Source organism: Ectobacillus antri, assembly GCF_003852715.1.
Classification (GTDB): Bacteria; Bacillota; Bacilli; order Bacillales; family Bacillaceae_G; genus Ectobacillus; species Ectobacillus antri.
On record NZ_RIAV01000001.1, the window covers coordinates 1 to 115343 of the forward strand.

Here is a 115343-nt window from a genome sequence, read left to right on the forward strand (position 1 = left end):
AGCATAATCATATATAGAGCATGGAATAGGCTCAATAGCTAAGTCAATTTCGTACCGTGAGGTACGATTACCTTAGAAGCCCCCACCTCTAAGCGAAGCGTAGGTGGCGGGTAGTTCACTCCAATCAACAACTTGACTAAAAAATAGGGGGGTGATGGAGTATGATATATACGCATTCATCAGAAGGTATTACGGCAGACATGTTAACAGGATTTTTCGTTGGATGGCCCAATCCGCCAAAGCCGCAAACACACTTGCAATTGCTACAAAATAGCAACAAGGTTATCTTGGCAATCGACGAGCAAACGAATCAAGTAGTGGGATTTATCACTGCCATTAGCGACGGTGTTCTTTCCGCTTACATTCCGCTGCTGGAAGTATTGCCTGCCTATCAGCAAAAAGGAATTGGCAAGGAGCTAATGACCCGTATGCTGAAAGAACTGGAACATATATATATGATCGATTTGTGCTGTGACGACGACTTACTGCCTTATTACGAAGAATTTGGCATGATGCGATCCAACGGTATGCTGCTGCGAAATTATCACAGGCAGTCAGGTGAATGATAAGAAAAGAGGCTGGGACATCACTGCATCATGTAACTCTAAAACTGAAAGAATCGAGAAGAAACAACACTAATAAATGAAAAGTCCGAACTAAAATGAATTCTGAGTAGAGAATTCCGACTAATAGTTCGGATTTTTCTTTGGTCAAAAACCTTTTGTCCCAACCTTTTTTCTATGCGCCCACTAGTACAAATACATGCCCATCCGGTGCTTGCATCACAGCAACATGACCGCCAAGTGGGTTAGGGAAAGGCGTTCGAATCCACCGGACATCCGAGCGCGGCCGCAATGCTTCATATACCGCCCAGACATTCTCTACCACAATTTCTATATCTGCCATTTGCAGGTGCGGATTGTTTTTCAAAACGAGCTCGGTATTTCCTTGAGGAAAGCGCATTCCAACCAATTTCCATCTCTCTTCGTCATCTTGATACACATCCCAAGCCTTTTCTAAACCCATTGCCTCATAAAAAGCAATTGAGCTTTCGATATGAGCGCTGTAAATCGCAATGCATTCCATTCGCTTCCACATCATGCTTTAGGAACAATGGGAATCCAAATTTCAGAGTAGTAATCTTCCTTCATTGCGTCTTCTAATGGATATACCTCGAGCTCCGCCGCGCCGGCTGGTCGGTATGGATTAGATGGAAACCATTCAGAGTAAATCCGGTTCCACATATCCTGCATCGCATGCGGCATCGGACCGTGTACTTCAAAAATTGCATAGGTTGCCGGTGCTAACGTAAGACGCTCGAGGTGCTTTGGTGTGTCGGCAGTATCATGTGCTGCGGCAATCCAGTACTCGATGGTTTTCGCCTGTGCGTCTAGCGCGCGGCAAACACCGAGTACACCTTTAACTACACCGTTGTTTAAAGATACTAATTCATCATTCATACCGTTTTGATGCACTTCTGCCCACATCTTCGGGATTTCCCGCTGTTGTTCATTGTTTTCGCACGAAAAGGTGCGCTTCACACCCACAATTGAAAAGACCTCTTTTTCTTCCATTCTCACTTTCATTGGATCCGCTCCTTTTAATAGAACTGAGATGACCAAACGATTGTATACAGTTAAGCCGGCGGGTGCTCCTTTTACTTCAGACGGTGGGAGCCCGTGCTGACGTTTGAATGCTTTTGCGAACGCTTCTGGTGTTTCATAGCCATACTTTAGTGCCGTATCTAGCACACGGGCGTTATGAAATGCCAATTCTTGTCCTGCTAGTGTCAAACGCCTTTTCCTGACATAATCACCCACGCTCATTCCAGTTAACACAGAGAACAAACGCTGAAAGTGAAACACCGATATATGGGCCCGCTTCGCAGCTTCCTCTACAGAATACCCCTTCGTCAAACCATTTTCCAAATAATCAATCGCCGCCTGTAATTCTTCCGTCCATCCCATATGATCACCTCGCTTCTTCAGTATAACGCGTGCGTTTGTTTTGCACCTGTTCATTTCTGCTTATTGCTGACAGATGTATCGTACCAAATTTTTGTAACGTGCCATATATGTTGCCGCATTCTTTTTTACAATAAAGCTATAAAAACGAATGGAGGAGAAGCAATGAACGTGAAAGCCTTTTTAACAGATGTCATGAAACGAGGCGAAGGGGTATTTGTACGAACGGTATTGCCCGTGGAAAATCTAGAAAACTTTGATCTACCAAGGATTTTAGACAAGTCCTATACGGTAGAGGAGTTGTGCTGTGTACTTCAGGAAGGGCAATACGTATATGTCAACTTCACAAGCAGTGTCACACATGGAAAAGCGCAAACGATTATGGGTTCATCATATGTGATGGAGGCGCAGCGCGTACCGGGCGCATTTCTGGCTGGTGCCGGTACGATTGGGTATTTGCTTTGGCAGGAAGCAGACGAAGTAAAGGTATGTCCCGCTTTACTCGAGGAAGATCATATACAGCCTCTGTCAAGTGCGGGTGTATTTGCGGAGGAGATGTCACACTATCTGAATTCATTTCAAACGGTAGAGAATAGGTACGCGCACAGCCTATAATGTGGCTTGCAAATTTTTGAAAAGATATTATTTATGCGACGTAAATAGTGCCGCATTACATTCTATTATAAGGTTGTAAACAGCAACCATTATATATAACCTAGGAGGAATGAAACCATGGCAAAGGAAAAAGTGAAAAAACCGTTTTACAAGAAATTTTGGTTTTGGGTGCTAGCGGTAATTGTAATCGCAGTAGCAGTAAACGGCGGAGAGGAAAGCAAAGAGACTGCAGCGCAACCAGCGAAAGTTGAAAAAGCAGCGGAACCGGCAAAAACAGAGAAGGCAGCGAAAAAAGTGTTTGGCTTGAACGAAGCCGTTACAGTCGATAAGTTTACGTATACGGTAAAAAGTGTCAATGAGACGAATAAACTGTCAAATGTTCTTGGTGATAAAACAACGTCTGGTAAATTCGTCATTGTGGAAGTAGATGTGAAAAATGGTGATAAAAAAGCACGTCTGGTAGATGGAGAGATGTTCCGCATCAAAGCGGGCGGTAACGAATACGAGGCTAATATCGAGTATGATATGTACGTAAATGAAGGTGATATTGGCTTCTTCTTAAAAGAAATCAATCCTGGCATCTCTAAAGCAGGTAAAGTCGTCTTCGAACTGCCAGCCGATGTAGCAAGCTACGATTTAGAAGTATCCTCTGGTCTGGGCTGGTCCGGTGGCAAATATGAAATGATTAAGCTAAAATAAAGCCTGATGTTGCGAACCGGCACTTGTTGATGGGGGTGGGCTCTCTGGCTACCGCAGAACGCGAACCTTCGTAACGGAAATCAACAATGAACTTTAGCAGAGTCAAATAAAAACAGGACCTATCACAATATTGGTGATAGGTCTTTTCATGATAAAGGGGGTGTATACCCTTTGCGAACTGAATCTGAAGATACATACGAAAGGCCTCTAGTGTCAGAGGCCTTTTTCTTTATCGATTTATAAATTGAATTGATATGAACTTTGTCCAGCTAAGTGTAACCTATCTAAGATTAGGTGTCCCGCAAGAGTGTTTCGCAGACCACGAGAGAGAGAAAATCTGAGGTTAGGTGCCCCGCAAGAGCGTCTCACGGACCACAAGAGAGAGAAAATCTGAGGTTAGGTGTCCCGCAAGAGTGTTTCGCAGACCACGAGAGAGAGAAAATCTGAGGTTAGGTGTCCCGCAAGAGCGTCTCACGGACCACAAGAGAGAGAAAATCTGAGGTTAGGTGTCCCGCAAGCGTGTTTCGCAGACCACGAGAGAGGAAACTTGAGGTTAGGTGTCCCGCAAGAAAAACTGCCATGATTCGTGCACAATTAGTCACACGTGTTCGAGCTGCTTGACGACGAAGGAAATCGCCTGCGAATTGTTCATCAGCGAGAAAACAATCCGGACTATATCAACAAGGCGAGGGACTTGCAAGTCATAGAAACTTTTATATAGACTTTTCAAATCAATTACATATAATAAACAAATTGTTAATTAAAAAGAGGTGCATCTCCTATGAGCAACGAAAAGGAAATGGAGCAATACGATGTCCGCAAGTACCATACATCAAACGGACATCGCAGTGTTCACGATTGTGTCCGATTACAGTGAGCCGTTGATGACGCTACAAATCATGCTGATTAAGCGCGCCGTCCGTACTGCAAAAGGGCACTACAATATAGAATGTAGCAAATGGGCATTGCCGGGCGGTTTTGTGCAGCCAGATGAAACAGCGTTGCAGGCGGCAAAGCGTGAACTTGCGGAGGAAACAGGTATCACTGACATTCATATGAAGCATGTTGGTATGTATGACAGACCGGGACGTGACCCGCGCGGCAGATGACGCAGCAGAGGTAGCCTTGTTTGGGATGGAGGAGGCGCTGAAGCTTAACCTTGCGTTTGACCACCATGATATTATCACCGATGCAATTCGCATTATACGAGAGGATTTACTGCAGGCGGTGTTAAAAACCGTAACGAACGATCCGGTCATTACTAGTGAAGCAAGCTTCTTGCATAAAATCGAAAATTTTCCATTTATTCATCCTGTAGCAGGCAGAAAAACACAACGTACATTAAAAATACCAGCGCAGCTGTTTGAGTTTATAGACAGGAATGTCGTAAAATCAATTTATACGGCGCGTTATTAAAAGAAGAGGAGGATATACTATCATGAAAGCACTACTGAACATTGATTACACTAATGATTTTATCGCGGCGGACGGCGCACTTACATGCGGCGAGCCGGGGCAAGCAATTGAAGCGGAGCTTGTTCGCTTAACAAAGGAATTCATTGAAAGCGGTAACTATGTTGTGTTCGCGATTGATTTGCATGAAAAAGGCGATACATATCATCCAGAAACGAAATTGTTCCCGCCGCACAATATTAGAAATACAGAAGGTCGTAAGTTGTACGGCGCACTCGAGCCCTTATATCAAGAAAACAAAGATAAATCCAATGTATATTGGATGGATAAAACGCGCTATAGCGCATTTGCGGGCACTGATTTGGAGACGAAACTGCGCGAGCGCGGCATCACAGAGGTACATATCGTGGGCTGCTGTACCGATATTTGCTGCTTGCATACAGCAGTGGATGCGTACAATAAAGGCTTTTCCATCGTGATTCATGAAAAAGCGGTCGCAAGCTTTAACCAGGTTGGCCATGATTGGGCGCTGGGGCATTTTAAAATGACGTTGGGAGCCGAAGTAAGATAGGGAGGAAACAAAGATGAGCGCGACGTATCGAGACGACAGTTTTTCGTTGCATACCGATTTATATCAAATTAATATGGCGAAAACATATTGGCAAGACGGTATTCATGAAAAACGAGCTGTATTTGAGGTGTTTTTTCGTAGATTGCCGTTTGGCAACGGTTTTGCTGTGTTCGCAGGTCTGGAGCGCCTAATTCAGTATTTACAGGACTTTCACCTCACAGAAAGTGATCTTGCATATTTACGCGAGGAGCTTCATTATGAAGAGGATTTTCTCACATACTTAAAAGGAATTCGTTTTACTGGTACGGTACGCTCCATGCGAGAAGGAGAATTGGTATTTGCCAATGAGCCAATATTACGTATTGAAGCGCCCCTTGTAGAAGCGCAGCTCATTGAAACAGCTGTTCTCAACATCATTAACTATCAAACACTCATTGCGACAAAAGCAGCTCGTATTAAGACTGTCATCGGTGAGCAACAGGCATTGGAGTTTGGCACAAGACGCGCCCATGAAATGGATGCTGCTGTCTGGGGTACGCGCGCTGCATTTATCGGTGGCTTTTCCGCAACGTCCAATGTGCGCGCTGGTAAGCTGTTTGGTATACCAGTTGCTGGTACGCACGCGCACGCGCTGGTTCAGGCATATCGCGATGAATATACGGCGTTTCGCAAATATGCGGAAAGTCACCGCGATTGTGTGTTTTTGGTTGATACGTACGATACTTTAAAATCGGGTGTACCGAACGCGATTCGCGTCGCACAAGAGATGGGCGATCGTATTATATTTAAAGGCATTCGCCTTGATAGTGGCGATTTAGCGTATTTATCCAAAGAAGCACGCAAAATGCTAGATGCGGCAGGATTTACAGAAACCAAAATTATTGCTTCTAATGACCTCAACGAGGAAACAATCATTAACTTGCGTTCGCAAGGTGCGCGCATCGATATGTGGGGCATTGGTACGAAAGTAATTACCGCTTACGATCAACCTGCGCTCGGTGCGGTATACAAAATGGTATCTATTGAGGACAATGGAGAAATGGTTGATACCATTAAAATTAGCGCCAATCCAGAAAAAGTGACCACGCCCGGCCTTAAGCGTGTGTACCGTATCATTAACAAAACAAATGGTAAATCCGAAGGTGATTATATTGCGCTTGCGCATGAAAATCCGCAGGCGGAGCATCATTTAAAAATGTTCCATCCTGTTCATACCTTCGTCAGCAAGTTTGTCACAAACTTTGAAGCGCGCGATTTACATCATATTATTTTTGACAGTGGCAAGCTAGTCTATGAATCACCATCCTTACAAGAGATACAAGCTTTTTTAAAAGAAAATTTGAATATACTTTGGGATGAATACAAACGCTCTCTCATGCCGGAGGAGTATCCGGTTGACTTGTCGCAGGCATGCTGGGACAATAAAATGTTACGCATTAAAGAAGTACAAGAAAAAGTGATGAGGCGATAAAAATAGGTGTGTTCGGCTCTTCATTTAATCCAATCACGGATTCGCATTTTTTATGGCGAAAACCCTTGCGGATCTGTGTGGCTTTCGATTCGTGGAATTTGTACCCTGCTGTCAGTACCGCGGTGATGGAAAGGTGACAAAAACGAGCGACAAGCATCGCTGGAATATGCTTCAGCTTGCTATTCGCAACAATACGCTCTTTCGTGCCGATGACTATGATATGAAAGAGCGTGCGGGTATCGGTAAACAGTATACATATTTTACTATGGAGTATTTTATTATGGGTGCAGATTTACTTGCGGATATTGATAATCCGGAAATGCCAATTCATAGACACTGGAAGTACCGTGAAGAACTCATTCGTGAAAATAAGTTTGTCATCATGTCACATGGTGGCATCGACATGCCAAAGGTAATCTCGAAAAGTTTGCTTCTGCGAAAATATCATGATGTCACGCGCTTTCACCTTGTTGATAAAGGAATCGCAATGGAGGTTGGCTCCAAATATATTCGCGATGAAATTGGGATGGGACGCTATCCAAGGTACTTGATGCGAGATGAAGTGTATGACTATATTATGAAGCATAGGGTATATAGTAAGGAATAAAAGCAGCGCTGTGCTGCTTTTATTTTATGGCTGTGTTAAAGAATTAGCACTTGTTGATTGGAGTGAAGGTAGTGAGACTCCTGCGGGAAAAGTGAATCAAAGGGAGACCCCGATACAACTGGAGTATATATTGCATGTAGTATAGACATATTTCTGTATCATTGGGTAATTGCTAGCATGAAAATACTTGCATAAACAACTATTTTTTTATATACTACAATCGTAAACAAAAAAGGAGGTTCTCACATGAACTACGAGCTTCGAGAATCGCTTGGTTTTATCATTAATAGTGCGGGAAGAGCCATGTCAAATCGTTTGGTGCATAACATAAAGCAAGCGGGAGTTGATTTGACCTTTGAGCAATGGACTGTGTTGAATGTATTGTGGGACCGAGATGGGAGACCACAAACCGATTTAGCCTGCATGACGGATCGAGACCAGCCTAGTACATCTCGTATTGTAGATAACTTAATGAAAAGGGGGCTTGTTTGCAGAAAAGCAGATGCAAAGGATCGCCGCGTGAAGCTTATCTATTTGACCGAAGAAGGAAAGGCGCTGAAGAGCGCTGCCGTTACCGAGGCGCAGCGTACCATCGAAGAGGCAAGTGAAGGGATTAGTCCGGCGTCTGTGGAGTTATGCAAAGAGGTACTTCGAAAAATCGCTGCAAATTTGCAGTAATTTTTCTATTAAAATACTTGTTTAAACAACTATCTTAACTTGAGATAAAAGAGGTGTTTCATCATGATTCTATCCAAACAAGCAATTCGCCTGCTTAGCTTTTTACTAATTATTTCTGTTATGAATGCAACGATGTTTAATGTTGCGTTACCGACAATTGCTAGTGACTTTGCTTTGTCTCCGTCACAAGTGAGCTGGGTCGTAACAGGATACATTATTGTATATGCAATTGGTTCAGTCGTATATGGTAAACTTGCCGACCAATATCAGCTCAAGTACTTATTAACAGGAGGACTTGGCGTTTTTGCGCTTGGTTCGCTCTTTGGTTTATTGGCGCAAAACTACAGCATACTTATCGGTGCCCGCCTACTGCAATCACTTGGTGCATCTGTTATTCCGGCTGTAGCGATGAGTGTGCCTGTTAAATATGTAGAGCCAGAAAATAGAGGCAAGGTGTTAGGTATTATTTCCTCCTCGCTTGCATTCGGTACTGCCATCGGTCCTATTATTTCTGGATTATTTACAGGTAGTATGGGCTGGCGTTATTTGTTTTTGATTTCTTTGTTAGCGTTACTAACGTTACCTGGTTTTTGGAAGAATTTGCCCAAGGATCAACCGCAGCGAGGACGTGTGGATGTACTAGGTGCGGGGCTTTTGGCTGCTACCATAGCAGCTGTAATGCTTGCCATTACAAATAGCAACACCGTGATGCTTATGATGGTCTTGCTTGCCGGCACTTTATTTATATGGCGTTCTAAACGAACCGCATATCCGTTTTTAAATATGGAGCTATTCACGAATAAACAGTACGGTAAGGCGTTGCTGGTTAGCTTTTTGTTCTCCGGTGCTGTATTTGGCGTAACATTCATTACTCCTATCATGCTTGCGCGTTTGAATAACTTACCGCCTGCTGAAATCGGTTTTATGATGTTTCCAGGTGCTTTAGCGGCAGCTCTTCTTGGTAGAGTTGGAGGCGTATTAACAGATAGAAAGGGAAGCAGCGTGACAGTTGTAACAGCCTTTGGTATGCTGATGCTTGCGTATATGGGATTGTCGACGGTTTCTGGACAAAGCAAATGGTTCATCCTTGCATTTCTTATTTTGGCTAACATTGGCTTTACCTTCGGACAAACAGCTATGGCAAGTTTGGTATCGGGCGCACTTGCGCGTGAACAAGCTGGAGCGGGTATGGGTGTTTTCTCCATGCTGAATTTTATAGCAAGTGCATTAATCGGCGCTATCATGGGGAAAATCCTAGATGCTTCGTCGCATCGTATTAGTGTGAACCTACTTGTGCAAGAGAAATCAGCTTTTTTATTCAGTAATAGCTATCTGATTTGCTTGGCACTGCTCTTATTGGCTTCTCTAGTTTTTATGCGTTTGCGCCGCAAGTGATGGCTTATACATGTTATCTTTTGTTTATAAAGGAGGCAGGGGTACGATTCTTTATGAAAACTTCGAAAGCCACATGGATATGAGATTAAGTTAGTTCTCATCTCCAAAAGCATATCGCATTGAAAATTGTACCGACGGGAACATGGGGTGATTGGTCATCCGGTGCAGCTACTTTACAAATTTAAAATGTGGTTGTAACAGGCAATTGAATGAAAAAGACTCCGTATAGGAAATGGAACAGGGGTCTTTTTCTTGTATATTGGTGGGAAAAGAATATACTCGCCAAAACAGAAAAGAAACTGGTAAAATACATAATAAAGCGATTACATTCTTAACAGTCAGGAGTTAACATCATGTCAAAACAAACCTTACAACAGCAAATTGCAGTCTGGCAAGAATATACAGGAGATGACCGCGAAGTATTTTATACGATGTACGAAGATGTACTGCGCAACTTATTAACACAAGACGAAATCTATACGATTATGGGACCTGAAGCGGACGAGGCGGAACTGGCCAACGAAACAGCACCGATGTTTTGTGGTTTGAACGCTGAGGGTGTGCCAAGCTTTTGGTTGTTTTCAGAACGTGAAATTGCGGAAACGTTTGCGCGATATTATAGCTTTGAAAAGAACGAGCGTCCGCTCGTGCGCCGCATCAAATTGGATGAAATTACGTTGACGCTATACAGCGGTATGTTCAGCGGCGTGGCGGAGGTCATGATTGACGAAGGTAGCCACTTTGTACGGGCAATTATTTACGATGTAGTAAATCAATGCTTTGTTGTGCAGGGAGAAGAGCCTATTTTGGAGAAAGAAGAATATGTCGTGATGCAACTGCTGAACGACATGCGTTATGGTGGTAAAGAGGCCTTTGTATTACCGAGCAGAGAAAAAGTGGGCGATAATGTTATGTTCAGTTTGTTTGTTCCATATATTGAGGAAGATACGGTTGTTATTTTTACAGATGAAGCAGCCGCAAACGCCGGACGCGACCGAGTTGCTGCCCGTTTTACTGCACCGCAGCTTGCTGAAGTAATCAGACGTGCGCATAGAGCAGGCGCAACACGCGTTGTATTTGATCACGAGGCATTCGACGCGGAAATCTCGGCATCCAAACTAATCAACATTCTCAACCGTATGGAACTGTAAAGGAGGGAGCTTCGTATTCGGGATGTAGTGCAGGACGGAGAGCTAAGTTTGTCGTATTTTCGGCCGCTGTTGGCAGCATACAAAGCGGAGCGCGTGGCTGGGCGCGACGGGTCGCAGTTTTATAATCGCCTAAACGCCAGCCAGCAGGCTTTGTTTATGTTTTATGTGTACTATCAGCATGTGAGAAAAGGAACAGAAGAGTTTTATTGGTGGAGTGCTTATTTTTATGCAAAAGACAAAGACTGGCCGGCCATTGTGCAGGCAGCTGCTTACTTTGATTTGCCAGAGCTCGTCGCATTATTGAAAGAGGTAGAAGAATGGCTGCGCGTGCGCAATTATCCGAAGCAGCTCAGCGGCTTTTCGGTATCGCGTGACGATTTACACAACAATCCCGTTTTGCATGCGGAAATGACTTTATTGGAAAAACGTCTCAAAAGAATTGTTCCAGTAAAAAAAGTAGAGCAATATGTACGAAGCAACCGCCACGAGTTTTAAGAAGGCCCTTTCCCTTATATGGGAAAAGGCCCTTTTTTAATTTGATGCAGAGAAAGCTCCGTAGTTAGTAAGCACCTTGTGAATACGTTAATTCATAGCTATGAGTGTAAATCTCGAAAATGTTTCCAAATGGATCTTCAACGTAAACCATTTTATACGGTTTTTCTCCAGGGTAATATTCTCTAATAGGCATTCGCTGTTTTCCGCCGTGTTGCTTAATTTTTTCTACAAGACCCTCAATGTCTGGGTCTTGAATGCAAAAATGAAAAATACCTGTTTTCCAATACTCAAAGTTATTTTTAGGTGTTTCATTTTGAGGAAATTCAAACAGCTCTATGCCAATTTTATCTCCGGTAGCTAAATGGGCAATTCTGAATGTTTCCCAGTCTTCTCCAAATACGTCTCGACACATTTGACCAATAGGTGTGTCATCATTTTTTACATCTGAAGGCTCCATAATAACATACCAACCAAACACATCAGTATAAAATGTAACAGCTTGCTCTAAGTTCGGTACTGAGAGACCAATATGAGAAAATGTTTTAGGATATGTGAACATAATTTGCATTCCTCCATGATTTTTTTCTAATATAGTGTGTACGATCGAACACATAGCTATTATATTTCGCAATTATTATTCTCGGAAGAACGCACTTTTTTGTAAGAAGCTAACCTAGAGGTAAGAAAGGATTGATTAAATGAAGCCGCAGCTTGATGATACAGGAAAATTGAAATGTTCGATTGAATATACATTAGGAAAGATAGGGGATAAATGGAAAACAGTGATTTTATGGCATTTAGGTGTGGACGGTACATTACGGTATAGTGAATTACATCACTTGCTACCTGGTGTAAGTCATAAAGTACTGACAAAACAGTTAAAAGAACTTGAAGAAGATAATTTACTCAAACGAACGCAGTATAATACGGTACCACCTAAAGTTGAATATTCTTTAACTAGTAAAGGAAGAACGCTAATGCCTATCTTACAGCTGATGCATACATGGGGGAGAGAACATGGAGAAGGTTTCTGACGGAACTGAGGCGTCTCTGAAGAGTTAGCATAAAACCAGTTAGCGCCGCAAGAACGCCTTGTGGGCCACGAGGTGTCGGAGATTTGAGATTAGGTGTCCCGCAAGAGCGTCTCGCGGAGCAGGAGGTGTAGTAGATTTGGGGTTAGGTGTCCCGCAAGAGCGTCTCGCGGAGCAGGAGGTGTAGTAGATTTGAGATTAGGTGTCCCGCAAGAGCGTCTCGCGGAGCAGGAGGTGTAGTAGATTTGAGATTAAGTGTCCCGCAAGAACGTCTCGCGGAGCAGGAGAGAGAGTAGATTTGAGATTAGGTGTCCCGCAAGAACGTCTCGCGGAGCAGGAGAGAGAGTAGATTTGGGGTTAGGTGTCCCGCAAGAGCGTCTCGCGGAGCACAAAGGAGAGGAGATTTGAGGTTAACGAAATTGGCAAAATGGCATGTCATCTTATACAATAAACATTCGTGAATCTACAGAAAAGGATCGGATAACATGCAGGTAATAAAGGAATGGTACATCGCCTTGGACGCGGAAGTAAAGGAATTGAAAAGTAGGGGCGGTGCAGGTTACACGATTGTGAACGGAAGCTTTTTATATCGAGATAGCAAGGCGTCTATCTATATCTTTCAATTGACGACAGAGCTGTTTTTTCCAAGCGATACGCCGGTTCGTGTAGAGGTTGATGGCGAAAACGTGAACGGTGAGATTCTCGGCACGGAGGGTTTTGAAATTGAGATCAAGCTTGATACGTACATTGGAGAAACGGTAAAAGAAGCGAAGCTGTTCAGTGAGCCATGGCAGCTACTTGAGGAACTTAGCGATCGGCTGAGTGAGGCGGAGCAAGCGCCTGAGCGTTTGAAGCGCGTGCAGCGTGTGATGAATGGTACGGGACCGGTGCGTCATGCGGAGAAAATGAATGGACCGCATTTCGAACTTATTTATCGCTCGTATTACAATGATGTGACATATGTATGGGGACCACCTGGCACAGGCAAAACGTATCATTTATCGCGTGTTGTTGCCCAGCACGCGATAAAGGAGAAAAGCGTGCTCGTACTCGCGCACAGCAACGCTGCGGTCGATGTGCTGATGCTAGAGGTAACAAGGCTTTTGACAGCGCGGGACGAGTGGCGTGACGGTGAAGTGATTCGCTATGGCTATAGTCAAGATGAAGCGGTACAGGCACATCCTTCTTTGTTAGCGGCAAAGCTGGCGGATCCGGCTCTGCAAAGCGAACGGGAAGAGTTGCTTGCCCGCCGTCATGATCTGAAGAGCCGCGGAAGATTGACAAAGCAAGATGAAAGAGAGCTGTCCGAGCTACGCAAGGCAGCGCGCAAATTACGGCTGGAGCTAAAGGAGCAAGAAGAAAAGCAGGCAGAGCGTGCGAAAGTAATCGGCGCAACGTTGACAAAATGTGCGATTGATCCGGCCTTGTATCAGCGTACATACGATTTAGTTGTCGTGGATGAGGTCAGCATGGCATATGTGCCGCAAATTGCTTTTGCTGCATCACTTGGAAAGCGCATCGTAGTATGCGGTGATTTCAAACAACTCCCTCCAATTGCTATGTCTCGCCATCCGCTTGTAGAGAAGTGGCTGCGTGAGGATATATTTCATCATGTGGGTATTGAAAGCAAGCTTTTGCATCCTCATTTGTATATGCTAAAAGAGCAACGTCGCATGCATCCTGATATTTCTAGTTTTACAAACAGCTTTATATATGAGGAAAGGGTGTTTGACCATGAGAGTGCACATGAGCGCAGTGAAATTGCCGCTAAAGGACCGTTTCCTGGCAAGGCTACGTTGCTGCTTGATACACAGGACATGGGAGCACATGCGTTAACAGACGCAGTTTCACGCTCACGCTACAACATTGTGTCGGGCCTTATAAGTCTGCATTTGGCCATGCAGTATGCCAAGCAAGGTCTATCGGTCGGTATTGTTACCCCTTATAAAGCACAGGCACGTTTTTTATCTGTCTGTGCACGTGAGCTTCATGCGACCGGTGTAACCATCGCGACGGTGCACCGCTTTCAAGGTTCGGAGCGCGATGTTATAATTTTTGATGTAGTTGACAGCGAACCGCAGGAGCGACCTGGAGTGTTATTTTTCAATAAAAACAACCAACGACTTATCAATGTCGCTGTAACAAGAGCCCGTGGCAAATTTATTCAAATTGCTGATGTTGCCTACACGGAAAATCAGCTTGCAAAACGTCTCGCACTCTCACAACTCACGCTGCATTTAAAAAGACAAGGACGCCTCACGCGTGAGCGCGCCTTTTTAGAAGATGTCGCTAGCAAAAAGCTACGTTGGTTTCCCGGGGAATCGCCTTATTTATACAAGGACATCCGCAGTGCCAAAGAGAGCATCTTGATTTCCGCACCGCAGCAGATGAGCAAGCGTCTCCGGGCTGAGCTCAAGCACGCCGGTGTTTCGGTGAAAATCGGTAAAGCCCCCACCTTCTCGGTGCTCATTGATAACACCATCCTGTGGACTGGAGCAGAAACAACGGTACGCCTCCGTGCGCCTGAAACCGTTACATTGCTGAAGAGTTATTTAACAGGTCGATAAACGACCCACTTTGAAATGTACGAAAAGATGCTGGGACATAAGGTTTTCAACCAAAGAAAAATCCGAACTATTAGTCGGAATTCTCCACACAGAATTCGATTTAGTTCGGATTTTTTCTTTCTTAGTATCAGTTATTCTCTATTCTTTCGTCTTTAAAGTGACATGCTGCAGTTATGTCCCGGCCTCTTTTCTCTAAATTTTTGGCTGTTTGACTCGTTTCCACGTCTTTTTCATGTTTAAGCGTGCCAAAGAGTACGTCTACAAATGGATTAGACACGCCAAACCAATAATTTTCGTTTTTAAAATGATGGAGCTGATGTGTTTTTTTCAGCCACTTTCCAAACCTTGTTTTCGGCTTTAAGGGGGTATGGGCGACATAGTGCTTCCATTCATATACAAGCAGCATGGTCATGAGTCCCACACCGAAGGCGACTGTACGGGTTAAGCTACCTGTGAGGGCATAAAAAATGGCGCATAGCACCAAAAAGTTCGGCAAACTGTACCAGAGTGGCAAAAAAAGTAAATGAAGCTCATTCGGAACGGCATGATGATCATAATGTATACGCTTTAAAAATTTGAGAAATAAAGGATTTTTGGGAGGCTTGAGATGAAACAAAAAACGGTGTGTAACATATTCGCTGAACATAAAAAAGATAAGTCCGAATAGAAACCAGCCAAGCATGAACAGTTCAAACCCTTGTATGAACAGATAGATTGTCATGGCCGTTGCTAGCAACATCATTACAAGAATATCCGGATATAAAAAGAAATCTTTATATACTTTCTTCATATACACCCCTCCATAGCATCCAACTTTTTTGCATGGCTTCACGGACAAGAATCTCAGCTTCTTCTGCATTTCCCTGAAAGCAAGCTTCTAGCAATTTTTCATAGTATTCACGGGAGGTATAGCGGTGCTGCGCGTGCGCAAAATAGTGCTGTGCCATTTTTAAATATACATCCTCAAAGCTATTTAACAATAATAGATAAAGAGGATTTTGTGACAGCATCGCCAGTTGCTTTTGCAAGTGCCAATCAAAAGTCGCATAGCTTTCGGCTTCATCTGTTATTGTCTCAAAATCTGACAGGATAGCGATTGCCCTTGCTCTATGCAAGTGTATTGCATCCTTTACGTAAGCAGGAACAAGCACAATACGAAGCTCCAGCAGATGAGAGATGAGAAAATCAGAATTCCCATGCCGTGCTAAATCGACAAGTGTACCTATATTTCCTTGCTTCCAATAATCGTTCACAATGGCGGGCTGCCTGTCTTGAATGGTAAGCCAGCCATCTCGCTGGAGGCGCTGCAATGCTTCACGGATTGTTGCACGTGAAGTACTAAAGGAGGCGGCAAGGTCACGTTCTGAAGATAAAAGTTGCCCTGCTTGATATACGCCTTGTGTAATACGCTGAATCAATATGCTTTCAACTGCAGTAGAAGAACGTTCTTTGTTCATGTCACCCTCCTTTGGTAAGACCAATCATTCTTTGTGGTAAGACCATTATATGAGACAGCGGTAGGAAAAAGACAGAAAAATCATTCGACATCCATTTCAAAATACTTTATTTTCAGAATTATATTTTTATATAATATCTAGAAAATCATAAAATTGAATAGTAAAATATATAAGTGTTTACAAAAATATAAAAGGGGCGGTCAGGTTGCGAAGTACGAGTATTTGTGTTCGAATTATTGCTGTAACGACTGCATTTATGTTAATTCTTGCAATAGGATTGGGCGTTTTTATGCAGTATCTTTTGAAAAAAGGAGTAGAAACTAGCATTGCAACGTTTGGGACACATACGACTGAAGCAATCGCAGAGCAGTTTGACCAAGAGAGATATACAGAATGGTTACAGCAGCCAAAAGAAAATGAGAAATATTGGGAATTGCGTGATGCGTTAAACCGTGTGCGCGAAAGTACAGGTGCGTTATACTTGTACACTATGAAAATAGAAAGTAATAAAGCGTACATTATGATTGATGGACAGCCAAAAAACTCCCAAGTAGCGAGTGCCATTCAGGAAGAAACAAGTACAGTATATCCTAATATAAGGAATGTTTTAAAAGGTAAACCGATACAAACTGATGTCGTGCATGATCCGAAATATGGAGATTACATGACAGTGATTGTCCCACTTATGGATGATACTAACAAAGTAATTGGTGCCCTGGGGATGGATATCAATGCTTCACAGGTCAAAACTACCACTGCAACTGTGGTACAAGAACATATGCGTGAATTACTGATATTCATTGCAATTGTATTTAGCATCTCATCTCTTGTACTGTTCATTTTCTTACATCGCATGTTAAAGCCGCTACAAATGTTGGAACAAGCCGTTACACGTGTTGCTGCTGGTGATTTACGTGATATGAAACTTATACATACAAGAAAGGATGAAATTGGGCGCATTGTAAGTGCGTTTCAGCGTATGACCGCACATTTACGCACATTAGTTGGTGAAGTACAGGTAACAGCACGTGCGATAGAGGAGGCTTCTTCTGAATTAGTAACGTCTTCACAGCATTTACAAGAAAAAAATACAATTATGTCCGCGTCTAGCCAAGAAATTGCAGTGAGTAATGCTCAAACTGTAGTAGCAATGGAGCATGCGGCTGAAAATATTCAGGACTTCGGTATGGAGGTCAAAGGCGTTGTTCAGGCTGTAGAACAAATGCAATTTATTTCGGAAGTCGTGGAAAGAGCAGGTAATGAAGGAAGAGATGCATTGCGAAAGTCTGTTGTACGTAGTGAGACAACAAGCGCGCATCTGGAGGCATTTCGTCAAACGATGCAAATACTTTTTGAGCGTGTGAAGGGAACAGAAGAAATCGTAAAAACCATCGATGAAATTGCCACACAAACGAATTTATTGGCGCTGAACGCCTCTATTGAAGCGGCGCGTGCTGGTGAAAGCGGGCGCGGATTTGCGGTCGTGGCAGATGAGGTTCGTAAGCTTGCTGAAAAAACGGCTGAACAAACAAATCGGATTCAAGAAATTACCCAGAGCATACGCACAGAGGCCAATGAAGCAAATACAGAATTAGCAACAACACTTACAGAATATGCGCAGCAAAATAAGCAAGTAAGTGAAGTAGGCGAACAAATGCAAGGTCTACAGCATCTCACAAAAGAGCTTAATGATGCTATTCACATTGTAAATGAACGCGTTAGAGTGATGAAGGAAAAACAAACAGCTATGCATCAGGAGGTTGTAGCTGTGATGGCAGCAAGTGAAGAAGCAGCAGCCGCTACTGAACAGGTGCATGAAACCTTGCATAATGCGACCGGTAATATCGATGCATTGCTACAAGAAGTAGAAACGATAGATCATAACATTCAAACACTAGTTCATAAAACCAATCAATTTACCCTATAGGAAGTGTGAAAACGCACTTCCTCTTTTTGTAAAGCAAGGAACATGTTACAATCAGTGCGGGAGGGGAATAGAATGAGCAAGTTAAGCAACGCCTTGCGTATGATTGAACTATTGCATGCGCGCAAAAAGATGAAAATCAGCGAACTAGCAGCTGAGCTTGAGGTTAAGGAGCGGATGATTCGCAATTACAGGGATGAATTGGCGTTAGCTGGTATTTTTGTAGAAAGCGATAAGGGACGTGACGGGGGCTATTATATTTCTAATACATCATTTTTTCCGGTACGTAACATGTCGCATAAAGAACTAGAAGCCTTGGTATTTTCAGCGACACAGCTAACAGAAAAGGCATCCGTGTATGCAAAATATGCAGAAAGTGCACTTGATAAATTAAAAGCGGTTCAAAAGCTAGAACGTGATAAAGAACGTCATATTTATTTTGTACATAAATCAAAGCCCAACTATGAAACATCGGATGAAAGTAGTAAGTATTTGCAACTGCAAGATGCACTTTTGACATTGCGCAAGGTGAAAATTACATACACATCGCATAGCGGTGAATCAGAGCGTATTATTGAGCCATACGGATTTGTACATTACAATGAGTTCTTTTATTGCGTTGCCTACTGTAACACGAAGAAAGATACACGTATCTTTAAGCTTGCACGCATACGCGATATATGGGTGACTGGGGACTCGTATGCAATTCCTGATAACTTCGATGTGCGTAAAGAATTTCCGAAATTTGGTTTAATGAAAGAGTATTTAGATGTAAAGCTTTATATTGCCGAGCCATTTGCCACGATGGTGCAGGAGTCAGTATGGGCAGAAAACCAAGTGATTACAAAGCAAGAAGACGGCATTTTATTTGAAGCGACGATGAATGGCAAAGAGTCGGTGAAGAAGTGGATCTTAGGTATGGGTGCCAAGGTGAAAGTGCTAGAACCAGCTTCGTTGCGAAAAGAAATTATAGAAGAAGGACGAAAATTGCTAGAAATATATGAAATGTGACATATATAATGCCGCAATATCTTGTATATTGTATTTGTGCGATAAAATAATCCCAAATTTTCGTACAAAGTGTGGTGAGAAGCGAAAAAGCGTATGTCTAGAGGCATACGCTTTTTCATTTATAAAAATAAGATGAATGTCAGGAAGTTTTTGTATAAACTAGAAGAGAAAGGGGAGATTGGTGTGATAGCAGTTATTAGTCTATTTACTTTAGCCTTACTTACTATTTTAATTGTAGCAATAGCACGCACCAAAGCGTTTGGACCTATTCCGGAGAAAATGAAGCTGGAGTCTGTCAATGACTTGCAAAACCTTGTTTCGCATTTAGAAGAGAGCATACCAGCTGCGTATGCGGAGCAGGTGCGCAAGCGTGTAGAAGCCGAGCATAAGCTTCGCAAGCATGAATGGGAATGGCGCTTTTATGAGCTAAAACGCTTTTTCGTATTATGTGGTATTTTAAAAGAAGCACCCATGTTCAGTATGCGTGTCGACGATGTCTGGCATGAGATGATCATGTTTACGCGCGAATATGAGCGCTTCTCAGAAGCATATGTAGGAAGGCTGCTTCACCACGCCCCTAATGTGAGCGGCGCTAGTAATCCGGATGAGCGTGGTTTTTTTGATTGGGTATATAGTGTTCTGTTTTCAGTACATCCAGAAACACGCAAGCTATACGGCGGTTTTTATCGTCACCCAGTTAGCCCGTCCCGTATTGCAGAATTTCAGCAGCTTCCTGCGGACGTACTGAAGGCACGCTATTTTTCAAACCATATTGCCGCACAAGAGGTCATTGATGACGTTATTTTGAAAATGAAACGGCAAGCAAAAGAAATTGCGCATATTTCAAAAGCGGAAATAAAAGCACGTATGAAGCATGAAAGCGATTCGCACGAGCGATTACTCGCATTTTTATATCTTTCTAGCTATGAGTATCACAATTATCGTACCTATAAAAAAAGCAGTACGTCCTGCTCTAGCTGTTTTTCCTGCTCGTCTGACGGCGGTGGCAGCAGTTGCTCAAGCTGCGGCGGCGGAGGAGATTGATGGTGTCCAAAAGGATGCCTTTTTTGCTTTGAAAGGAAACCTGTCCTTGTAGAGCGAATACAACATAGTAAAGAAGGGAGGTTGTGATATGAGGTTTATGACAATCACCGATGAAGTAATAGCAGAAAAGATTGACGCTGCTCGCGAAGAGGTACGCTATGCTGCACCGGCAATGAGCATCATAGTGGCAGAAGCCTTGCTTCGGTTCGTGAATCGAAGCGGTAAGGTGGAAGTAACACTGGATTGCAGCGCGAACCCGTACCGTGAAGGATTTGGAGATCTCACAGCGCTCGATTTGCTTGTTTCATGTATTCCCATTGCTGATGAACGTGATTTACGAATGGGCATGCTAGAAGTCGATGGGACAACGTATTCCTATGTTCCGGTGTCTAAGCAAAACGAACATGTACAGAAAAACGGTATCGTACATACCGCTCCTTTGCCACCGCAAGCTTTTGTAATGAGTACAGCTGAGCTACGCCATGAGCTGCGCCGGCAGCCTGTCCCGGATTTTACGATGCAAAAGCGCCTAACGGCATACCGCAATATGATACAGTTTGCCGAAATTAGCTTTAGCGGCGGCCGACTTGAGAAAACAACAATGAAAATTCCAAATCATTTGCTCAACATCGCCAAGGAAAGAGGCTTTGAGGAAAAGATGAAAGCATCGTATCAACTTTTCGATAAGCATTTTTCACTATATACAAAGCCAATGAGCGACCGCGTTGAGCAGCTACGGAGCACGTATACACGTACGGTTGTTGGATATGGCAATGTAATACTCACGGAAGAAAAGGAGCATTTTTTAAAAGCATTGTCACGCCTGAAAGTAGATATGGAAACCTACACAGCGCAGCTGCGACAAGAAGTGGCAAAGCAAATTCAAAAAACAAAGCAAGAGCTTGTTGAAAATTTTACACCACTGCTACTGATTAATCCCCCTGCAGAATTACCGGAACATCTGACAGAGGAACAAGTACGCGCTTATATTGATCTCTTACTGTGCGAGGAAATTCCCCATGTCGATGAAATATTAAAACGCATTGAGCTTCATCACAATTTTAAAGATATGACAGAAGAAACGCTTCAAGATGAAGAGTTTTATAGACAGTTAGAAAAAGCATATAGGGACCGCGAAATAGTATGGCCGCGGCATGACTTGCAGCAAGCAGAATGGCAGTTATAGCTTACATGCAAAGTCCGACTGTCCCGAGTATACCATTTGTGTAAGATACGGTTTGACATATAAACCATAGCACTGCAACGATAACAAGCACAGCAAATGCGATGCCGCTGTAATTATATTCCATAGATACCCACCCTTTTTATAGTTTCCGTCAGTATATGCGGCGGAAGTAAAAAGGGATATTTTTTATCTTTATACATAAAAATAAATATGAAAATATATGAATTTTGTTATTTCTAATATACAATTAAAGAAAGGGATGGAAAAAATATAGAGTAATAGAGAGGTTGGAAGGTTGTGGAATCTTTACAGTTGCTTCAGTCACATTTGAAACACATACATAACGAACTACAGGCTCATGCCGCACAAGTTCCGTCTCTTCATGATAAAGAATTGCAAATGAGCATGGAGCGTATAGAGCGGCGTTTAGAAAGGCCTTGTTTTACAATTGGTGTGATGGGACCGCGAAACAGCGGTAAATCCACACTCGTGAATGCCTTACTTGGAGAAGATTTGCTGCCGGCCGGGGAAGCCTTGTTGGCAGCTGCAACAACACATATTGTATTTGGGGCGCATGATGGAACAGTTATAACCTATCGTGAAAATGGACAAACAGAGCAGATAACAGAGTTACCGCTTTCTCACGCATTTTATGAAGATATGCGTCTTGGGAAATCCATGCAGTATCAACTGTTTCATAAACCGGCTGCTTTGGCGTCATGGGATGCATATGAACATATTGATTGGGTCATTGTAGATTTACCAGGAGAGCAGTCATATGAAGCAGATTTAGTATTATATGTGCTTGATATTACTAGCGATATAACAACAGAGCTGCAAAGGCTCGAACCAGATATAAAAGAACGAGCCGTATTTATTTTAAACAAAGCAGATCTCGTTAGCGATCCATATGTACAACAAACACAGTGGCAACAAGAACTCGGTCGCGATGTATATGTTGTCAGCGCGCAAACATCATTGTATGAGCAGCTGGTCCAAGCAGGCGGGGATGCGGCTCCTTTTTATCAGCGCACTTTAAAAGAGCGGGGGGAAGTAGCAACTCTAGTTCGCGCTGGTTTGCGTCAGTTAGAGGATGAGGTCATTGTACCAGTGTTTTTAAACCTGCAGCATGAAGCAGAGCGCGCCCTGCAATCAATGATGCTGAAGCAATCGCAGCGCGTAGCAGCTCTTTGCGAACAAGATACCGCGCAGCTGCAGAAGCAAATTGAAATGAAAAAAGAAAACCAGATGGCTGCAGCACTAAAAAAGCAAGCCTTGCATACGTTGCTACAGCAGCATGAAGAAACAAAAGAGCGAATACGCAATGAAATTGAAGCAACGGCGGCTGTCTGTCAAATGGATGAGACAGAAAAATTTCCACCATTTTTAATGAACCCGTTTCCGTATCATACGGAAAGCGATGAGTTTGAAGAGAAAGAAGCGGCGTATGAAGAAGGGGAGCAGCGCTTACGCCAGTGGCTCAATGAGCAGCCACAGCTCGATGTGTCTGCTTCTTATAAAGAAGGTATGCATTATGAGCCGTCTTCGTACAATTACTTTGCTATGCTAAATGAGCTTGCGCGTAAAGAGCTGAAGGCACTGAATGAACATGTATACGCATATAGTCAAAAATATCCGAAAACCATTACCTATATGGAAATGCCCCAGGATGTCACGCCGCAGCCAATTCGTGTAAATGAAGAGCCAATGCACTACGATTCGTACTCTAAGGCAATCAGCGTTTCAGCCTATGAGGTGCCTTATACGGACCGGGTGTGGCTTGTTTTCCAAAAAACAAAATATATGACGCTCTATAAATATAGTTTACAATCCGCGGTGCAAATGGCGGAGAGAGAGTTGACAAAGCGTTATTATTCCTATGCAAAGCAGTATCATGAAGCTTATATGACAGAGAAGTACAATCGATTTGCAGGGCGTGTAATAGAAAGAGCGCTGCATGTTGTTACGAATTCTCAGCAGCATGTGCAGCAGCTATTGTTTCGCACGAAAAAGGAGCTAGATACCCTTCAGCAGCAGATTGATGCGCTTAACGAACAAATTGCGTGTACTAAAGCCTTGAAAAAGCGTATTTTGTATAAAACGATGATTGTGACTCATGCGAGGGAGGTTGCGGCGACAGATGATTTGGTTTCACTCATTGAAGCTTCGCAGCCGGGAACAACCTTTTTGCTTGGAGAAGGAGAATATATCATTGACCGGCCGGTTCTTTTACAATCTGCAGCGTTCATCGGACAAGGTACAACATGCACAAAGCTTCGCATAGAAAAGTCGGTGCTGCAAGGTCACAGTTATGATTCGTTTCGCTTTGAACAAATGGCACTCATTTTTACAGAGCCGTTTCAAATGGATGGTCACTTTTTGTTTGCATCGCATTGTTCATTCCAAAACGCCCGTATTTATACCGGAGACAATACAGAGCTCGTACTACAGCGGTGCTCATGGAAGGAAGGCATGCTTGAGGTCAGCGGTTCCTACCATATGACAGATTGCGAGCTTCAAGACACAGCTGTTTCTCTCATTAAAGCAGCCAGCGGTGACATGCATCGTAACAAATGGCAAAATAGTAGCCTGACTTGCGAACAACAGGCATATGCACAGCTATCTTATAACGAGATGCTTGGGGAGCGCAGCGGCATAATGGTACGTGACAATAGTCGGTTGGAAATGAAGGGGGCCCGCATTTCGCAAGCTGTATGTGCTGTGACGCTTATGCATCAAGCAGTAGCTATTTGCAAAGAGAATTTGTTTCATGCAAGTAAGAACGGAATTCGTGCGCTTGATGTAGCAACAGTTACAGTAGAAAACAATCGCTTTGAGGGTAATACGGTTGGTCTTTATGCTGCAAGCAACATAGATGTATTTAGGGGCAATCATATCGAAAACAATCATACCGGTGTTCATATTGCCAGCGGTGAAATAGGTGACTTTAGTAACAATATCTTTACCGAAAATATCATCGGCTTACAAGTAACGGGCGAGGGCAACGGAACGATTGAGCATAATACATTTTCAGAGCAGCGTGAGAGCGGCGTTATGTTAGAAGGTCATGCGCAAATTTGGCTCGTCAATAACCGCTGTGAAAAACAGCATACCGGTATTGTTTGTAAAGAAGCAGCAGTTGCTGTGCTCGTCAACAACACAATAGAAGAAAATGAGATCGGTGTATGTTTGCGCGATGAGGCAAGCGTAGAGGTGAAGCATAACTTCTTTAACAGCAACCGTCAGTGCGGCATGGCAATTACAGGGCATGTAACTGGCTCAGTCATCGCAAATCATTATCGTAATAATGGGCTATCATTTTCAGTTGACACCGCGAAGATCATGGAATTTGCAGATAATAAGCAAACTGAGCAAGGTTTTGCAGTACTAAAGCCGCAATACTGGCAGGCAAAAATGAAAGTAAGGCGTTCAACAAGCAAAGCCAAAAAGCAAAAACAGCGATAAACAAATAGGTATATTTCATCTCACTATTTGTATATATGGTAGTGGCGACTTGTCACCGCTTGTCCTGATTATGAATACAATATAGCGGGGTGAGAAAAGATGAAGCTAACAAAGGAAAATTTGCTGAAACGCTTACGAAACTGGAAGACTTGGGTCGCGCTGTTCGCATTAATTGGCATGATTTTAGAAAGTCTCGGCTATACAAATTTTCAAGGCACACTTGGAAAATGGGAGGAAACAATCTATACGCTTGGTATTTTACTTGGTGTATGGTCCGACCATGACAGCAAGCCACAAGAGTAGGAAAGTCCGCTTACGAGCGGGCTTTTTTTATATGATAAGACAGTACACAATGTCACTTTTGCTTCTCCGGTGCTCATTATTGACGGAATGAGCATCTGTGTTTTATAATTCAATCATTGAATAGTTCAATGATTGAATTATAAGGGGGTTCAAGATGGAAAAACAAAAAATGCGTCATTTAATTGAACGTTACGAAGACATTTTTATTTTTGCAACGCGTAAGTTAAATGCGTTGCTAGCAGAATTATTAGAGGATTTAACACCTGAGCAATACTTCACGCTGCGTCATATTAAACGGTATGGTCCTTGCACATCGAGTACGTTATCAGAGCTGAACTGTGTAAATCGTAGCGCCATGACGGCTATGATTAATAAATTAGCGGCAAAGGGATACGTAACACGTACAACAGATTCTCAGGACCGCCGCATCATCTGGCTAGAAACAACACAGGAAGCGGAAGCGGTTCTTGCTGCAGGGGAAGAGGAGATGCATACCTTTATTGCCTCGTATCTAACAGAACTTGAAGCGGAAGAAGTGGAAAGCTTTATTCATATTTATGAAAAAATTTGGAATATTATCCGCGCAAAGGAGGAGAAATAAAGCATGCGTACATTATTGAAGCTACGCTGGGTCTTTTTGGCGCTATGGACAGTTCTCTTAACTGTGCTCTTGATGTTTGCCCCAAATATGGAACAGCTTGTTCGTGAAAAAGGGAACATTACCATTCCGGACGAATATTCATCGATGGTGGCACATGACATTTTAGAGCGTCACAACAAAGATGATGGCAATACACTTTCGGCGGTGCTCGTGTTTCATGATAAAGATGGTATTACCGGAAACAAACAAGAAGAGATTAACAGTATACTAGATAAACTCAAAGAGAAAGAGGAAGCGCTCGGCCTTGCCGCTTTGACTACATATCGAGACGGTGAAGAGCTGAGGGAGCAGCTTGTTTCTAAGGATAATAAAACAATTTTGACGCTACTAGAAGTAGAGCGACAGAACCGTGAAGTTGCGGACATTCGCGCAGCGCTAGAAAAGGTTGTAGGTACCCCGAAGGTAGAGCACTATTTTACGGGCGAAAGCTTCATCGGAGAAGATGTAGTCATTAGCTCACAAAACGGCTTGCATAAAACGGAAATCATTACAGTCGTGTTCATTTTATTTGTATTAATTTTAGTATTTCGCTCTGTTGTGGCACCGCTCATCCCATTGCTCACAGTCGGCATTTCATACGTGGCCAGCGCAGCTGTTGTCGCTTATTTAGTTGACTGGTTTAACTTCCCGTTATCAAACTTTACTCAAATTTTTATGGTAGCCATTTTATTCGGTATCGGAACGGACTACTGTATTCTGTTGCTCAGCCGTTTTAAAGAAGAATTACCAAAGCATGAATCAGTGGCCGATGCCATTATTAAAACGTATCAGACTGCGGGGCGTACGGTCTTTTTTAGCGCCTTGGCTGTATTAATCGGATTCTCGGCCATTGGCTTATCTAAGTTTTCCTTATATCAATCCGCAACAGGTGTGGCGGTCGGCATTCTCGTATTATTAATTGCTTTCGTTACACTTGTACCGCTTGCAATGTACGCACTAGGTCCGCGCTTGTTTTGGCCAGCAAAATCAATTGCAGGTCACGGTGACAGTAAGCTATGGAGTGCATTCGGTACGTTTTCTCTACAAAAGCCGTTGCGCGCGCTTTTACTTGTTGCGATTATTGTTGTGCCGCTTATCGGCAGCTACGATGGAAAGCTATCGTTCAATTCCTTAAATGAAATTGGTGAGGATTATGGTTCTGTAAAAGGTTTTAATACAATTGCTGACAGCTTTGGTCCGGGCGAAGTTATGCCGGTGCAGGTTGTTATTGAAGGAAAAGAAAAGCTAGATTCAGAAGAAGCACTAGCCATCATTGAAAAGGTAAGTCGTGAAGTAGCAAAGCTTTCTTCTGTCGAAAAAGTACGCAGTGCAACGCGGCCGCTTGGTGAACCGGTTGAGGATTTCTATGTTGCCGACCAGGCTGATTCCTTACAAGACGGTCTTGGACAAGGAAATGACGGTTTAAGTCAAATTAAAGATGGTTTAACAGAAGCGAAAGATTCGCTTGCGGTATCTGGTCCAAAGCTTAGCGAAGCAGTGAACGGTTTTGATAGCTTAATTAATGGAACAAAAGGATTGCAAACGGGCCTTGGACAAATACAAGCTGCTTTAACGCAGGTGGAAAACGGTGTGCGTCAAGGTTCGATGGGGGCCGGACAAATTAAGCAGGAGCTAGCAAAGATTCAGGAGCAAGTTGCAGCTTCAGTTGCAGGCACGGAAAAGCAAGCACAGCAATTTGCGGAGCTTACAAGAGGCTTGCAGCAACTCAGTCAGCAATACAGCGGTATTGAGGCTGGGTTACAAGGAACAAGCACGAAACTCAACCTTGCCGCTTTACAGAAAACCTTTAGCGATTTAGAAAGCCGCTATGATATGAAAAATGATACAAGTTATCAAGCCTTAAAAGGAAATGTGCTACAATCTGCTGGCGAAGTAGCGGCGATGCAAAAGGGTCTCGCGCAGATTAATCAAATCATGCAAAATGAGATTATTGCACCTCTTGCGCAAAGTGAACAACAATTTGCCGGCGCCGCAGCAGGACAAAAGCAGCTTGCTGATGGTCTTGGCCAAATCGTAACGGCGCTCGGTCAACTAGAAGCAGGAATAGGGCAGGCAGCTGATGGACAAAGGCAAATTATCGGGAAGTTCCCGCAGGTGACAAACGGATTATCACAAGTAACCAACGGTCAGCAACAGCTGAAAGATGGCTTTGCACAGCTGCCGGGACAGCTCGGTACATTGCGTGATGGTCTTGGGAAAAGTGCTGATGGTATTGGTGAGGTAACGAAGGGGCTGGAATCCGCACAGTCCTATCTCAAGGATTTAAACAATTCCGGTGATAAGGAAATGACGGGCTTTTATATTCCAAGCGCCGCACTGGAAAACAGCGATTTCCAGCAGGTGTTCGATCAATATTTATCAGAAGATAAAGAAGTCGCAAAGCTAGACGTTGTTTTGAAATATAATCCATACTCGAACGAAGCGCTGGAGGCAACAAAGGATATTAAAGAGGCTGTAAAGCGGGCACTTCGGGGCAGTGATTTAGAAGATGCAAACATCGGGGTGTCTGGTGTATCAGCTGTATCGGCAGATATGCTAGCAGCATCCAATAGTGACTACAGCCAAACGGTTATTTATATGTTAATTGGTATTACACTCATTTTAGTTGTGATGCTACGTTCTCTCGTTATGCCGTTATATCTTATCGTCTCGCTCCTGTTGTGCTTCTACAGCTCACTCGCGATTAACGAGCTCATTTTCGTAAATATTCTTGGTTATGACGGTATTAACTGGACAATGCCATTCTTTGGCTTCGTGCTCCTCATGGCACTGGGTGTGGACTACAGTATCTTCTTAATGGACCGCTTTAATGAATATAAGGGCATGAAGGTAACAGAAGCGATGCTACTAGCGATGCGCAACATGGGAACAGTCATTTTCTCTGCAGTAATTATTTTAGGAGGAACGTTCGCTGCGATGTATCCTTCCGGTGTGTTATCACTATTGCAAATTGCAACAATCGTACTTGCAGGACTTCTATTGTACGCCTTAGTGTTCTTACCATTCTTCATTCCAGTTATGGTAAAATTGTTTGGCAAAGCGAACTGGTTCCCATTCGATCGCAATCAAACGATAGAAAAAGAACTCGATATGTAAACAAAAAAGCTGCTCCGGTTTCGGAACAGCTTTTTTAGGCATGACTCAATCTAAATGATACCAAAAAGAAAAATATAAGTCTATTTCTTTTTTTCTGCATCTGGCAAAATGAATACATACACACCGATAGGAGGGAAGTAGATGCAACAAAACATTTATGATCATCCTGATTTCTTTAAAGGCTATAAGCAATTGCGACAGTCGCCGCTGAACTACAACAACTTCGTTGAGCAGCCCGCATTGCGCCGCATGCTGCCGGATTTGAAAGGTAAGCATGTACTAGATCTTGGCTGTGGAATGGGAGAGTTTGCCCGCTTTTGTATTGAGCAGGGGGCAGCGGAAGTGACCGGTATTGATTTATCGGAAAACATGATTGCCGAAGCACGTAGGCATCCGTCTGAACGTATAACGTATGTACAAGGTTCCATTGAAGACACACCTCTAGGCCAGTACGACTTAGTCGTAAGCTCTCTTGCACTTCATTATGTAAAAGATTACGAAGGTGCGGTACAAAAAGTAGCTAAGGCCCTCAGGCCAGGCGGTACTTTTTTGTTTTCTGTTGAGCATCCGATTGTAACTGCAAGCAAACAAGGAGACTGGGTGAAGGATGAAAAGGGAAACAAGCTATATTATCCGATAGATCACTATCATGAAGAGGGACAGCGAATCATCTCCTGGTACGTAGATGGTGTAATTATCTACCACCGTACGCTAACCACATTGCTGAACGGACTCATGCGAGCAGGCTTTACACTGCAGGAAATTGAAGAACCTATACCGACCGAAGAGGGCATACGCCTCATGCCGCGGGTGGCAAATGAACTGCGCAAACCATCTTTTTTAATCATAAAGGCGGAAGTCGGCCGATAGAAGAGGAGAATCGGCCGATAGAAGAAGAGAATTGGCCGATAGAAGGGGAAAATCGGCCGATAGAAGAGGAGAATTGGCCGATAGAGAGGAGAATCGGCCGATAGAAGAAGAGAATTGGCCGATAGAAGGGGAAAATCGGCCGATAGAAGAGGAGAATTGGCCGATAGAGAGGAAAATCGGCCGATAGAAGAAGAGAATCGGCCGATAGAAGAGGAGAATCGGCCGATAGAAGAGGAGAATCGGCCGATAGAAGAAGAGAATTGGCCGATAGAAGGGGAAAATTGGCCGATAGAAGAAGAGAATCGGCCGATAGAGGAGGAGAATTGGCCGATAGAGAGGAAAATCGGCCGATAGAAGAGGAAAATTGGCCGATAGAAGAGGAAAATCAGCCGATAGAAGAGGAGAATTGACCGATAGACTAAACTATAAAGTAAAAAATCCCCATCACTGGATGGGGATTTTTTCATTAACCTTCTAAAAGCAAAGATTTTGGATCTTCAAGCAACTCTTTTACCATCGCTAAGAAGCTTACCGCTTCTTTGCCGTCTACGATGCGGTGGTCGTAGGAAAGGGCGATGTACATCATCGGGCGGTTTTCCATGCGCTCTGCATCGATTGCAACCGGACGCAACTGAATTTTGTGCATGCCGAGAATGCCGACTTGTGGTCCGTTTAGGATCGGTGTAGACATTAAGGAACCGAATACGCCGCCGTTTGTGATTGTGAACGTGCCGCCTTGTAATTCTTTTAGTGTCAACTTGTTGTCGCGTGCTTTTTTACCAAGCTCGCTGATTTCCCTTTCAATCTCTGCAAAGTTCTTCGTGTTCGCATCGCGTACAACCGGTACAACTAGACCTTCTGGTGCAGATACCGCGATACCAATGTCGTAAAATTTCTTCACAATCAGTTCATCGCCTTGAATTTCAGCGTTTAATAACGGGAATTGCTTCAATGCCGCTACAACTGCTTTTGTAAAGAAGGACATAAAGCCTAGACGTACGTCATGCTTTTTTACAAATGCATCTTTACGCTCGTTACGAAGCTCCATGATTGCCGTCATGTCAACTTCATTAAATGTAGTTAGCATAGCTGCCGTTTGCTGTACTTCCACCAAGCGATTTGCAATTGTTTGGCGACGGCGGGACATTTTCACGCGTTCCACCGGCTTGTCAAACTCAACTGCTGCTTTTGGCTTTTCAATCTTTGGTGCAGGAGCTGGAGTCGGAGTTGGTGCAGCAGTATGTGCTTTTACATCATGCGGTCTGATGCGGCCAAGTGGATCTGTGCTGCGCACTTCGTTTAAGTCGATGCCCATCTCGCGTGCCAATTTACGTGCTGCCGGAGAAGCAATTGGACGATCTGTGTTTGGCAGACCTTGCATCGGCTGCGGCGCAACAGGTGTTTCTACCTTTGGTGTATCTGCTTCTAGCTGCGGAGCAGGCGTAGGTGCTGGTGCAGCTGGTGCAGCTGGTGCTTCTACTGTTGCCGCTTGCTCATTCGTATCTAAAATGGCGATTACATCGCCGACTTCTACTGTATCGCCGGGTTGTTTTAACATTTGTGCTACAATACCTGTGTATTCTGTGTTAATTTCTAGGTTTACTTTGTCAGTTTCAAGCTCAACGACGCTTTCCCCTTTGCTTACTTTGTCGCCAACTTTGATGAGCCATTGAGAAATAGTGCCTTCTGTAATAGATTCTGCAAGCTCAGGTACTTTAATTTCAATCATTTGTATGTCCTCCCCAATTTGCCTTGCGATTTAGTGCGAGCGGGGGCGTACCCCGCTCTGTTACATATGAACGAATTCTTTTTCAAGCGCTGTCGGCTCAGTTTGACCAACGCGTAATGCGCAGCTGATGATAACATCTTGTTCCGCCTTATGCACATACGGATCGCCACCAGATGGACTAGAACGATCTGGACGACCAATATAGCCAACCTTTTTGCCGTCTGCCATTTCAAATAATGTCGGTGCAAGGTAGTGCCAAGCGCCCATGTTTCTTGGTTCTTCCTGTACCCATACGATTTCAGTGAGATTCGGGTAACGCTTCATAATTTCTTCAATTTTTTCTTTCGGGAACGGATACAACTCTTCAACGCGCACGATGTGCAGTTCATCAAGCTCCAGTTCCTTATTGGACTCCACTTCCGCAGCCAAGTCGATTGCCATCTTACCAGTTGTTAAGACAAGGCGCTTCACTTTATCCGTTTTGCCAAGACCTGGCTGCTCCAGCACCGCTTCAAATTTGCCTTCGCTTAATGCTTCAGCAGGCGAGGTTGTCAGCGGGTTACGAAGCAAGCTCTTTGGCGTCATGATGATAAGCGGGCGTACATAATCTTTGCCGAGGCTCATCGCTTGACGACGTAAAATGTGGAAGTATTGCGCTGCGCTTGTTAAATTCGCTACTGTCCAGTTATTCTCTGCGGCAAGCTGCAGGAAGCGTTCCGGACGTGCACTAGAGTGCTCCGGACCTTGGCCTTCGTAGCCGTGCGGAAGCAAAATAACAAGACCAGATTTTTGTCCCCATTTCGCGCGGCTTGCTGATACAAATTGATCGAACAAACCTTGGGCGGTATTGGCGAAGTCACCGTACTGCGCTTCCCAAAGTACCAGAGTTTCCGGTGCAAACACATTGTAGCCGTATTCAAAGCCGACAACCGCAGCTTCTGAAAGCGGACTGTTGTGGACTGTGAAGGAAGCGTTGCTGCTTGGAATACGATGAAGTGGTGAATACGTTTCGTTTGTCTCCGTATCATGCAGCATAATGTGGCGATGCGCGAATGTACCGCGCTGTGAATCTTGACCTGTTAAGCGAATTGGCGTACCATCCTGTAAAATGGTTGCATATGCTAACGCTTCAGCGTGCGCCCATTCAATTTTACCTTCTGCTAACGCTTGCTCGCGGCGCTCCAAAATCTTTTTCACTTTTGGATAGACGCGGAAATCAGAAGGCCAATCAAGCAGCGCTGCATTGATTTCACGCAATGTTTCTGCCGGAACACTTGTTGATAGGTTTGGAATGCCGTTCGCGACAGCATCTGGCATCTTCACGTCCGCACTCACGTTTCCTGTTGTTTTCGGTCCAACCAACGCGTACTCAGATTTTAAATGCTCCTGTACAAATGCGGAGATTGTTTCAATTTCCTCATTTTGCAGTACACCTGACTCCTGCAATTGCTTCGCGTACAATGCGCGGACTGTTGGATGTTTGCTCACCTTTTTATATACAAGCGGCTGCGTTACAGCAGGATCGTCCATTTCGTTGTGACCGTAGCGGCGGTAACCAACTAAGTCGATAACAAAATCCTTTTGGAACGTTTCGCGGTAGCGGTATGCTAGGGAAGCAGCCTGTAAACATGCATCTGGATCATCCGCGTTTACGTGTATGATTGGAATGTCAAACCCTTTTGCAAGGTCGCTCGCATAGCGCGTGGAGCGAGAGTCATAGCTGTCTGTTGTAAAGCCGACCATGTTGTTGGCAATGATGTGAATTGTCCCCCCTGTGCGGTAGCCATTCAATCTGCCAAGGTTCAGCGTTTCAGCGACAATACCTTGACCAGGGAATGCCGCATCCCCGTGCACCAAAATCGCAAATGCTTTTGATACATCGTGCGTAGGCTCACCAGCTTTTTCACGGTTTTCCTGTGCCGCACGTGCGAAGCCTTCTACAACCGGATCAACAAATTCTAAGTGACTTGGATTGTTTGCAAGTGTTACGCGTGTTCCGCCAACCATGTGCTCTTTACCAAGGTGATACTTTACATCGCCCGTCCAAGCGTCAGCTGCCTGCGCTTTTGAGTTTTGAAACTCCGTGAACATGACGTTGTACGGCTTTTCTAATACATGTGCAAGCACGCTCAAACGCCCGCGGTGCGCCATACCAATGACAACATCCTGTACACCTTGCTTTGCACCGTGTGCAATCAACTCATCCATCATAGGAACGAGCATATCTACGCCTTCAATGGAGAAGCGTTTTTGGCCGACAAAAGTTTTGTGCAAAAATTGTTCGAAGCCTTCTACGGCTGTTAATCGTTTTAACACAGCAATGCGTGTTTCATTGCTGATGGTTTGCGGAATAGTTTCAATTTGCTGTTGCAGCCAAGTGCGCTCTGCTTTGTCTTGTACATGTGCGAACTCGAATGCTAATGTACTCGTATATACTTGCTGCAGATGAAGAACTGCATCCCAAGCAGTGCGAATATGCTGCGGTGCCTCGTGCCATATCGCAGTAACTGGAATCGCTTTCAAATCTGCTTCACTAAGACCATTCAAAGGTACCTGTGCGTTTGTCCGCTCTAGTGGATTTAAATCGGCATAGACATGACCTTGTGAGCGAATCTCATCAAGTAGTCGTGCTGCTGCCAAAAGTTTTGAGCCGTCAAAGGCTTGCGGTGCTGTTTCTGGTGCTGCTGTATTTGTTTCAGGTGGTGCGCCCCATGTTGTAAACAAGTCTTGCAATTCTGCTTCTACCGCTTCACCATTTAAAAAAAGATCATATTGTTCAATTACATAGCCAAGGTTTGGACCGTGGAACTTCAACCACGGGTTACCGTTTGTTTGTTTTGTCATCCAACAAAACCTCCTAAGTTCGTGCGTGTTTCTGTCTTGCCGGTGATGTGTCGATGAATATCCCCTATACTCTTATGTTATCAGAATAATTAATATTTACCAAAAACTATTACTTATCTATTTCCTAAGAAAGCATTCGCAAAATCTTATCACGAATTGGAATCCTTTCCAAAAAGAAGGGTTGTCCATCTTCATAGCATGTCGTACAAGACGCGGGGCATAGTGGCTGCCCAAATTTCTCATTCCCCTTAAAAATAGTATTACAATAATAAATGCAATCTCTATACATATACTAATATAGTAAGCGTTTGCATTTATATTATACAGCTTTTTAGAAAAGTATAAAGTAGTAAATTGCATAAAGACTATGAATTTAGTGAAAATTTATTGAAGGAATAACTTTTTTTATAGGGTAGAGAAGAACGGGCGATGTGTGGCTGCGATCAGTGCCTAACCTAAGAGATACGCGTGTCAAATAAGAACATACACACGTAGCGAGGCGTTCTGAAGCTGTGATTTTCTTGCTGTTTCTATGTCGAAAAAATCATGTAGACTTATATAGATTAGCAAATAGCTGTGCATATCGTTGCAATTAGAAAAAATGACATTCTCTTTTGGGTTAGGGCTTAGGATGTACAGGTGTGTGAAGGATTTTTTTCTATTTTGCTGCAAGCCTATAAAAAAAGCGTCCGTTATAGGACACTTTTTCGTAATGTGATGGTGATTTTAAAGAGATCGCCGTCGAGTTCGATGTCGAGCTCGCCGCCGTGCAGGTCGACGATAGATTTGGCGATGGCAAGACCAAGGCCAGAGCCGTCGGTGTGACGCGACGTGTCGCCGCGCTTGAAACGCTCGAGTAGTTCCTCCGTATTGCCGCCAAGCTCGTATTTAGAGACATTTTTAAATGTAATGATTACATCTTCACCGGCGCTTGTAATGTTAATGTATACACGAGAGTATTCCAAAGAGTACTTTAAAATGTTGCTAATTAAGTTATCAAATACCCGCCACATTTTTTGTCCGTCTACTACAGCGAAGATTTGATTTTCGCTGTGGGTAACACGGAATTGCAGGGTGGATTGTGAGATGTTATCATCATGCTCCGCAAGCGATTGCTGTAGAAGCTGGACGATATCCGCTTGCTCTAAGGTAAGCTCAATATTGCCACTCATCATTTTAGAAGCCTCAAATAAGTCGTCAATCAACACCTTCAGTCGCTTTGACTTGCGATCGAGAACCTCAACGTAGGCGCTGCGTTCATCTTCTGTTAAATTTGGTGATTTCAATAAATCGGTATACGTAATGATCGACGTAAGAGGTGTGCGTAAATCATGACTGACGTTTGTGATTAGCTCTGTTTTGAGACGCTCACTTTTTGCCTGCTCTTTTTGCGAAAATGATACATTGTTTTTTAGTATATTAATATCTGCAGCCAGAGCAGCAAGCGGGGAACGACCTTTCACAGGTAAATCAGCACGCAGATTGCCATTTGCAATTTCTTTAACGGCAGTGAACACTTCATTAAAATAGGCGGTTTGTTTTAAAATGTATAGAAAAACGGGCACGCCCACGAGCAAAACAAACGGCATATAGACGATAATGAGACCAGATTCAACTGCGACAAATACAGCACTAAATCCAAGTGTGAATAACAGGCCCATCAAGATTACAATCTGCATGCCGATGCTGCGGACAAAAAATACTTTTTTTATGAATTCTAAGATATGATAGCACCAAGTGCGCTGCCATAACGTAGTAATAGATTCCTCACGCCATTCTTTCCATAATGCCCATGCTTGCGGCAGTGTAGCGGCGATTAGGAAAGCTGAAGCGAAAATACCAAAAATCATACGATCTGCCGGCATATAGTGAATCTCGTAGTATCTAAAGGGACGTTCGCTCATAAGGAACACCAAAGCTAGTAGTGCCATAAATGCAAATGCACCAAGCCTAATATCAAAGGGGACTTTCGTATAATACGGACGCAAAGCAATAAAGAAGGTAGACGGACGAAGAAACTTCGTCGTATACAACCCAGCGATTAATAAAAGAACAGATATACCTGTGTAGATAAAAAAGCGTTGTTTTAGTGTTTTGTAATATAAGGCGGTATCAACGATAGGAGCTGACTTTTTAGCCCATTTCGGTACGGCTACAATACCTTCGAACTGACCGTTTTCTAAGGGTACTTGCTTTTTATTACCAAAATACAGGGGTTCTTTACTCGTGTAAGTCTCGTGCCAAAGCACATCTTGCTCTCTAAGTAGCTTTTGTGCAGCTGCGTAGTCTGTAACATTTACATTCGTATGAACTTTTCCAGTGTCCACGTTGACAAGGAAATAAGAGAAGGTTGCATTGTAGTATTTGTAACCTGTTTGCATACTTTCTAAGTTCATGTAATGTTCATCTAACGCTTTTTCCTTTTCTTTCAACACTTTTGCGCGTACATGTTCATCATCTTGAAAGTTTTTAGTGATATCTGCGATTTTGGCATCGCGTTCTGTTTTATATAACCCTGCAACTTCAGGCGTTGGACTGTTATTTATTTTATCCTCATACTGTGCGGTAATACTGGCAATTTGTTCATTCAAATCACCGTATCGATAGCGATGTTCGTGAATCTCTTCCGCTGTCACCTTGATTTGCTGTTTCGCTTCTTCCTTTGGTACATAGTTAAGTTCCAACTCAGAAAGCACAGATAAGTAGTTTTGCTTTTCTCCTTCAAATTGCGGCGTATCGAAATACGTTTTATACGTAAAATTGATTCCATCTAGCAAGAGTGAAAACGTTCCGGTACAGCCAAGACCGACTACTAACAGCCAAATCAGTGTCTTTACACTACTTTTCCATTTTATAGCCAACACCCCACACCACCTTTAAATATTTTGGATTTTTTGGATTGATTTCAATTTTTTCACGGATGTTCCGGATATGTACGGCGACCGTGTTTTCTGGGTTAAAGGATGGCTCGCGCCAGACGCGTTCGTAAATTTCGTGAATGGAAAATACGCGTCCTGCATGGGTCATCAGCAGCTCGACAATTTTATATTCAAGTGGTGTCAGCTTGACGGGCTCGCCGTGTATGGTTACCGTTTTGGCGGCTTGATCAAGTGACAGACCGTTTAAATCAATGCTCCTTGTACCGTTGTAGGTTCCAAGGTTTACATAGCGTCTCAGTTGTGATTTAACACGGGCGATGAGCTCAAGCGGATTAAACGGTTTGGTAACATAGTCATCAGCCCCGACCTGCAGACCGAGTACCTTGTCGGCCTGTTCGCTTTTGGCGCTCAGCATAATAATGGGAATGTTTTTTTGCTCGCGTATTTTAAAGGTTGCGGAAATGCCATCAAGGCGCGGCATCATAATATCCAGTAAGATGAGATGAATATCATGTGTCATGACAAAGTCCAATGCTTCAATGCCGTCTTTTGCCTTTAAAACATGAAAGCCTTCGTTTCGTAAATAAATTTCAATGCCATTGCGAATCTCTTCATCATCGTCGACGACCAGAATTGTAAATTTGTCCATACGTATCACACTCCTTTCGAAAGTATATCATGTGTTTTAGTATAGCAAACAAATCTTAATAACAGTTTAGGGAATTTCTTAAGAGTTTCTTAAGGAAAGATGGTGTTACATAAAGTTCGGTGTGGATTTCCGTTACGGGGGTTCGCTTTCCGCGACCAATCAAAGAGCCACCTTCACTCCGATTAACCAGTGCCAACTAGCAACATATGACTTGAATACAGCCTAAGGAAAAAAATCATCCAAACTAAGCCGTTTGGATGACAGAGAGTACTTGCTTTTGATGATAGCAATCATGGTGAATAAACTCGTCAATGATATAGAGCAGGGAATAGGGGGCACCGGTATGTGCATCATGTGAAACATTGTTAACGGAAATGTGGGCACATAATGCGTCAACTTGCATATTTCGCAGTTCGTAAACAAGTTGCTCGCGTGTGGCCGCTGCTTGGTTCAGTACGTCTTGCTGCGACAATTTACGGTAGCAAAGAGACGAATGGTTGTATGTATCAAAATCCGGAAACTGTATATCTTTTCCTATTCTTACAGCCGGCAACGTATGAGTCAGTAAATACTCATCCCAATGGAACAGGTGAGCAATTACATCTCGTACTTCCCACTTTCCTTCGGCAATCGGTCTTTCCCAAAATGCAGGTTCCATCTGTAAGGAGCGGAGCCAAGCGGCAAATTCCTCAAATGTAGCAAGAGTTTGTTGTATATGCATGGATACCCTCTTTTCTCAAGGGAATGAAACGAATAGAGCTTGACTATTGGATAGATAACACACAGGCCCGCATGTTTTACGAAAAAAGAGGGTGATGTATATTCACCCTCGTGAGATATCCTCTGCCTGTTACGTCACCTTTTAAAAGTTAACCTGCAGATGCATGGCTTATAGCTGTACTGCTAAACTTTTGCTTTATACGCCCAACTTGCTTAAAGAAGAATTGCACAACAGGTCCGATAATAACTGTAATCACAATTGTGCCGATGTTGATAGGACCTTGTAAGATAAATGCCAGCACAAGGGCAACGAGTTCACCAAGTGTTTTGGCTGTCATTAAGCTTACGTTGAATCGTTTTTTCAGTGCCATCATAAACATATCGATGGGATTTAGCATGGGCATTTCAGCCTGTAAGTACATCCCAGCCCCGAGACCAATGACGATGATCCCGAGAAGCAGAACGCCCCAGCGCAGTGTCATTCCATCTGGTTGCCAGTTTGGAAATACCTGCAATAGCCAGAAATCGACGAACAAACCAATTAATACAAATGTAATGGCGGCCAAAAATTGCGGACGCTCCTTTAAGAGCCAAGCGTTGATAAATAAAAGTGCCGCTTGATTGATAATCATCCAGGTACCTACAGTCAAGCCGAATGTTTGTGATTGTCCCACTGCCAGTGCATCCCACGCACCAAGTCCAACGTTTGCTTTAATCGTGAGACTAATGCCCAGTGTAAGTACCATAATGCCGGTTAGAAACAGTAAAATCTTGCTGCTTTTCATGTTATGACTCCCTTTATGTGATGTCGTTCCCATCATTTATTATAAGGGAATACGCTGGAAATGGGGATTATTTTTATTTTTTATGTAATTTCCCACTTCTCTCGTTTTATCTTTATATATATGTATGATGAACAAACATTAAATGGTCGCTTGTCCTAGTACGTCTGACTTCTCAAGTACGTATGATACAACAGTGATATACATGTTTGTAAATCACGCAGGTTTGGCAGACCATTTTTAAAAAGGAGGATGTGACATGGCATTTCAAATGACATATGACAAGCGTAATCGTACAAACCTTGATCAACTTGCTCCCAACACAAAGGCTGCCGCTTATAAGTGGTATCAATATTGTATTGATAACAAAGCTGATATCTTAATATATGAAACCATTCGTACAGTGGAACGTCAACGTCAGTATGTAGCGCAAGGTGTATCACGTACTATGCAGTCGTATCATTTAGTTGGGCAGGCTTTGGATTTTGTTCCCATCATTAACGGAAAAGATGAATGGAGCCGCAGCGCGTATTTACAAGAGCCATATCGTTCTGCCATCGCGTATGCAAAAAGCTTAGGCTTTGAGTGGGGCGGAGATTGGACGGATTTTGTTGACAATCCCCACTTGCAGTTTAACTACAAAGGCTATGGAACGGATAAAGTATTGGATAGCCCGTCCTATAAAGTAATCATACCAAATACCGCATTTTGGCAGGCTCGTGGTCTTGTGCGCGAGTTTGAGGGTAGAGGCTACCAAGCTAAAGGTGTAAACTTAAAGGCATATGGACCGAATCAACAACCAGCGGAAAACGATCCATATTTGTTCGTGATCGAAACAGATCTGGAAAATGCGAAGCAACTCGTGATTGAGTTAAAAACGCGTGGCTATCATTTGACATACGGAGAAGCACAAAAGTAAGACGAATGAAAAATCCATCGCTATGATGGATTTTTCATTCGTTTTCTACATACATCAAAATAGGGAGGAGATTTTTTTGCATGTATTACGATATATCAAACCATACCGATTTGCGGCGATAACAGCTCTTTTCTGTATGCTGGTGGAGCTTGGGGTTGAATTGCTACATCCATTATTTATGGCAAAAATTATTGATGAAGGCATAATGGAGAATGACTTGCGGAAGGTGTTAACATGGGGCGGAATTATGCTGCTGATGTCCTTGCTTGCCTTTGCGTCCGGTGTTGCAAACTCGTTTATTGCTGCTCATGTTAGCCAAGGCTTCGGTCACGATGTGAGACATGCAACATTTTCAAAAGTACAATCCCTGTCGGTGCAAGAAGCGAAGCGTTTTCCCGCTGCTACTCTTGTGACGCGTTTAACAAGCGATGTATCGCAGCTCCAAAATACGTTGTTTATGAGTCTGCGCATTGCCATGCGTGCCCCGCTATTGCTAGTAGGTAGCATTGTTATGGCGTGCATCCTTGATTTGCGTTTGGCTTTTACGCTTCTTGTGACAGTCCCGCCGCTATTTCTCTTTTTATGGTGGATGCTGAGAAGAGGAAGGGTGTTGTTTCGCGGTGTGCAAGAAAAGTTGGACAACGTAAATAGTGTTATGCGTTTTAATGTAGCTTCTATGCGTTTTATTCGTGGTTTTTCGCGTCGTACATACGAAACAAAACGCTTTGACAGGGCAGACGGACAATTGCGTCAACGTACCGTTACATCATTGCGAACCCTAGAAGCCACAATGCCTGTTTTGCTTCTGATTATGAATACAGCCATTCTAGTAATCCTCTGGTTTGGCGGCGTGCGTGTTTCAGCTGGAGATGCACAGGTTGGAGAGGTCGTTGCTATTGTCAATTACGCGCTACGTATTACCTCTGTTTTTTCGGTATTTTCCTTTATTATTATGGCCTATTCTCGTGCGTTCGCCTCAGCTGGACGAATTGGAGAAGTATTAGCAGCGGACCAGAAAGAAGAAAAGGGAATGGAGGTATCGTTACAGGGAAGTGTTGCATTTCGCAATGTGTTCTTTCGATACCCTGACACAGACTCGTATGCCCTGCAGGAGGTATCGTTTGCGGCAGGAGTGGGTCAAACCATTGCTATTATGGGAGAGACCGGTGCGGGCAAAACAACGCTCCTGCAACTGCTGGTTAAATTATATGATGTAAAAGAAGGGGATGTGTATATAGATGGGTACCCGATTCAATCACTTCATGTAAAAAGTGTCAGACAGGCAATTGGGATGGTACCGCAGGAGTCACTTTTATTTACAGGAAGCATACGTGAAAATATTGCGTGGGGAAACAGCGAGGCAACAAACGAAGAAATTATACAAGCGGCAAAGGATGCGCAAATTCATGACACAATCATAAACATGCCGCACCAATACGATAGCATAATCGGACAAAGAGGTGTGAACTTATCCGGTGGCCAAAAGCAGCGAGTTGCCATTGCGCGTGCGCTCGTGCGAAAGCCGAAGCTGCTGTTACTTGATGACAGTACGAGCGCCCTTGATACAGAAACAGAATCGCGCTTGCTTACAGCTATTCAAGCTTATCACTGCACAACCTTACTTATTACACAAAAGGTCAGCACAGCAAGGAGAGCCGATCGCATCGTTCTGCTTGAGAACGGACGCGTTGTCGCACAAGGTACGCACGGTCAGCTGCTTCGCACATCGCAATTGTACCGAGACATGCATACATCACAATTAGGAGGTGCTGCGCATGTCTAACAAAAAGCCGAACGATTGGAAACAAACCTTACACCGTTTATGGGCGTATGTGGATGAGCAAAGAAGCAAACTATTTGTTGTCTTCTTTCTTGTTGTATTAAGCTCCGGTCTTGGCCTTTTGGGTCCGTTTTTAATCGGAAAAGCGATTGACCTTTATATTGTGACGAAACAACCAGAAGGGCTTATGTCACTGCTTTTGGGACTTTTTGCAGTGTATCTTCTATATGCAGTCTCCCTCTTTTTGCAAAACTATTGGATGATTCATGTTTCTCAGGATACAGTATCTAAGCTGCGTCGCCAATTGTTTCGCCATTTGCACCGTTTACCGCTGCCGTATTTTGATAAGCGGCAGCACGGTGAAATTATGAGCCGTGCTGTTAATGATGTAGAAAATATTAGTTCTACTTTGAATAGTTCAGTCATTCAAGTCGTATTGAGCGTGATTACGCTTATCGGTACGATTTCTGTAATGCTTTGGTTAAGCCCCCTATTAACACTGCTTACCATGATGATTGTTCCTTTATTGTTTATCGGTATGAAATGGATTACGGCACGAACAGGTCCGCTATTTCAACAACAGCAGCGAAATCTAGGCGAAGTAAACGGCTTTGTCGAAGAAATGGTATCAGGACAATCGGTGATGCAAATCTTTTCGCAGGAAGAGCGTGTTATCAAGCTATTTATGGAAAAGAATGAAAAACTGAAAAAAACAGGCTATTGGGCTCAGGTGTTTTCCGGTTTTATTCCGAAATTGATGAACGTGCTAAACAATGGTAGCTTTGCCGTTATTGCTTGTATCGGTGGTGTGCTCGCGCTCCGCGGTATGGTCACAGTTGGAACCATCGTCATTTTTGCCGAGTATGCACGTCAATTTACAAGACCGCTCAATGATCTCGCAAATCAGTTCAACACGCTATTATCAGCAATTGCAGGTGCGGAACGTGTTTTTGAAACATTGGATGAAGAGCGGGAGGAAGATGAGATAGGCGCTCGTGAAGTAGAGAAGATACAAGGGCATGTGGAGTTTGTAAATATTTCATTTTCCTATGGTGCAGAAGAGACCTTAACAGATGTCAGTTTTCGAGCACGTCCGGGTGAAACAGTTGCGTTTGTCGGTCCAACCGGAGCCGGTAAAACAACCATCACAGGATTATTGTCTCGCTTTTATGAGCCGGCGGCAGGCGATATTCGTATTGATGGTCAAAGCATCAAGGGAATTACACGTGAAAGCTTGCGGCGACAGATGGGCTTTGTATTGCAGGATACAGTGCTGCTTGCTAGCAGTATACGTGAAAATATTCGCTACGGTCGTTTGGATGCAACTGAGGAGGAAATTGTTGCAGCAGCACATATGGCAGGGGCCCATGCATTCATCAGCAAGCTCCCAAATGGCTACGATACAGTAATCGGTCCCGACGGCAGCGGCATCAGTCAAGGACAAAGACAACTGCTGGCAATTGCACGGGTCATGCTTGCCGCGCCGGCTATTCTTGTGTTAGATGAAGCGACCAGTAGCATTGATACACTGACAGAGCAGCATGTACAGCAGGCGCTTGCAAGGCTGATGAAAGGACGCACCTGCTTTATTATCGCACATCGCCTTAATACGATTCGAACGGCCGACCATATTGTCGTTTTACAAGAGGGACGAGTGGTAGAACAAGGCTCTCATGAAGAGTTGGTAGAGAGCGGCGGTTTGTATGAAAGATTGCATCAATACTACCATTGAAGCATATGCTTGTATATGTGCGCCCGATAACGTAAGATGAAAGGGTAACATTCTAACTTGGCAAGAAACGAAAGGAGCGGTCGATATGGAAGAGATCAAAGTAGGCGACGTTTTTGCAATCGGTGACGAGGGTGAAGAGCAAGAGGTAGAGGTATTGGGCACGATGCACGTAGAAGGTCATGCATATATCGCCGTAGGTCTTCTGGAGGATATCCAATCGACAACGGAAGAAGAAATGGACGTGTTCTTGTTTAAAGTGGAAGAGAACGGTGAATTGTCTTACATTGAAGACGATACAGAGTTTGAAAAGGTATCAGCAGAATTTGAGCGAGTAACAAGCGAGGAAGTATAAGAAAAAGCGCCGATTGCGGCGCTTTTCTTTTTGTATACAGTGTTGGCAAATAGAACATAAAAGCTTGTTATGGTAGGATATTTGTATTATTGAATGTTACATGGAGGTACATATGCTACACATATACATCACGCGCCACGGAGAAACAGAATGGAATACAGAAGGTCGTCTACAGGGCTGGTCGGATTCGCCGCTGACTGAAAAAGGAAGGCGAGATGCGATATTGCTCGGAAATAGGCTTCAGGATATTTCGTTCTCCGCAATTTATACTGGTAAGCTATTTTTGTTTTGTCAAGCTATCCTTAATAGCCTGCAGCTCCTGCAAGATTTGCCGATCTAGTTCCTTCTTTGTACGTAAGTATTGTAAAATCTGAAATGCAATAATGACTACCAACAACATTACCAAAGGCTGTAGCAAAATACCGATTGTTGCTGAGAGAAACGCCAATGCCTCCATCATATTCCCCTTCCTGTTTGAATTAAGGAAAGCAATTACATATGTGAATATTGTATAAGATGTACGCTTGTGATATACCACTCTTTGTAAAATATATAGGAAATATGAGTCTTATTTTTATAATATAAAAAATATTTTTCTAATTATGATTGCATATAAATCTATATATTTTTATAATAAGTATAATAATTGTAAGGCATAAATACTCTTAGCCGGAGCGTGTGGAAGATGGAGAGATTGATAGTCATCAAAGGTGTACTTATAACAAGTGTGTTAACGGTTGGTTTAATGAGTGGTTGTTCTTCTCAAGAAAAAACGCTGGTACAGTCGAAGGACACAGCTAATCAAACGATTGTAAAAGAAGAGAAACCAGCAGATGCTGCGCCTGAAAAAGTACAAGAAGAAAAGCCGGTTGCTAAGCAAGAGACACAACCGCCGAAGCCGATAGAAGCAAAGCCTGCCATAGAACCAAAGTCAGTAACATCTGTTGTACAAGCAGATCCAAAACAATACATAGCAATTCCGTTTACAGATGATGTAGGAACCGTGTATGGTACGCTTTCCATAGAAACATCCTTTCATGTATATACCAAACGTGTAGATGAAGCAGAAGCAAAAGAAAACGGCGGGTTATATATGTACGCCATTCATGCTGAAAAAGATGGGCTGGATGTTGTCGTGGGAGATATTTTAATTGCTGACGAAAATAAAGAAAGTGACATCGAACCATCCTGGCGACGTGTCTTAAAGCGTGTGCATGGAAAAACGGTGTATGTTAATTTGATTCGAGAGGCACCTGAGCAGTTAGCAGAGCAGCCGGACAAGCTAAAAGAGTGGCAAGACTTTCATGCGGAATTATCACATGCATTGGAAACAATGAATTAATAAGCGAGCGAATATAGCTCGCTTTTTTTGCGTGTATATGAATTCACACGGGAAGAGGCGTTCCCTTTCTACTTAAGAAGAATATGTTAGCAGTAATAAAATAGGAACGGTGGGAGTGAAATGGATCGAGAATATAGCGAAGAGTTGTTGCTTGAAATGGGAACCTATATCCTTGCGCTTGGCAGCGTTATAGCAGCTATCGGACAAACAAAAAATTTGATATATAAGGATGAGAACGGAAAGATTTTGTTTGCGCAAGGAAACGTCATAGAAGCTGTTGGCAATGTGATTGAGGCAATTGGGCGCACAAAGCTATATGAAATGGAACCATTTGAACCTGAGCTTGCAACCATCACAGGCTGTTGGTTGCAGGCAACTGGCAACACAACAAACGCTGTTGCAACACAATTTGAAATCGAGGGCGAGGAGCAAGTGGGCAATCAGTTCAATGCAGTGGGAAGCGGTGTGCAAGCGCTTGGTGCGACATTTGAGGCGGCTGGTCTTTCTGCAAGAGGCACAAAAAGAGGTCGTGTTGAAAGCAATGGAAATGTATTGATTGCGATTGGTTCCTATTTAGAATCGTCCGGTCACCTATCGCTGTTAAACGACCAAAAAGGTGTGGGGAATGCACTATTATTTACAGGAAGCTGGGTGCTTGCAATAGGTGCACTGCTTACAGTTTATGGACTGCAAATTAAGGACTGATAGGAAGGGGCTTTTAAATAAATCTTTGTATTGCAGTACACTATATCGTCATCTTGTGGCAAACTAAAAGAAAAACCAAAGGAAGGGTCAGATGAAACAACGTCATATTTTTGTCGCTTTTTTTCGCAGCAGCATGCTTGGATACGGAGGAGGACCTTCAACGATTCCTCTCGTTCATAAAGAGGTAGTGGAGCGTTTTAAGTGGATGAATGAAGAAGAATTCGGTGACGTGCTGGCGATTGGCAACACGTTGCCAGGTCCAATCAACACGAAAATGGCAGGATATATCGGTTTTCGAGTTGGGGGTATACCAGGCATGCTAAATGCAGTGCTCGCTACAATACTGCCTACCATTATTTTAATGATTGTACTGCTCACTACTTTGGTCACGTTCAAGGATTTAAAGTGGGTACAGGGCATGACGAAGGGGATTGTTCCTGTTGTAGGTGTGATGCTCGGCGTATTAACATGGCAATTTATACAAAGTTCAGTCAAGGGACTGCGATGGCCTTTTACAATCGTTCATCTCGTAGTGGGCGTACTTTTCATAGAAATTTTTCATGTACATCCGGGCTTTATCATTGGGGGATTGTTGCTATTTGCTTTGTGCAAACCATCTAAATCAAAAGAACAGAAGGGATTATCATGATGGTGTATTGGGATCTGTTTTGGGCTTTTTTCATCGCTAACATATTAGGATACGGAGGGGGGCCTGCGACCATTCCGCTCATTCAAACCGAAGTGATACAGCGCGGTTGGCTGACAAATCAAGAGTTTAACGAAGCACTTGCGATGGGAAATGCTTTGCCTGGTCCTATCGCCACGAAAATGGCGGGATATATTGGCTTTCATGAAGGCGGTGTACTAGGAGCATTCTTAGCGGTTTTCGCCACAGTAGCCCCATCGTTATTGCTGATGCTAACGCTAATGGGCATTTTATATACATATCGTCATTCTCAACAGGTAAAACGCATGACCTTGTACGTTAAGCCAACAATCGCTGTCTTGCTCGGCATTATGGCTTTTCGATCATTTGAAGAATCGTATCTGCAGGTTGGTGCTGGGCAAATGTTGTTTCTAGGAATAATAAGCTACATTTTATTGGAAAAGGTAAAAGTACATCCTGCCATTGTTGTACTAGGGGCTTTGATATACGGAGGGCTCAATCTATAGGTTGATAGTATAGATATAGGCCGTTAGTATGCAAGCAAGATACGAAAGTGAGAAGAAACTCTTTTATATGATATTTGGAAACATAAGGGTAGAAGAGAGTTTGATACAGGTAATAGAGACAAAAATTTACATAGATACATATGTACTTTCATATAAGCATTTTTGGACAAGTTGCATGTAATAATAGTTCATAAGACAGGAGGTTATATATGAAACGTAAACATAAGGACTGTTTTTTAGGTTTTGATACAAAATGAAAAGTAGCCATGCTTCATGTATGGTGTTCATATCCAATGGTTTTTCATCTAAAATCGTCAAGGATACCCCCACTTCAAACAGACTGCAAGGTCGTTAAGTGGTGGGTTGTTGACTTGCTAATTCGTAGGGATAGTTGCGTAAAAAACATGGAGTTAAATCTAGCAGCAACAACTATATTTGCTGATATAACATTATGTTGCAATCTCGTATACATACTAGGCACCATTGACACAGAAATGAACACTCGTTAACATTAGTTTATAGTATCAACTTATGTTTATGCGAATAAAAGGCAGGTTACCCAAATGAACCATTTAATTGTAGATTTAGATCCATCCAGTACGAAACATAAAATTTTAGTGACGTCGATTGAACTGTTTTCCCGCAAAGGCTACTCGGCTGTTTCCGTAAGGGAGATTACAAAGGCTGTGGGCGTAAAGGAAAGCTCTTTGTACAATCACTTCAAATCAAAAGAAGACATTTTGCAGATGATTTATGATGTGTTTCAAACACAACATAGCAAGGCGTTGCCTGATGTAAGCTTATTGCCGATGATTGTGAAAAAGCAGTCTGTTGAGCAGTTTTTAAAAGCGGGCGTGCAAAACTTTAAGGATTCCGTTCAAGTTGATTTGCATGAGAAAATGTGGCGTATTGTAAGTATCGAGCAATTTCGGGATCAACGTGCGCGCGACATTGTTGTCAATCAAATCTACGGAAAAACAATCGAATTTTTAGAAGCGGCTTTTAAAGCATTTATGGCTGAAAACAAAATTAAAGAACAGGATGCACGCCAGCTTGCAATCGAGTATCAATATCCTGTGTTCACCATGATGATGGAATTTATGCTACTTCGCTACGATAACAAGGACACAGCAGAAGTAGAGCAGAAGATGCTCCGGCATGTGGCGTTTTTCTTGCATTATTTAGAATGCTAACCACCTATACCGATAGGTGGTTTTCTTATTTCTTGCTCTGTGAAAGTTCGTTGTTGATTTCCGTTACGGAGTTTCGCTTGCCGCGGATAGCTATCTCCTCAGAGCTATGTGCCTGCAGGGCTCTCTTTGACTCGCTTCACTCCAATCAACAAGTCTCAATTAGCAACATTAGACTGTAACACAACTTATTTTTTATAAAATTATACAAACATATGGAAAAACATAAATGTCTGTGATAAGATTCATACAAAACTAACTAACGATAGTTAGTATAAAATAAAAATTTAAAAAAGATTGACACATACTATAGGGGGGTATAGTATATTGTGTAAAGGGAGGAGAATATCATGGAACATGTTCAAATGGTTACTTCGCTTCAACAAGATTATGCTAAAAAAGAGCTATTACAATCACTATCTTTTTATTAGGCATATTTATGGGCGCTTTAGATCACGGAATTGTGGGGCCGGCGCTAAGTTCCATCATTCAATTTTATAATATTGAGGCCTCGTGGGGCGTATGGAGCTTTACTATCTACACTTTGTTTTTTGCAGTTAGTATACCGCTTATGGGCAAGTTTTCTGACCGAATTGGAAGAAAGCATATTTACGCTATCGGCATTACGCTATTTTCAATCGGCTCTTTACTGGCAGCATTAGCACCAAACTTTATCTTGTTTTTAATAGGGCGTGCTGTGCAAGCAATTGGCACGGGTGGTATTTTTCCTATCACAGCTGCACAAATCGCTGCAACGTACCCGCCAGAAAAGAGAGGAAAGGCATTAGGTTATATCGGTGTTGTGTTTGGAATAGGAAGCATTCTAGGTCCGATTGTTGGCGGATTCATTCTAAAATATTTAACATGGCAATGGATTTTTCTTATCAACATCCCAGTTTCTGTAGCTATTTTGTTTCTTTTACTAGGTGTAAAGCAATCACAAGAATTGACGAAAAAACCGATTGATTACAGAGGTATTGTTTTACTAACACTCACTATATTAACAGTCATGCTCAGTATTACGCTAAAAAGCCCTGTACTAATTATGATTGGACTTTTATGGTGTTATCTACTTGTTAAAGCGGAGAAGAAAGCAAAAGATCCAGTTGTGAATATACGCTACTTTACGAAACGAAATACGTTGTCTCTATTGTTGCTTTCTCTAACATCGGGATTCATCATGGCATCTACTATTAATTTATTGCCACTGTTTGGAGAGACAGTATTGGGGTTAAGTAAAGCGGAATCTGGAATTGGTGTTACGCCTCTGGCCATTTCTTCCATGATTGCATCGTTAATTGGCGGTTTACTAGTTGATAAAATCGGTGCAAATAAAGTGTTGCTAGGAGGCTTCTCCTTCACACTACTTGGTGCAGTTGCACTCGCATTATTTGTAAATTATATATCAGCCTTCGTTGTTACAATCACAGTGATGGGGTTTGGCATTGGCATTATTATCGGCGCACCGCTTAATGTGATGATGATGAAAAATGTAAGTGTGCAAGAAACCGGCTCCGCTATTGGATTTTTAAGCTTACTGCGTTCCCTCGGCTCAACCCTTGGACCGACTATGGCCGGCATTATGCTGACTGTGTTTCCTGACAAATTCACGTATATCTACCTGATTAGTGCAGCTCTTTCCATTCTTAGTGTGATGGTGGTTTTTAGCTTTACGACAACAAGAAAGCAGACACAGCGATGAGTGAACCAAATAGAATGGATACCCATGTCGTAAAGCTAGAAAATAGACTGAATCGAATTGAAGGACAAATTCGAGGGATTAAAGGCTTAATTCAAAAGGAAGTGTATTGTGACGATATTCTTATTCAAATCTCGGCGGTGCAGGCAGCGCTAAGTGGTGTAGCAAAAGAATTGTTTGAGAAGCATTTACGTTTCTGTGCAGCTGAGCGAATTGCTTCGGGAGATACAGCTGTTATGGATGAACTGATGATTACAATAAAAAGGTTAAAATAATAGAAACAGGGTGTTACAGGGAGGGACATACAATGAGTGAAAAGTTAGAAGAAGTACATTTAGATATAGCAGGCATGACCTGTGCGGCATGCGCGCTTCGCATTGAAAAGAAATTAAATAAGGTGGATGGTGTTGAACAGGCAAACGTCAACTTTGCTTTGGAAAAGTCGACAATCTCTTTCAATCCAGATAAAACAAATATTCAACAGTTTGAGCAAGCGATTGAAAAATTAGGCTATAGCGTAATTCATGAAAAAGCAGAGTTTCGTATTGCTGGTATGACATGCGCCGCTTGTGCGAATCGAATTGAAAAAGGTTTAAACCGGATGTCGGGTGTTGTAAGTGCCACTGTCAACTTTGCACTAGAAACCGCTATGGTCGAATATTATCCATCAAAGGTCACAACTAAGGATATTATGGATAAAGTGAAAAAGCTTGGGTATGAAGCCATACTTAAAGAAGACCAAGGAAATGAGATAGATCAGCGCGAGCAGGAAATCCAAACGCAAAAAGGAAAATTTCTGTTTTCTCTTATCTTGTCCCTGCCGCTTTTATGGGCGATGGTGAGTCACTTTTCGTTTACTTCCTTCATCTATTTGCCGGAAATGTTTATGAATCCGTGGGTGCAATTTTTGTTAGCAACACCTGTACAATTTGTTGTCGGAAAACAATTTTATGTCGGCGCATACAAGGCGCTACGCAACAAAAGCGCCAATATGGATGTGTTAGTGGCACTCGGAACATCCGCTGCCTATTTTTATAGCTTGTATCTATCCGTCCGCTCGATTGGTTCTGATGGTCATATGGTGGAATTGTATTACGAAACGAGCGCCGTTCTCATTACGCTGATTATTCTCGGCAAGCTGTTTGAGGCAAACGCAAAAGGCAAATCCTCAGAAGCAATAAAAAAACTCATGGGGCTGCAAGCGAAAACGGCAATCGTTGTACGAGATGGTGTTGAACAAGAAATTACCTTAACTGAAGTCGTTGTGGGAGACGAAATTCTTGTGAAGCCGGGTGACAAAATTCCGGTTGACGGTGAAATTATCGAAGGACGCTCTGCGCTTGACGAGTCCATGCTAACAGGAGAAAGTGTACCTGTTGATAAAACAGTAGGTGATTCTGTAATTGGCGCAACGATCAATAAAAATGGATTTTTGCGTATCAAGGCAACGAAGGTTGGGCGTGATACCGCTCTTGCACAAATCATCAAGGTGGTCGAAGATGCACAAGGCTCTAAGGCGCCGATTCAAAGGCTCGCGGACCAAATATCGGGTATTTTCGTACCAATTGTAGTCGGCATTGCAGTTCTTACATTTTTGGTATGGTTCTTCTTTGTAAGTCCGGGCGAATTTGCAGAAGCGTTAGAAAAACTAATCGCAGTTCTCGTTATCGCTTGTCCTTGTGCACTCGGATTAGCAACACCAACGTCAATTATGGCAGGATCAGGTCGTTCAGCAGAATTTGGTATTCTCTTTAAGGGCGGCGAGCATCTTGAAGCGACGCAGAAAATCACCACAATTTTGCTTGATAAAACAGGTACAGTTACAAACGGAGCACCTGTTTTAACCGATGTTCACCCTGTTATGGATGAAAGTGAATTTCTTTACTTGGTTGGTACGGCAGAAAAGCAATCCGAGCATCCGCTAGCCGAAGCAATTGTACAAGGGATTAAAGAAAAAGGAATTACACTTGGAGATGTAGAGGCATTTACGGCCATTCCGGGATTTGGTATTGAAGCTATGGTGAGCGGTAAGCGCATTTTGGTCGGAACACGTAAGCTGATGCAGCAAGCACAGGTTGATGTATCACCGCAGCAAAAGCGTATGGAAATGCTTGAAAGAGTCGGTAAAACAGCGATGTTGGTTGCGGTGGACGGCGCATATGCCGGCATGGTGGCCGTGGCTGATACGATTAAGGAGACTTCAAAAGAAGCGATTGAAAGGCTACATGCACTAGGGCTGGAAGTGATTATGATTACAGGAGATAACGAGCGAACAGCACAAGCAATTGCCGAGCAAGCAGGCATCAAGCAGGTTATTGCGGAAGTGCTGCCCGAAGGAAAAGCAAACGAAGTGAAACGATTGCAGGCTGCCGGAAAGAAAGTGGCCATGGTCGGAGATGGCATCAACGACGCACCTGCCCTTGCTGTGGCTGATATTGGTATGGCGATCGGAACAGGGACGGATATCGCGATGGAGGCAGCTGATATTACCCTGATTCGCGGCGATTTAACAAGCATCGCGGACGCTATCTTGATGAGCAAAAAAACAATGGCAAATATCAAACAAAACTTATTCTGGGCATTCGCATATAACGCAATTGGCGTTCCAATCGCCGCAGTAGGGTTGCTGGCGCCTTGGGTAGCCGGCGCGGCGATGGCCTTCAGTTCGGTTTCTGTTGTGCTAAACGCACTTCGCTTACAGCGAATTAAACTTTGATAAAAAGGAGGTAAAACATATGAAAAAGTGGTTAATTAGCGCAGTTGTATACCTTGGTCTTGTAATGGGGGGCTATGCAATATACAGTAGTGTTATTGATGAAAGCGAGACCGCAAGCCATACCGAATCTCATGAAAAAAAGGAAACGCATGAGCACGGTGCAGCAGTACACACAGAAAGTGAAGTCAATGTAACCGCAAACTATAAGGAAAAGAATATAGAAATTACGTTACAAGACAAAACAGGAAAGCCGGTGGAAGAACTTGAGGTTAACCATGAAAAAATTCTTCATTTGATAGTTGTAGATGAGCATTTAGACAAATATTATCATCTCCATCCAACCGATTTAGGAAAAGGTGTGTTCTCGGTGCAGCAGGAACTACCAACTGGCACATACAAAGCATTTGTGGACATAAAACCGAAAAAACTGTCTTACGAGGTAGCGCCTATTGCATTCACGGTTGGTGAACCAAAAGAAGCACATGCACACGGCTTACAAGCGGATACAACTTTGACAAAAGAGGTAGACGGTAAACAAGTAACGATGAAGCTGAGTGCAACGAAGGCAAAAGAGCCTGTAACACTGCAATTTGATTTAGATGAAAGTACACTAGAGCCTTATTTGGGGGCAATGGGTCATGTCGTCATTTTGGATGACAAGGCACAGCAGTACCTGCATGTGCATCCAACGGACCATGATAAACCAGTGTTTAGTACCACCTTTGCACAGCCCGGTATATATAAAATTTGGGCAGAATTTAAGCAAAATGGCGTAGTAAGAGTATTTCCGTTTGTAGTAGACATTCAACCATAAGAAGGGGAGATATAGAATGAAACAACTTACCTTAACAGTACAAGGCATGTCATGTGGTCATTGTGTAAATGCGATCGAGGGAAGCGTAGGAAAACTAAACGGTGTAGAGAACGTTACAGTAGTGCTTCGTGAAGGTAAAGTAAACGTAAGTTATGATGAAGCAGTAATAGACGTAAGTACAATCAAGCAAATGATAGAAGATCAAGGCTATGATGTTGTGTAGTTAAGAAGAGAGCAATTGCTCTCTTTTTGTTTTGAGAATAGAAGCAGAAAAATCCCGATGTAGAGTAGAAGGTACGTACAAGATACGTTTTCAACAGGAGTTGTACTGGCGGATTGGATTGCATCCGCTCGTGTAACAGGGCACGTTTTTTATTTTGCATGACGTTCAGACGTTATTGTTCACATGCGATAAAATCATTATCGCGATCACTTTTTTTATTGGCGTCATATAAAGCTTTTGACACATATGGTTTATATTTTGTTTTGCCACCTTTATTTTTCGCTGAAGATGTGCGAGCGACTCCGCCTTTGTAATCCTTGTTTAATTCCGTACAATTTTTGTACGTTTTAGCAGCCGCTTCTGTTGTGCTTTGGAATCCAAAGGTTGCGGAAACAATGAGTCCTGTGGATAGAAGAATTGTTATAGGTTTTTTCATACGATATCCTCCTCTTTTATGTATGAATAGAAAATATATATCTTTATATGAAAACTAAAAGATGTTTTAGCATTCTTTGGAATAAAATGAAAGTTTAATTTTATATTTTCATTTGACTTAACTTAAAAAGATAAATTGGTACTGCGGAAACGTATTAAAAAGTAAATGAACCTATCTAATTTGATTGTATAAACATTTATAAAATTAAAATAGTTCCTAAAATAAACAGAAGTCCTATTGAGGTCTACTAAAAGAATGATTATAATACTAATTATCAAAACAATAGTCATCGGTATAAGGTTGATTGTTCGTTTTGGCGTATAAAAAGTAAATTCTTAGCCTTACTTTTTATAAGAAAAGAGAGGAAAACAAATATCTTTATAGCTGTTGTATATCACAATGGCTATAAAAAGGAATGGGGGAACAGCTATGAAAAGCATACTGAAAAAGTGGAATCAATGGAGTCTTGTCAAACAAATCCTTATTGGTTTGGTAATCGGGATTCTCTTATCTGTAATGATTCCGGAGGCAGCAAAGCCAGTCGTTATTTTTGGAACGCTGTTTGTCGGTGCCCTAAAAGGGATTGCACCTGTATTGGTTTTTTTCTTAGTTATGGCGGCCATTGTTGGGCATAAAAGCGGACAACGAACGAATATGAAATCTATTATTTTCTTGTACCTGTTAGGGACGTTTTTAGCAGCATTAACAGCTGTAATTGTAAGCTTCATTTTCCCAGTAGGCTTAACGCTTGCGAAGGGGGCTGAAGGTGTAACGGCACCAGGTGGGGTTGTAGAAGTTTTAAAAGGATTGCTTCTAAATGTGGTGGACAACCCAGTTAAAGCAATTTTCAATGCCAACTATATTGGCATTCTAGCGTGGGCAATTGTTCTTGGTTTAGCACTGCGTGGCGCCGCTGATACAACAAAAACGATGATTTCTAACGTATCAGATGCTATATCAAAAATGGTAACATGGGTTATCAAGTTCGCACCGCTTGGCATCATGGGCCTTGTTGTAGAATCAATCACAACAAACGGTATTGAATCCTTGCTGAGCTATGGAAAGCTACTTGCAGTGTTAATCGGCTGTATGGTATTTGTGGCACTTGTCATCAATCCTATTATTGTATTCTTTTCTATTAAACAAAATCCGTATCCGCTTGTATTCAAGTGCTTAAAAGAAAGTGGAATCACTGCATTCTTCACACGCAGCTCTGCTTCCAACATTCCTGTGAACATGAAATTATGTGAAAACCTAGGTTTGAATAAAGATAGCTACTCCGTATCCATTCCGCTTGGCGCAACAATCAACATGGCTGGTGCGGCGGTTACGATTTCTGTATTAACACTTGCGGCAGTTCACACGCTTGGTATTGAAGTGGACCTGCCAACGGCAATCATCCTAAGTGTGCTAGCAACAGTATGTGCATGCGGCGCTTCCGGCGTCGCTGGCGGATCGCTCCTATTAATCCCGCTTGCCTGCAGCTTGTTCGGTATCCCGGGCGATGTGGCGATGCAGGTAGTAGGTGTAGGCTTTATCATCGGTGTATTGCAAGACTCCTTTGAAACAGCGTTAAACTCTTCTACAGACGTCCTCTTTACAGCGGCAGCTGAGTTTAAGGAGTGGCGTAAAGAAGGAAAAGTGATTGAGATTCGTAAGGTTTCGTAACGAGAAGACAGTGAGCGAGAGCTCCTGTCTTTTCTTTTTTAGAGAGGATGTTTTATTGTATTTGTTAGTTGGGTGTGAAGGGATTGGGGAGAAGGAACAGCTAGTCTATGTACTTCGGGTTGTTTTGGAAACGTATGCTTGTGTTAGATTGTTGAAATAAAAAAACGCTAGAATCAGTAGTATAACTGCATTCTAGCGTAAGTAATGATCCCGACTGGGTTCGAACCAGCGACCTCCACCCTGTCAAGGTTTTGGAATTCGGAATCTTATGTATATCAATGGTTTTTTACTACGTTTCTAACGTATAACCACTTCACATTTAATATTTATAAATTTCATTATAAAGCGGTTGCTTGGTGATGTAAAGTGGTTTAATTGGGGAAAAATTTAATGAGTATAGTCAGTTAAAAAGGGTATTTTGATTTCTTTGCTGTTCGTGTACGTGAACAGTTCCTTGAACGTGTAGATGTGCTTGAACGTGTAAAAGGTTTGTTGCTTCTTCCTAATTTAGAAATGGCAACGACACAGCAAGTTGCTGATTTTTATGAAGTTGATAAAAAGACACTTGATACACTAGTGATTAGGAATAGAAAGGAACTTAAAGAAGATGGTATTAAAATTCTGAAGAAAAAAGATTATTTATTACGAAACCTTCATAATGTAGAAGTCGTCCATAAGCGTTCACATATAGAAATATTAGATAAGAATGGTAACAAGCACATATTAACAAATAGAGGTTCGTTAGTGTTCCCTAAACGTGCAATTTTACGTGTTGGGAATGTTTTATATTCAATTATATTTAAAGTGAATTTAAAGCTATTCTGAAGTGTTTAAAGGTAGTTGATGCAGGGAATATTCTCTTTTTGTCGAAATATACCATAAAAGGGGGAAAGATAATGAAACTAGAAAAAGTAATTTTGGAGAACTTTAGGTCTTATAGGGAAAGAGTAATAGTAGATATTAATGATTTAACTGCTTTTATTGGTAAGAATGATATAGGAAAATCAACTATTTTAGAAGCACTAGAAATATTCTTTAACAATGAGTTAGTTAAAATTGAACAAGATGATTTATGTGTTCATGGTACATCAAGCAAGGTTTTGATAGGTTGCGTGTTTTCTGATATCCCTTCTGATAAACTTGTTATAGATTCTAGTGCAGGAACGACACTTCAACAAGAGTACCTATTAAATGAACAAAACAAACTTGAAATACATAAAGTGTATGATTGTAGTAAAAAAACGATAATCCCTGAGATATTCATACTTGCCAATTTTCCATCTGTTACATCAGCTTCAGATTTACTCACGTTGACTTCCACACAATTAAAACAGCGAATTAAAGATTTAAGTATTGATACGACTAATATTGATTTACGTTCAAATGTAAGTATGCGGAATGCTATTTATAATTTTGTGACACCCCTTAATTTATCCTTAAGACCGATACCTGTTGCAAAAGGTGATGCGAAATCTCTTTGGGACAAGTTAAAGTTGTACTTGCCTATATATTCTCTTTTCCAATCAGATAGACCAAGTTTAGACGGAGATTCAGAAGTACAAAACCCTATGAAGTTAGCAATAAAACAAGCATTGGAAACTGTTGAAGCAGATTTATTAAAAATAAAAGAGACTGTTGAGAGAAAAGCTTTAGAAGTAGCGATAAATACTGTTGAAAAGATTAAAGAAATGGATGAAAATCTAGCAAAACAACTAACACCACAGTTTACGGAAGAACCTAAGTGGGATAAAATATTTAAGCTTTCTTTAGAGGGAGAAAATGATATCCCTGTTAATAAAAGGGGAAGTGGGGTAAGAAGATTAATCCTACTTAACTTTTTTCGTGCTGAAGCAGAACGAAAGTTGTCAGAAGCGGGAAGTAGGGGTGTAATATACGCCATTGAAGAACCTGAAACTGCACAACATCCAGGAAATCAAATGTTACTAGCCGATGCTTTAAAGACTCTTTCTCAAAAAGACAACACACAAGTTATTTTAACAACACATGTTCCAGCATTTGCAGGGTTACTTCCAATTGAATCTTTAAGATACATCAAAGAAGGTACATCAGGTAAAGAAATTCAAGATGCTTCTGAAAATGATTTTGTTATAAATGAGATTGCAGAAGCTTTAGGGGTTTTACCACCACCGATTGAAGATAATATAAAGGTTGCGGTCTTTGTAGAAGGTGTAAATGATGTAGAATGTTTGAAAACGTTCAGTAGAATAGTTAGCCTTCATAATCCAGCTATTATTGACTTAAGTGAGAGTAACAAAGTCTTAGTATTGCCGTCAGGTGGAAGTACATTAAAGGGCTGGGTAGAAAATCAGTATCTGAAAGCATTGGGTGTACCTGAAGTTCATATTTATGACCGTGATGAGAAAACGCCGCCAAAATATCAAAAGTGGTGTGATAGGATTAATGCACGTGGGGATGGTTCAATAGCTTTCATCACTAACAAAAGAGAGATGGAAAATTATATTCATCCCCTAGCCATTAAGGAAGTAATGGGAGTTGAAATGAGTTTTACAGACCAATGCAATGTGCCAAGATTAATTTCTGCACAGGTAGAATTTAATGAAGGTACAGTGAAGAAGATGCTTAATAGTCAAGTAGTTAATAAAATGACATATGAACAAATTTGTGAGATAGACAATGAAAAAGAAATTGAAAATTGGTTAAAAACAATTTCAAGTTTCTGCTTGGAATCAGTTTCTAGCTAATAAGAAAAAAATCCCCTTACAACTATCCCTGTAATACGAAGGGATAGTTGTAAGGGGATTTTGAACTTTGTACGTTTTAAAGTATAAGGCACTCTTTTAATTTGAATCTGACATTATTAAGGTAAGCGCCAAATACTCCCCACCTATGAAACTGGCGCGGAGTATTTTATGCTTTATTTAGCTTTTTTCGGAACCCTGCATTCCTCGGGAATGCTTGGCGACCAAGGCAGTAAATTGTCGAGCTGATCGGTATCATTCGTATCCAGATTCGGGAGCTTCTCCAATACATACGTCAGGTAAAGACGCGGACTCAATCCATTTTCCTTTGCCGTTTCCACGAGACTATATGCAATGGCGCTCGCCCGAGCGCCTCGGACCGACTGGGCAAACATCCAGTTCTTTCGGCCGATCACGAACGGTTTAATGGATCGTTCTGCCCGGTTATTGTCCAGATCTAACCGACCATCCTTCATAAATGCCACCAACTTCCCCCACTGGTTCCGACAGTATCGAATGGCTTGACCCAATGCGCTTTTTGGCAGGACCCTTGGCATTTGTTCACGAAGCCATGCTGAAAAAGCATCCAGGATAGGCTGGCTGTGCTCCAGACGAAACTCATACCGCTCTTGTGGAGATAATTCTTTCTCCTTTGCCTGCCGTTCGACGGCAAACAAGGCATTACAGAAATTGAGGCCGTCCCTGGCTGTTGTTGGATTTGCACGCTGCTCTTCCGGCAGCGACTTGATTGCCTTGTCAAATTCCCTGCGCGAATGCGCCCAACACCCTACCAAGGTAACACCTGGCAGTCCATGATATCCGGCATAACCATCTACATGCAGATACCTTTGGAATCCATGAAGGAAAGCCTTCGGATGCTTATGCGCCCGTGTTTGTTGATAGTCATATAGGACAATGGCTGGCTTTTCTGCTGTCCGATACAGCCACATGTACGAGGTGGAAGTTGCCGAGCGGCCTGGCTCTGCCAGTACCTGCAGGGTAGTTTCGTCTCCATGCAGAACACTTTCCTTCTTTAAGTGAACGTGCATTCGATCATATAGAATACTCAACCAAGTTTGAGCTCCATAGATAACCCAGTTTGCCAGTGTCTGACGGGATAAAGGAATGCCAAGACGTGCAAGTTCCTGTTCCTGCCGGTATAGTGGCAGCCCTTCTACATATTTCTGATGCAAGATATAAGCCAAAGCGGATGGCGATGCCAAGCTGCCCCGATAGACAGGAGTTGGCATTGGTGCCGTCACAATGGGCGTTTCTGTTTCATGGCGTTCGCAATGCCGGCAGGCATAGACGTGGCGGACGTGCTTCACCACTTTTGCTTGAGCCGGAATGATTTTCAGCTCTTGGCGTACTTCGGTGCTCATTTCATGCAGAGAACCGCCGCAACACGAACAAACCTGTTCCTCCGGAGACAAATGATATTCTATCGTCTCCATAGGCAGGTTCTCAAGCAGCACCTCACGGTGACCGCGTGCTTTTTTGCGCTCATATGTAATCGTTTCAAGTGTCGGCTCTGGAAGAGAGGGATTTGCCTCTGTTTCCGCCTCATTAAACAGGTTGAGCTCCAACTGGTCACGATCTGTTTTTTCGCTTGAAGCGCCAAACTGTCGCTGCTGATGTAAGCGGAACTGTTCCTGAAACCATCTCAATTTGGCTTCCAGCTCTGCCTTTTGCTTTTCCAGTTCAAGGTTCTGCGTTTCTAAAGATTCGCATCGCTTCTCTAATTCTTCAATTGTAGGGTCTGGGGTGTGAGTTGTATGTGTCATAAAGAAAGGAATTCGACAGAATGAGCTGAATTCCTTTCTTTTTCTGCATATTTTTATACAACTGTACGAGCAGTGACTTCCCGATGGGCTTCTCGTTGATTCAGCGGCAGCCCGTCTAACAGCCAACGCAACTGGCGTGTGGAAATTTGCATCGGAGTTCCTGTGTTTTGTTCCGGCCATGGAAATGTACCTTCTTCCAGCCTTCGATAGTACAGCCAAAATCCGTTATGTTCCCATTGTAAAATCTTCAGCTTGTCACGCTTACGGTTACAAAAGACGAACAGACAAGCCGAGAAAGGGTCCAGTTGGAATCCTTCCTGCACTAAGGCCGCTAGGCCGTCAATGGATTTCCGTAAATCCGTGCTCCCGCACGCGAGATAGACATGACGGATTGTTTGTTGACTCAGCATAGTGAATGCAGTGTCCGTACAACATCGGCTAGGAAGGACGGAGTGAAGCCTGGCTTCACCTCTACCGAAGCAGCTCCGACTGTAATCCGCAGGATTTCTTGTTCTTCCTGTAGAATTGTCCCCACAGAGGACACTTTGACCCATTGTAAACCGGATGTGTTGGCTTGCTTCTCTGAAATGGGAATTTGCTTTAACCAGTATTTTAATTGGTTCAAAGACACTTCATTTGCTTCGCACCAAGCTGCCTGTGTCTGGCCGCTGTTCCGAAAGTCTTGAATCCTTTGACTCCACAGCTCTTTCCGTTCTGCGATCGACATGAAAAAACCTCCTCATTTTGTTATGCTGAGGAGATTATCGCACGATTCCGACTCTATAACTATGTGGGTCCAGTTTGACGCTTACTTATTAAGTAATCTCTTTGCTTGTTGTCTGTGCTTCAGATTCAGTTCCTGACAAATATTTTCAAGTGTAACTTTTTTAATGTTATCAGCATGTAGAAATAAATTATATATCTTTAATTCATCTTCATTCAGCATTGAAACAGTTTCATTAATACTATCATTTAACACATACGAATCATTCAAACTGAAGGAATCATTTAACACTTCGGCATACAAATTCAACGACTTATGATAGGCATTTTGTTTATGGGTGTTCCTATCCTTTGTTAACTCTTCAGTGTAAGCCCGTATTCAAACAACGCATATAAATAGAGTAGCACCTCCTGGTATGATAAACCTATCAATTTAAGGAGGTGCTTTTCATATGCCACAACAAAAACTTACCATCGTCCCCGTAACATTACATACCGAAAATAAAAATACTTCTGCAACAAATTCAGTAGTACTTTCCTCAAATCCTACTTGCACGATCAAAACGGGCAACGCCGAAATTTCCTTCTACAACGGCGTAGATGAGCACATCATCCAAATGGTCATGAGGGAGTTGAAAGATCAGTGAAACACGATTATACAAGTGTGAAAAACATTTATATCATTTGTGGTAAAACAGACATGCGAAAAGGAATTGATGGACTAGCAACACTGATTCAAGATTCTTTCGAACTTGATCCATATGGCGATTCCATTTTCTTATTTTCAGGGTGGAGTAAAGATCGTTATAAATGTTTGTATTTTGATGGGGATGGATTCGCCATGCTTTATAAACGTTTGGATAACGGCAAGCTGCAATGGCCGAAAGATGAAAATGAAGTACGCAATCTTTCACAACAGGAGCTTCGCTGGCTCCTTGAAGGGTTATCCGTCCAGCAACCAAAGGCTATTCAACCATCATCAAAAGGTGTGTTCTAAATTCGTTAAGTCACTAATTTTACCTTTATTCTGTTGTTCGAACTAGTTATAGTAGAAAGAACGAAATCGAACGAAAAGTGGTGAATGATGTGGCGAACGCTTCTTCTACGAATGAAAATCAATACGAAAAATTAATTCGGATGCTCGAAGAGCAATTGGCTCATTCGAATCAACAAAACAAAGACTTATCGAAACAAATTGAGGCGTTAACAGAGCAAGTTCGCCATTTAACTAAGCTTTTATATGGTTCAAAAACTGAAAAATCGAAATACAACGCACCTGACGGGCAAGGTTCATTATTTGATGATGACCCGTCTTTTAGCGAATCTGAGCACACAGAAGAACAAAGCCAACAGACTATTTCCTATACTGTTGTACGAACGATTCAAAAGAAAAAACGAAATGATTCATTACGTGATGATATCGAAGTAGAAGCATTTCACCATTATCCCAAAAATACACTATGTGACTGTTGCCAAGGACAAATGATTGAAATTGGCAGTACAATCGTACGTGAAGAAGCGAAATTTATTCCTGCGAAAATGAAGAAAGTTCAACACATTGAACACGCTTATGAATGTAAAAATTGCAAAGGCAACGCATTTCAAAAAGCACAAATTAAACGTGGTAAAGCACCTCAGCCACCTATTCAACGTAGCGTGGCAAGTCCTAGCGTACTTGCCAAAGTGATGTATGATAAATTTTCACAATACTTACCGCTTTACCGTCAGGTAAAGGAATGGGATCGTTATGGCCTGAATACCAATGATAAGAACCTTTCCAATTGGGTCATTCGTGCATCACACGATTGGCTATTGCCTATTTACGAACGAATGAAGCGTTTTATGATGGCTAAATCGATTTTACATGTCGATGAAACATATGCACAAATCATCAACCGATCCGATGGGAAATCTGGTCAATCCAATTCCTATAATTGGGTGTATCGAAGTGTGCCAAGCCAAGGGCCAACAATTATTCTCTTTCAAAACTCATTATCACGGGCTCGATCTGTCCTTGAACATTTCACGAAAGGCTATTCTGGAACGATTGTTTGTGCTGGTTATTCTGCCTATGATAAGTTGGAAGGCGTTACATTCGCAAATTGTTGGGCGCATATTCGTCGTTATTGGCTGAAAGCGGACAGCAAAAATGGACGAATTGGTGTGAGTTATTGTGACGATTTATATCGACTTGAAAGGAAATTTAAACATTTGGCTCCGAGTAAGCGAAGAAAACAGCGCCAAACATACTCGAAGCCAATTGTAGATAAATTCCTTGAATAGGTTGAAACATCACCATTTTACGGAAAAAATGCCCTTGCGAAAGCCGCTGAATACACATTGAACAGGGCAAATGGACTCAGAGAATTCTTGAATGATGGGCGCATTGAAATCGATAATAATCCAGCTGAAAATGCCATCCGTCCAAACGTTCTAGGCAGAAAAAACTGGCTTTTTTCGTTCAGCGAAGCTGGTGCAAAAGCGAACGCCATTTGTTTGAGTATCGCAGAAACGGCCAAAAGTAACGGCGTTGATTTCTACGAATACATAAAGAAACTTTTCACGGATCTACCGAATCTCGGAATCCATCAAAATCCTGAAATTTTAGATCAATATATGCCTTGGTCAAAAAAGATTCAGATGGAATGTAGCAAATAAATGAAAGTAGCCGTATGTTTGATTAAAAAAATCAGGTTATACGGCTATTTGTGATGCGTACCGGAAAGGTGCGCTTATTTTTTATAATTCGGGCTTACTGTCAATTGTTACAGAATGCGGAGTTTGAATTTGTGAAACGAAAAGAGATTATCCCTCTTTTGTTCCATTCAAAGAAAACAAAGACCAAATTATCTGAAAAACAATTACAGGAGGTTTACAAGTTGTATCCGAAAATCGAATCTATCATAGATTTGGTGGATGACTTTAGAGACATCCTGAGACAAAAAAGAAACGATGCGCTGCAGAGTTGGATGGAACGAACTACCGCGCTGGATATTCAACCGCTCAACAGCTTTATCAATGGAATCGAAAGGGACTTGACAGCTGTGAAAAATGCCATCACTTATGAATACAACAATGGTCTAGCTGAAGGTAAAATTAATAAATTAAAGTTGGTGAAGCGCACCATGTATGGTCGGTGTCTGTTCGATTTGTTGAGAAACAAAATTTTATTGCTTGAATAGGAGAAAAAGGTTCTTTTCAACCAACTTTGGAAAGAACCACTTTTATTTTGCATTAAACACTTATTTATTATTTGATTGTCTTTTATTAGTTTTGCATCTTATATGTTAATCAATTATTAGGTCATCTTGGTTTTTTATGTATAGATTTCATGATTTTTGTTTAAGCTGTATATTAGTTCAAAGAGAAATATTGTTTATTGCAGAATAAAAGTGCAGAATGTTGCAGAATTCCTATTCATTGGTATGCACCAGGGCTTTACGTGGAGTGGCAGGCATGATAGACTTGTGTCGGTTCTGCCAATCCCTTTAATGGCTGGATTCTTGGCAGGAGGATCATGCCTGTAGAGGCTCCATGTCAAGCCCACCCTCAGCGACCACAAATGAATATTTAATCAACAAAATGAATTTAATATACTGCACAACTCTGCACTTTTTCATTGCACAAAACAGAGAAATATAGAAAAATAGAAGGTGGATTAATGATAACTGTACGTAAGCTAAAGTTAGCAATTGTGTCCGGTAACGAAAATGAAACCTACCAGTTTTTACGTAACGAAATGCGTAATCAGTACAAAGCGTTAAATATTTCCTATAGTCATCTGTATTTCGAATACATAGCACAAGAAAAAATAAAGCATAGCAACGAAGAATATCAACAACACTTAACTAAGTACACAGAAAAAGCTCAAGAGAAATATCAGAATTATCTAAAGTGTAAAGGCAAGGCAGAGGTTTTTAAAGACGATCAGCAGCTACAAAAAAGAGTAGAGAAAGCTAGAGATGATTATAACAAAGCACAGGAAAAAGTATATAAGATTGAAAAGCAGTATAGCAAAAAGGCTAGTGAAATATACCAAAAAGCTGTAGGTTTAGTTAAACAAACAAGGATAGGTAAACTAATCAACAGTAAATTTGATTTACACTATGATACAGTAGATCGTATCACTTCAACTGTTATTTCTCATTTTACTTGTGATATGAAAGCCGGCTTGCTAAATGGGAAACGCAACTTACGTAACTACAAAGAAACCAATCCATTAATGATTCGTGCTCGTAGTATGGTTCTATATGAAGAGAGTGGAGATTACTTCATTAAATGGATAAAAGGAATTACCTTTAAAGTAATTCTACTAGAAAGTAGTAAACAGCGTGCCAATATTAATGAGTTAAAATCATTACTAGTGAACATTATTGAGGGCAATTACAAAATTTGTGATAGTAGTATTGCTATTAATAAGAAGTTAATCTTGAACCTATCGCTTAATATACCGGTTTCTAGAAAAAACAGCTTCATGAAAGGAAGAGTAGTTGGTCTAGATTTGGGTTTGCGAATTCCAGCGTATGTATCTATTAATGATAAGCCATATATAAGAAAAAGTATTGGTTCAATAGAGGATTTCTTAAAAGTACGAACACAGATACAATCGCAGCGTAAAAGATTACAAAAGGCGTTACAGAGCACTAGGGGCGGTAAAGGGAAAAACAAGAAGCTACAAGGATTAAATCGCATAAAAGAAAAGGAAAAGAACTTCGTTAATACGTATAATCATTTCATAAGTAGTAAAATAGTCCAATTCGCACTTAAAAATCAGGCTGGCATCATTCATATGGAATACCTTGAATTTGACCGTATGAAGAACAAATCTTTATTAAGAAATTGGTCATATTACCAACTCCAACAAATGATTGAGTACAAGGCTAAAAGGGAAGGTATTGAAGTTAAATATATAGATGCGCACTATACTAGCCAAACCTGTAGCAAATGTAATCATTATGAGTTGGGCCAAAGAGAAATACAAGAAAAATTCAGCTGTAAATCATGTGGATTCAATGCGAATGCAGATTACAATGCCTCTCAAAACATAGCTAATAGTATAAAATTCATTACCACTAATAAAAAGATAATTGAAGAATTAGAAGTTGAAGAAAAACAATTAAGTCTAGATTTTAATGGATCTTGATAATTTTGTTCTTTGATAAGTAAATAATGAATAGCCAATTATAGGCTTGGGCGGATTTGCGTCCAGAGGGTGAGGCAAGGTGTGATAGGATAACACCTGTATAGCACTCACCAAAGGGTTAACCTGTGACATTGTGTTACCGTCACAGCCTTCCATACATGTTTTATTATGCGAATTAGTAGTGAACATGAATTTACTGATACATTCGCACTTATTATTACATAGTTTTTGACTTTATTTTTTAATTACTTATGTATTTTGAATAAAAAGTGAATACCATATTCTATTTAATAATAACTTGCAATTATTGTTTTTATTAAAAAATCGCTGTTACACCTTGTATAGGTGTATGGATTGAAATCCAAAATCGCGGAGAAGTTAGGCAGCGTTTCACCCGTTACACCTTGTATAGGTGTATGGATTGAAATCATCAAGAAATACATGCTTAGCACAAGGGTATTAGTTACACCTTGTATAGGTGTATGGATTGAAATATAGCTCAGATGCTCTTTTCTCAACTACTCGGCAGTTACACCTTGTATAGGTGTATGGATTGAAAATCACGAGGCCGCTCTACCTGACCACATCATGGTGAAGTTACACCTTGTATAGGTGTATGGATTGAAATCTTTTGTAATCTTATTAACTTTTTCTTTAGTAAAGTTACACCTTGTATAGGTGTATGGATTGAAATACTCAATCGTAAAGTAACAACTTGACGAGCCAAAGTTACACCTTGTATAGGTGTATGGATTGAAATGATGATGCGTAAAGTCTCCCACATGAGCGAGCTGGTTACACCTTGTATAGGTGTATGGATTGAAATAAGAGTACATATTTGCTCCATTTCAGAATGCTACCGTTACACCTTGTATAGGTGTATGGATTGAAATAATTTGTGGCAGAGCAAATTGAAGGGGCAAAAGTGTTACACCTTGTATAGGTGTATGGATTGAAATAAAACTCAAAGAATGGGGAGATAATGAATGACGAGTTACACCTTGTATAGGTGTATGGATTGAAATAAGAAAACAGGAGCAGATAAATTATTATCTACATGTTACACCTTGTATAGGTGTATGGATTGAAATAGTTACAGCTCTATAAAGTCAGGAATTATTGCTGTTACACCTTGTATAGGTGTATGGATTGAAATAAGAAGCTCCATTAAGTTTGCATCTTCTTCATTCGTTACACCTTGTATAGGTGTATGGATTGAAATATATTTTCTGAAACAAAAACAAAAGAACCGTAGTGTTACACCTTGTATAGGTGTATGGATTGAAATAAAGAGACTTTTAAAGCATCTAACTTTGTTGCTAGTTACACCTTGTATAGGTGTATGGATTGAAATAGTTTTACCCACATAATTGTGCTCTGCGTCAAACGTTACACCTTGTATCAGGCGTGTTGATTAACTTACATTTCGCACCCTAGCTGAGTGAAAATGCCATCTTTTTTGCCTTTTTTTTCGAACAGGCAGGCGGTTTCAACACCTGTAGCCGTGACGCGATTCCTTTTTTCGCCACGGCTGTTTCTCATGGTTCATCTATACGTAAATGCTCTCCGTAAATCCAAGGGACTCTAACACACGGCGCTGTTCATACGTGAGCGGCTGGGCAAATTGACGATGCCTGGACCCATCCGGCAGGGTAAACTCGACCACCTGCACGTACCGAAATAATTGAAAGATCGCTTGCCCGGTCGGCCGCGTCAACGTTCGGCCGCTGGGCGGTAATGTGCTGGCGCAGCCGGCGCTGAAACACTCGGTATACGGCGAGGGCCAAAAGAAACAGATAGCCCATTACCCGGATCCTTTCCGCCTTTTTCAAATAGATTTCATCCGTATAAAAGGGATCTTTCAGGAAAGAGAAATTCATTTCCACGTTGATTTGCCCTTTGTACTGCTCCAGGATCGTCTGGCTGTCCATGATTTCGCCATGAAGTTCGACCGGAACCGTGGTCACCAGCACGAAGCGTGAGGCTTTTCGTTTTGCACGCTGGAACGCTTCCTCATCGGGAGTGATGGTGAGCTGCACGCTATATTCCGTCACCAGTTCCGGCTGTGCGCCCGCCTTTGGTCGCCCTCGTTTCCGTTTGGACACCTCGCTGACCTGAATGGACGACACCGTATGAAACCGGGAAACGGTCTCCTGTGTCCATTGTTTGATGGCCAGTTCGGCATCTTCCCGGCAATGAAACGGCGTGCCGGAAAAGGAGGCTTGCGCTCCTTCAAGGAACGTGCGTTCCTGTTCCCGTTTCTGTTGAAGGTTTTTTTCCTTTTTGCGGTCCAGTGCGCTCGACTCCACGACAATCAGGCGGACATCGTGCCCATAGTAATCGGCGGTCGTTTCAAACAGGCGATAGACTGCGCCTTGTTTACTTGTCGCAAATGAAATCGGCTGCGACCAGGGGGCGTCGGGCTGATCGGCATCGGTCAGTGCCTGTTTGACAATCTTGAGCTGATTCGGGCCGCGTGTAATGAGATAGCCGTTCGCAGCTTTTGCTTCCTGGAGCGTACGCTGAGTCATGGCAGCGGAATCTGCCACATAGATAAACGAGCTGAGATCCACACTCGCAAATTGCCCATGGAGTTTCTTCAGGACATCTGGGTTCCATTCCTTATCGGACGTGTTTCCGTCATGAACATCGGCATACAACGGGATGCCGTCCTCGTTTCCGATTAAGCCAAATTGAATTTGTTTGGCACCTCTTCGGTCGCGGCTGTATCCTTTCGTGATGTTCAGCACCTTACTTGGGGAATCGTAGGCAACATACAGCGACTTACTGATTGTATCGCCATGAAACACACGCATGGGGATGTTTTCATGTTTATAGGTATTCAGAAGAAACGTGGACACGATTTCATGGATGCCTGCATCGTGAAGCCTATCCAAATGGCGGGCAATGGCATCATCATTGAAATGAGAAGCCTGAACGCCTTCGCGCAACAACTTCGGCAGATCGATACGACCGGCCCATTCTTCAAGATGAACAAGAGCCTGCCTGCCGCTGAGAATATCGAGCAGGAGAAGCTGGACGATATCTCCCGGACGAGTCTGGCACTGGGAATTGACCGGGACGAGCTGATCGATGAGTTCGCTGAGTTTTAGTTCTTTCATAATCGCGCTTATCATATTTAAGTAAGAAGCTTGATAGATGGCATTCATTTGAATATTCATGGTGTTCGCTCCTTTGAAGGTGGTTTCTCCAAAGAATTCGACACCGTTTAAAAAATCCCTATTTTTTGTTTTTAAGGTTGCGAAATGTGAGTTAGAAAGAAGATTCTTAACGCCTACAATGCTACTTGTGCTATTAATGGAACCAGAGTTAAAGAAGTGTTGCAGATGAAGGGAATGGTTGTGTAAACAACGGAATATTAATGTCTGCAAATCATCATTTATTATTTGACGCGGGGCTCTTGAGTATTGAAGAAGATTACACTGTTAGGGTTACTCCAGAACTTGAGGAAGAAACATGGTATAAGGAACTGATAGAGAAAAATACCTGAAAAATAATATTGCCAGTGAAGAAAGGTATTGGCCTAATCCAGAATATATTAGAAGGAGAAAGGAAACTCAAAAAGATTGAGTCGAAGTAACCTGTTGAACAGGACATATCTATTAAAACAATATTAGACATTAGGAAAAATAAAAGTTATCCTTATTCTAAAGGGGGGTACATAATAGTAATAAAAAGCAAAGATGGTCTAGGCAATGTCAATTAATGCCTGAACCATCTTTTATTTCTAAAGATCAAGTTGTAATTGCTTAAAATCTAATGAGGAATTACTCTTTTTTCTTCTTTTTGAAAAGTATTGATTTTTAATTTCTTCAGCAATAACCTTCACAAATAAAGGAGGTACAGCATTACCAATTTGGCGCCACTGTTCTTTGAAATCACCCATGAATTCATACTCGTCATCAAATGTTTGAATACGTTTAATTTCAGCAATTCTTAGGAAGCGATTCTTCCAGTGAAAAGGCCCCATGTTATTGGAGAAACTTGCCTGTATAGTCCAAGAAGGACGGTCTGGTGAGAGTTTTAGCAAGAATGACCAATAGCGAGAACGCCACTTGAATTTTGGCTCAGGATGACCCCTTTCAGCTGTGAAATATAGATAATTATCTCCAGGTGGAACTTCTCTTAATAAATCTTTATGTTTGGAACCTGCCTGCATTTGTTCGTCTTCAGGTAAATCGTAATCGAGATCCCCTATTACTTGTCCACATGTAATCCATGGCTTTTTGTTCTTGTCCCGAATTGGATCAAATTTTTCTGGAATATAGTGGGTAGGTGCAGGGAATTCAAAAGGTTCACCAACATCTTTCCTTACACCTACGCAAATAAAACGTTCGCGGGTTTGAGGAACCCCGTATTCAGCCGTGTTAAATACATCCCATGTAATGTAGTAGCCAAGTGTTTCTGCTCGTTCTTTTAATAAATCAAAAGCCGCTTGATGCGGTTTAAAGATAAACCCATGAACGTTTTCGAAGAAGAATATTTTTGGCTGAAGTTCTTCTAGGGCTCTAAAGTATTCGTGTAAAGTAAAAGCATTTTCATCTTCTAACGCTCTTTTCTTTTCTGTACGGTAAAATCTTGACTTAGAATAGGCAGGGCAAGGGGGACCACCCACTAAACAGTCTATTTCATCTACGTTTAATTTTTCAAATAGTCCTTTAAAGTCAATTTCACGGACATCTTTACACTCTACAACTCCACCTACTTCATTATGTTCAAGAGTTTGGCACGCTACCTCTACCACATCAGTAGAATATAAAATGTTAAAACCTGCCTTTTTAAATCCTAAATCAATACCTCCCCCACCAGAGAAGAGACTTATTACGTTCATTTAATTTACTTCCTCCCTAAATAAAAGTTAGGTCTATGCATATGTTATTTTAGGTTTGGTTTCACTAGCGGGTTCCATTCCTATGCTGTCCCTATCAAGCAAGCTGTCCTTTAAGAACTCAATCATAGCTTTACCCATCAATGGAGGAACGGCATTTCCGATTTGACGTTGAATAGAACGTCTGCTTCCGTAAAACTTGTATCCCTTTGGGAAAGTTTGGATTGCAGCAATTTCAGGAACCCTTAACCTTCGGGATGTCCAATGAAAAGGACCGACCCAAGGTCCTGGTTGCGCTGTAATAGTCCATGACGGTTGATCAGGTGATAATTTCAATAGGAAATTCCAGAAACGCTTATCTGCAACAAACTTAGGGTTTGGATAACCAGCCCATGCAGTAAGGGCCTTGTAGTTCATTCCAGGAGGAACTTCTAATAAATCTTCATGATATGTCCCGCCTTCAGTGACTTCTTCCCGCTCAAAATACTCGGCTGTATCAAACTCTGAAATGACCTCTCCAACAGTCACGTAAGGTTTTAAATCTGATCCGAACAAGTCTTCCCCTTTGCCATGGGTGATTTTAGGTTCCTCTGCCTTAAAAACGCCCTTAGTTCCTATGATAAATAGGCGTTTTCTTTTTTGAGGAACACCATAATTGAGAGCATTAGCGCGAACAATTTTATGTTTATAACCAGCTTCTTCTATAATTTGTATAAAGGTATCAACAATCACTTTATTTGTCGGGTGCAGGAGACTTTCTACATTTTCAAAAACAAAGCCATCAGGAGATAAATCTGTGACTACCCGTAAAAATTCATTGACTAAATCTGCTCTTGGATCATTTATCCCTTTACGAATCTTGTTGGTAACCCAATAGCCATTTTTGGAAAACGGTTGACATGGTGCGCCACCGATAACAATGAATTCCTCATCTTCTTTAATCCCTGACATCTCTTTTATCTGTTCACTTGAATACTCACTTAAATTACCACAGATAGCAGTAGTGCCCTCGAATTCTGGATTCATATTTAATGTTTTAATACAATCTTCTTCGATATCAATACTAAATGCTACTGGAATACCAGCCATAAAGCTAGCAATGTCAAGACCACCTGCTCCAGAAAATAAGCTTATTGCTTTCATAATAGGCATCAGACTCCTATATTAAAATTAAGTTCTTTAATCTATATAATACCAAACGTTAGCTCTTATTCAAGTATTAAATACTGAATTGGGCTTTTAATTATAACATATGTTTTTTATAACTGCGATGGAAAGGAATGTATTTGATAGGAATGTGCTGTATTGTAAATTCAAGATTATTGTTGATTGAGTAGATTTATCTTTGTAAAATTAATCTAAAATGTAAATAACATGAATAGGGTTGACAGAAATGAGCCTAAAGAAAGGTGGGATTAGCTATGACAGATAGTATTTATTATCAAGCAAACTCAGATGGGTCAGTAGCAATTGGTCCACAGCCGGAAGGGCCTAATAAAGCAGAAATAATTCAAACATTGGTACAGGCGCTTTCTATTAACGGCTGGAATATTGATCACGAAAATGTATCTAAGCAGCCTTATGTATTTAATATCAGTGCAAAGGAGCGTTTTATTGATGTTTACATTTACTGTTGGAGAATATCAAATGGGGGAAGAGCATCAAGACCCTATGAACAAAGAATACAGATTGGTAAAGCTGGGGAGGAAGGTTTTTTAATTGATAACAGTGCCAGCCCATTTAAAAAGGGACTTTTACTAGGCATGTATAAAAAGGATGGGGAAGCACCTATTATTGTGGCATGGGAAACAGAAAAGAACCGTCATCATGGTGCTTCAAAATCATGCTTTGTTGATATTAGAACTATTGCACAGGCAATGAGGGATGGTTTTGTCCAAACAAGAGATACCGATGGAAATTTAATATGCGCTTTCAAAAAAGAATTTCTAAATTTTTATATAGTGAATTTAAAAAATCTACATAACATAGAATTTTCTCTGGAAAATCAAGCTGTTGACTACACCCCTACCGATGGAAATGGAAATAATGTAGAAGAAGCGGCTGAAGAGACCTATAATACCTTACAAAAGGGAATCAATAAAATAATATATGGTGCACCTGGAGTAGGAAAAAGTTACCGTTTAGGGACGGCCAATATGCGTGTAACATTCCATCCCGAATATACATATTTCGATTTTGTTGGGGGCCTTAAACCCTCTAAAAATGATAGTGGAGAAATCTCTTATGATTTTGTGCCGGGGCCTTTTTTGCGTGCTTTAAAAAGGGCTTATGATTATCCAAGAGAAATGCATACTTTAGTTATTGAAGAGATTAACCGAGCGAATACGGCGGCAGTATTCGGTGATATATTTCAGCTATTAGATAGAGATGAAAATGGCTGGAGTGAATACTTCATTGAAAACAAGGAGATTCTGGATTATTTAAATAGCAACAGGCAAGAGGATAAAATCGCTGAGGTTCGTATTCCCGGAAACTTAAATTTATTTGCAACAATGAATAGTGCTGATCAAGGCGTATTTGTTATGGATTCAGCCTTCAAGCGTCGCTGGGAATTTGAATACATCAGCATCTCATTTGTTGGTGCAACACATGCTCAAGAGCATTTAACATACGCTGGTTATAAAATTACATGGAGGGATTTTGCTACTACAGTTAATGGACATCTTGCTTCCGCTTTAGGTGTAAATGAAGACAAGCTTATAGGCCCCTATTTTCTCAAGAAGGAGGAGTTAGCGGATACCAATAAAATTGCTTCTAAATTACTCATTTACTTATGGGATGATGTAGTTCGTCATCAACGCGAGGAGTTATTCAAACAAGAATATAATACCTTTTCGAGTGTTTCAGAAGACTTTGCTACAGGACAGAAGAGAATCTTTGTTGAGGAATTAGAACAAATGTTGTACCAGAGACGTGATGTATCTGAAGAAGTAAGTGAAGAAGAATGAACAACCTGCATTTTTTTGTTGATTATGAATGGAAGCAAAACGATAGTATAGAAATTCCCTTGGTATTTTACGAAAGAGGTTTGTGTGAGAAAGCAAGAAGCGGATTGATTCGTTTTAAGGTGACTGGGATTATTGAGTATTATGATGACCTTTTTATTGTGCTACCTAAAGGAACAGATTTGAGTATTTATCATAGTGAGTCAGAAAAAAAGAAAGTAGCTCGTTTATTATATAAAGTCTTAAGCAAGTATTCCAAGGTTAATTCGTTAGATCAGGATGAGAGGTACTGGTTAGGAGATAATGAATCGACCGAGGTTTTTGAGATAGTGCAATGGCTTTTTGAAGATTATCGACAAAATGGCTTAATTCATACTCAAAGAAGGAGCGAACAAATAAACGGTAAGGGGAGGATTGACTGGTCAAAGACCTTAAGTAAGCAGACTCCTGTTTTCATTAAAAAGAAATTGTTTTATCTAGATTTAATAACTTCTAAAAATGATTTAGTAAGTGACCCAGATGTCACTCTTATCCACGCTTTCGTTTTAAAAGAAGCTACTAAAAGGTTTGGTTGGTTGTATAATTTTGATTTTGAGTTTAGTTTCGATAGCATTCCGTATAATCTGAAGCAAATGCAATACAAGTTACAAAAAGCGCTAAGTAATACTTATGTAGATAGAGAAATGGTCCTTTTAAAAAAACTTTTGTCTTATTTAAAACAGGTATCAAACGAGAAAAAATCAGATAATTTGAGTTTTTTGGTTACCCCCTTTTTTAATAACATATGGGAAAAAATCTGTGCAAATTTTGTAGGAGACGTGCCAGCATTGCATGCTATGATTCCTAATCCATATTGGGTATTTGAAAAGCAATTGTATAGAACGGCGCAAATACCTGATATCTTGTTTCAAATAGACCATTCAATCATAATTTTTGATGCAAAATATTATCGGATTAAAGCTGGACTAGATAAGTTGCCAGGATGGGGGGATATTGTTAAACAGCTATTTTATGCTTTATCAATGAAAAAAGGCTTTAATGAAGTTTTTAATGTTTTCTTGTTTCCAGATACTCGTGCTAACGTTTTTGAATTTCTTGGCTACGCAAGCGTTGAGAACAGAGAAGATGAATTTGGAGAAGTACTGGCCTTTGGAATAGATATAGAAACAGCTATGAAATTCTATGTTAATGAGTTAAGTGTAGAAAAGCGGATAGAGTTTTTGAAAAAGCTAATAAAGGAACTTCAATCACGTAAACAAATATAATTATTGTACCTAATACAGTACATGTTGAGTGCATTTCACAGATAGTTTTAGAAAATGACTGAGTAGACTTAAAGTCCTTTAACCTTTGTGAATTTGTAATAAATTTTAATGCCTTTATTTTTGGTTACTTCAATTTGTTTTTTGATGGTAGTTGGTTTTACTTGTTGAGTGACTCTCTACCATCAATTTTTTATTTCCGCCTTTTCAATTCCTAACTGTTGTAGTTTATCTTGAATCATATTCACGAAGTCATCGTACTCCTCTTTCGAAATGTCCTGATTTAGGAGGAGGGTGGATAAAAATTAAAACTGAGTTTTCTGGAAAAAACTGTGCCTTATAAGATTTCAAGAATTATAATTTTTGTTAGGGATGATACTAAATGAGTGAAATGGTAATACCAAAATTAGAACCAAAATCACGTTCAAGGGAATATAACAGCTATAAAGAACATTTGAGAGATAAAATTGTTTATGAGTATCTTTTTAATTCTGAAAGTCACCGTTCATTAGATGAATTGGTTTTAGGTAAGCGCCAAATACTCCCCACCTAGAATGAACTGGCCCCAAAAAGTTAGACACGGGCGTGTCAGGCAGCCTCCTGTGCATGAGTCCGGTATTGGACCGGACTCATGCCCTTTAATTTTGCCTTAATCCTTTTATGATTGTAATAGTAAATATACTATCCAGTTCCTGTTTGAAGTGGTCTATGCTTTCAAACTCTCTATGGTAGAGAAACTCACTCTTCATTAGGCCAAAGAAGTTTTCCATGACGGCATTGTCCAGACAATTGCCCTTCCGGGACATACTCTGTTGAATGTGTCGATCCTTCAATGCCGTTTGATACTGAGCCATCTGGTAGTGCCAACCTTGGTCGGAATGGAGGGTGAGAGAGTGCTCTTTTGGAAGACGCTCAAGAGCCATGTCCAACATTCCTGAGACGAGCTCGTACACGGGACGAGACTTCACATTGTAAGCAATAATCTCGCCGTTGTACAGGTCCAGAACGGGAGAGAGAGTTTCTCACCATGAAGTTGGAACTCTGTCACATCCGTTACCCACTTCTCATTTGGCTTTGTGGCAGTAAAATCACGTGCCAAGAGGTTTGGGGCAACCTTGCCCACATTCCCTCGATAAGAACGGTATTTCTTCATCCGTACCAGGCTTTTCAGGCCCATCTCGTTCATGAGACGAAGCACAGTCTTATGGTTATAGGTATAGCCACGGTTGCGCAATTCCAGTGTAATGCGTCGATAGCCATAACGACCCTGATGTTCCTCAAAAATCTGGCAAATCACTTCCTTAACCTCACTATACTTGTCCTCGCGTCCCATTTGTTTCACCCAATAATAATAGGTACTGCGCGCCATGTCAGCGACCTTCACAAGATCGATGACCTGAAACTCATGCCTGAACCCATAGAAAAAACACCTCCAAGTTAGTTATCGGTATGAAATACCCGTTTTTAAACTTAAAGGTGTTTTTTATTTGTCCCACTCTATGGGGTCAGTCCCGTTTTTTATTTATAGAATCAAGTTTTACTTCTATCCTGTCCAAACGTTTATTAATGTTCTCAAACTCTTGTTGTACTCCTTGTATTTCCTGTTTCATTTCTTGTTGAATTCCTTGTATTCCTCGTATTTCCTGTTTTATTTCTTGCATCATCTCTTTCATCTTTTCCATTGTTTCTAGCAAAAGTTCAGAAGCTTGTCTTTTAATTTTCATCAACTCCTATTACCTATATTACTGAATTATATCATGTATAGAATGCTTTAGAATGTGATTTAAACAAAATGAGTAGTGCAGTTATGTAAGAATATAAATTTATTTCACTTGTACGTCTTAACAAATTTGAAAAATTTATGTCTGTTTTCCTGCTAGATGTTGTTTAAGGTTTGTAAGAAAGAAATTTAAAATATGAAAAGGTGGGTAATGGTAAACAAAAAAAGAACTTAATTGGTTCATCCCCAACTTATGGTGATGAACTATAAAGTTTGATATTTAAAGTCAATATCGTTCCACTTCAAAGAACATAATTCAGATTGTCGTAACCCTGTACCAAGCAAAACAACAATAATAGAATAATCTCGATAAGAATAAAACGCTTTTTCCCTTTGTTTAATTCGTCTATAATAGTTCAGCATTTGTTTAATGTGGTAATCAGTAAACACATCAATACGAATGTCTTCACGTGCTTTAGGTATTTTTTTAGCAGGATTAATCCTAATTACTTCACATTCAATCATATAATTCAGAAAGGCACGAACACGCTGTAACTTGGAATTTGTTGTGGTTGCATTGTTTCCTTTCTTTTGATAGTACAGGATGTATTGCTTCATAATACTTGCGGTAATATCTTCAACATTAATAACATCATGTTCTGAACAGAACCTCTCAAACTGTTTTAAAATGTCCCTATAACTTTGTAAGGTTTTAGGCGTAACATTTTTAAATTCTCGGTCGTCCAAAAAGTCAATAATAGCAAATTTTAATAACAAAAAACCACCTCACATATTTGTGAAGTGGTTTTCGTTTAGTCATATCAGTTCCATAATGACCATAACATTTTTAACTGTTAAGAAACACCTTAAAACCCCTGATATGACTGAAAGTAATGATCCCGACTGGGTTCGAACCAGCGACCTCCACCCTGTCAAGGTGGCGCTCTCCCTGCTGAGCTACAGGATCATGAGTAGCTCTATTGTAGCAAGGTTTTAGCGCTTACACAAGAGTTTATTTTACATATAGAAACATTTTATTAAAGCATGTTATTGATATTGCTGTAAGCCTCTTTTAAATGCGGCCAGATGGTTTTGCGAAGCTGCGCCTAGTTGTTTCATTACAGCTGTCACATCACTAGGAAGGCTTAAAGACGCTAGTTTGTTGTACATAGCGATATTATCTATTTCTCCATCAACACCTGCTTGAAAAGCTTCTTTTAGTGAACTTGGTGTTGTTATGTATTGTTTAGCATTGTCTTGCGGGATCTCTATCTTGTATGTAGTGAACAAAGACAGTAAAGCAGAGATATGTCTTTGTTCGGCTGCTTTAATCTGCGTGAAGGGCTGAATAGCACCAAATTTTTGAATGATTTTTTCATATCTTGCTTGTGCTAGATATTCATCTTGAATGGCATACGTTAAAGCTTCTTGTAACGTAATCCAAGTATCCTGAAGAGCGCCTTTTGCACCAAAATCTTTTGGGAGTTCGGTTTGTGCTGAGATTTTTGAAACATGTAGCATCAAAAAAAGGGTAAGAAACAGTATTGTGAATACGATGTTCTTGGTGAGAGTGAAATTCATGTAACAATCTCCTTTCAGTGAAATCATAACAATTCTTATTGTGTTCAAACGTATATAAAACATACAAAGTTTAGTCATGAGGTACATCAAATTGGAATCATGGGTGCGTATTTAACGAGAAGGACTTTTCGCTCTTCTCCCGAATACCTACCATGTAAATGGAAAGGAGAATTTCATGTACAAATCACTATTAATCTGTCTGCTGCTTCTGCCGCTATTTGGCTGCAATCAAACTGAACTTGTCCGCATTGATTACGAAGGCAATGCGGCAGGTATGATTACTGAATCCCATCAACTAAACGAGGTAGCAGACTTATTTGAATCAATTGAGTGGACGACCTCAGACTTTAAGGCGACAAAGCCCTATGATATCCAAGCTACACTGTTTTACCGTGAGAATCCGAATATGCCGGAGCGGCTAAAAGCATACCAAATTTGGTTTTATGAAAAAGAGGCACAGGTTGTTGGAGAGAAAGCGGGGTACGGTGTGTTAGATGAAAAGCAGGCAGAGCGGCTACGACAGCTGCTGAAATAGTAAAAGCGAACGATTTATTCTTCTTCGTTCGCTTTTTGTTCCTCAATAAAGCGCAGTAGGCTTTCAGTCGCTTCTTCTTCCGTGACCTCGGTTGTAGCGCCCATGAAGCTCCAACCCATTGATTCTGTCCATTTTGTAAATTCAGCCAAAAATTCGTTATGGCTAATATCAACATCCATAATAGAGCCGTTAATTAAGATATTTGTATTCTTCGGGATTCGCATTTTAAATGTTCTTCGCATCGCATTCATCCTGTCTCATGATATAGTCATTTCTTATACGTGAGTTCATTCAAACCTTAACAAATGCATACGCGCAAGTCTATAAAAATATTCAAAAATACACAGGAAAAAATTACATCTCTAAAGGGTTTTATATATTAATCTTCTCATCGTCCATCTGTTCACACAACGTGTTCTCTTCGCAAGTTCTGACGTTATACCTTGTCTACTTTTCTTTTTCATCCCAAACAGATAGCAATAAACCGATCTATATTTCTATTGAGAGGAAAAATATAAAAATATTAAGATTTTATAATAAAATACCCGTTTTAGTCTCCCGAACCCTTTCCAGTTATGTTATAGTGGTACATGGTAAATGAAAATGAAATGTCGTATTTTTTAAATAAATGAGAACGTTTGCGCACGTGGGTGCATGAATAAAAGGAAAGCAGGGGAGTTTCCGCATTGAAGTAAAGGAGAGAGCTAGATGAAGAGAGGTATTGTTTTATTGATGGGGCTATTGCTTATGACATCGACTGCATATGCAAGTCAGCCGACAATTACCGGACAATATGCAGTGTCAATTGATGCAAAGACAGGAGATATCCTCTTTGATAAAAACGCCCATCAACGTGCATTTCCAGCCAGTATGACAAAGGTGTTGACTGGAATTTTACTGCTTGAGCACACAAAGCCAGGCGATCGCATTGCGTTTTCACCAAAGGCTTTAGCTGAAGAAAAAAGCAATTATCAAATTGAGTTTCAGCCTGGAGAGACAGTGGACCGCGATACAGCGCTGATGATTTTGATGGTGCTGAGTGCAAATGATATGTCATATGCAATTGCGGAGCATGTTTCCGGCAGCGTAGAAGCTTTTGCGCAGCTGATGAACGAGAAAGCACAAGAGCTTGGTGCGAAGGAGAGTCACTTTGTGACGCCAAATGGCTTACATGATCCAAATCATTACACAACGCCATATGATATGGCAATGATTGGGCGCGAGGCATTGCGTTATCCGGAGTTGTTGCATGCGATGAGAACGCAGCGCACAACGGTCACAACATCCAATCAAACCGTTTCTATTTTTAATAAAGCAAAGTTTTTTAGTGATTCTCAATGTGTAGGTGCAAAAACCGGGTTTACAGATCAAGCTCGCAATACGCTTGTGAAAATTGATCGCCAGGGTGAAAATGAAATTGTGAATGTTGTCATGGCGTCTCACAATCCGGCTATTTATGAAGATATGCGCTTAATCGCAAATTACGCATTTCCCCAGTTTGCCAAGCAAAGTGTGTTAGATCAGCAAACGTGGACGCAGCAGGTTTCGTATTTAGACAAGCCTGTATCGCTTGAACTAAAACAAGGGTATGAGCTGTCTCTTAAGCAAGGAGAAGGTAAAAATGTGGAAGCAGTATTTCAGCCGTTTGAGTTTAATGCAGATAAATTATATAAAGAAGGAATTCACAAAGGTGAAGTGCTAGGGCAGGTTGAACTACGTAAAAATGGACAAACGGTGGGCAAAGTAGAAGCAGTATCTAAAGAGGATGTAGCATTTGAAAAGCCAATCATTAAAACGGTAGCTGAGAAGACGGAAGCTCACCCCATTTGGGTCGTGTTTGTCGGTGCGGGAATTCTGCTTTTGACATTTGTAGCAATTGTGGCAATTCGAGGCAGAAAAAGAAGAGTGGTTGTATACAGGAGATGAGTGCAGTGCACCCATCTCTTTTTTTAGCAGAGAAGGGGCTTAAATACATCTGGATGCAAAACAATAAGAGCTTTCAGATTTTATTGCACGGCCACCTGTAATGTTACTCTTCGATTTTTAGGTATTGTATGGTGAGATGCGATTTGATGTTGCAACACATACTTTGAAAGTCTAGGGTAGCTTGTAGTTTATGTATGGCTACAGCACAGTTAAATACGCTATACTTTTTTAACGTTGCTGTCGCTTGTTCTAGTAATGGTGTAAAAGATTCTTTTTGTGGTAGTGTGTAAACTGTTATTTCCGCTGCTTCTTGACTACCTCTGGAAAGCTGTCCATCCGTAAAGGGAATTAACAAGGAACTTTAATAACACCAGGTGTATTAAAATAAAGTGGAAGATGATTTGGATTTGTAAATAACTTCTAAATGAAATATTTACATTTTTCGCTTAAATTCTACTTTCATTTCTCTGCAATGTTCATTATAATGTAAATATAAGTTCTTTATAAAGAACAAATAGCAGATGCAATTTGATGAAGGGGGATGGAAAATGAGCAAAACCCCATCACGAGTTGGAGCAAAAGCTACGATGCTCGTGTGCATGTTCTCACTGACCTGTTATGCAGGCTCAACGGTTGTATCAGATACAGCTGCTTTTTTTACAAGCGTGGAAGAGCGAGCTGGAAAGATGACAAGCGCCTTTGTATTTCCTGAAACAATGGAGGCTCTAGTAAAAGAGGTCCATAGTCTAGGTGATGTAACACTTACTGATTACAACAGTATGTTAGCAACCCCTACTGAGGGTACATTGGCAGAAGTAGAGATGAAGCTTAAGGAAGTCATTCAAAAGCAAAAAATGATTGCAGCGAATCAAATTACTTTGCGAAAGAAGCTAGAAGAAGCGGAAGATTATTTTGAACGAGCGAAGCAAGAGCCACAAGTCATTGATTCACGTGATCGCATTGTGAAAGTAATAGATTATGTAAAGCCTGCTTATGTAGAAATTCGTCGTGTACATAATGATGTGAAGGCAAAAGTAGATATAAAAAAAATGCAAGCGTTACGAAACAAGTTAGAAAAGAGAATAAAAGAATTAAAAGAAAAGCCAAAACCTCGTCAAGAGGAACAAATACAATCAAATAATACTGAAAATTCTAAAGAATTAGAGGGTTCTAAACTCAAAGCACAGCCAATTAGCTCATCAGATGCTCTTCAAGAAGGTAGTGCATCAAAGGCGGAGGGAGAAACACAATGAAGCGTGCCATTTCGTTAATCAGCCGTGTGATCACAATTGTGATGTTTTCGTGCATGCTACTTTTTGCTTATCTTGCTATTTCATCCAAGTTCACAGGCGGTAAACCAAACGTGTTCGGATATGAAATCAAAACGGTGTTATCCGGATCCATGGAGCCAGCCTTCTATACAGGATCCATCATCGCCATCAAGCCAGTTCAGTCTGGTACAACCTATAAACCAGGCGATGTTATCACTTATAAATTGCAAGATGGTACATTGGTTACGCACCGCGTGAAAGAAGTGAATGCGGCCGGAGAAGAGGTAATGTATGTAACCAAGGGAGATGCCAATGATGCTGCGGATTCAGAGCCGGTTTCTCACAAAAATGTCGTCGGGTCTTACACAGGCTTTACGATTCCTTATGTGGGATATGCCGCGGATTACGCACGCTCTAAAACGGGGTCAGCATTATTGTTGATTGTACCCGGCATTTTACTCTTATTTTATGCAGCAATTAGTATTTTTGATGCGCTGCGTCAAATCGACAACAAAGAACCTGCAGATTTATCACAGTAACATCTCTTATCTATTAAGAGTGCTATATAAAAACATTAGGGGGAGTACTAAAATGAGTTTGAAACAAAAACTGGGCATGGGCGTTGCGTCCGCAGCTCTTGGTCTATCTTTAATCGGAGGCGGAACTGTTGCATACTTTAGCGATAAAGTAGAAACAACAAACACATTTGCTGCTGGAACACTAGATTTAAGCGTAGATCCAGAAGTAATCATCGATGTTGATAAAATTAAGCCAGGCGATGAAATGGAGCGCGCATTCCAACTGGTTAACAAAGGTACATTGAAAATTAAAGATGTAAATCTAATCTCTAACTACGAAGTTATCGATGCGAAAGGTGACAACGACGGCGCGGACTTCGGTGAGCATATTAAAGTGGAGTTCTTATGGAACTTAGATAAAGGTACACAACCTGTATTTGAAACAACTTTAGCAGAGCTAAAGGCAGCAACAGTTGAAGGCAAAGGTATCGATCTAGTAGATAAAGGTGTTGTAAAATACGAAGGTCAAGGTCTTGCGCCTGGTAAAGATGACACATTCTATGTAAAGTTTAGCTTCGTTGACAATCAAGAAGACCAAAACGTGTTCCAAGGCGACCAGCTAAAATTGAACTGGACGTTCAATGCAACACAAGGTAAACCAAATCCTGAAAAGTAATAAAACAGCAGAAGGCGGGCATTTGTCCGCCTTCTTTTTACAAACATAAAGTGAAAGGTGGCGATGTATATGCGAACAATAGGGTATATATTGCTTATTTATATCTTTATCACAATATATCCTGTTATCGGTAGAGCAGAGTCGGCTTCAAAAAAAGAAATTGATATTTCTCAGCTTGCCCCAAGTTTATCTGTGCCAACAGATAATATGCAACCAGGGGATGAGGTCAGTAATAGCTTTATTTTAAAAAATGATGGAAATAAGAAATTGATGTATTCGTTAACCGCAAAGCTCGTCAGCGGGGATGCATTATTGTTTACTGGCTTAGAAATTGTAGTAACACAAGGTAAGGAAGAATTGTATCGAGGTAGCCTGCGCGATCTTCAAGTAAAACGGATACTTGCTGTTAATGGCGAGGAGATAATTTCATATACTGTCTCATTTCCTTATGAATTGGGAAATGAATATCAAGGTCTACAAGCAAATGTCCAGTTTTTAACACAAGCGACAGAAGCTCCTAATACACCTACAGAAGAGAAACCACCAGTGGTAATATTGCCAGATGTTTTACCTAATACAGGATTGGGATACACGAATGTACTTCTGTTAGGTTTTCTGTGTGCAGGAACTAGCGCTTATATGTATAGAAAGCAAAAAAGCAGCTAATTCGCTGCTTTTTATTTCTTCTCTGCACGCCATTTATTAAACTCCAGAAACTCACGGAACTGCTCTTTAGATACACCAGAGTTCATAGCGTCTTTAACTAGTTGTGTCCATTCGGAATCTAAATCTTGTTCTTCAAATGATTTGTCGTACAGTAGAGAATCTAATGGTACACGCAACACAGATGAAATTTTTTCTAAGAACTGAATAGACGGATTTTGTTGTAAATTTCTCTCGATTGAGCTTATATACGATTTGGCAACTCCTGCTTTTTCTGCCAATTCCGTTAATGAAATGCCGCGCTGTAGACGCAGTCTTTTAATACGTTCGCCGATCATCATTTAAACGCACCTTTCCTAAATAGTACAGCTCGATAAAAAATTATAACACATGACTCGGAAAGTTGATAAGAATACTTTGCATTTATTGTGTGTGGGACTCCAGAAAGATACGAATTTCTTGCGGATCTATTCCCAAGTCTAATGCCATTACTATCAAGTCAATCCATTCGTTATCGAGTACATTCGCCGACTTAATTTCCAATTCAAATCGTCTCCTTCATTATATAATATAATTATATAAAAACATAGAAAAAATATTGCTTTCTAAGCGATTTTATTCGTTTTTATGAATGATTTTATACTGTAATAGCGAACAATCAGATGTGACGTTTAATATATTAAAAATTCAGAAAAAATATACTTTTATTTATTTTTGTACATTCTACATAATTTGTCAAGTATTTATATAACACTCCAGTAATTTACAATAAAATACAAAAAAATTACATTTGTATTAAAAATGTTACATTATAGATTTGAATATTGAAAATTTATAGAAAATTTTATATTTTCATATTGTTAGACATAAAAAGAAGCAAGGAGAGGATGCCAGTTGAAAAAGAACACACCGTTCAAAGTTTTGTCAGCTCTTGCAGTGACAACAATGCTCAGCTGCACGTTCGGTTTTGGAGGGGCGGCGCAAGCAGCTAACGCAGTTGGGGAATCAAGTCCGATTGATCATCACCTGATTCAAGAAGAACGCTTAATTAAAGCATTAAAAGATCGCGGTGTTATCAGTAAAAACGCGAGTCAAAAAGATGCTTTGAAGGCAGCAGAAAAATATGTGGATAAAAAGCGCGGAGAAAAGCCATCTACGGTAACATCTGCTGAAGTATCTGCATTTGTTAACCAAGTGAAAGCTGCGAATGAAAAAGCGAAAGAAAAAGCAAAAAAATCACTTAGCAATGCATCAAAATCACCAGTTGCTGGTCCAGGCAAAGATGGATTAATTCCAACCAAACCTGCGAAGCAAGCAGATTACAATGGTGCTGTTCGCACAGATAAAGTTCTTGTATTGTTAGCAGAATTTGCTGATTACAAGCACAATAATATTGATCAAGAGCAAGGTTATATGTGGTCTGAGGACTTCAGTCAGGAGCACTACGAAAAAATGCTGTTTGGTGATGAAGAGTTTGAATTGTTTGATGGTTCAAAAGTGCAAACCTTTAAGCAGTATTATGAAGAGCAATCTGGCGGTAGCTACACAGTAGATGGAACTGTTACACCTTGGCTTACAGTACCTGGTACAGCGAAGGAATACGGCGACGATGATCCAGAAGGCGGACACGATAATCTAGATCCGAAAAATCCTCGCGATTTTGTCAAGGATGCATTGAACGCTGCAGTTGCGTCTGGTATCGACTTAGCGGAATTTGACCAGTTCGACCAATATGATCTTGATGGTGATGGCAACCAAAACGAGCCGGATGGCTTAATTGATCACTTGATGGTTGTACACGCCGGTGTTGGACAAGAAGCGGGCGGCGGTAAACTTGGCGACGACGCAATTTGGTCTCACCGCTGGACAGTAGGTAACTCACCTTATAGAATCAATGGAACAACTGCAAAAGTTCCTTACTGGGGTGGTAAAATTGCAGCATTCGATTACACAATTGAGCCAGAAGATGGCGCTGTTGGTGTATTCGCGCATGAATATGGTCATGATTTAGGTCTTCCAGATGAGTATGACACGCAGTACAGCGGTCAAGGTGAGCCTGTACAGTCTTGGTCTATTATGAGTGGCGGTAGCTGGGCTGGTAAAATTGCCGGTACACAGCCAACAAGCTTCTCTCCGCAAAATAAAGAGTTCTTCCAAAAAACCATTGGAGGCAACTGGGCTAACATTCTAGAAATAAACTATGCAGACCTTAAAAAGCCAGGCTTCTTCTCCTACCTGGATCAAAGTGTTACAAAATCTAAAAATCCTGGTATCATCCGCGTGAACTTACCGGATAAAGAAGTAAAGGGCATTGCGCCAGGATTTGGTCAAAAGTATTACTACAGCCAAAAAGGTGATGACCTTCATACGACGTTGACGACACCTGTGTTCGATTTAACGAATGCAACTTCTGCTACATTTGACTACAAAGCATGGTATGAAGTTGAATTTGATTACGATTATGTACATGTAAATGTAGTAGACGAGGCAGGTAATGTTCTGAAACAAGATATTGATGTGATTGGTGACGAAAACACTGAAAATGGGCTTGAAACCTCTAAAGGATTATGGGTAGACAAGTCTTATGATTTGAGCGAATTTGCTGGCAAGAAAGTAAAGCTTACGTTCGATTACGTAACTGACGGCGGTTTGGCACCTAACGGCTTTGCAATGGATAACTTAACTTTGACAGTGAATGGACAAGTTGCATTTACTGATGATGCAGAAGGCGATGCAAAAGTAGCTTTAGATGGTTTCGTTGTTTCCAACGGCCTTGAAAAGAAAAAACACTACTACTACTTGGAGTGGAGAAACTATGCAGGTGCTGACGTAGCGCTTCAATACGGCCGCGGTCCTGTATATAACACAGGTATGGTAGTATGGTATGCAGATGACAGCTACCTAGATAACTGGGTTGGTAAGCATCCAGGCGAAGGCTTCCTAGGTGTAGTAGACTCTCACCCTGAAGCAATTGTAGGTACATTAAATGGCAAGCCGTCTGTTGCACAAAGCACACGCTTCCAAATCGCGGACGCTGCGTTCTCTTACGACAGAACACCAGCTTGGTACGTGAACTCTCCAACACGTGGTATCTTTGATTACAAAGGTCTGCCTGGTGTGACGAAGTTCGATGATTCTAAATCTTACATGAATGCATTGATTCCTGATGCAGGACGTAAAGTACCAAAGTATGGTCTATCTTTCCGCGTAATTGGCGAAGCAAAAGACAATTCTGCAGGTGCAATCTTGATTGAAAAGAAATAACAATAAAATCGCTACGGAAGCATTCCGTAGCGATTTTTTGTTTACAATATAATAAAGAAAAAACGTAAAAACAAAAAGCTTGTAACGCTAATATATATTAAGTTTTTATGCAAACGTAAAGAGATTGACAGGACGTAGGAAGAATGGCATAGTAAAAGAAAGTTAATGTTCGAATGTTTAAACATAAAGACGGAGGGTTGTATATGATACAAGAGCTAATTGCACAGCAACGAGCATATTATCATAGTGGGCAAACACGTGCGTTGCCAATTCGTTTGTTGCAGCTGCAAAAACTATATGATGGTATTCAAACATATGAAACAAAAATTTTAGATGCCTTAAAGCAAGATTTAAATAAATCACAATTCGAAGCGTATGTAACAGAGATTGGATACACTCTAAAAGAAATTTCTTTTGTGAAAAAGCACTTGGGGCGCTGGATGAAGCCGCAAAAGGTGAAAGGAACACTACTGCAGGCAGGGGGAAAAGGGCGAATTGTACCTGAGCCCTATGGTGTTACGCTCATTATTGCACCCTGGAATTATCCGTTTCAATTGGCAATGGCTCCTCTGATTGGTGCGATTGCAGCTGGAAATACAGCGATCGTGAAGCCATCTGAGCTTACACCTCATGTATCTGCTGTGATTGCAGAACTGCTGCGCGAAGTATACGCTGAGGAATACATTGCAGTCGTAGAGGGAGGGGTAGAAATAAGTACAGAATTACTAGCGCAGCCATTTGATCATATCTTCTTCACCGGTAGCGTGGCCGTTGGTAAAATTGTAATGGAAGCAGCTGCGAAACGCTTAACGCCTGTGACCTTAGAGCTCGGCGGAAAAAGTCCGTGTATTGTTCATGATGATGCTAACTTAGAAGTAGCGGCACGCCGTATTGTCTGGGGAAAATTTGTCAATGCTGGCCAAACATGTGTGGCACCGGACTACGTGTATGTACACAAGCATGTTAAAGACAAGTTAATTGCGCTTATAAGGGAAGAAATACAAAAGCAATATGCAAATCCGTTGCAGGGTGAGGGATATGTGCGTATTGTTAGTGAGCGGCATTTTCAACGCTTAGCTTCATTTTTAACAAATGGTAATGTACTTGCAGGCGGCAAAGTCAATCAAGAGAAGTTAATTATCGAACCAACGCTACTAGGAAATGTAACGTGGGATGACGCAGTGATGCAAGAGGAGATTTTTGGACCGATTTTACCAATGTTTGAGTATGAAGATTTAGATCGTGTAATCCAAACCATATTGCAGCATCCCAAACCTCTCGCATTATATGCGTTCACAGAAAGTAAGCGTGTAGAAGACGAGATTGTCACACGTATTTCCTACGGTGGTGGCTGTATCAATGACACCATTTTTCATCTTGGTTCGCCATACTTGCCGTTTGGCGGGGTCGGAGAAAGTGGCATGGGCAGCTATCACGGTGAATATAGCTTCCGCGCATTTTCTCATTATAAAAGCGTGTTGCGTCAATCGAGCAAGTTTGATTTGAAATTTCGTTATTATCCGAGTGAAAGTGCTTTAAAATTCATTCGAAAATTGTTAAAATAAAAAAGGTTATAAGCGTATTGTATATCCCCTTCGTATGAAGGGGGTTTTTTATTAATTATAAGACTCTGTTAAAGTTCGTTGTTGATTTCCGTTACGGGGTTGCTTTCCGCGGACAATCAGGGAACCTCCTCAGCGCTATACGCCTGCGGAGGCTCTCTCATTCTCATTAACAAGTGTCAATTATAAAAAAGAATGAACACGCTTATACGAAGAAGGCTATATAAAATATGAATAGATAGGGAAAAGAGAATGAAAGATATGATTACAATTACAGAGGTACAAAAACGCTTTGGCGATCAAGTGATTATCCCGTCCTTGTCTTTAGATATCAAGGAAGGGGAATTTCTTACAATTTTAGGTCCGAGCGGCTGCGGTAAAACAACGCTGCTTCGTATGATTGCTGGCTTTGAAGCACCGACAGAGGGAACCATTTCACTTGCAGGTGAATATATTCAGAATTTACCGCCGTACAAACGCGACATGAACCTGGTGTTTCAGCACTATGCCTTATTTCCACATATGAATGTGGAACAAAACATTCGTTTTGGACTCAAAATGAAAAAAGTATCTGAATCGGAGCAAAAAGAGCGTGCGGCAGAAGCGATGCGCCTCACACAGCTCACAGAATTTAAAAGCCGCAAACCGTCACAACTTTCAGGTGGGCAGCAGCAGCGTGTAGCCATTGCCCGTGCTATCGTAAATAATCCTAAAGTGCTTCTGTTAGATGAACCACTAGGTGCCCTTGATTTTAAATTGCGTAAAGACTTACAGCGTGAGCTGAAAAATTTACAGCGCCGCCTTGGCATTACGTTTATTTACGTCACACATGATCAAGAAGAAGCGATGAGTATGAGCGATCGCATTGCGGTCATGAACCAGGGACGTATCGAACAGCTTGGGACACCGCGTGAAATTTATAACAATCCGAGCACCATGTTTGTGGCAACGTTCATTGGCGAGAACAACATTTTCGCAGATGGGTTTGCAGTCCGTCCGGAAAAGATACAGGTCACCAAAGAAATGCGAGAAGGGTATCGTACTGGGCAAATAGAAGACACAGAGTTTGTCGGCGATGCGGAAAAGCTGTATATCCGCAGCGGTAAGGATTTAATTACTGCCTATGACAACAATTCGTGGCGCACCGGTGATACAGTGTATGTAAGATGGAACAAAGAAGATGAGGTGACGTTGCGTTGAAAAAGGGGAAATGGTTAGCGGCACCGGCCATTATTTGGTTGCTGCTGTTCTTTCTCGTACCACTTCTTTTTGTCATGGCATTTTCCTTTTTTCAAAGAGGTACATACGGGGAAGTTGTTACATCACTTACCTTTGAAAATGTGACGCGTGTATTTCAGTCACTATACATAAAGGTATTGTGGGAAACTGTTAAGGTAGCTGTTATTACAACAGTTCTGTGCTTGTTGATTGGTTATCCGTTTGCGTATACCGTTACAATTGTAGATCGCAAATGGCAATCAACGTTGCTTCTGTTGGTTACGATTCCGTTTTGGATTAACTTTTTAGTCCGTTCCTACGCATGGATTGTCATTTTACGTGCGCAAGGCTTGGTCAACACAGTCCTTTTACAATTGGGCATTATCAGCGAGCCGCTCAGCTTGCTGTATAATACACCTGCTGTCATTCTAGGTATGGTATATTCCTTATTACCGTTTATGGTATTGCCAATTTATGCCTCTATTGAACAGCTTGATAAGCGTAAACTAGAAGCTGCGTACGATTTGGGAGCAACGCCGCTGCGTGCTTTCTGGAACGTCACACTACCGCTCACTATGCCGGGAATCGCAACAGGTTCTGTGCTTGTGTTCGTTTCTTCTATTGGTATGTTTGTAGTATCAGACGTGCTTGGCGGCTCTAAAGTGTCTTTAATCGGAAACGTCATTCAAAATCAATTCTTGGGTGCACGTGATTGGCCGTTTGGCTCTGCTTTATCGCTGGTACTTGTTTTCAGCACGATTTTGCTCATTTATTTGTACTACCGCGTTGTGTATTATAGGGGGAAACGATGAAAAAATTTCTGATCAGCTATTCTTGGCTTGTGTTGCTGTTTTTGTATTTGCCGATGATGGTACTGATCGCGTACTCTTTCAATGATTCGCGCATCAACGCGGAGTGGAAAGGATTTACGCTGCATTGGTACAGCGATGTGCTACAAAACCCAGATGTACTTAGCGCTTTTGTAAACAGCTTGCTTATCGCACTTGTTACAACGCTTGTTGCAACAGTTCTGGGTACTTTATTTGCACTGGCGCTTCACCGATATACGTATCGCTTCAAGGGCGCCCTAGATGGGTTGGTATATTTGCCGATTCTTGTTCCCGATATTTTAATGGGACTTTCTCTTCTCATCCTGTTCAGTCAAATCGGACTGGAGCTCGGTAAAACGACCATTATAATTGCGCACATTACATTTAGTATCTCATTTGTCGTTGTCATTGTGTCCGCACGTCTTGCTAGCATGGGGAAGGAGCTAGAAGAAGCGGCGAATGACCTTGGCGCTTCTCCTTGGCAAACATTTCGCTATGTGACGTTACCATCGCTCATGCCTGGTGTCATCTCGGCAGCCTTGTTAACATTTACATTATCCATTGATGATTTTGTTATCAGCTTTTTCGTATCAGGTCCGGGTTCGACAACGCTGCCACTATATATTTATAGCATGGTAAAGCGCGGTGTTACCCCGGAAATCAACGCATTGTCAACAATTTTAATTGTCATCATTATTGCGTTGATGCTGCTATCACAAGTATTTCAAAAAGACAAACGCGGTCGGTTGCCGCTGTAAAGGAGTGGTTGTATGAAATGGTGGAAAATGGCTGCAATTGTGGCAGTTGCAGTCGCGGCGCTAACTGGCTGCGGCGAGAAAAAAGAGGAGCTTAATATTTATAGCTGGGCAGATAATTTTGACGAAGACGTTATTAAAGATTTTGAGAAAAAGTATAATGTAAAAGTAAACTATGATAAGTACGCGAGCAACGAAGAAATGCTCGCCAAGCTGCAAGCTGGCGGTGCAAAATACGATTTGATTCAGCCGTCTGATTATATGGTGGCGACAATGACAAAACTTGATTTACTGGAGCCTTTAACGGCAAAAAACATTCCAAATACAAAAAATATAGATCAGTTTTTCCGCGATTTACCTTATGACCCAGGCAACAAATATTCGGTTGTGTATGCATGGGGGATTACCGGTATTGCGTACAACAAAAAGTATATCAAAGAAGCGCCAACAAGCTGGGCAGATTTATGGAATCCAAAATATAAAGACCGTGTTGTCATGCTAAATGACTCTCGCGAAGTGCTGGGTATGGGATTAAAGAAAAATGGCTTCTCCAACAACAGTAAAAACGAAGCTGAAATCAAAACAGCATATGAAGATATACGCAAAGCATTGCCGAATGTATTGGCTTTTGACACAGATAACATTAAACAAAAACTGATTGCTGAAGAAGCTTGGCTTGGTACGGTTTGGTCTGGTGATGCAACATTTGTACAAAAGGATAACAAAGATGTTGCTTTTGTGATTCCAAAAGAAGGAAGCACCATTTGGGCTGATACACTTGCGATTCCAAAAGGTGCAAAACATAAAGTTTTAGCAGAAAAATTCATTAACTACTTAATGGATCCAGAAGTAAGCAAGAAAAACTATGAATCTATCGGTTATGCCAACCCAAGCGAGGGATTACCGCTAAAAGAAGAAGAATTGAAAAATATCGAGTGGCTTGTTGATGTTGGCGATACAACACGTATTTATGACGAATATTGGACGAAACTAAAAACAGGTAAAGAATAAAACGCGATCTACGTCGCGTTTTTTCTTTACTGCATGGGGAGAGTTAAGATGAAAATAAATAAGCATACGTATGCACTTGTATTTATAGTCGTTTTTGCAGCATTTGCAGGTATACTAACGTGGAAGGTTATAGATCAACAAACGTTATTAATTGATGAATGGATGAAGGGACGTCTACAACTATTACAAGGTAAGGAAAGTATCGCATTCTTTACGATATTAACAGAGATGGGGTCAGAGCCAGGTATTATTGGTACGCTTGTAGGAGCGAGCATTTGGCTCGCCACGAAAAGGCGTTACATTTCTATTGCTGTGTTTGTTATAGCGGTAGTTGTAGCACAACTGCTCAATAAAGTATTGAAAAATATTATCGCAAGAGAGCGTCCGTCATTAAATGAGGCGATTGATGCGGTAAGTTACAGCTTTCCAAGCGGTCATGCAATGGTCGGCTTGGTTACATATGGATTTTTGGCTGCACTGCTGATTCGAGCCGGCATGAAGAAAAGTGTCGTAATAACCGGGGCGGCACTTCTTATCTTGCTAGTTGGTTTAAGTCGCATTGTATTGTCCGTACACTATCCTTCTGATATTTTAGGTGGCTATTGTCTTGGTGGTATGTTGTTGATTGTATTTTTGTATGCTGATGCATATGCAAATAGTCGTCAAAAGAAAAGAGGAAAATAATTCAATTTTTTTGTGGCAGTCTTGTATAATCGACTTAAGGAGGGGTTGTGATGAAGCAAAACGTTGGAAGGCTGGATTTGTGGGGAAAGATAGGTCTTTTTATTCATCGTTTTCGGATTACGTTCATTTTGCTTGCGACAATTGTCGCAGGATCACTTGCGTTTTTTGCCCCCAAATTACCTGGAATCTTAGGAGGAGATGGCTTTAAAACCAAAGGAGATTATCAGACGACACGTAAGATTTTGGAAAAAGATTTTAAGCAATCACAAGACACACTTTTTCTTGTGTTTCAAAAAAGATCGGGAACAGAAGAAGCCTTTCGCACACAGGTGCAACGAGTCGTAGAAAAGATTGCAAATACAGAGGATTTCGCTTCGTTTCGTCATCCAGGCATCGACCCTACTATGCAAAAAGCTGATATTGCATATGCCACTATCTTGCTAAAAGGTGCAGATACCGAGGCGTTAACGAAAAACACACTTGCGTTTGCAGAGCGCGTTCGCAAAGAGAGTAATGAACTTGTCCAGATTGTACCGACCGGTTTTGCAGTCATTAATGATGAAATTAATGCACGCAGTCAAAGCGACCTAAAAAAGGCGGAAATGATTGGTCTGCCAATTGCTTTTCTGGTATTGCTGTTGTCATTTGGGCGTTTTACGGCCTCTTTGCTACCGATTATTAATGGTATCCTAAGTGTTGTCGCTGCGATGGGAATTTTGTACTTTGTTGGCCGAGAAATGGAGCTTTCTATTTTTGTATTAAACGTGGCACCCATGATTGGCTTTGCTCTCTCGATTGATTTTGCGTTGCTATTTGTAAATCGATTTCGAGAAGAAATTGAGACAAAGTCTGTAGGTGCAGCGATTGGTATTACGTATCAAACAGCAGGACGCTCTATCGTATTCTCTGGTCTGTGCGTATTTGTAGGATTGGCCGGCTTGTTTTTCTTTCAAATTGACTACATACAATCAGTAGCGATTAGCGGTACAATTGTCGTCATAATGAGTATTTTCTTTTCCCTAACTGTATTGCCGGCAGTGCTGTCGCTGATGGGCAAGCGTCTGCTTCGTAAAGGAAAGTGGAGTGAAAGCCGTTCCGCAAGCTTTTGGCGAAGCTTCGCCACATTTGTAATGAGTCGACCTGTGCTCATGGTTGTGACTGTGCTGGCATTTATTTTTGTGTCGCTGCTACCGCTTCGCAACGCGAATTTTCAGTTTCCTGGTGTAGAATCCTTACCGGAGCGTAGCGAAGCCCGCATTGCATATGAGCGCTATGAAAATGAATTTAATGAGATGATTAAAACTCATGCAGACGTAACCATTGTTGTGGAGACGGATGGATCTGTGACGGAACTTAAAAATTTACAGATTGTAGAAAAATTAATCCAAAAGCTAAAACAAGATAAGCAAGTATACCGCGTAACTGGCATTGATGCGCCGAGTGCGCAGCTAGACGCGGCTCGTGAAACGCCGCAGGTGCAGGCTTTGTTTGGTGCATATACAAACGGTAACAAAACATTTATACAAATTGCTTTAAAGAATAAACCCAAATCAGCTGAAGCTAAAGACTGGGTACGCGATTTCAAAAAACGCTACGAACAGGATGGACTTACTTATTATGTGGGGGGCTTAACGAAATTTGAGCAAGAGCTAGAGGATGAAATCATCAACAAAATTGCAGTTGCGATGACACTTATTTTGGGGTCGACCTTTGTGATTCTGATGATTGCTTTTCGCTCTTTGCTTATTCCCCTTAAAGCAATCATTATGAACATACTCAGTCTCAGCGCTACAATCGGCATCGTCGTTTGGTTGTTTGAAGGTGGTCACTTGGGTCTCGAGCAAAGCGCAGTTATGTTTGTATTGCCAGTTTTCATTTTCGGTTTGGTTTTTGGTCTTAGTATGGATTATGAAGTATTTCTAATCTCTCGTATGTATGAGCTGTATCATGAAACAGGAGACAATGATTATGCAACACTGGAAGGTCTCGTTTCGACAAGTCGTATTATCACATCAGCAGCGCTCATTATGATTGTTGTGACAGGTGCTTTCGCATTTACCGATATTTTACCGGTTCAACAGATGGGGATCGGCGTGGCGCTTGCTATTTTTCTAGATGCAACAATTGTGCGATTGTTGCTTGTACCAAGTCTGATGAAGCTGTTCGGTCACTGGAACTGGTGGTTCTTCGACACATCGCGCAAGCAAGAAAAAAGCGGTGCTTGACCTATGAAACAGACAAACTAGCGAGAATTCCCTTTGAATTAGACAATCCGTTTCATCGGATTGTCTTTTTATGTGCAATATGTCACCTTATACCTGTCGAAACATCATTGACAGGATGTAGAATTTTGACGAGAAGTAAGTACTCGATAAGAATTGACAAGCAAGGAGATATCATAAATAATGAGTTTATAAATTTTCTAAAAATTTAAATAATTATACGAAAGGAGGATGCGCGTGAATCTCTTGGAAGTTCGTAACATTTCTTTGGCTTTCGGCGGTGTAAAAGCGCTCAATGATGTAAGCTTTACAATTCGAAAGGGAGAAATCTTCTCCTTGATTGGGCCAAATGGTGCCGGCAAAACGAGCATGCTGAACTGTATTAGCGGTTTATATCGTCCTACGGAAGGAAGCATATCGTTTGAAGGAGCAGATATTACAGGAATGAAGCCGTTTAAGCGTGCCGGTCTCGGTATCGCAAGAGCTTTTCAGAATATCGAGCTCTTTTCTCATCTCACTGTATTGGACAATTTAATGCTAGGTAGGCATACGAAAATGAAGACAGGAGTTCTAGCCGGCGGCTTTTATTGGGGGCGTGCGCAAAAGGAAGAGATTGAACATCGCAAAGCGGTTGAGCGCGTGATCGATTTTTTAGAGATTGAAGACATCCGTAACATACCGGTTGGTAGATTAGCCTATGGCTTAAAAAAACGTGTGGAAGTCGGGCGAGCGCTCGCTATGGAACCGAAATTACTACTTTTGGATGAACCGATGGCAGGGATGAATGCAGAGGAAAAAGAAGATATGGCCCGTTTTATTTTGGATATTCATGAAGAAATGGGCAGTACCGTCGTTCTTATTGAGCATGATATGGGTGTTGTCATGGATTTATCAGACTCCGTGGCAGTACTTGACTTCGGGAAGCTGATTGGTAAAGGTACACCGCAGGAGGTGCAGGAAAATCCAGATGTTATTAAAGCATATCTAGGCGAAGAACAATTCATATAAGGAGGTGCGTTTAGTAATGTTAACGCTTACAGTTCCGCAACTACTTTGGGAGCGTGCACAGACAACGCCAAATAAAACAGCTCTTCGCTACAAGGATCTTGGGATTTGGAATGAAGTAACTTGGCATGAATATTATGAGCAGGTAAAACATTTTGCACTTGGGCTACAAGAACTTGGCTTCAAAAGGGGACATAAGCTTGCAATTATCGGTGAGAACCGCAGGCAATGGATCATTGCTGAAATTGCGGCCCAGTCGCTCGGGGGTATATCTGTCGGTATTTATCAAGAATCACTGTCTCATGAGATTGCTTATATTTTAAAAGATTGCGGTGCAACCTTTGCAGTAGTAGAAGATCAAGAGCAAATCGATAAACTGCTAGAAATTGAGCACAATATACCAGTGCAACACATGATCTACTATGATAACCGAGGAATGCGACGTTATACACATCAGAAAGTAAAGGATTTTACAGCTGTACAAGATATCGGTAAAACCAAACAAAGCTCTTTATTTGAAAGTGAAATGCAAAAAGGTAAATACAAAGATATTGCAATATTTTCCTATACATCAGGAACAACGGGCAATCCTAAAGGAACGATGCTTACCTATGAAAATTTACTAGAAATGGCAAAGCATTTATCGGACGTAGATCCGCTGTGTGACACGGACGAATATGTATCCTTCTTGCCGCTTGCTTGGATCGGGGAACAAATGATGAGCGTGGCGATGGCGATGTATAACGGTATTACCATCAATTTCCCTGAAGAGCCGAGTACTGTGTTGCAAAACATTCGAGAAATTGGACCGCACGTCATGTTTTCACCGCCACGCGTCTATGAAGATATGGTATCCCGCTTTTTAGTTCGCATGCAGGATGCGGGCTGGTTCAAACGAAAATTGTACCAATGGTTTAAACCGATTGGCGAAGCTCATGCAGAAGCAGCATTATCTAACAAACCTCTCTCTTTTACTAATAAACTACTCTATACGCTATCAGACTACTTTCTATTCAGCGCCATTCGCGATCATCTCGGTCTACTTCGCATCAAGCGTGCCTACACAGGAGGTGCGGCACTTGGACCAGATGTAACGAAATTCTTCCACTCCATCGGCGTAAATCTCAAACAAATCTACGGACAAACAGAGATATCAGGAATTGCACTTGTACATAGAGACGGTGATATTAAATTTGACAGTGTGGGTGTTCCCATTCCGGGAACAGAAGTCAAAATCTCCGAAGAGGGCGAAATTATGCTAAAAAGCCCGAGCGTATGTGTGGGGTATTATCAAAACGAAACGTCCACAAAAGATACCATTCAAGATGGCTGGTTGCATACAGGGGATGCAGGGTATGTAGATGAAGACGGTCATGTGTATGTGATTGATCGCTTAAAAGATGTAATCCGTCTGCAAAGCGGTGAAATGTTTTCACCACAGTTTATTGAAAACAAGCTTAAGTTTAGCCCTTACATTAAAGAAGCAGTTGCTATTGGTAAAGATCGTCCGTATGTGGTGGGAATGATTAATATTGATATGGAAAATGTGGGGCGCTGGGCAGAGAAAAATCAAATTGTTTATACAACTTATATTGATTTAGCTGGTAAAAAAGAAGTACTTGAACTGATTCAAAAAGAGATACAGCAGGTAAACGAAGCATTGCCGGAAAAAGCACGTGTGCAAAAGTTTGTGCTGCTGTATAAAGAACTGGATGCAGATGACGAAGAATTGACCAGAACAAAAAAGGTACGCCGCGGCTTTGTGCTACAAAAGTATCAACCGCTTGTTGATGGTCTATATTCTGATGAAAACAGCATTCAAGTTGTGGGAACCGTTAAATATAGAGACGGCAATGAAGCCACTATTGAAACAACACTGCAAGTCATGACACTTGGCGAGGAGGTGGCCTAATGACATTTTTTCTGCAAATTTTAGTAACTGGTCTTGTAATTGGCAGCATTTACGCCTTGGTTGCTCTTGGATTCGTACTTATCTACAAGTCGAGCGACGCCATCAATTTTGCCCAAGGCGAGTTTTTACTTGTCGGGACATATATCTGTTTAACGCTTGTCACGGCGTATAATATTCCGTTTATTGCGGCACTTATCATGACCTTGCTATTTAGCGCTGTGCTGGGCTTAGTGGTCGAGCGTGTAGTTCTTCGACCGTTTATTGGGGAACCGGTCATTTCAATGATTATGGCAACCATCGGTTTATCAAGTATTTTGGCAGGCATCGTGCATGTCGTTTGGGGGCATGAAACACGCGTGTTTCCAAAGGTGTTTCCAGAAGGCACCGTCAAAATAGGCACTATTGTCGTAGCACCGGTATATATTTGGTCGTTTTTCATTGTACTGGTACTGTTAGGTGCGTTCACGTTGTTTTTTAAGTATTCAAAAATGGGAATTGCAATGCGTGCGACTGCAGATGATCAGCAAGCCGCATTATCTATGGGAATCAGTGTTAAAACAGTATTCGCCGTTGCATGGGCAATTGCTGCTGTTGTATCAGCGGTTGGCGGTGTGTTGCTTGGAAATATTAACGGTGTCAACTCTTCCCTTGCATTAATTGGCCTAAAGGTGTTGCCGGTGGCTATTCTTGGTGGTCTTGACAGTATTCCAGGTGCGATTGCGGGTGGGTTTATCATCGGTGTAATCGAAAGTATGACGGGTGCGTATTTAGATCCGTATTTTGGCGGCGGCTTAAAAGAAGTTGTGCCATTCATTGTGTTAGTGTTTATTTTAATGTTCAAGCCGTACGGACTGTTCGGCAAACGCGAAATCGAGAGGGTGTGAGGAATTGCGGAATCCGTTTGTAATGGAATGCGGCGAGTTTCATGTGAATTATAAGCAAGATACGGCACTATTTAAAATTGCACGCGTAAGGTGGCGTGTACTCGCAATGCTTGCGCTTTTCTTCGCCTTCCCACTTATCAGTTCCGATTATGTGATTGGATTGGTTACGTTATGCGGAATTGCGGCAATTGGCGCAATCGGTCTTAATATTTTAACCGGATTTACAGGACAAATCTCCATCGGTGTTGGTGCATTCCTTGGTGTGGGAGGCTATACCTCGGCAGTACTAACTGCAAAGCTTGGTCTTAGTTTTTGGGTGGCAGTACCGACAGCTGGTCTTGTTACTGCGCTTATTGGCGCACTGTTTGGCATTCCGTCATTGCGCTTAAAAGGATTATATCTAGCCATTGCAACGCTCGCGGCACAGGTCATCATTTTATTTGTGATCAGCCGCTGGGATAGCGTGACTGGTGGAACATCCGGTCTTGTACTAGCTCGTCCGACAATTGGCAGTTTTGCCTTTACATCTGAAACGAGCTATTACTATTTAATGCTTGTTACGTTAATTATCACAACTGTTTTCACCTTAAATCTATTTCGTTCTCGCGTTGGTCGAGCGTTTATCGCTATACGTGATCGCGATATCGCCGCAGAGGTGATGGGTATTCACTTGTTTAAGTACAAGTTATTAGCCTTTTTTGTAAGCTCGTTCTTTGTTGGTGTAGCAGGCGCTTTGCTAGGTCATTATACGATGATTGTAAGTCCAGAGCTATACAGCATTGGTGTTTCAGTAGAATATCTTGCTATGATTTTGGTTGGAGGGCTTGGCAGCGTCTTTGGATCTATTTACGGTGCGGTATTTATTACGCTTTTACCTGTATTTTTACGCCTTGGTGTAGAAAGCTTAAGCGTTGTCTTTCCGGAGCTTGGTGCCATATTTAATGGTTTGAAGGAAGTGGCATTCGGTGCTGTTATCATTTTGTTCCTAGTGTACGAACCAGAGGGACTAGCCAAGATATGGCGGAACATAAAAGACTATTTTAGACTATGGCCATTTTCTTATTAAAAAGGAGGTATGTATATGAAAAAGATAACTGGTCTTATGTTGGCAAGTGTATTGGCGATGGGAGTAGCAGGCTGTGGTAGTGAGAAAACAGCAACGGAAGTCAAAAAGGGAGAGCCTGTAAAAATCGGGGGATTGTTTGATATTACAGGCGGCACAGGAGATGTAGGAACACCGTACGCGGAAGGTGAAAAAGCGTACGTTGAATATATCAATTCTAAGGGCGGCGTCAATGGGCATAAAATTGAGTTAATTGGCGATGATTATGCTTATAAAATCCCAGAGGCACAAAAATTGTATCAAAAGCTAAAATCAAGCGATAAAGTATCAGCCATTCTTGGCTGGGGCACAGGGGACACCGAAGCGCTTCGTCAGCAGGTTGCAACGGACAAATTACCGTTTTTCTCTGCATCTTATTCTGAGCATTTGAAAGATTTAAAACAAAGTCCGTATAACTTCTTAACAGCGGCAAGCTACTCTGATCAAGCGCGCACTGTACTGAAGTGGATTAAAGATAATCACAAAGGCGGTACTGCGAAGGTTGCGCTCATTTATAACGACACAGCGTTTGGTAAGTCTCCAATTGAGGATGCTAAGGCATATGCAAAAGAAATCGGTGTAGACATTGTTGATGAACAGATTGTGGATTTAAAAGCTCTTGATACAACTTCCCAATTATTGAATATGAACAAAAAGGCGCCAGACTATGCGATTATCAACCAAACTTGGGGTGCAACATCAACCATCTTGAAGGATGCGAAAAAGTTGAACTTAAAAACACAATTCATTGGTCTAAACTGGGCAACAGGTGAAGGATTAGTGAAAATTGCGGGTGACGCATCTGAAAACTTTATTGGTGTGGTAACACATGCATTTCCGTACGAAAAAGATTTAAAAGGCATGAAAGACGTTGAAGAATATTTAAAATCAAAAGGTCAAAAGCTTGAGGACAAAAATCAAAAATTCATTCAAGGCTGGGTCACGGCCAAAATCATGGCAGAAGGTATCAAGAATGCTGATAAAATGACGGGCGACGGTATACGTGCTGGTATCGAAAAAATTAATAACTTAGACCTTGGCGGCTTGGCAGCAAACGTGACATTCACAAAAGATAATCATGCAGGTACGAATAAAATTCGCTTAGCGAAGGTAAAGAACGGCAAGTTTGAAGTGTTTACAGATTATATCAGCTATAAGTAAAACGGCAGGGGCGGGGCGACCTGCCTCTTTTGCAAAGGGAGGGATTTGTATGCTGAAGGTTAATAACTTAGAAGTGATGTATGATAAAGTCATTTTAGTATTAAAGGGAATGTCAATGGAAGTGCCAAAGGGGAAAATTGTTGCTCTTCTTGGCAGTAACGGTGCAGGAAAAACAACAACGTTAAAAGCAATTTCCGGCCTTTTAAAAAGCGAAAATGGTCAGGTAACAGATGGGTATGTAGAATTTGATGGAGAACGCATTTCGACGCTTGATGCCGAACAGGTTGTCAAAAAAGGTGTATTTCAATGTATGGAAGGACGACGTGTATTTGAGCATTTGAGCGTGGAAGACAATTTATATGCAGGTGCACATACACGAAAAGATCGTTCTCAGTTAAAACATGATTTAGAAAAGGTGTATCATTATTTTCCGAAGCTGGAGATGCTGAAAAACAGACAAGCAGGTTATTTATCAGGGGGAGAACAGCAAATGCTTGCAATTGGTCGTGGTATGATGGCACGCCCAAAGGTTTTGCTGCTTGACGAACCATCGCTAGGTATTGCACCGCTGCTTGTAAAGGAAATTTTCTCGATTATTAAACGTATTAATGAAGAAGAAGGCACAACCATTTTAGTAGTGGAACAAAACGCCAATGTAGCTCTCTCCATCGCCCATTATGGCTACATCATGGAAAACGGACGCATTGTAATGGACGGTCCCGTAGAACAGCTTCTTGCCAATCAGGATGTTAAGGAGTTTTATCTTGGCACGAGTCAAGGAGGTCGTAAAAATTATCGTGAAGTGAAATCCTACAAGCGAAGAAAGAGGTGGCTGTAATGAACAGTGTGCAGGAGTGGATGACGTATACGTATCAACATGCGAAGGGATGGCGTAATCGTTTTGATGCGTGCGGTGTAACACCTGTTGATTTTGTACACGAACGTGATTTGTGCAAGCTTCCTGTTTTAAAGAAAGAGGATTTGCCACAACTACAAAAAGAAGCAGCTTTTGCACAGCTTACAGCAGTTCCGTTACAAGAGATAGCGCGTGTATTTATGTCCCCCGGTCCGATTTATGAGCCACAAGGAAAGGAAGAGGATTACTGGGGGTTTGCGAAGGCACTCGGTGTAGCGCATTTTGGCGAAGGCGATCTTGTTATGAATACATTTTCGTATCATTTATCACCGGCTGGCTTTATGTTTGACGGTGCATTGCGCAAATTGGGCTGTACAGTCATTCCAGCAGGAGTTGGCAATATTGAATTACAACTGCAAATCATGCAGGAGTTGCCGGTCAACGGCTATGTTGGTACGCCTAGCTATTTAATTAAATTATTATCAGAAGCGGAAGCGCGTGGTTACCATCATGTGGCACCGTCTAAAGCCTTTTTTACAGCGGAGCGCATCACACAAGAAATGCGGCATTATTTGAATGAAAAGCAGGTGCATTACCGGGAGGGCTACGGAACAGCTGAGCTTGGCTGCATTGCGTATGAAGACGGGGGCGATGGACTTAAGGTAGATGAATCAATTATTGTACACATTTGCGATTCAGATGGAAATCCGATTTGGGACGATCGTGTCGGAGAAGTGGTTGTGACACGCTTTCATCAAACGTATCCTTTGATTCGATTTGGCACGGGTGACTTATCACGATGGGCCAGTCCTGGCCGCTTAGCAGGTGTGCTTGGACGTACAAATGATATGGTGAAAATAAAAGGGATGTTTGTTCATTATAAGCAGCTAGAGACTTTGCTGACAGAATGTGAAGATGTTACCTACTTTCAAGTAGAGGTGTGCAATGAGCATATGCAGGATGTTTTAAAGGTATATGTAGAATGGAACGATACGGCACAACCGGATGTATTACAAACTATAATTAAAGATACCATCCGCGTAACACCGCTTATTATTACAAAATCCATCAATCGTGAAGAGGCAAGGTTTATAGATAAACGTATTTATTCGAACGTATGAATGACAGTCCTCACTTTTGCTAATAGTATGTGGTAAGAATACTAAGGCGGGTGAGGGCATGTTCGGATTTAAGTTCAGACTTAACGACACCGTACAGTTCACGCAAAACGACGGACATATTTATCGAATTGTTGGCTATCGTTTAGAAAAAAGCTTATATGCGCAAGATGCGCATGTCATTTACGAGCTGTTTCGAGAGTTTGACGGACATACATTGGATGCAGAGGAAGAAGAGCTGGTTAAGGTTGTTCAGGTAGAGAATGAATATTATAAAATTCAAGACATGTGGGGCTACAGCTATCCGGTGAAGGTCAAGAAAGTACCTGATAAGAAAATGGAATTGACCCTTCCGCAGCAAATGGATTTGCTATTAGATGCATACAATGATTATCGCAAGCTTGCTTCGTTCTTTAATGATTTATCATATGAAATGAAGGCAGAGGAGATTCTTAGTAAAATGAAAGCAATGAAAAACAGTCCACCTGCGTAGGGGACTGTTTTGTTTTAACATGATTCCGGAATAAGTCTCTCTTTTCAATGGTGTGAGAGCGATAAAGGAGAGATGGATGTCGACTTTTAGATATATACAGGCTCTTGTTTTCTATTGTATAAGACGAGGTCTGTTATGTACGCGCACACCGCTACAGAAAGTATGGTGTAAGCAACCTCGTTCCAGCTCAAATACATAAGAGATGCCAATAAAACAACTGCATCAAATACAAAATATACCTTGCCGACGGATAAGCGTGAGATTTTGCTGATTAGTAGCGATAAAATATCATCTCCGCCTGTTGCGCCGCCGTGACGTAAAATCAATCCCAGTCCGGCACCGACGAGTACACCGCCTATAATAGACGCTACAAATAGGTGCTGTGATAGATTTAACGAAAACGGTGAGTAACGTTCCATCAACGCATAAAAGATCGAGAATGATGTTGCGCCAATAATGGTGTTAATTGCAAGGCGTTTACCAAGCAATTTCAATCCGACCAATATAAGCGGGATATCAAGTAATAGCGTAGTGACGGCAGGAGAAATATTAAAGTATTGCTTTACAAGCAATGCGATACCAATAAATCCGCCCTCTGCCAAGTTATTTTGAACATGAATATGATAAAATGCAGCCGCCAATACAAATGAACCAAACACAATCATACTTGCTTCTTTCCAACGAATCCATTTCATAGTTATTCCTCTTTCGCAGTTAGTTTTTTGAACGGTTTCTGAAACTAACTACGTCGCAGCAGTTAGTTTCTCAGCTAACTGTGCTATATGTAGCAAAAGGAATAACGTGGTCGTTGATTCCGCATAATTTCGCCCACTTTCGTTTTTGTTCACTTTAGATGGAGTCAGCGAACAAAAACGCTACGTATAAGATAAATCACGACGTTGCCAGATGCTCCTTCGAGCAAGCATGATATCAAAATCCTTTCTGTATAAGATGTACCTCTATTTTATCATATGAAAAAGAGAGAGAAGAAAGAATTTGCTTTCTTTACATTATTTTAAGAAAAGGAAACCAAAACCTTTTTAATTATAGGGGAGAGAAGAACGGTCATTGTGTAGTAGCGGTTAGGGGTTAAGAGCAGTTCTTGATTTTGTTCTTTTTTTATTTGGAAATTCACCTGTGTTTCCAGTACAATGGACGGAGAAGGTGATATGATGAAAACAACAAAACAAGGAGAATGGTGCCATATTACAGTACCAGCGAGCTGGCATGGGCGCACCATCGAAGATATTTTAAAAATGGAATGGGGCGTTCCTAAAAAGCTGTTGCACCAATTTCGTATGGACAAAGCTGTGTTGTATAAAAGCGAAGCGGTGAGGTGGAGTGAAAAGGTAGAGGAAGGTGAAACACTTTCAGTTTGCTTATTTAAACAAGAGGAGTATGATGTGAAACCCGAAGCACCTGCGGCCGCTGTATTATATGAAGATGACCATGTATTAATTGTGAATAAACCAGTGCAGTTGGACACGCACCCCACAGAAAAAGGTGGCACGGGTACGCTAGCGAACCAGGTGGCATATCATTTACAAGAAGAAGGTGTACAGACCAAAGTCCGGCATATTCATCGGCTGGATAAGGATACAACGGGAGCGGTTGTATTTGCGAAGCATGCGTTGGCTGGTGCTATTATGGATCGTTTGCTGCTTGAGCGTGCTATTAAACGGACCTATATTGCGCTTGTAAACGGTAAGCTACAAGCAAAGCAAGGAGTCATTAACGCTCCAATTGGGAGAGATCGTCATCATCCAACGCGCAGACGTGTATCTCCAAAAGGAGATGCTGCAGTCACACACTATAACGTTATCCGCTACTTACCTGAAAAAAATATATCGCTTGTGGAACTAGAGCTAGATACAGGACGTACACATCAAATTCGCGTGCATATGAGTCATATGGGCCATCCGCTTTTAGGAGATGTCTTATACGGTGGGAGTACATCTTACCTAAAGCGTCAAGCTTTACATGCAGCTCAAATTCGTTTACAACATCCAATCACGGGCGAAAATCTTACAGTACAAGCGCCACTACCAGTAGATTTACAAACATTATTATAAGAAAAAAGGTGTCTCCTGTCATAAGAGACACCTTTTTGTCACAACATTTTTTATTTTGAAATAAACATTTGTACCCAGCAATTCGTACTGCTTGTATGGCCTACGCCAATATGTGTGTAGGATTGATTCATAATATTAGCACGGTGTCCTGGACTATTCATCCAGTCTGTCACAACTTGTTGCGCGGTGCGTTGTCCTTTGGCAATATTTTCACCGGCAGAGCGGTATGAAATGCCAAAAGAACGCATCATGTCAAATGGAGAACCGTAAGTTGGGCTTGTGTGTGAAAAGTAGCCTTTGGTTTCCATATCAACAGCCTTTGCACCTGCAACTTTAGACAACGCAGTGTCCATTTTTAAATCTGCTAAACCAACTTTACGACGTTCGATGTTTGTCAGCTCCACGACCTGCATCAAAGTACTATCGGATAAATTTGGTGTCGTTGTATTCGGTGTAGTTGTGTTTGGTACTGTAGGTGTTGGAACTGTTGGCGTTGTGACATTTTCCCCTGTGTTTGGGCGTGTGTAATTATAATTGTAGTTGTAGTAACGACTGTATCGTTCTCCTCGTATATAGCGGTTTATATCGCCATACGGGGAATAGGGTGTTGCAGAAATTGGACTTTTCGTAATATAGCCGTCACCTGTGTTCACGACTTTCTTGGTGGATGGCTTTTCCATTTCACGTTGCTCTTGACCGGTTTTCATGTCGGAATTACACCCAAACAATGTGAGCGAAAGAGCAAGTGCAGCAGTTCCTTTGATAATTCGATTCATGCTTTGTGGCCCCCTTATAAGAAAAGTCTTTTATAGTGTGGCACGAATTGCAAAAAGCATGTTTAGTAATAATTCACAGAAAAGATAAGATGTATGTATGAACCTGAGCAAAGGTGAAACAATAAAAAAGCCTTGCGCTACATGCGCAAGGCTCATCCATCATTATTTAGAAATGAACATTTGTGTCCAAACATTTTTGCCTTCCACGTAACCCACTCCAATATGTGTGTACGTGTTATTTAGAATGTTAGCGCGGTGTCCTGGGCTGTCCATCCAAGCTTTTACAACTTCTTCCGGTGTACGTTGTCCCATTGCGATGTTTTCACCTGCTGTGCGGTAAGAGATACCGAACTGCTTCATCATATCAAATGGAGATCCGTAAGTTGGGCTCGTATGTGAGAAGTAATTTTTATTGTACATATCTTGAGATTTTGCTTTTGCTACTTTGCTTAGCGCTGTATCTGCTTTTAATGCTGGTAGACCATTTTTCGCACGCTCTACGTTTGTTAATTCCACAACACGTTGCTCATACTGACTAAGTCCAGTCGCAGGAGCTGGAGCCGGCTCAGGTTTTGGTGCTGGAGCTGGCTGCGGTGCTGGCTGTGGCTTTGGAGCCGGCGCCGGTGTAGGCTCAGGTTTTGGTGCTGGAGCTGGCTGCGGTGCTGGTTGCGGCGTAGGAGCCGGTGCTGGCGCAGGGTTTGGTGTCGGCTGCGCTGGCGCAGGTTGTCCTACTGTAAAGCAATCAACAGGCTTTATTTCTTTCCAAGTAAATGACTTATTTAAAAATGATGTAAAGAAATTTTGTAATTCTTGTTGATTCATAGGTTGATATAAAAACGCGAATGGTGATGCGTAAGTAACCTTAGTTGTTTGTTGTGCTGTTTCCGCTTTTGCTGCGTTACCTCCAGCATCAAATGTGAAAGCAGTTGCTGCTGCTACTGATAATAAAAGTGTTTTTTTCATGTTAGTACCTCCTGAATTGATTTCATTTATAAATAGAAACGAAATGGCTTCGGTGTGGTTGTTTATCATGTCAGCTTGTGGTGTTGCCGTCTGACACATTCATAGTAACATAGTTTTTGAGAGAGAAAAGACGGGATATTTTTCCTGTTACTCATTTTTTCTATAATTTTCCTGATAAATAATATAAAAACGGTTTTCATATCGTTCGCAACAACAGAAAGCACAAGTAATTGGAATATACATATGCACGATATGCATCATGTGAAAATTGGCTATAAATTCCTAATAAAAATTTTAAAATTGCTGTATATCAACGATTTAGAGAAGATATAAAGGATAAATATGGGTGTTTTTTAACATTGTTGTAACATTGCTGATACATTTCGTTAATAAAAAACGCATCCTTATTACAAGGATGCATACTCGTATCAAAAGCTCGTGTTCGGTTATCTATATGGATTGCTTTTTAATAAGATGAGTCGATTGTCTCCCCAGCGTACTAGCTTTTTGGTTAAATCAGGAACAAGCAATGTATTCACCTCAGTTGTCATGCCATGTATCCTTATTATATAGTGTAAAATAAAAAGCGCGCGAGTTTTCACAGTTTACACACAATTTTTTGCTATGGTAAGAGCAGGGGGTGAAGAGGTGAAAAAATGGCTGTTGTTGATATGTTTGCTCGCAGGCTGTAGCGGAAATCATTTTGCGCCTGTGACACAAAGCAATCTATTAATTACTTCTAATATTAAAGAGGGAAGCATTAGTTTTATTGACCCCAAGGATGATAAGCTATTGACGACTTGGAAGATAAATAAAGCAATGATGGGAACACTTTTGCTACCGGACGGTGATACACTCCTTCTGTACGGCAAGCAATTAGACAGGGTATATACATATTCTCTTGCCAAAGGTCGTGAAATTGGTCAGTGGAATACAGGAGAAGGTATTGCAAATGCTGTTTTGATGGGAAGTGAAGTTGTATTTGCAAATCAGCATAATGACACAGTAGATGTGTACGCCTTGACTGGGAAAAAGACAGCAGAGATAGCTGTCGGACATCAACCACTTACGATGCTTGCAGATCAAAAGCTGTATGTTCTGAACTTTCAGGATACCAAAATGTCTGTTGTTGATATAGAAACACGCACCGTGACTGATACTCTCTCTATCCCGTTCTCTTCTGTCGGCGGAGGGATTGTGAAGGATGAGATTTGGATTGGTGGCCATGGCAATGGACAAGAAGTAAATGAAAGCATTCATATTTATAATACAAAAGGAATGAAGCGCAGCATCGCAGCCCCAATGATGCCGATTGGATTTGCGGTGGATAAAGACTACGTATATGTGTTGAGCCATGGTTCAGCTACATTACGGAAAATCAATCGAGATACCTATCAAGAGGAAGGTAGTGTACAGGTAGGATCCAATCCGTTTGCCGTTACGCTTACAAACGGCCGCATTTATGTGGCAAGCTATGATAGCGATGAAGTGTATGTTGTCGACCCTAAGCGTATGCAGCTTACTGATAGCATTAGAGTTGGGAAAGGACCGTTTCATTTCACGGAGGGAAAAGGATGAAACATATACTAATAGTAGATGATGAGCATGATATGAGACAACTTGTTGGTATGTATTTGACAAATGCGGGCTATACATGGTCAGAAGCAGAAGATGGAGAAACGGCGCTGACAAAATTGCAGCAGGATTCGTTCGACTTGCTGATTTTAGATATGATGATGCCAAAGATGGACGGGATAGCGCTTTGTAATGAAGTTCGAAAAACATCTGATGTACCGATTATTTTTTTAACCGCAAAGGGTGAAGAGTGGAACCGAGTAACAGGTCTTCGCATGGGTGCGGATGACTATATTGTGAAGCCATTTAGCCCAGGTGAGCTAATCGCACGTCTTGAAGCAGTGCTGCGCCGCTATGTAAAGCGTGATACGCCAAATCAACAATGGGGACCGATCACCATTGATCAAAAAGGAAGACGTGTTTTGGTAAACGGAGAAGAAGTATCTCTCACTGTCAAAGAGTTTGATTTATTACTGTTTTTGTGTGAGCATAAAGGACAAGTTTTCAGTCGTGAGCAGCTGCTTGAAAAGGTATGGGGCTATGATTATGCAGGTAGTACGCGCACAGTAGATACGCATGTAAAAACCATCCGTTTAAAATTTGGTGATGTAGATTGTATTCATACTGTATGGGGCGTGGGTTATAAATTCGAGGTGTAATATGAAACGAACGATGGTACAAAAACTGTGGCTGACCATTAGTGCTGTGGCAGTCATTACGGCTTCATTTTTATATGTTGTTTCGCTCTATTCGTATGAAAAGCTGTATGTACAGAATGTGGAAGAGATGATGGTAGCAGAAGGAAAGCGTTTGGCGTCACGTTATGATGCCAAAAAGGGCAGTGCTCACTTTTCGCAGCAGGTGGCGGATTTTGATGCTCTGTCTGAAAGTAATATCATGTTTGTAGATAATCCACGTGATTTAAGTGCATGCTTGCCCTTTGAAATTCAATACAACCCCATTGTAAGTGAAGACGATCGTCAGCACTTGCTACATGGTGACACCATTACGAAGTCCGGCTATGAGCCGCGCTTTGATAGGAATATTACCGGAACGGTCATTCCAGTTTTGGATGAAAAGCGCCTGGTTGGTATTTTGTATGTGTATATCCCACTCAAGAGTGTAAAAGACCTCATTGTGGATCTCGGATGGATCTTAGCACCATTATCCATTCTTCTTATTGTGACTGCGGCGTGGATTGGTCGTAAGATTGTCCTTGCTGTTACAAAACCGCTTCTGCAAATGGAGCGCATTTCGTATAAAATGTCCGGTGGTGATTTTTCGCAGCGCATCGAAATTACATCTAGTGATGAAGTAGGGAAGCTTGCTTCAGCCTTTAATAGTATGGCGTCAGCACTTGAACGGGAAGACTTACATCGAAAAGAATTTCTAGCAAATATTTCGCATGAGCTGCGCACACCGCTCAGTTACATAAAGGGATACAGTGAAGCCATTCTTGATGGGGTTGCGAAAGAAGACCCAAATAAATATATTGGTTTAATTCATCGGGAAGCCGGACGAATGGAGCGGCTTGTTCATGATTTACTTGATCTCGCGCGTTTAGAAGGAGAGTTATTTCCGCTGCAAAAGCAACCGACTGTCTTTGCACAACTGATTGAAGATGAATTAGCACTATATGAACCGCAAATACAGGAGAAGGGCTTGCGCCTTGTGCAGCAGCTGGATCCAGATGTGATTGCCGATCTTGACGAAGACCGAATCCGTCAGGTCATTCATAACTTGATGGACAATGCCTTGCGCTATACAGAGCAAGGTGAAATCAAAGTATGTCTGACACAAAACAAAGAGAAGTGCATGCTTATGATTTGTGATTCAGGGATTGGCATTGCCCCTGAGCATGTAAACCAGCTTGGAGAAAGGTTTTATCGCGTTGATAAGGCACGTTCCCGTCAAAGCGGCGGTACAGGACTAGGGTTAGCAATTGTAAAACAGATTGTCGAAATCCACGGTGGAACTATTCAAATAGAGAGTGAGCAAGGAGTCGGTACGAGCATTATTCTTGAATTCCCAGTGATAAGTATTTGAGCTTACAAGCATTTCATACGACAATATGGCTATAGATGATAGTAGGATGGTATTTTTCTGACATATAAGTCGATGCGACCTAAGAAAATATATGAAGAAGTTACCGAGACTCTGCTTGGTATGATTAAGGACGGTACCTTAAAGCCTGATGATCAGCTCTTGCCAGTTCATCAGCTTGCGGAGCAATTTCAAGTGGGGCGCTTTGCCGTGCGTGAAGCACTGACGGCATTGCGGGCAATGGGTCTAATTGAAATGCGGCAAGGTGAGGGGACATATGTAAAGAGCTTTGAAGCATCCGCTGTCACATCTCCTTTACATACAACAGTATTGATAAAGCATGAAGATGTGGCCGATTTGTTTGAGGTACGGAAGGTGCTGGAGGTTGGAGCTGTGCAAGCAGCAGCGCAAAGACGCACCGAACAAGATTTAGCAGATATGCAATACTGGCTTGGAAAAATGCGCAGTGACGAATCGGAAACAACTGATTTCCGATTCCACATGGCTATTGCAAAAGCAGCGCACAATACCATTTTGCTGGAGCTTATGAATCATGTTTCTGGCATGATTGCTGATACAATCGGCGAAACGCGTCGCCTTGTATTGTATGGAGAGCAAACAACAACAGAGAAGTTGGCCGAGGAGCATGAAGCCATCTATCATACTGTTGCAAAGCAAGATGGAAATATTTAATCGTATAAAAAGCTTTGTGCGACGCGCAAAGCTTTTTACTGTTTCTTAATTAAAACAGTTATAACCACAAGAAAGCATCAACACGATTTCTTACAGCATGAGCACAGGATCTCGTAAGGTGTACTAAGGATGATTGCTGTTATAAATCGTCCATGATTCTTTCTGATCTATATAAGTCTACATGATTTTTTCGACATAGAAACAGCAAGAAAATCACAGCGCTAAAACGCCTCGCTACGTGTATATGTTCTTACTTGACACGCGTATCTTTTAGGCACTGACCGCAACCACACATTGCCCGTTTTTCTTTCCCACCCAAAAAAGAATGTCGTTTTTCTATGTATATATTCTTATTGAATTTTATAGAAAAATAAAAGACAATAAATAAAAACTCACTTATAATAATATTGCGATAATACTAGTTTTTGTAATTGAGGTGTAACGTGATTAGGAAAATAATCATTATGGCGGCAATAATAGGTTTAGTGGGATGCGCTGCTCCCAAAAAGCAACAGGCATTAGAAGCAGCAATCGAAGTAGGTGATTTAAGAAAAGTAAAGCAAATCGCGAATACAACGTCAAAAGAAAAACATACTGGCATGTTGTTCGCAGCAAAGCACGGATACGAGGAGATTGTCCTTTATTTCTTACAAGAGGGGGCAAATGTAAAGGCAAAGGATAAAGAAGGGAAAATGATTACACATTACGCCGCACTACATGGTGATGTTTCTATTTTACAAGCCGCTAAAAATAGTTTAAATGAACCAGATCAGCAAGGAAGAACACCGTTGTTTTATAGTGTGATAGAAACGAGTGAGGTATATGAAAAAGAGCGTGTACTCTCGTGGTTATTAGAAAACGGGGCGCATGTAAATCACGCTGATCGAGCAGGATGGACACCGCTTCATGAAGCGGTTTATATAAATAAACTGAATTATGTGCAACAAATGGTGCAAGCGGGAGCAGATGTAAATATAGCAACAAAGCAAGGCGTAACACCGTTGATGACAGCAGTTCGTCAAAGGAATATTGAAGTTGCCACGCTGTTGCTTGAACACGGCGCGGATGCGCGTGCAACTGATGAAGCTGGCTACAGTGCGCTGTTTTACGGGGTGGCACAGGGAGATGAGGAGTTAGTGACACTCCTGCTGCCGAGAAGTGATATAACGCAAGTGACAAAAAAGGGTGAAATGCTGTTAGACATTGCCATTCAATCTGGCAATGAACGTATTGTTTCTCTAGTAAAGGGGAAGTGAGATCAATGAGAAGATGGATAGCATTCGTAACAATTCTAATTTTATTACTGACGACTATACCGTTTGCAGGTGTGAACGCACAGGAAAAGCCAAAGTTTAAAGTGTTAGAAATTACAGACAGTGGCGTGAATTCTATTGCTAATTCACTTGGCAATGCAGTAGAAGTTACTAGCATCCCAATGAAGCGCTTTGTGGCTATGCGAGATGAACTTGATGGGAAATATGATGCCATTTATATTGCCAAGGGAAAAGAAAATCCATACTCAACGGCATTTCCAACACTAGATCCAAATCCGACTGCGGCAATTAGCCAGTTGACTAACACAAAGCGTGCAGATACATATAATACAACAAATGTTATGAATGATATAACGTTATTAAAATTTAGTGAAATTGAACGCTATTATATTAATCGTAAGCTCCCGGTTCTTGTCGATCCTTCGGTACTGAAGCAACAGCCGAATACGCAACAAGTACAAGGGAAGGAGCACGTACTGAAAACAAAGTTCGGTTCGATGCAACAAAGTGTGCAGTTTGTAGAGCCGCAGGCTGCGGTTACTATGCTACGAAAACTTGCCGAATCTTCGATGCGACCGCGTCTGACCCCGCTAAATGACACATATATTACAAACTATAAAAATAAATATAATCCTGGTGATACTGTCAATTTTTCTTTTAAGATGCCGGTTGGCAATCCCGATGTTACACAGGCGAATTTTTATATAGATTTAAATTTTAATAACAAGTTTGAAGCGTCAGAACGCGTCTATACAAATAACGTAAAGGTGATGCAAAAAACAGACTACTATTCCTTCTCTTATCAGTTGCCCTCTGGTTATGCGGGGATTAGACGTTGGAAATTGGAACTGGTCGATAATCGCGAGTTAAAAGATTATAGTACGGGTGTATTTTATGTGAACGGTAGAACGATAGACATCAATGTACTACAGGTTTTGAGTGGTAATTCTATGACGGACGGCAGTTTGCTGGAAATTTTAAAAGCGCACTTGGATGGCGATACCATTCGTGGTGATGGCTACAATATTAAACTGAATGTCGTAACTATGAACCAGTTTATTTCGCCTACATGTACGCAAAATTGCTATAAAACCATTAATAATGGTACATATAATATGTTGATTTTTGGTTTAAAAGATGAGTATGGTTCAGCAAAGCTTGCGGCTGATTTGAATCGCTATCCAGCATCCGACAGCACGCCTGTAGGGGCTGTCAAACGCTTTATTGAGAGTGGTCAAAGCGTATTTATGACACATGATACGCTCAGAAGAGACCGCGGCGGTATAGATAGCGTAGGTAAAAGTAATAATGATGTCTTGCGTGACACCAATAGCTGGTTTGTGAATTTTTTACCGTACTCGGGACAAATGTACCCAACTGGTATTTTAGCTGATTATGAGAGTAAGACCATAGAACAAAAGCTATTAACTCCCGGTAAATATTATTTGGAAACAAACTTAGGACGAGGCGGTCAAGGGGTAATCGGAAGTGTTACAAATACACAGCG

At 41.5% G+C, this 115343-nt stretch carries 103 protein-coding genes, 1 tRNA gene, 7 pseudogenes and 1 CRISPR repeat array (1 of these 112 running past the window's edge); of the genes and pseudogenes, 80 read left to right on the forward strand and 31 right to left on the reverse strand.

Going from position 1 to position 115343, the window contains the following annotated elements; translation table 11 throughout:
- Nucleotides 1-161: 161 nt before the first annotated feature.
- Nucleotides 162-566 carry a GNAT family N-acetyltransferase gene (locus EEJ45_RS00005; RefSeq protein WP_124562742.1) on the forward strand — a complete coding sequence of 135 codons (405 nt, stop codon included), beginning with the start codon at nucleotides 162-164 and terminating at the stop codon, nucleotides 564-566.
- 172 nt (nucleotides 567-738) lie between these two features.
- Here EEJ45_RS00005 and EEJ45_RS00010 read toward each other — a convergent pair whose 3' ends face one another.
- Entirely contained in the window at nucleotides 739-1098 is a 360-nt protein-coding gene (locus tag EEJ45_RS00010; protein ID WP_124563175.1) for a VOC family protein, read from the reverse strand.
- Nucleotides 1098-1967 (reverse strand): AraC family transcriptional regulator, encoded by an 870-nt coding sequence (locus EEJ45_RS00015; RefSeq protein WP_124562743.1) that lies wholly within the window; start codon nucleotides 1965-1967, stop codon nucleotides 1098-1100. The genes EEJ45_RS00010 and EEJ45_RS00015 overlap by 1 nt, the downstream gene beginning before the upstream one ends.
- Nucleotides 1968-2129: 162 nt before the next feature.
- On the opposite strand from EEJ45_RS00015, the gene EEJ45_RS00020 reads away from it, so the two are divergent.
- The 11 genes from EEJ45_RS00020 to EEJ45_RS00065 all read left to right on the forward strand — a co-directional run bounded on the left by EEJ45_RS00020 (nucleotide 2130) and on the right by EEJ45_RS00065 (nucleotide 11059).
- Nucleotides 2130-2579, forward strand: a complete 450-nt coding sequence (locus EEJ45_RS00020; protein ID WP_124562744.1) for a hypothetical protein — start codon at nucleotides 2130-2132, stop codon at nucleotides 2577-2579.
- A gap of 117 nt (nucleotides 2580-2696) precedes the next feature.
- Entirely contained in the window at nucleotides 2697-3278 is a 582-nt protein-coding gene (locus EEJ45_RS00025) for a DUF4352 domain-containing protein (protein ID WP_124562745.1), read from the forward strand.
- 812 nt (nucleotides 3279-4090) lie between these two features.
- On the forward strand, nucleotides 4091-4387 hold the full coding sequence (locus EEJ45_RS18910) for an NUDIX domain-containing protein (RefSeq protein ID WP_342769320.1): 297 nt from the start codon (nucleotides 4091-4093) through the stop codon (nucleotides 4385-4387).
- A complete protein-coding gene (locus EEJ45_RS18915) occupies nucleotides 4353-4694 on the forward strand; it encodes a hypothetical protein (RefSeq protein ID WP_342769321.1) in 342 nt (113 codons plus the stop codon). The genes EEJ45_RS18910 and EEJ45_RS18915 overlap by 35 nt, the downstream gene beginning before the upstream one ends.
- A gap of 19 nt (nucleotides 4695-4713) precedes the next feature.
- Nucleotides 4714-5262, forward strand: a complete 549-nt coding sequence (locus EEJ45_RS00035; protein WP_124562746.1) for a cysteine hydrolase family protein — start codon at nucleotides 4714-4716, stop codon at nucleotides 5260-5262.
- Nucleotides 5263-5275: 13 nt separating this feature from the next.
- A complete protein-coding gene (locus EEJ45_RS00040; RefSeq protein WP_124562747.1) occupies nucleotides 5276-6733 on the forward strand; it encodes a nicotinate phosphoribosyltransferase in 1458 nt (485 codons plus the stop codon).
- A gap of 91 nt (nucleotides 6734-6824) precedes the next feature.
- The gene (locus tag EEJ45_RS00045; protein ID WP_342769323.1) at nucleotides 6825-7340 is read left to right on the forward strand and encodes a nicotinate-nicotinamide nucleotide adenylyltransferase; all 516 of its coding nucleotides are present in this window, start codon (nucleotides 6825-6827) and stop codon (nucleotides 7338-7340) included.
- A 246-nt stretch (nucleotides 7341-7586) separates the two neighbouring features.
- A complete protein-coding gene (locus EEJ45_RS00050) occupies nucleotides 7587-8018 on the forward strand; it encodes a MarR family winged helix-turn-helix transcriptional regulator (RefSeq protein ID WP_124562749.1) in 432 nt (143 codons plus the stop codon).
- A gap of 63 nt (nucleotides 8019-8081) precedes the next feature.
- A complete protein-coding gene (locus EEJ45_RS00055) occupies nucleotides 8082-9413 on the forward strand; it encodes an MFS transporter (RefSeq protein ID WP_124562750.1) in 1332 nt (443 codons plus the stop codon).
- Between the two features lie 353 nt (nucleotides 9414-9766).
- Complete coding sequence (locus tag EEJ45_RS00060) at nucleotides 9767-10564, forward strand: hypothetical protein (protein WP_124562751.1); 798 nt, start codon at nucleotides 9767-9769, stop codon at nucleotides 10562-10564.
- Nucleotides 10565-10612: 48 nt separating this feature from the next.
- Nucleotides 10613-11059 (forward strand): hypothetical protein, encoded by a 447-nt coding sequence (locus tag EEJ45_RS00065; RefSeq protein ID WP_124562752.1) that lies wholly within the window; start codon nucleotides 10613-10615, stop codon nucleotides 11057-11059.
- 64 nt (nucleotides 11060-11123) lie between these two features.
- Here EEJ45_RS00065 and EEJ45_RS00070 read toward each other — a convergent pair whose 3' ends face one another.
- A complete protein-coding gene (locus tag EEJ45_RS00070; protein ID WP_124562753.1) occupies nucleotides 11124-11618 on the reverse strand; it encodes a lactoylglutathione lyase family protein in 495 nt (164 codons plus the stop codon).
- Nucleotides 11619-11757: 139 nt separating this feature from the next.
- Here EEJ45_RS00070 and EEJ45_RS00075 point away from each other — a divergent pair, with 139 nt between their 5' ends.
- Both EEJ45_RS00075 and EEJ45_RS00080 read left to right on the forward strand, forming a co-directional pair.
- The gene (locus EEJ45_RS00075) at nucleotides 11758-12093 is read left to right on the forward strand and encodes a winged helix-turn-helix transcriptional regulator (RefSeq protein ID WP_124562754.1); all 336 of its coding nucleotides are present in this window, start codon (nucleotides 11758-11760) and stop codon (nucleotides 12091-12093) included.
- Nucleotides 12094-12575: 482 nt separating this feature from the next.
- Nucleotides 12576-14657, forward strand: coding sequence for an AAA domain-containing protein (locus EEJ45_RS00080; RefSeq protein WP_124562755.1), 2082 nt, complete (start codon nucleotides 12576-12578; stop codon nucleotides 14655-14657).
- A gap of 127 nt (nucleotides 14658-14784) precedes the next feature.
- Here EEJ45_RS00080 and EEJ45_RS00085 read toward each other — a convergent pair whose 3' ends face one another.
- Both EEJ45_RS00085 and EEJ45_RS00090 read right to left on the reverse strand, forming a co-directional pair.
- Nucleotides 14785-15447 (reverse strand): sterol desaturase family protein, encoded by a 663-nt coding sequence (locus EEJ45_RS00085; RefSeq protein ID WP_124562756.1) that lies wholly within the window; start codon nucleotides 15445-15447, stop codon nucleotides 14785-14787.
- Complete coding sequence (locus tag EEJ45_RS00090; protein WP_124562757.1) at nucleotides 15431-16114, reverse strand: GntR family transcriptional regulator; 684 nt, start codon at nucleotides 16112-16114, stop codon at nucleotides 15431-15433. Before EEJ45_RS00090 ends, EEJ45_RS00085 begins: the two co-directional genes overlap by 17 nt.
- 205 nt (nucleotides 16115-16319) lie before the next feature.
- Here EEJ45_RS00090 and EEJ45_RS00095 point away from each other — a divergent pair, with 205 nt between their 5' ends.
- The 4 genes from EEJ45_RS00095 (at nucleotide 16320) to EEJ45_RS00110 (ending at nucleotide 21279) form a co-directional block, all read left to right on the forward strand.
- The gene (locus EEJ45_RS00095) at nucleotides 16320-18041 is read left to right on the forward strand and encodes a methyl-accepting chemotaxis protein (RefSeq protein ID WP_124562758.1); all 1722 of its coding nucleotides are present in this window, start codon (nucleotides 16320-16322) and stop codon (nucleotides 18039-18041) included.
- A gap of 72 nt (nucleotides 18042-18113) precedes the next feature.
- Nucleotides 18114-19049, forward strand: a complete 936-nt coding sequence (locus EEJ45_RS00100) for a helix-turn-helix transcriptional regulator (RefSeq protein ID WP_124562759.1) — start codon at nucleotides 18114-18116, stop codon at nucleotides 19047-19049.
- A 183-nt stretch (nucleotides 19050-19232) separates the two neighbouring features.
- Nucleotides 19233-20093, forward strand: a complete 861-nt coding sequence (locus tag EEJ45_RS00105; RefSeq protein WP_124562760.1) for a glycine-rich domain-containing protein — start codon at nucleotides 19233-19235, stop codon at nucleotides 20091-20093.
- An 88-nt stretch (nucleotides 20094-20181) separates the two neighbouring features.
- Entirely contained in the window at nucleotides 20182-21279 is a 1098-nt protein-coding gene (locus EEJ45_RS00110) for a hypothetical protein (RefSeq protein ID WP_124562761.1), read from the forward strand.
- A gap of 1 nt (nucleotide 21280) precedes the next feature.
- Here EEJ45_RS00110 and EEJ45_RS18805 read toward each other — a convergent pair whose 3' ends face one another.
- Nucleotides 21281-21403, reverse strand: coding sequence for a hypothetical protein (locus tag EEJ45_RS18805; RefSeq protein WP_278018347.1), 123 nt, complete (start codon nucleotides 21401-21403; stop codon nucleotides 21281-21283).
- A 173-nt stretch (nucleotides 21404-21576) separates the two neighbouring features.
- On the opposite strand from EEJ45_RS18805, the gene EEJ45_RS00115 reads away from it, so the two are divergent.
- The 6 genes from EEJ45_RS00115 to EEJ45_RS00140 all read left to right on the forward strand — a co-directional run bounded on the left by EEJ45_RS00115 (nucleotide 21577) and on the right by EEJ45_RS00140 (nucleotide 30028).
- Nucleotides 21577-24744, forward strand: a complete 3168-nt coding sequence (locus tag EEJ45_RS00115) for a right-handed parallel beta-helix repeat-containing protein (RefSeq protein ID WP_124562762.1) — start codon at nucleotides 21577-21579, stop codon at nucleotides 24742-24744.
- 99 nt (nucleotides 24745-24843) lie between these two features.
- The gene (locus EEJ45_RS00120) at nucleotides 24844-25047 is read left to right on the forward strand and encodes a hypothetical protein (protein WP_124562763.1); all 204 of its coding nucleotides are present in this window, start codon (nucleotides 24844-24846) and stop codon (nucleotides 25045-25047) included.
- A gap of 154 nt (nucleotides 25048-25201) precedes the next feature.
- Nucleotides 25202-25648, forward strand: coding sequence for a MarR family winged helix-turn-helix transcriptional regulator (locus EEJ45_RS00125; protein WP_124562764.1), 447 nt, complete (start codon nucleotides 25202-25204; stop codon nucleotides 25646-25648).
- Nucleotides 25649-25651: 3 nt separating this feature from the next.
- Entirely contained in the window at nucleotides 25652-28804 is a 3153-nt protein-coding gene (locus EEJ45_RS00130) for an MMPL family transporter (protein ID WP_124562765.1), read from the forward strand.
- 141 nt (nucleotides 28805-28945) lie between these two features.
- Nucleotides 28946-29674 carry a class I SAM-dependent methyltransferase gene (locus EEJ45_RS00135; RefSeq protein ID WP_124562766.1) on the forward strand — a complete coding sequence of 243 codons (729 nt, stop codon included), beginning with the start codon at nucleotides 28946-28948 and terminating at the stop codon, nucleotides 29672-29674.
- A gap of 156 nt (nucleotides 29675-29830) precedes the next feature.
- The gene (locus EEJ45_RS00140) at nucleotides 29831-30028 is read left to right on the forward strand and encodes a hypothetical protein (RefSeq protein WP_124562767.1); all 198 of its coding nucleotides are present in this window, start codon (nucleotides 29831-29833) and stop codon (nucleotides 30026-30028) included.
- A gap of 112 nt (nucleotides 30029-30140) precedes the next feature.
- Here the strand turns inward: EEJ45_RS00140 and odhB are convergent, their stop codons facing one another.
- The 6 genes from odhB to EEJ45_RS00170 all read right to left on the reverse strand — a co-directional run bounded on the left by odhB (nucleotide 30141) and on the right by EEJ45_RS00170 (nucleotide 39280).
- Nucleotides 30141-31403 carry a 2-oxoglutarate dehydrogenase complex dihydrolipoyllysine-residue succinyltransferase gene (odhB, locus tag EEJ45_RS00145; RefSeq protein ID WP_124562768.1) on the reverse strand — a complete coding sequence of 421 codons (1263 nt, stop codon included), beginning with the start codon at nucleotides 31401-31403 and terminating at the stop codon, nucleotides 30141-30143.
- 60 nt (nucleotides 31404-31463) lie between these two features.
- Nucleotides 31464-34247, reverse strand: a complete 2784-nt coding sequence (locus EEJ45_RS00150) for a 2-oxoglutarate dehydrogenase E1 component (protein WP_124562769.1) — start codon at nucleotides 34245-34247, stop codon at nucleotides 31464-31466.
- Between the two features lie 692 nt (nucleotides 34248-34939).
- Entirely contained in the window at nucleotides 34940-37108 is a 2169-nt protein-coding gene (locus tag EEJ45_RS00155) for a HAMP domain-containing sensor histidine kinase (RefSeq protein WP_124562770.1), read from the reverse strand.
- A complete protein-coding gene (locus EEJ45_RS00160) occupies nucleotides 37086-37775 on the reverse strand; it encodes a response regulator transcription factor (RefSeq protein ID WP_124562771.1) in 690 nt (229 codons plus the stop codon). The genes EEJ45_RS00155 and EEJ45_RS00160 overlap by 23 nt, the downstream gene beginning before the upstream one ends.
- A gap of 244 nt (nucleotides 37776-38019) precedes the next feature.
- Complete coding sequence (locus EEJ45_RS00165) at nucleotides 38020-38496, reverse strand: DinB family protein (RefSeq protein WP_124562772.1); 477 nt, start codon at nucleotides 38494-38496, stop codon at nucleotides 38020-38022.
- A gap of 148 nt (nucleotides 38497-38644) precedes the next feature.
- Nucleotides 38645-39280, reverse strand: a complete 636-nt coding sequence (locus EEJ45_RS00170; RefSeq protein WP_124562773.1) for a YczE/YyaS/YitT family protein — start codon at nucleotides 39278-39280, stop codon at nucleotides 38645-38647.
- A 268-nt stretch (nucleotides 39281-39548) separates the two neighbouring features.
- On the opposite strand from EEJ45_RS00170, the pseudogene EEJ45_RS18920 reads away from it, so the two are divergent.
- The 5 genes and pseudogenes from EEJ45_RS18920 to EEJ45_RS00195 all read left to right on the forward strand — a co-directional run.
- Nucleotides 39549-39983: pseudogene (locus EEJ45_RS18920) on the forward strand (M15 family metallopeptidase); the annotation flags it as partial.
- A gap of 238 nt (nucleotides 39984-40221) precedes the next feature.
- Nucleotides 40222-41979, forward strand: a complete 1758-nt coding sequence (locus tag EEJ45_RS00180) for an ABC transporter ATP-binding protein (RefSeq protein WP_124563177.1) — start codon at nucleotides 40222-40224, stop codon at nucleotides 41977-41979.
- The gene (locus EEJ45_RS00185; RefSeq protein WP_124562774.1) at nucleotides 41972-43708 is read left to right on the forward strand and encodes an ABC transporter ATP-binding protein; all 1737 of its coding nucleotides are present in this window, start codon (nucleotides 41972-41974) and stop codon (nucleotides 43706-43708) included. The genes EEJ45_RS00180 and EEJ45_RS00185 overlap by 8 nt, the downstream gene beginning before the upstream one ends.
- Before the next feature lie 85 nt (nucleotides 43709-43793).
- Complete coding sequence (locus EEJ45_RS00190) at nucleotides 43794-44060, forward strand: DUF1292 domain-containing protein (protein ID WP_124562775.1); 267 nt, start codon at nucleotides 43794-43796, stop codon at nucleotides 44058-44060.
- Between the two features lie 112 nt (nucleotides 44061-44172).
- Nucleotides 44173-44331: pseudogene (locus tag EEJ45_RS00195) on the forward strand (histidine phosphatase family protein); the annotation flags it as partial.
- A gap of 6 nt (nucleotides 44332-44337) precedes the next feature.
- Here the strand turns inward: EEJ45_RS00195 and EEJ45_RS18230 are convergent.
- The gene (locus EEJ45_RS18230) at nucleotides 44338-44520 is read right to left on the reverse strand and encodes a hypothetical protein (protein WP_164464150.1); all 183 of its coding nucleotides are present in this window, start codon (nucleotides 44518-44520) and stop codon (nucleotides 44338-44340) included.
- Nucleotides 44521-44745: 225 nt separating this feature from the next.
- Here EEJ45_RS18230 and EEJ45_RS00200 point away from each other — a divergent pair, with 225 nt between their 5' ends.
- The 10 genes from EEJ45_RS00200 to copZ all read left to right on the forward strand — a co-directional run bounded on the left by EEJ45_RS00200 (nucleotide 44746) and on the right by copZ (nucleotide 53922).
- Complete coding sequence (locus EEJ45_RS00200) at nucleotides 44746-45402, forward strand: hypothetical protein (protein ID WP_124562777.1); 657 nt, start codon at nucleotides 44746-44748, stop codon at nucleotides 45400-45402.
- 120 nt (nucleotides 45403-45522) lie between these two features.
- A complete protein-coding gene (locus EEJ45_RS00205; protein ID WP_124562778.1) occupies nucleotides 45523-46107 on the forward strand; it encodes a DUF6944 family repetitive protein in 585 nt (194 codons plus the stop codon).
- Between the two features lie 91 nt (nucleotides 46108-46198).
- Nucleotides 46199-46756, forward strand: coding sequence for a chromate transporter (locus EEJ45_RS00210; protein ID WP_124562779.1), 558 nt, complete (start codon nucleotides 46199-46201; stop codon nucleotides 46754-46756).
- Complete coding sequence (locus tag EEJ45_RS00215; RefSeq protein ID WP_124563178.1) at nucleotides 46756-47280, forward strand: chromate transporter; 525 nt, start codon at nucleotides 46756-46758, stop codon at nucleotides 47278-47280. The genes EEJ45_RS00210 and EEJ45_RS00215 overlap by 1 nt, the downstream gene beginning before the upstream one ends.
- A gap of 563 nt (nucleotides 47281-47843) precedes the next feature.
- The gene (locus EEJ45_RS00220; RefSeq protein WP_124562780.1) at nucleotides 47844-48473 is read left to right on the forward strand and encodes a TetR/AcrR family transcriptional regulator; all 630 of its coding nucleotides are present in this window, start codon (nucleotides 47844-47846) and stop codon (nucleotides 48471-48473) included.
- A 430-nt stretch (nucleotides 48474-48903) separates the two neighbouring features.
- Nucleotides 48904-50172 (forward strand): MFS transporter, encoded by a 1269-nt coding sequence (locus EEJ45_RS00225; RefSeq protein WP_342769328.1) that lies wholly within the window; start codon nucleotides 48904-48906, stop codon nucleotides 50170-50172.
- Nucleotides 50169-50444, forward strand: coding sequence for a metal-sensitive transcriptional regulator (locus EEJ45_RS00230; protein WP_124562782.1), 276 nt, complete (start codon nucleotides 50169-50171; stop codon nucleotides 50442-50444). Before EEJ45_RS00225 ends, EEJ45_RS00230 begins: the two co-directional genes overlap by 4 nt.
- Nucleotides 50445-50476: 32 nt before the next feature.
- A complete protein-coding gene (locus tag EEJ45_RS00235; RefSeq protein WP_124562783.1) occupies nucleotides 50477-52885 on the forward strand; it encodes a heavy metal translocating P-type ATPase in 2409 nt (802 codons plus the stop codon).
- A gap of 19 nt (nucleotides 52886-52904) precedes the next feature.
- Nucleotides 52905-53699 (forward strand): hypothetical protein, encoded by a 795-nt coding sequence (locus tag EEJ45_RS00240; protein WP_124562784.1) that lies wholly within the window; start codon nucleotides 52905-52907, stop codon nucleotides 53697-53699.
- A 16-nt stretch (nucleotides 53700-53715) separates the two neighbouring features.
- On the forward strand, nucleotides 53716-53922 hold the full coding sequence (gene copZ, locus EEJ45_RS00245; protein WP_124562785.1) for a copper chaperone CopZ: 207 nt from the start codon (nucleotides 53716-53718) through the stop codon (nucleotides 53920-53922).
- Nucleotides 53923-54094: 172 nt separating this feature from the next.
- Here copZ and EEJ45_RS00250 read toward each other — a convergent pair whose 3' ends face one another.
- Nucleotides 54095-54358 carry an excalibur calcium-binding domain-containing protein gene (locus tag EEJ45_RS00250; RefSeq protein WP_124562786.1) on the reverse strand — a complete coding sequence of 88 codons (264 nt, stop codon included), beginning with the start codon at nucleotides 54356-54358 and terminating at the stop codon, nucleotides 54095-54097.
- Between the two features lie 429 nt (nucleotides 54359-54787).
- Between EEJ45_RS00250 and sstT the strand changes: the two genes are divergently transcribed.
- From sstT to EEJ45_RS00265, 3 genes are all read left to right on the forward strand, one after another.
- A complete protein-coding gene (gene sstT, locus EEJ45_RS00255) occupies nucleotides 54788-56026 on the forward strand; it encodes a serine/threonine transporter SstT (protein ID WP_124562787.1) in 1239 nt (412 codons plus the stop codon).
- 468 nt (nucleotides 56027-56494) lie between these two features.
- Nucleotides 56495-56851 (forward strand): hypothetical protein, encoded by a 357-nt coding sequence (locus EEJ45_RS00260; protein ID WP_124562788.1) that lies wholly within the window; start codon nucleotides 56495-56497, stop codon nucleotides 56849-56851.
- 71 nt (nucleotides 56852-56922) lie between these two features.
- Nucleotides 56923-58749, forward strand: a complete 1827-nt coding sequence (locus EEJ45_RS00265; protein WP_124562789.1) for an ATP-binding protein — start codon at nucleotides 56923-56925, stop codon at nucleotides 58747-58749.
- A gap of 173 nt (nucleotides 58750-58922) precedes the next feature.
- Here EEJ45_RS00265 and tnpC (EEJ45_RS00270) read toward each other — a convergent pair whose 3' ends face one another.
- The 3 genes from tnpC (EEJ45_RS00270) to tnpA are packed head-to-tail and all read right to left on the reverse strand — an operon-like array spanning nucleotide 58923 to nucleotide 61257.
- Entirely contained in the window at nucleotides 58923-60530 is a 1608-nt protein-coding gene (tnpC, locus tag EEJ45_RS00270; protein WP_124562790.1) for an IS66 family transposase, read from the reverse strand.
- A gap of 53 nt (nucleotides 60531-60583) precedes the next feature.
- Nucleotides 60584-60940, reverse strand: coding sequence for an IS66 family insertion sequence element accessory protein TnpB (gene tnpB / locus EEJ45_RS18975; protein WP_124562791.1), 357 nt, complete (start codon nucleotides 60938-60940; stop codon nucleotides 60584-60586).
- Complete coding sequence (gene tnpA, locus EEJ45_RS00280) at nucleotides 60934-61257, reverse strand: IS66 family insertion sequence element accessory protein TnpA (RefSeq protein WP_124562792.1); 324 nt, start codon at nucleotides 61255-61257, stop codon at nucleotides 60934-60936. Before tnpA ends, tnpB (EEJ45_RS18975) begins: the two co-directional genes overlap by 7 nt.
- A 448-nt stretch (nucleotides 61258-61705) precedes the next feature.
- On the opposite strand from tnpA, the gene EEJ45_RS00285 reads away from it, so the two are divergent.
- From EEJ45_RS00285 to EEJ45_RS00305, 5 genes and pseudogenes are all read left to right on the forward strand, one after another.
- Nucleotides 61706-61900: a hypothetical protein gene (locus EEJ45_RS00285; protein ID WP_124562793.1), complete on the forward strand. Its 195-nt coding sequence runs from the start codon at nucleotides 61706-61708 to the stop codon at nucleotides 61898-61900.
- A complete protein-coding gene (gene tnpB / locus EEJ45_RS00290) occupies nucleotides 61897-62250 on the forward strand; it encodes an IS66 family insertion sequence element accessory protein TnpB (protein WP_164464152.1) in 354 nt (117 codons plus the stop codon). The genes EEJ45_RS00285 and tnpB (EEJ45_RS00290) overlap by 4 nt, the downstream gene beginning before the upstream one ends.
- Nucleotides 62251-62339: 89 nt before the next feature.
- Nucleotides 62340-63911 (forward strand): annotated as a pseudogene (gene tnpC / locus EEJ45_RS00295) (IS66 family transposase).
- A gap of 131 nt (nucleotides 63912-64042) precedes the next feature.
- Complete coding sequence (locus EEJ45_RS00300; protein ID WP_245999763.1) at nucleotides 64043-64435, forward strand: transposase; 393 nt, start codon at nucleotides 64043-64045, stop codon at nucleotides 64433-64435.
- A gap of 479 nt (nucleotides 64436-64914) precedes the next feature.
- Nucleotides 64915-66396: an RNA-guided endonuclease InsQ/TnpB family protein gene (locus EEJ45_RS00305; RefSeq protein WP_124562794.1), complete on the forward strand. Its 1482-nt coding sequence runs from the start codon at nucleotides 64915-64917 to the stop codon at nucleotides 66394-66396.
- A 329-nt stretch (nucleotides 66397-66725) separates the two neighbouring features.
- Nucleotides 66726-67751: direct repeats of the CRISPR family, unit length 33 nt; unit sequence GTTACACCTTGTATAGGTGTATGGATTGAAATA.
- 194 nt (nucleotides 67752-67945) lie between these two features.
- Here the strand turns inward: EEJ45_RS00305 and EEJ45_RS00310 are convergent.
- A pseudogene (locus tag EEJ45_RS00310) lies at nucleotides 67946-69578 on the reverse strand (IS1634 family transposase).
- A 188-nt stretch (nucleotides 69579-69766) separates the two neighbouring features.
- Here EEJ45_RS00310 and EEJ45_RS18980 point away from each other — a divergent pair.
- Nucleotides 69767-69907, forward strand: a pseudogene (locus EEJ45_RS18980) (HNH endonuclease); the annotation flags it as partial.
- 237 nt (nucleotides 69908-70144) lie between these two features.
- On the opposite strand, the gene EEJ45_RS00320 reads toward EEJ45_RS18980, so the two are convergent.
- Both EEJ45_RS00320 and EEJ45_RS00325 read right to left on the reverse strand, forming a co-directional pair.
- Nucleotides 70145-71248 (reverse strand): DNA cytosine methyltransferase, encoded by a 1104-nt coding sequence (locus EEJ45_RS00320; RefSeq protein ID WP_124562796.1) that lies wholly within the window; start codon nucleotides 71246-71248, stop codon nucleotides 70145-70147.
- A gap of 33 nt (nucleotides 71249-71281) precedes the next feature.
- A complete protein-coding gene (locus EEJ45_RS00325) occupies nucleotides 71282-72388 on the reverse strand; it encodes a DNA cytosine methyltransferase (protein WP_245999767.1) in 1107 nt (368 codons plus the stop codon).
- A 278-nt stretch (nucleotides 72389-72666) separates the two neighbouring features.
- Here EEJ45_RS00325 and EEJ45_RS00330 point away from each other — a divergent pair, with 278 nt between their 5' ends.
- The 3 genes from EEJ45_RS00330 (at nucleotide 72667) to EEJ45_RS00340 (ending at nucleotide 76026) form a co-directional block, all read left to right on the forward strand.
- Complete coding sequence (locus EEJ45_RS00330; RefSeq protein ID WP_124562798.1) at nucleotides 72667-74214, forward strand: AAA family ATPase; 1548 nt, start codon at nucleotides 72667-72669, stop codon at nucleotides 74212-74214.
- Nucleotides 74211-75476: an LlaJI family restriction endonuclease gene (locus EEJ45_RS00335; RefSeq protein WP_124562799.1), complete on the forward strand. Its 1266-nt coding sequence runs from the start codon at nucleotides 74211-74213 to the stop codon at nucleotides 75474-75476. The genes EEJ45_RS00330 and EEJ45_RS00335 overlap by 4 nt, the downstream gene beginning before the upstream one ends.
- A 379-nt stretch (nucleotides 75477-75855) precedes the next feature.
- Nucleotides 75856-76026 carry a hypothetical protein gene (locus tag EEJ45_RS00340; RefSeq protein WP_187695338.1) on the forward strand — a complete coding sequence of 57 codons (171 nt, stop codon included), beginning with the start codon at nucleotides 75856-75858 and terminating at the stop codon, nucleotides 76024-76026.
- Nucleotides 76027-76061: 35 nt separating this feature from the next.
- Here the strand turns inward: EEJ45_RS00340 and EEJ45_RS00345 are convergent.
- The 5 genes and pseudogenes from EEJ45_RS00345 to EEJ45_RS00365 all read right to left on the reverse strand — a co-directional run.
- Nucleotides 76062-76893 (reverse strand): annotated as a pseudogene (locus EEJ45_RS00345) (IS3 family transposase); the annotation flags it as partial.
- Between the two features lie 85 nt (nucleotides 76894-76978).
- A complete protein-coding gene (locus EEJ45_RS00350) occupies nucleotides 76979-77197 on the reverse strand; it encodes a hypothetical protein (protein ID WP_124562800.1) in 219 nt (72 codons plus the stop codon).
- 260 nt (nucleotides 77198-77457) lie between these two features.
- On the reverse strand, nucleotides 77458-77970 hold the full coding sequence (locus EEJ45_RS00355; protein ID WP_245999769.1) for a tyrosine-type recombinase/integrase: 513 nt from the start codon (nucleotides 77968-77970) through the stop codon (nucleotides 77458-77460).
- A 117-nt stretch (nucleotides 77971-78087) separates the two neighbouring features.
- Nucleotides 78088-78160 (reverse strand) — tRNA-Val (locus EEJ45_RS00360).
- A gap of 80 nt (nucleotides 78161-78240) precedes the next feature.
- Complete coding sequence (locus EEJ45_RS00365) at nucleotides 78241-78774, reverse strand: ferritin-like domain-containing protein (protein ID WP_245999771.1); 534 nt, start codon at nucleotides 78772-78774, stop codon at nucleotides 78241-78243.
- A gap of 175 nt (nucleotides 78775-78949) precedes the next feature.
- On the opposite strand from EEJ45_RS00365, the gene EEJ45_RS00370 reads away from it, so the two are divergent.
- Nucleotides 78950-79309, forward strand: coding sequence for a hypothetical protein (locus tag EEJ45_RS00370; protein WP_124562801.1), 360 nt, complete (start codon nucleotides 78950-78952; stop codon nucleotides 79307-79309).
- A 14-nt stretch (nucleotides 79310-79323) separates the two neighbouring features.
- Here the strand turns inward: EEJ45_RS00370 and EEJ45_RS00375 are convergent, their stop codons facing one another.
- Entirely contained in the window at nucleotides 79324-79551 is a 228-nt protein-coding gene (locus EEJ45_RS00375; RefSeq protein WP_245999772.1) for a hypothetical protein, read from the reverse strand.
- 466 nt (nucleotides 79552-80017) lie between these two features.
- Between EEJ45_RS00375 and EEJ45_RS00380 the strand changes: the two genes are divergently transcribed.
- The 5 genes from EEJ45_RS00380 to EEJ45_RS00400 all read left to right on the forward strand — a co-directional run bounded on the left by EEJ45_RS00380 (nucleotide 80018) and on the right by EEJ45_RS00400 (nucleotide 84366).
- The gene (locus EEJ45_RS00380; protein WP_124562802.1) at nucleotides 80018-81235 is read left to right on the forward strand and encodes a D-alanyl-D-alanine carboxypeptidase family protein; all 1218 of its coding nucleotides are present in this window, start codon (nucleotides 80018-80020) and stop codon (nucleotides 81233-81235) included.
- Between the two features lie 548 nt (nucleotides 81236-81783).
- Complete coding sequence (locus EEJ45_RS00385) at nucleotides 81784-82488, forward strand: DUF4047 domain-containing protein (protein WP_164464153.1); 705 nt, start codon at nucleotides 81784-81786, stop codon at nucleotides 82486-82488.
- A complete protein-coding gene (gene sipW, locus EEJ45_RS00390) occupies nucleotides 82485-83045 on the forward strand; it encodes a signal peptidase I SipW (protein WP_124562804.1) in 561 nt (186 codons plus the stop codon). The genes EEJ45_RS00385 and sipW overlap by 4 nt, the downstream gene beginning before the upstream one ends.
- Before the next feature lie 52 nt (nucleotides 83046-83097).
- Complete coding sequence (locus EEJ45_RS00395; protein ID WP_124562805.1) at nucleotides 83098-83700, forward strand: TasA family protein; 603 nt, start codon at nucleotides 83098-83100, stop codon at nucleotides 83698-83700.
- 69 nt (nucleotides 83701-83769) lie between these two features.
- Complete coding sequence (locus tag EEJ45_RS00400; RefSeq protein ID WP_164464154.1) at nucleotides 83770-84366, forward strand: LPXTG cell wall anchor domain-containing protein; 597 nt, start codon at nucleotides 83770-83772, stop codon at nucleotides 84364-84366.
- Between the two features lie 11 nt (nucleotides 84367-84377).
- On the opposite strand, the gene EEJ45_RS00405 is transcribed toward EEJ45_RS00400, so the two are convergent.
- Both EEJ45_RS00405 and EEJ45_RS00410 read right to left on the reverse strand, forming a co-directional pair.
- On the reverse strand, nucleotides 84378-84701 hold the full coding sequence (locus tag EEJ45_RS00405; protein WP_124563182.1) for a helix-turn-helix domain-containing protein: 324 nt from the start codon (nucleotides 84699-84701) through the stop codon (nucleotides 84378-84380).
- 85 nt (nucleotides 84702-84786) lie between these two features.
- Nucleotides 84787-84906, reverse strand: coding sequence for an anti-repressor SinI family protein (locus EEJ45_RS00410; RefSeq protein ID WP_124562807.1), 120 nt, complete (start codon nucleotides 84904-84906; stop codon nucleotides 84787-84789).
- Between the two features lie 402 nt (nucleotides 84907-85308).
- On the opposite strand from EEJ45_RS00410, the gene EEJ45_RS00415 reads away from it, so the two are divergent.
- From EEJ45_RS00415 to EEJ45_RS00490, 16 genes are all read left to right on the forward strand, one after another.
- Nucleotides 85309-87627 (forward strand): immune inhibitor A domain-containing protein, encoded by a 2319-nt coding sequence (locus EEJ45_RS00415; protein ID WP_124563183.1) that lies wholly within the window; start codon nucleotides 85309-85311, stop codon nucleotides 87625-87627.
- A gap of 203 nt (nucleotides 87628-87830) precedes the next feature.
- The gene (locus EEJ45_RS00420) at nucleotides 87831-89192 is read left to right on the forward strand and encodes an aldehyde dehydrogenase (RefSeq protein ID WP_124562808.1); all 1362 of its coding nucleotides are present in this window, start codon (nucleotides 87831-87833) and stop codon (nucleotides 89190-89192) included.
- 249 nt (nucleotides 89193-89441) lie between these two features.
- Nucleotides 89442-90389 (forward strand): ABC transporter ATP-binding protein, encoded by a 948-nt coding sequence (locus EEJ45_RS00425; protein ID WP_124562809.1) that lies wholly within the window; start codon nucleotides 89442-89444, stop codon nucleotides 90387-90389.
- A complete protein-coding gene (locus EEJ45_RS00430; RefSeq protein WP_124562810.1) occupies nucleotides 90386-91219 on the forward strand; it encodes an ABC transporter permease in 834 nt (277 codons plus the stop codon). The genes EEJ45_RS00425 and EEJ45_RS00430 overlap by 4 nt, the downstream gene beginning before the upstream one ends.
- Nucleotides 91216-91995, forward strand: a complete 780-nt coding sequence (locus EEJ45_RS00435; RefSeq protein WP_124562811.1) for an ABC transporter permease — start codon at nucleotides 91216-91218, stop codon at nucleotides 91993-91995. Before EEJ45_RS00430 ends, EEJ45_RS00435 begins: the two co-directional genes overlap by 4 nt.
- 12 nt (nucleotides 91996-92007) lie before the next feature.
- Nucleotides 92008-93003: a polyamine ABC transporter substrate-binding protein gene (locus EEJ45_RS00440; RefSeq protein WP_124562812.1), complete on the forward strand. Its 996-nt coding sequence runs from the start codon at nucleotides 92008-92010 to the stop codon at nucleotides 93001-93003.
- Between the two features lie 48 nt (nucleotides 93004-93051).
- Nucleotides 93052-93687 carry a phosphatase PAP2 family protein gene (locus tag EEJ45_RS00445; RefSeq protein ID WP_124562813.1) on the forward strand — a complete coding sequence of 212 codons (636 nt, stop codon included), beginning with the start codon at nucleotides 93052-93054 and terminating at the stop codon, nucleotides 93685-93687.
- Nucleotides 93688-93737: 50 nt separating this feature from the next.
- On the forward strand, nucleotides 93738-95912 hold the full coding sequence (locus EEJ45_RS00450; protein ID WP_124562814.1) for an MMPL family transporter: 2175 nt from the start codon (nucleotides 93738-93740) through the stop codon (nucleotides 95910-95912).
- Between the two features lie 234 nt (nucleotides 95913-96146).
- A complete protein-coding gene (locus EEJ45_RS00455) occupies nucleotides 96147-96917 on the forward strand; it encodes an ABC transporter ATP-binding protein (RefSeq protein WP_124562815.1) in 771 nt (256 codons plus the stop codon).
- A 16-nt stretch (nucleotides 96918-96933) separates the two neighbouring features.
- Nucleotides 96934-98826 (forward strand): AMP-binding protein, encoded by a 1893-nt coding sequence (locus EEJ45_RS00460; protein WP_124562816.1) that lies wholly within the window; start codon nucleotides 96934-96936, stop codon nucleotides 98824-98826.
- Nucleotides 98826-99710: a branched-chain amino acid ABC transporter permease gene (locus tag EEJ45_RS00465; protein WP_124562817.1), complete on the forward strand. Its 885-nt coding sequence runs from the start codon at nucleotides 98826-98828 to the stop codon at nucleotides 99708-99710. The genes EEJ45_RS00460 and EEJ45_RS00465 overlap by 1 nt, the downstream gene beginning before the upstream one ends.
- A 4-nt stretch (nucleotides 99711-99714) precedes the next feature.
- Nucleotides 99715-100776: a branched-chain amino acid ABC transporter permease gene (locus EEJ45_RS00470; protein ID WP_124562818.1), complete on the forward strand. Its 1062-nt coding sequence runs from the start codon at nucleotides 99715-99717 to the stop codon at nucleotides 100774-100776.
- A 15-nt stretch (nucleotides 100777-100791) separates the two neighbouring features.
- A complete protein-coding gene (locus EEJ45_RS00475) occupies nucleotides 100792-101973 on the forward strand; it encodes an ABC transporter substrate-binding protein (protein WP_124562819.1) in 1182 nt (393 codons plus the stop codon).
- A gap of 49 nt (nucleotides 101974-102022) precedes the next feature.
- Nucleotides 102023-102811, forward strand: a complete 789-nt coding sequence (locus tag EEJ45_RS00480) for an ABC transporter ATP-binding protein (protein WP_124562820.1) — start codon at nucleotides 102023-102025, stop codon at nucleotides 102809-102811.
- Nucleotides 102811-103950: a phenylacetate--CoA ligase family protein gene (locus EEJ45_RS00485; RefSeq protein WP_124562821.1), complete on the forward strand. Its 1140-nt coding sequence runs from the start codon at nucleotides 102811-102813 to the stop codon at nucleotides 103948-103950. Before EEJ45_RS00480 ends, EEJ45_RS00485 begins: the two co-directional genes overlap by 1 nt.
- Before the next feature lie 58 nt (nucleotides 103951-104008).
- On the forward strand, nucleotides 104009-104440 hold the full coding sequence (locus EEJ45_RS00490; RefSeq protein ID WP_124562822.1) for a histidinol dehydrogenase: 432 nt from the start codon (nucleotides 104009-104011) through the stop codon (nucleotides 104438-104440).
- Nucleotides 104441-104526: 86 nt separating this feature from the next.
- Here the strand turns inward: EEJ45_RS00490 and EEJ45_RS00495 are convergent, their stop codons facing one another.
- Nucleotides 104527-105105 carry a YitT family protein gene (locus EEJ45_RS00495; protein ID WP_124563184.1) on the reverse strand — a complete coding sequence of 193 codons (579 nt, stop codon included), beginning with the start codon at nucleotides 105103-105105 and terminating at the stop codon, nucleotides 104527-104529.
- A 507-nt stretch (nucleotides 105106-105612) separates the two neighbouring features.
- Between EEJ45_RS00495 and EEJ45_RS00500 the strand changes: the two genes are divergently transcribed.
- Nucleotides 105613-106512 (forward strand): RluA family pseudouridine synthase, encoded by a 900-nt coding sequence (locus EEJ45_RS00500; RefSeq protein ID WP_124563185.1) that lies wholly within the window; start codon nucleotides 105613-105615, stop codon nucleotides 106510-106512.
- A gap of 50 nt (nucleotides 106513-106562) precedes the next feature.
- Here EEJ45_RS00500 and EEJ45_RS00505 read toward each other — a convergent pair whose 3' ends face one another.
- The gene (locus EEJ45_RS00505; RefSeq protein ID WP_124562823.1) at nucleotides 106563-107288 is read right to left on the reverse strand and encodes a CAP domain-containing protein; all 726 of its coding nucleotides are present in this window, start codon (nucleotides 107286-107288) and stop codon (nucleotides 106563-106565) included.
- 162 nt (nucleotides 107289-107450) lie between these two features.
- Entirely contained in the window at nucleotides 107451-108251 is an 801-nt protein-coding gene (locus EEJ45_RS00510) for a CAP domain-containing protein (RefSeq protein ID WP_124562824.1), read from the reverse strand.
- 648 nt (nucleotides 108252-108899) lie between these two features.
- Here EEJ45_RS00510 and EEJ45_RS00515 point away from each other — a divergent pair.
- From EEJ45_RS00515 to EEJ45_RS00540, 6 genes and pseudogenes are all read left to right on the forward strand, one after another.
- Complete coding sequence (locus EEJ45_RS00515; RefSeq protein WP_164464155.1) at nucleotides 108900-109829, forward strand: YncE family protein; 930 nt, start codon at nucleotides 108900-108902, stop codon at nucleotides 109827-109829.
- Nucleotides 109826-110485, forward strand: a complete 660-nt coding sequence (locus tag EEJ45_RS00520; RefSeq protein ID WP_124562826.1) for a response regulator transcription factor — start codon at nucleotides 109826-109828, stop codon at nucleotides 110483-110485. The genes EEJ45_RS00515 and EEJ45_RS00520 overlap by 4 nt, the downstream gene beginning before the upstream one ends.
- A gap of 1 nt (nucleotide 110486) precedes the next feature.
- Entirely contained in the window at nucleotides 110487-111872 is a 1386-nt protein-coding gene (locus EEJ45_RS00525; RefSeq protein ID WP_245999781.1) for a sensor histidine kinase, read from the forward strand.
- 72 nt (nucleotides 111873-111944) lie between these two features.
- Nucleotides 111945-112550 (forward strand): annotated as a pseudogene (locus EEJ45_RS00530) (FadR/GntR family transcriptional regulator); the annotation flags it as partial.
- A gap of 476 nt (nucleotides 112551-113026) precedes the next feature.
- Nucleotides 113027-113818 (forward strand): ankyrin repeat domain-containing protein, encoded by a 792-nt coding sequence (locus tag EEJ45_RS00535; protein WP_124562828.1) that lies wholly within the window; start codon nucleotides 113027-113029, stop codon nucleotides 113816-113818.
- 5 nt (nucleotides 113819-113823) lie between these two features.
- A protein-coding gene (locus EEJ45_RS00540) for a DUF5057 domain-containing protein (protein WP_124562829.1) crosses the window boundary here: on the forward strand, nucleotides 113824-115343 show its 5' portion. Its footprint extends 2584 nt past the window's final position; 1520 of the gene's 4104 nt are visible here — the first part of the coding sequence; its start codon is at nucleotides 113824-113826; its stop codon lies off the right edge, out of view.

What these genes read in the sequence shown, in the direction of transcription:
- EEJ45_RS00335 (WP_124562799.1), top strand. Translation starts at nt 74,211, where the DNA reads ATGAACAACCTGCATTTTTTTGTTGATTATGAATGGAAGCAAAACGAT.
- EEJ45_RS00005 (WP_124562742.1), top strand. Translation starts at nt 162, where the DNA reads ATGATATATACGCATTCATCAGAAGGTATTACGGCAGACATGTTAACA.
- EEJ45_RS00020 (WP_124562744.1), top strand. Translation starts at nt 2,130, where the DNA reads ATGAACGTGAAAGCCTTTTTAACAGATGTCATGAAACGAGGCGAAGGG.
- odhB (WP_124562768.1), bottom strand. Translation starts at nt 31,403, where the DNA reads ATGATTGAAATTAAAGTACCTGAGCTTGCAGAATCTATTACAGAAGGC.
- EEJ45_RS00015 (WP_124562743.1), bottom strand. Translation starts at nt 1,967, where the DNA reads ATGGGATGGACGGAAGAATTACAGGCGGCGATTGATTATTTGGAAAAT.
- EEJ45_RS00125 (WP_124562764.1), top strand. Translation starts at nt 25,202, where the DNA reads ATGGAAAAACAAAAAATGCGTCATTTAATTGAACGTTACGAAGACATT.
- EEJ45_RS00180 (WP_124563177.1), top strand. Translation starts at nt 40,222, where the DNA reads ATGGATTTTTCATTCGTTTTCTACATACATCAAAATAGGGAGGAGATT.
- EEJ45_RS00365 (WP_245999771.1), bottom strand. Translation starts at nt 78,774, where the DNA reads ATGAATTTCACTCTCACCAAGAACATCGTATTCACAATACTGTTTCTT.
- EEJ45_RS00130 (WP_124562765.1), top strand. Translation starts at nt 25,652, where the DNA reads ATGCGTACATTATTGAAGCTACGCTGGGTCTTTTTGGCGCTATGGACA.
- EEJ45_RS00235 (WP_124562783.1), top strand. Translation starts at nt 50,477, where the DNA reads ATGAGTGAAAAGTTAGAAGAAGTACATTTAGATATAGCAGGCATGACC.
- EEJ45_RS00465 (WP_124562817.1), top strand. Translation starts at nt 98,826, where the DNA reads ATGACATTTTTTCTGCAAATTTTAGTAACTGGTCTTGTAATTGGCAGC.
- EEJ45_RS00060 (WP_124562751.1), top strand. Translation starts at nt 9,767, where the DNA reads ATGTCAAAACAAACCTTACAACAGCAAATTGCAGTCTGGCAAGAATAT.
- EEJ45_RS00505 (WP_124562823.1), bottom strand. Translation starts at nt 107,288, where the DNA reads ATGAATCGAATTATCAAAGGAACTGCTGCACTTGCTCTTTCGCTCACA.
- EEJ45_RS00330 (WP_124562798.1), top strand. Translation starts at nt 72,667, where the DNA reads ATGACAGATAGTATTTATTATCAAGCAAACTCAGATGGGTCAGTAGCA.
- EEJ45_RS00495 (WP_124563184.1), bottom strand. Translation starts at nt 105,105, where the DNA reads ATGATTGTGTTTGGTTCATTTGTATTGGCGGCTGCATTTTATCATATT.
- EEJ45_RS00535 (WP_124562828.1), top strand. Translation starts at nt 113,027, where the DNA reads ATGGCGGCAATAATAGGTTTAGTGGGATGCGCTGCTCCCAAAAAGCAA.
- EEJ45_RS00490 (WP_124562822.1), top strand. Translation starts at nt 104,009, where the DNA reads ATGTTCGGATTTAAGTTCAGACTTAACGACACCGTACAGTTCACGCAA.
- EEJ45_RS18910 (WP_342769320.1), top strand. Translation starts at nt 4,091, where the DNA reads ATGTCCGCAAGTACCATACATCAAACGGACATCGCAGTGTTCACGATT.
- EEJ45_RS00215 (WP_124563178.1), top strand. Translation starts at nt 46,756, where the DNA reads ATGGTGTATTGGGATCTGTTTTGGGCTTTTTTCATCGCTAACATATTA.
- EEJ45_RS00340 (WP_187695338.1), top strand. Translation starts at nt 75,856, where the DNA reads ATGAGTGAAATGGTAATACCAAAATTAGAACCAAAATCACGTTCAAGG.
- EEJ45_RS00170 (WP_124562773.1), bottom strand. Translation starts at nt 39,280, where the DNA reads ATGAAAAGCAGCAAGATTTTACTGTTTCTAACCGGCATTATGGTACTT.
- EEJ45_RS00265 (WP_124562789.1), top strand. Translation starts at nt 56,923, where the DNA reads ATGAAACTAGAAAAAGTAATTTTGGAGAACTTTAGGTCTTATAGGGAA.
- tnpB (WP_124562791.1), bottom strand. Translation starts at nt 60,940, where the DNA reads ATGCTGAGTCAACAAACAATCCGTCATGTCTATCTCGCGTGCGGGAGC.
- tnpC (WP_124562790.1), bottom strand. Translation starts at nt 60,530, where the DNA reads ATGACACATACAACTCACACCCCAGACCCTACAATTGAAGAATTAGAG.
- EEJ45_RS00050 (WP_124562749.1), top strand. Translation starts at nt 7,587, where the DNA reads ATGAACTACGAGCTTCGAGAATCGCTTGGTTTTATCATTAATAGTGCG.
- EEJ45_RS00205 (WP_124562778.1), top strand. Translation starts at nt 45,523, where the DNA reads ATGGATCGAGAATATAGCGAAGAGTTGTTGCTTGAAATGGGAACCTAT.
- EEJ45_RS18230 (WP_164464150.1), bottom strand. Translation starts at nt 44,520, where the DNA reads ATGATGGAGGCATTGGCGTTTCTCTCAGCAACAATCGGTATTTTGCTA.
- EEJ45_RS00500 (WP_124563185.1), top strand. Translation starts at nt 105,613, where the DNA reads ATGAAAACAACAAAACAAGGAGAATGGTGCCATATTACAGTACCAGCG.
- tnpA (WP_124562792.1), bottom strand. Translation starts at nt 61,257, where the DNA reads ATGTCGATCGCAGAACGGAAAGAGCTGTGGAGTCAAAGGATTCAAGAC.
- EEJ45_RS00450 (WP_124562814.1), top strand. Translation starts at nt 93,738, where the DNA reads ATGAAGCAAAACGTTGGAAGGCTGGATTTGTGGGGAAAGATAGGTCTT.
- EEJ45_RS00375 (WP_245999772.1), bottom strand. Translation starts at nt 79,551, where the DNA reads ATGCGAAGAACATTTAAAATGCGAATCCCGAAGAATACAAATATCTTA.
- EEJ45_RS00150 (WP_124562769.1), bottom strand. Translation starts at nt 34,247, where the DNA reads ATGACAAAACAAACAAACGGTAACCCGTGGTTGAAGTTCCACGGTCCA.
- EEJ45_RS00485 (WP_124562821.1), top strand. Translation starts at nt 102,811, where the DNA reads ATGAACAGTGTGCAGGAGTGGATGACGTATACGTATCAACATGCGAAG.
- EEJ45_RS00400 (WP_164464154.1), top strand. Translation starts at nt 83,770, where the DNA reads ATGCGAACAATAGGGTATATATTGCTTATTTATATCTTTATCACAATA.
- EEJ45_RS00120 (WP_124562763.1), top strand. Translation starts at nt 24,844, where the DNA reads ATGAAGCTAACAAAGGAAAATTTGCTGAAACGCTTACGAAACTGGAAG.
- EEJ45_RS00220 (WP_124562780.1), top strand. Translation starts at nt 47,844, where the DNA reads ATGAACCATTTAATTGTAGATTTAGATCCATCCAGTACGAAACATAAA.
- EEJ45_RS00070 (WP_124562753.1), bottom strand. Translation starts at nt 11,618, where the DNA reads ATGTTCACATATCCTAAAACATTTTCTCATATTGGTCTCTCAGTACCG.
- sstT (WP_124562787.1), top strand. Translation starts at nt 54,788, where the DNA reads ATGAAAAGCATACTGAAAAAGTGGAATCAATGGAGTCTTGTCAAACAA.
- EEJ45_RS00200 (WP_124562777.1), top strand. Translation starts at nt 44,746, where the DNA reads ATGGAGAGATTGATAGTCATCAAAGGTGTACTTATAACAAGTGTGTTA.
- EEJ45_RS00510 (WP_124562824.1), bottom strand. Translation starts at nt 108,251, where the DNA reads ATGAAAAAAACACTTTTATTATCAGTAGCAGCAGCAACTGCTTTCACA.
- EEJ45_RS00040 (WP_124562747.1), top strand. Translation starts at nt 5,276, where the DNA reads ATGAGCGCGACGTATCGAGACGACAGTTTTTCGTTGCATACCGATTTA.
- EEJ45_RS00025 (WP_124562745.1), top strand. Translation starts at nt 2,697, where the DNA reads ATGGCAAAGGAAAAAGTGAAAAAACCGTTTTACAAGAAATTTTGGTTT.
- EEJ45_RS00285 (WP_124562793.1), top strand. Translation starts at nt 61,706, where the DNA reads ATGCCACAACAAAAACTTACCATCGTCCCCGTAACATTACATACCGAA.
- EEJ45_RS00110 (WP_124562761.1), top strand. Translation starts at nt 20,182, where the DNA reads ATGAGGTTTATGACAATCACCGATGAAGTAATAGCAGAAAAGATTGAC.
- EEJ45_RS00415 (WP_124563183.1), top strand. Translation starts at nt 85,309, where the DNA reads ATGCTCAGCTGCACGTTCGGTTTTGGAGGGGCGGCGCAAGCAGCTAAC.
- EEJ45_RS00250 (WP_124562786.1), bottom strand. Translation starts at nt 54,358, where the DNA reads ATGAAAAAACCTATAACAATTCTTCTATCCACAGGACTCATTGTTTCC.
- EEJ45_RS00240 (WP_124562784.1), top strand. Translation starts at nt 52,905, where the DNA reads ATGAAAAAGTGGTTAATTAGCGCAGTTGTATACCTTGGTCTTGTAATG.
- EEJ45_RS18915 (WP_342769321.1), top strand. Translation starts at nt 4,353, where the DNA reads ATGACAGACCGGGACGTGACCCGCGCGGCAGATGACGCAGCAGAGGTA.
- EEJ45_RS00460 (WP_124562816.1), top strand. Translation starts at nt 96,934, where the DNA reads ATGTTAACGCTTACAGTTCCGCAACTACTTTGGGAGCGTGCACAGACA.
- EEJ45_RS00435 (WP_124562811.1), top strand. Translation starts at nt 91,216, where the DNA reads ATGAAAAAATTTCTGATCAGCTATTCTTGGCTTGTGTTGCTGTTTTTG.
- EEJ45_RS00075 (WP_124562754.1), top strand. Translation starts at nt 11,758, where the DNA reads ATGAAGCCGCAGCTTGATGATACAGGAAAATTGAAATGTTCGATTGAA.
- EEJ45_RS00420 (WP_124562808.1), top strand. Translation starts at nt 87,831, where the DNA reads ATGATACAAGAGCTAATTGCACAGCAACGAGCATATTATCATAGTGGG.
- EEJ45_RS00135 (WP_124562766.1), top strand. Translation starts at nt 28,946, where the DNA reads ATGCAACAAAACATTTATGATCATCCTGATTTCTTTAAAGGCTATAAG.
- sipW (WP_124562804.1), top strand. Translation starts at nt 82,485, where the DNA reads ATGAAGCGTGCCATTTCGTTAATCAGCCGTGTGATCACAATTGTGATG.
- EEJ45_RS00010 (WP_124563175.1), bottom strand. Translation starts at nt 1,098, where the DNA reads ATGTGGAAGCGAATGGAATGCATTGCGATTTACAGCGCTCATATCGAA.
- EEJ45_RS00405 (WP_124563182.1), bottom strand. Translation starts at nt 84,701, where the DNA reads ATGATCGGCGAACGTATTAAAAGACTGCGTCTACAGCGCGGCATTTCA.
- EEJ45_RS18805 (WP_278018347.1), bottom strand. Translation starts at nt 21,403, where the DNA reads ATGGAATATAATTACAGCGGCATCGCATTTGCTGTGCTTGTTATCGTT.
- EEJ45_RS00085 (WP_124562756.1), bottom strand. Translation starts at nt 15,447, where the DNA reads ATGAAGAAAGTATATAAAGATTTCTTTTTATATCCGGATATTCTTGTA.
- EEJ45_RS00385 (WP_164464153.1), top strand. Translation starts at nt 81,784, where the DNA reads ATGAGCAAAACCCCATCACGAGTTGGAGCAAAAGCTACGATGCTCGTG.
- EEJ45_RS00165 (WP_124562772.1), bottom strand. Translation starts at nt 38,496, where the DNA reads ATGCATATACAACAAACTCTTGCTACATTTGAGGAATTTGCCGCTTGG.
- copZ (WP_124562785.1), top strand. Translation starts at nt 53,716, where the DNA reads ATGAAACAACTTACCTTAACAGTACAAGGCATGTCATGTGGTCATTGT.
- EEJ45_RS00090 (WP_124562757.1), bottom strand. Translation starts at nt 16,114, where the DNA reads ATGAACAAAGAACGTTCTTCTACTGCAGTTGAAAGCATATTGATTCAG.
- EEJ45_RS00370 (WP_124562801.1), top strand. Translation starts at nt 78,950, where the DNA reads ATGTACAAATCACTATTAATCTGTCTGCTGCTTCTGCCGCTATTTGGC.
- EEJ45_RS00055 (WP_124562750.1), top strand. Translation starts at nt 8,082, where the DNA reads ATGATTCTATCCAAACAAGCAATTCGCCTGCTTAGCTTTTTACTAATT.
- EEJ45_RS00305 (WP_124562794.1), top strand. Translation starts at nt 64,915, where the DNA reads ATGATAACTGTACGTAAGCTAAAGTTAGCAATTGTGTCCGGTAACGAA.
- EEJ45_RS00320 (WP_124562796.1), bottom strand. Translation starts at nt 71,248, where the DNA reads ATGAACGTAATAAGTCTCTTCTCTGGTGGGGGAGGTATTGATTTAGGA.
- EEJ45_RS00380 (WP_124562802.1), top strand. Translation starts at nt 80,018, where the DNA reads ATGAAGAGAGGTATTGTTTTATTGATGGGGCTATTGCTTATGACATCG.
- EEJ45_RS00440 (WP_124562812.1), top strand. Translation starts at nt 92,008, where the DNA reads ATGAAATGGTGGAAAATGGCTGCAATTGTGGCAGTTGCAGTCGCGGCG.
- EEJ45_RS00525 (WP_245999781.1), top strand. Translation starts at nt 110,487, where the DNA reads ATGAAACGAACGATGGTACAAAAACTGTGGCTGACCATTAGTGCTGTG.
- EEJ45_RS00475 (WP_124562819.1), top strand. Translation starts at nt 100,792, where the DNA reads ATGAAAAAGATAACTGGTCTTATGTTGGCAAGTGTATTGGCGATGGGA.
- EEJ45_RS00445 (WP_124562813.1), top strand. Translation starts at nt 93,052, where the DNA reads ATGAAAATAAATAAGCATACGTATGCACTTGTATTTATAGTCGTTTTT.
- EEJ45_RS00350 (WP_124562800.1), bottom strand. Translation starts at nt 77,197, where the DNA reads ATGAAAATTAAAAGACAAGCTTCTGAACTTTTGCTAGAAACAATGGAA.
- EEJ45_RS00480 (WP_124562820.1), top strand. Translation starts at nt 102,023, where the DNA reads ATGCTGAAGGTTAATAACTTAGAAGTGATGTATGATAAAGTCATTTTA.
- EEJ45_RS00185 (WP_124562774.1), top strand. Translation starts at nt 41,972, where the DNA reads ATGTCTAACAAAAAGCCGAACGATTGGAAACAAACCTTACACCGTTTA.
- EEJ45_RS00425 (WP_124562809.1), top strand. Translation starts at nt 89,442, where the DNA reads ATGAAAGATATGATTACAATTACAGAGGTACAAAAACGCTTTGGCGAT.
- EEJ45_RS00230 (WP_124562782.1), top strand. Translation starts at nt 50,169, where the DNA reads ATGAGTGAACCAAATAGAATGGATACCCATGTCGTAAAGCTAGAAAAT.
- EEJ45_RS00520 (WP_124562826.1), top strand. Translation starts at nt 109,826, where the DNA reads ATGAAACATATACTAATAGTAGATGATGAGCATGATATGAGACAACTT.
- EEJ45_RS00325 (WP_245999767.1), bottom strand. Translation starts at nt 72,388, where the DNA reads ATGAAAGCAATAAGCTTATTTTCTGGAGCAGGTGGTCTTGACATTGCT.
- EEJ45_RS00100 (WP_124562759.1), top strand. Translation starts at nt 18,114, where the DNA reads ATGAGCAAGTTAAGCAACGCCTTGCGTATGATTGAACTATTGCATGCG.
- EEJ45_RS00160 (WP_124562771.1), bottom strand. Translation starts at nt 37,775, where the DNA reads ATGGACAAATTTACAATTCTGGTCGTCGACGATGATGAAGAGATTCGC.
- EEJ45_RS00080 (WP_124562755.1), top strand. Translation starts at nt 12,576, where the DNA reads ATGCAGGTAATAAAGGAATGGTACATCGCCTTGGACGCGGAAGTAAAG.
- EEJ45_RS00190 (WP_124562775.1), top strand. Translation starts at nt 43,794, where the DNA reads ATGGAAGAGATCAAAGTAGGCGACGTTTTTGCAATCGGTGACGAGGGT.
- EEJ45_RS00395 (WP_124562805.1), top strand. Translation starts at nt 83,098, where the DNA reads ATGAGTTTGAAACAAAAACTGGGCATGGGCGTTGCGTCCGCAGCTCTT.
- EEJ45_RS00210 (WP_124562779.1), top strand. Translation starts at nt 46,199, where the DNA reads ATGAAACAACGTCATATTTTTGTCGCTTTTTTTCGCAGCAGCATGCTT.